Annotated in this window: 111 protein-coding genes and 1 pseudogene (2 of these 112 cut by a window edge); 31 read left to right on the top strand and 81 right to left on the bottom strand. The window is 46.5% G+C overall.

All coding sequences use genetic code 11. From position 1 onward, the window contains the following. The 33 genes from INR79_RS04980 to INR79_RS04820 all read right to left on the bottom strand — a co-directional run. Positions 1 to 822 carry the 5' portion of a MinD/ParA family protein gene (locus INR79_RS04980; RefSeq protein WP_004407871.1) on the bottom strand. It extends 66 nt beyond the left edge of the window, so the window shows 822 of its 888 coding nt (coding positions 1-822); the start codon lies at positions 820 to 822; the stop codon falls past the left edge of the window. A gap of 13 nt (positions 823 to 835) precedes the next feature. After that, positions 836 to 2,320, bottom strand: a complete 1,485-nt coding sequence (flhF, locus tag INR79_RS04975; RefSeq protein WP_223096227.1) for a flagellar biosynthesis protein FlhF — start codon at positions 2,318 to 2,320, stop codon at positions 836 to 838. 42 nt (positions 2,321 to 2,362) lie between these two features. Continuing rightward, positions 2,363 to 4,456 (bottom strand): flagellar biosynthesis protein FlhA, encoded by a 2,094-nt coding sequence (flhA, locus tag INR79_RS04970; protein ID WP_004407869.1) that lies wholly within the window; start codon positions 4,454 to 4,456, stop codon positions 2,363 to 2,365. A 97-nt stretch (positions 4,457 to 4,553) separates the two neighbouring features. Then, entirely contained in the window at positions 4,554 to 5,684 is a 1,131-nt protein-coding gene (flhB, locus tag INR79_RS04965) for a flagellar biosynthesis protein FlhB (RefSeq protein WP_223096226.1), read from the bottom strand. 9 nt (positions 5,685 to 5,693) lie between these two features. Further along, the gene (gene fliR / locus INR79_RS04960; RefSeq protein ID WP_004407867.1) at positions 5,694 to 6,476 is read right to left on the bottom strand and encodes a flagellar biosynthetic protein FliR; all 783 of its coding nucleotides are present in this window, start codon (positions 6,474 to 6,476) and stop codon (positions 5,694 to 5,696) included. A 7-nt stretch (positions 6,477 to 6,483) separates the two neighbouring features. Further along, entirely contained in the window at positions 6,484 to 6,753 is a 270-nt protein-coding gene (gene fliQ, locus INR79_RS04955) for a flagellar biosynthesis protein FliQ (RefSeq protein ID WP_004407866.1), read from the bottom strand. A gap of 12 nt (positions 6,754 to 6,765) precedes the next feature. Next, positions 6,766 to 7,635 carry a flagellar type III secretion system pore protein FliP gene (gene fliP, locus INR79_RS04950; RefSeq protein WP_022600429.1) on the bottom strand — a complete coding sequence of 290 codons (870 nt, stop codon included), beginning with the start codon at positions 7,633 to 7,635 and terminating at the stop codon, positions 6,766 to 6,768. Further along, positions 7,622 to 8,002, bottom strand: a complete 381-nt coding sequence (gene fliO / locus INR79_RS04945) for a flagellar biosynthetic protein FliO (protein WP_004407864.1) — start codon at positions 8,000 to 8,002, stop codon at positions 7,622 to 7,624. Before fliO ends, fliP begins: the two co-directional genes overlap by 14 nt. 2 nt (positions 8,003 to 8,004) lie before the next feature. Then, positions 8,005 to 8,412 (bottom strand): flagellar motor switch protein FliN, encoded by a 408-nt coding sequence (gene fliN / locus INR79_RS04940; RefSeq protein ID WP_004407862.1) that lies wholly within the window; start codon positions 8,410 to 8,412, stop codon positions 8,005 to 8,007. A gap of 10 nt (positions 8,413 to 8,422) precedes the next feature. Further along, positions 8,423 to 9,502, bottom strand: coding sequence for a flagellar motor switch protein FliM (fliM, locus tag INR79_RS04935; protein ID WP_004407860.1), 1,080 nt, complete (start codon positions 9,500 to 9,502; stop codon positions 8,423 to 8,425). A gap of 7 nt (positions 9,503 to 9,509) precedes the next feature. Continuing rightward, complete coding sequence (gene fliL, locus INR79_RS04930; RefSeq protein ID WP_223096225.1) at positions 9,510 to 10,004, bottom strand: flagellar basal body-associated protein FliL; 495 nt, start codon at positions 10,002 to 10,004, stop codon at positions 9,510 to 9,512. 37 nt (positions 10,005 to 10,041) lie between these two features. Beyond that, positions 10,042 to 12,114 (bottom strand): flagellar hook-length control protein FliK, encoded by a 2,073-nt coding sequence (locus INR79_RS04925; RefSeq protein WP_223096224.1) that lies wholly within the window; start codon positions 12,112 to 12,114, stop codon positions 10,042 to 10,044. Between the two features lie 136 nt (positions 12,115 to 12,250). Then, positions 12,251 to 12,694, bottom strand: coding sequence for a flagellar export protein FliJ (gene fliJ, locus INR79_RS04920; protein WP_223096223.1), 444 nt, complete (start codon positions 12,692 to 12,694; stop codon positions 12,251 to 12,253). A 14-nt stretch (positions 12,695 to 12,708) separates the two neighbouring features. Continuing rightward, a complete protein-coding gene (gene fliI / locus INR79_RS04915) occupies positions 12,709 to 14,031 on the bottom strand; it encodes a flagellar protein export ATPase FliI (protein ID WP_004407850.1) in 1,323 nt (440 codons plus the stop codon). Continuing rightward, positions 14,031 to 14,831 (bottom strand): flagellar assembly protein FliH, encoded by an 801-nt coding sequence (gene fliH / locus INR79_RS04910; RefSeq protein WP_022589710.1) that lies wholly within the window; start codon positions 14,829 to 14,831, stop codon positions 14,031 to 14,033. Before fliH ends, fliI begins: the two co-directional genes overlap by 1 nt. 53 nt (positions 14,832 to 14,884) lie before the next feature. Then, positions 14,885 to 15,937: a flagellar motor switch protein FliG gene (fliG, locus tag INR79_RS04905; protein ID WP_004407847.1), complete on the bottom strand. Its 1,053-nt coding sequence runs from the start codon at positions 15,935 to 15,937 to the stop codon at positions 14,885 to 14,887. Further along, a complete protein-coding gene (gene fliF, locus INR79_RS04900; RefSeq protein ID WP_004407845.1) occupies positions 15,930 to 17,666 on the bottom strand; it encodes a flagellar basal-body MS-ring/collar protein FliF in 1,737 nt (578 codons plus the stop codon). Before fliF ends, fliG begins: the two co-directional genes overlap by 8 nt. Before the next feature lie 15 nt (positions 17,667 to 17,681). Beyond that, the gene (gene fliE, locus INR79_RS04895; RefSeq protein WP_004407843.1) at positions 17,682 to 17,993 is read right to left on the bottom strand and encodes a flagellar hook-basal body complex protein FliE; all 312 of its coding nucleotides are present in this window, start codon (positions 17,991 to 17,993) and stop codon (positions 17,682 to 17,684) included. A gap of 99 nt (positions 17,994 to 18,092) precedes the next feature. Then, a complete protein-coding gene (locus INR79_RS04890) occupies positions 18,093 to 19,508 on the bottom strand; it encodes a sigma-54-dependent transcriptional regulator (RefSeq protein WP_223096222.1) in 1,416 nt (471 codons plus the stop codon). Beyond that, positions 19,508 to 20,548 carry a sensor histidine kinase gene (locus INR79_RS04885; protein WP_004407839.1) on the bottom strand — a complete coding sequence of 347 codons (1,041 nt, stop codon included), beginning with the start codon at positions 20,546 to 20,548 and terminating at the stop codon, positions 19,508 to 19,510. The genes INR79_RS04890 and INR79_RS04885 overlap by 1 nt, the downstream gene beginning before the upstream one ends. 119 nt (positions 20,549 to 20,667) lie before the next feature. Then, the gene (locus tag INR79_RS04880; protein WP_223096221.1) at positions 20,668 to 22,140 is read right to left on the bottom strand and encodes a sigma-54 dependent transcriptional regulator; all 1,473 of its coding nucleotides are present in this window, start codon (positions 22,138 to 22,140) and stop codon (positions 20,668 to 20,670) included. 503 nt (positions 22,141 to 22,643) lie between these two features. After that, on the bottom strand, positions 22,644 to 23,054 hold the full coding sequence (fliS, locus tag INR79_RS04875) for a flagellar export chaperone FliS (protein WP_004407832.1): 411 nt from the start codon (positions 23,052 to 23,054) through the stop codon (positions 22,644 to 22,646). Positions 23,055 to 23,066: 12 nt separating this feature from the next. Further along, on the bottom strand, positions 23,067 to 23,372 hold the full coding sequence (locus INR79_RS04870; protein WP_004407830.1) for a flagellar rod protein FlaI: 306 nt from the start codon (positions 23,370 to 23,372) through the stop codon (positions 23,067 to 23,069). A gap of 3 nt (positions 23,373 to 23,375) precedes the next feature. After that, complete coding sequence (gene fliD, locus INR79_RS04865; RefSeq protein WP_004407828.1) at positions 23,376 to 25,250, bottom strand: flagellar filament capping protein FliD; 1,875 nt, start codon at positions 25,248 to 25,250, stop codon at positions 23,376 to 23,378. Between the two features lie 19 nt (positions 25,251 to 25,269). Beyond that, the gene (locus tag INR79_RS04860) at positions 25,270 to 25,680 is read right to left on the bottom strand and encodes a flagellar protein FlaG (RefSeq protein ID WP_004407825.1); all 411 of its coding nucleotides are present in this window, start codon (positions 25,678 to 25,680) and stop codon (positions 25,270 to 25,272) included. A 76-nt stretch (positions 25,681 to 25,756) separates the two neighbouring features. Beyond that, positions 25,757 to 26,890, bottom strand: a complete 1,134-nt coding sequence (locus INR79_RS04855) for a flagellin (RefSeq protein ID WP_022589708.1) — start codon at positions 26,888 to 26,890, stop codon at positions 25,757 to 25,759. Positions 26,891 to 27,332: 442 nt separating this feature from the next. Then, complete coding sequence (locus tag INR79_RS04850) at positions 27,333 to 28,463, bottom strand: flagellin (RefSeq protein WP_004402869.1); 1,131 nt, start codon at positions 28,461 to 28,463, stop codon at positions 27,333 to 27,335. Positions 28,464 to 28,634: 171 nt separating this feature from the next. Then, positions 28,635 to 29,768 carry a flagellin gene (locus tag INR79_RS04845; protein WP_022549964.1) on the bottom strand — a complete coding sequence of 378 codons (1,134 nt, stop codon included), beginning with the start codon at positions 29,766 to 29,768 and terminating at the stop codon, positions 28,635 to 28,637. Between the two features lie 957 nt (positions 29,769 to 30,725). Beyond that, complete coding sequence (locus INR79_RS04840; protein ID WP_022549963.1) at positions 30,726 to 31,859, bottom strand: flagellin; 1,134 nt, start codon at positions 31,857 to 31,859, stop codon at positions 30,726 to 30,728. Positions 31,860 to 32,282: 423 nt separating this feature from the next. Further along, on the bottom strand, positions 32,283 to 33,416 hold the full coding sequence (locus INR79_RS04835) for a flagellin (RefSeq protein ID WP_022549963.1): 1,134 nt from the start codon (positions 33,414 to 33,416) through the stop codon (positions 32,283 to 32,285). A 271-nt stretch (positions 33,417 to 33,687) separates the two neighbouring features. Continuing rightward, on the bottom strand, positions 33,688 to 34,821 hold the full coding sequence (locus INR79_RS04830; RefSeq protein ID WP_022549962.1) for a flagellin: 1,134 nt from the start codon (positions 34,819 to 34,821) through the stop codon (positions 33,688 to 33,690). Positions 34,822 to 35,165: 344 nt separating this feature from the next. Then, positions 35,166 to 36,299 (bottom strand): flagellin, encoded by a 1,134-nt coding sequence (locus INR79_RS04825; protein ID WP_004408391.1) that lies wholly within the window; start codon positions 36,297 to 36,299, stop codon positions 35,166 to 35,168. A gap of 731 nt (positions 36,300 to 37,030) precedes the next feature. Next, complete coding sequence (locus tag INR79_RS04820; protein WP_223096219.1) at positions 37,031 to 37,888, bottom strand: N-acyl homoserine lactonase family protein; 858 nt, start codon at positions 37,886 to 37,888, stop codon at positions 37,031 to 37,033. Positions 37,889 to 38,001: 113 nt separating this feature from the next. On the opposite strand from INR79_RS04820, the gene INR79_RS04815 reads away from it, so the two are divergent. After that, entirely contained in the window at positions 38,002 to 38,886 is an 885-nt protein-coding gene (locus tag INR79_RS04815) for a LysR family transcriptional regulator (protein ID WP_223096217.1), read from the top strand. A gap of 6 nt (positions 38,887 to 38,892) precedes the next feature. Here INR79_RS04815 and INR79_RS04810 read toward each other — a convergent pair whose 3' ends face one another. The 3 genes from INR79_RS04810 to INR79_RS04800 form a co-directional block, all read right to left on the bottom strand. Beyond that, the gene (locus INR79_RS04810; RefSeq protein ID WP_223096215.1) at positions 38,893 to 40,026 is read right to left on the bottom strand and encodes a flagellin; all 1,134 of its coding nucleotides are present in this window, start codon (positions 40,024 to 40,026) and stop codon (positions 38,893 to 38,895) included. A 155-nt stretch (positions 40,027 to 40,181) separates the two neighbouring features. Continuing rightward, on the bottom strand, positions 40,182 to 41,081 hold the full coding sequence (locus tag INR79_RS04805; RefSeq protein ID WP_022594554.1) for a Dyp-type peroxidase: 900 nt from the start codon (positions 41,079 to 41,081) through the stop codon (positions 40,182 to 40,184). A 119-nt stretch (positions 41,082 to 41,200) separates the two neighbouring features. Beyond that, positions 41,201 to 41,653: a DUF2919 domain-containing protein gene (locus tag INR79_RS04800; RefSeq protein ID WP_004408396.1), complete on the bottom strand. Its 453-nt coding sequence runs from the start codon at positions 41,651 to 41,653 to the stop codon at positions 41,201 to 41,203. Positions 41,654 to 41,727: 74 nt separating this feature from the next. Here INR79_RS04800 and INR79_RS04795 point away from each other — a divergent pair, with 74 nt between their 5' ends. Together INR79_RS04795 and INR79_RS04790 are read left to right on the top strand one after the other, a co-directional pair. Then, positions 41,728 to 42,075 carry a DUF2956 domain-containing protein gene (locus tag INR79_RS04795; protein ID WP_004408398.1) on the top strand — a complete coding sequence of 116 codons (348 nt, stop codon included), beginning with the start codon at positions 41,728 to 41,730 and terminating at the stop codon, positions 42,073 to 42,075. Beyond that, complete coding sequence (locus INR79_RS04790; RefSeq protein WP_223096213.1) at positions 42,075 to 42,416, top strand: DUF4156 domain-containing protein; 342 nt, start codon at positions 42,075 to 42,077, stop codon at positions 42,414 to 42,416. Before INR79_RS04795 ends, INR79_RS04790 begins: the two co-directional genes overlap by 1 nt. Before the next feature lie 46 nt (positions 42,417 to 42,462). Here INR79_RS04790 and INR79_RS04785 read toward each other — a convergent pair whose 3' ends face one another. Further along, positions 42,463 to 42,744, bottom strand: a complete 282-nt coding sequence (locus tag INR79_RS04785) for a helix-turn-helix domain-containing protein (RefSeq protein ID WP_004408400.1) — start codon at positions 42,742 to 42,744, stop codon at positions 42,463 to 42,465. A 343-nt stretch (positions 42,745 to 43,087) separates the two neighbouring features. Here INR79_RS04785 and INR79_RS04780 point away from each other — a divergent pair, with 343 nt between their 5' ends. Genes INR79_RS04780 through INR79_RS04765 form a run of 4 tightly spaced genes read left to right on the top strand, consistent with a single transcriptional unit; the run spans position 43,088 to position 45,443 of the window. After that, a complete protein-coding gene (locus tag INR79_RS04780; protein WP_022549956.1) occupies positions 43,088 to 43,435 on the top strand; it encodes an ArsC family reductase in 348 nt (115 codons plus the stop codon). A gap of 16 nt (positions 43,436 to 43,451) precedes the next feature. Then, positions 43,452 to 44,591, top strand: a complete 1,140-nt coding sequence (gene dapE, locus INR79_RS04775; protein WP_223096211.1) for a succinyl-diaminopimelate desuccinylase — start codon at positions 43,452 to 43,454, stop codon at positions 44,589 to 44,591. After that, positions 44,588 to 45,262: a M15 family metallopeptidase gene (locus INR79_RS04770; RefSeq protein WP_223096209.1), complete on the top strand. Its 675-nt coding sequence runs from the start codon at positions 44,588 to 44,590 to the stop codon at positions 45,260 to 45,262. Before dapE ends, INR79_RS04770 begins: the two co-directional genes overlap by 4 nt. Before the next feature lies 1 nt (position 45,263). Beyond that, entirely contained in the window at positions 45,264 to 45,443 is a 180-nt protein-coding gene (locus INR79_RS04765; RefSeq protein WP_004408404.1) for a DUF2897 family protein, read from the top strand. 70 nt (positions 45,444 to 45,513) lie between these two features. Here INR79_RS04765 and bamC read toward each other — a convergent pair whose 3' ends face one another. Beyond that, a complete protein-coding gene (bamC, locus tag INR79_RS04760; RefSeq protein ID WP_223096207.1) occupies positions 45,514 to 46,539 on the bottom strand; it encodes an outer membrane protein assembly factor BamC in 1,026 nt (341 codons plus the stop codon). A gap of 47 nt (positions 46,540 to 46,586) precedes the next feature. Beyond that, a complete protein-coding gene (gene dapA, locus INR79_RS04755) occupies positions 46,587 to 47,468 on the bottom strand; it encodes a 4-hydroxy-tetrahydrodipicolinate synthase (protein WP_223096205.1) in 882 nt (293 codons plus the stop codon). A gap of 300 nt (positions 47,469 to 47,768) precedes the next feature. Here dapA and INR79_RS04750 point away from each other — a divergent pair, with 300 nt between their 5' ends. Both INR79_RS04750 and bcp read left to right on the top strand, forming a co-directional pair. Further along, positions 47,769 to 48,311, top strand: coding sequence for a glycine cleavage system protein R (locus INR79_RS04750; RefSeq protein WP_004408408.1), 543 nt, complete (start codon positions 47,769 to 47,771; stop codon positions 48,309 to 48,311). A gap of 19 nt (positions 48,312 to 48,330) precedes the next feature. Beyond that, a complete protein-coding gene (gene bcp / locus INR79_RS04745; RefSeq protein WP_022549951.1) occupies positions 48,331 to 48,801 on the top strand; it encodes a thioredoxin-dependent thiol peroxidase in 471 nt (156 codons plus the stop codon). A 52-nt stretch (positions 48,802 to 48,853) separates the two neighbouring features. On the opposite strand, the gene INR79_RS04740 is transcribed toward bcp, so the two are convergent. Continuing rightward, positions 48,854 to 49,930, bottom strand: a complete 1,077-nt coding sequence (locus INR79_RS04740) for an AI-2E family transporter (RefSeq protein ID WP_022591619.1) — start codon at positions 49,928 to 49,930, stop codon at positions 48,854 to 48,856. After that, a complete protein-coding gene (locus INR79_RS04735; RefSeq protein WP_038199555.1) occupies positions 49,930 to 50,160 on the bottom strand; it encodes a sulfurtransferase TusA family protein in 231 nt (76 codons plus the stop codon). Before INR79_RS04735 ends, INR79_RS04740 begins: the two co-directional genes overlap by 1 nt. A 497-nt stretch (positions 50,161 to 50,657) precedes the next feature. Here INR79_RS04735 and INR79_RS04730 point away from each other — a divergent pair, with 497 nt between their 5' ends. From INR79_RS04730 to INR79_RS04715, 4 genes are read left to right on the top strand one after another with little or no spacing between them, the layout of a single operon-like run. After that, positions 50,658 to 52,115, top strand: a complete 1,458-nt coding sequence (locus INR79_RS04730) for a tetratricopeptide repeat protein (RefSeq protein ID WP_223096203.1) — start codon at positions 50,658 to 50,660, stop codon at positions 52,113 to 52,115. 48 nt (positions 52,116 to 52,163) lie between these two features. Further along, positions 52,164 to 52,514: an arsenate reductase (glutaredoxin) gene (arsC, locus tag INR79_RS04725; RefSeq protein WP_022594565.1), complete on the top strand. Its 351-nt coding sequence runs from the start codon at positions 52,164 to 52,166 to the stop codon at positions 52,512 to 52,514. Further along, positions 52,511 to 53,080 (top strand): NAD(P)H:quinone oxidoreductase, encoded by a 570-nt coding sequence (gene wrbA / locus INR79_RS04720; protein ID WP_004408414.1) that lies wholly within the window; start codon positions 52,511 to 52,513, stop codon positions 53,078 to 53,080. The genes arsC and wrbA overlap by 4 nt, the downstream gene beginning before the upstream one ends. Before the next feature lie 23 nt (positions 53,081 to 53,103). Beyond that, complete coding sequence (locus INR79_RS04715; RefSeq protein ID WP_045961653.1) at positions 53,104 to 53,520, top strand: DUF2069 domain-containing protein; 417 nt, start codon at positions 53,104 to 53,106, stop codon at positions 53,518 to 53,520. A 60-nt stretch (positions 53,521 to 53,580) separates the two neighbouring features. Here INR79_RS04715 and rlmM read toward each other — a convergent pair whose 3' ends face one another. The 7 genes from rlmM to INR79_RS04680 form a co-directional block, all read right to left on the bottom strand. Continuing rightward, positions 53,581 to 54,672, bottom strand: coding sequence for a 23S rRNA (cytidine(2498)-2'-O)-methyltransferase RlmM (rlmM, locus tag INR79_RS04710; protein WP_022603432.1), 1,092 nt, complete (start codon positions 54,670 to 54,672; stop codon positions 53,581 to 53,583). Next, positions 54,669 to 55,067 carry a DUF423 domain-containing protein gene (locus tag INR79_RS04705; RefSeq protein ID WP_004408419.1) on the bottom strand — a complete coding sequence of 133 codons (399 nt, stop codon included), beginning with the start codon at positions 55,065 to 55,067 and terminating at the stop codon, positions 54,669 to 54,671. Before INR79_RS04705 ends, rlmM begins: the two co-directional genes overlap by 4 nt. Further along, complete coding sequence (locus INR79_RS04700) at positions 55,057 to 55,677, bottom strand: alpha/beta family hydrolase (RefSeq protein WP_004408420.1); 621 nt, start codon at positions 55,675 to 55,677, stop codon at positions 55,057 to 55,059. Before INR79_RS04700 ends, INR79_RS04705 begins: the two co-directional genes overlap by 11 nt. Then, a complete protein-coding gene (locus tag INR79_RS04695) occupies positions 55,674 to 56,579 on the bottom strand; it encodes a transcriptional regulator GcvA (RefSeq protein ID WP_004408421.1) in 906 nt (301 codons plus the stop codon). The genes INR79_RS04700 and INR79_RS04695 overlap by 4 nt, the downstream gene beginning before the upstream one ends. 312 nt (positions 56,580 to 56,891) lie before the next feature. Continuing rightward, a complete protein-coding gene (locus tag INR79_RS04690; RefSeq protein WP_223096201.1) occupies positions 56,892 to 58,364 on the bottom strand; it encodes an FGGY family carbohydrate kinase in 1,473 nt (490 codons plus the stop codon). Positions 58,365 to 58,376: 12 nt separating this feature from the next. After that, positions 58,377 to 59,315 carry a transketolase family protein gene (locus tag INR79_RS04685; protein WP_223096200.1) on the bottom strand — a complete coding sequence of 313 codons (939 nt, stop codon included), beginning with the start codon at positions 59,313 to 59,315 and terminating at the stop codon, positions 58,377 to 58,379. 2 nt (positions 59,316 to 59,317) lie between these two features. Next, positions 59,318 to 60,148, bottom strand: coding sequence for a transketolase (locus INR79_RS04680; RefSeq protein WP_022613921.1), 831 nt, complete (start codon positions 60,146 to 60,148; stop codon positions 59,318 to 59,320). 309 nt (positions 60,149 to 60,457) lie between these two features. On the opposite strand from INR79_RS04680, the gene INR79_RS04675 reads away from it, so the two are divergent. The 6 genes from INR79_RS04675 (at position 60,458) to INR79_RS04650 (ending at position 66,703) form a co-directional block, all read left to right on the top strand. After that, entirely contained in the window at positions 60,458 to 61,261 is an 804-nt protein-coding gene (locus INR79_RS04675; RefSeq protein ID WP_022549939.1) for a GolD/DthD family dehydrogenase, read from the top strand. Between the two features lie 125 nt (positions 61,262 to 61,386). Next, complete coding sequence (locus tag INR79_RS04670; RefSeq protein WP_223096198.1) at positions 61,387 to 62,376, top strand: ABC transporter permease; 990 nt, start codon at positions 61,387 to 61,389, stop codon at positions 62,374 to 62,376. Between the two features lie 51 nt (positions 62,377 to 62,427). Further along, positions 62,428 to 63,360, top strand: coding sequence for a sugar ABC transporter substrate-binding protein (locus INR79_RS04665; RefSeq protein ID WP_223096196.1), 933 nt, complete (start codon positions 62,428 to 62,430; stop codon positions 63,358 to 63,360). 15 nt (positions 63,361 to 63,375) lie between these two features. After that, positions 63,376 to 64,899 (top strand): sugar ABC transporter ATP-binding protein, encoded by a 1,524-nt coding sequence (locus INR79_RS04660; RefSeq protein ID WP_223096194.1) that lies wholly within the window; start codon positions 63,376 to 63,378, stop codon positions 64,897 to 64,899. A 14-nt stretch (positions 64,900 to 64,913) separates the two neighbouring features. Next, positions 64,914 to 65,711, top strand: coding sequence for an SDR family oxidoreductase (locus INR79_RS04655; RefSeq protein WP_223096192.1), 798 nt, complete (start codon positions 64,914 to 64,916; stop codon positions 65,709 to 65,711). Between the two features lie 29 nt (positions 65,712 to 65,740). After that, the gene (locus INR79_RS04650) at positions 65,741 to 66,703 is read left to right on the top strand and encodes a sugar-binding transcriptional regulator (RefSeq protein WP_022591633.1); all 963 of its coding nucleotides are present in this window, start codon (positions 65,741 to 65,743) and stop codon (positions 66,701 to 66,703) included. A gap of 95 nt (positions 66,704 to 66,798) precedes the next feature. On the opposite strand, the gene INR79_RS04645 is transcribed toward INR79_RS04650, so the two are convergent. From INR79_RS04645 to pomA, 4 genes and pseudogenes are all read right to left on the bottom strand, one after another. Further along, the gene (locus INR79_RS04645; protein WP_223096190.1) at positions 66,799 to 67,233 is read right to left on the bottom strand and encodes a DUF805 domain-containing protein; all 435 of its coding nucleotides are present in this window, start codon (positions 67,231 to 67,233) and stop codon (positions 66,799 to 66,801) included. An 84-nt stretch (positions 67,234 to 67,317) separates the two neighbouring features. Then, positions 67,318 to 68,766 (bottom strand): tRNA uracil 4-sulfurtransferase ThiI, encoded by a 1,449-nt coding sequence (gene thiI, locus INR79_RS04640; protein WP_004408424.1) that lies wholly within the window; start codon positions 68,764 to 68,766, stop codon positions 67,318 to 67,320. Between the two features lie 139 nt (positions 68,767 to 68,905). After that, a pseudogene (locus tag INR79_RS04635) lies at positions 68,906 to 69,846 on the bottom strand (flagellar motor protein MotB). A gap of 11 nt (positions 69,847 to 69,857) precedes the next feature. Beyond that, a complete protein-coding gene (pomA, locus tag INR79_RS04630; protein ID WP_004408426.1) occupies positions 69,858 to 70,622 on the bottom strand; it encodes a flagellar motor protein PomA in 765 nt (254 codons plus the stop codon). 362 nt (positions 70,623 to 70,984) lie between these two features. Here pomA and xseB point away from each other — a divergent pair, with 362 nt between their 5' ends. Genes xseB through dxs form a run of 3 tightly spaced genes read left to right on the top strand, consistent with a single transcriptional unit; the run spans position 70,985 to position 74,023 of the window. Beyond that, a complete protein-coding gene (xseB, locus tag INR79_RS04625; RefSeq protein ID WP_004408428.1) occupies positions 70,985 to 71,230 on the top strand; it encodes an exodeoxyribonuclease VII small subunit in 246 nt (81 codons plus the stop codon). 5 nt (positions 71,231 to 71,235) lie between these two features. Continuing rightward, positions 71,236 to 72,120, top strand: a complete 885-nt coding sequence (ispA, locus tag INR79_RS04620) for a (2E,6E)-farnesyl diphosphate synthase (protein WP_223096188.1) — start codon at positions 71,236 to 71,238, stop codon at positions 72,118 to 72,120. Positions 72,121 to 72,139: 19 nt separating this feature from the next. Further along, complete coding sequence (gene dxs / locus INR79_RS04615; RefSeq protein WP_223096186.1) at positions 72,140 to 74,023, top strand: 1-deoxy-D-xylulose-5-phosphate synthase; 1,884 nt, start codon at positions 72,140 to 72,142, stop codon at positions 74,021 to 74,023. Positions 74,024 to 74,117: 94 nt separating this feature from the next. Here the strand turns inward: dxs and pgpA are convergent, their stop codons facing one another. From pgpA to INR79_RS04545, 14 genes are all read right to left on the bottom strand, one after another. Continuing rightward, the gene (gene pgpA / locus INR79_RS04610) at positions 74,118 to 74,621 is read right to left on the bottom strand and encodes a phosphatidylglycerophosphatase A (RefSeq protein WP_223096184.1); all 504 of its coding nucleotides are present in this window, start codon (positions 74,619 to 74,621) and stop codon (positions 74,118 to 74,120) included. Beyond that, positions 74,621 to 75,595, bottom strand: a complete 975-nt coding sequence (thiL, locus tag INR79_RS04605) for a thiamine-phosphate kinase (RefSeq protein ID WP_223096183.1) — start codon at positions 75,593 to 75,595, stop codon at positions 74,621 to 74,623. The genes pgpA and thiL overlap by 1 nt, the downstream gene beginning before the upstream one ends. A gap of 131 nt (positions 75,596 to 75,726) precedes the next feature. Next, on the bottom strand, positions 75,727 to 76,194 hold the full coding sequence (gene nusB, locus INR79_RS04600; RefSeq protein WP_022549928.1) for a transcription antitermination factor NusB: 468 nt from the start codon (positions 76,192 to 76,194) through the stop codon (positions 75,727 to 75,729). Next, positions 76,194 to 76,664, bottom strand: a complete 471-nt coding sequence (gene ribE, locus INR79_RS04595; protein ID WP_004408440.1) for a 6,7-dimethyl-8-ribityllumazine synthase — start codon at positions 76,662 to 76,664, stop codon at positions 76,194 to 76,196. Before ribE ends, nusB begins: the two co-directional genes overlap by 1 nt. A gap of 184 nt (positions 76,665 to 76,848) precedes the next feature. After that, entirely contained in the window at positions 76,849 to 77,958 is a 1,110-nt protein-coding gene (ribBA, locus tag INR79_RS04590; RefSeq protein WP_004408442.1) for a bifunctional 3,4-dihydroxy-2-butanone-4-phosphate synthase/GTP cyclohydrolase II, read from the bottom strand. An 11-nt stretch (positions 77,959 to 77,969) separates the two neighbouring features. Beyond that, the gene (locus INR79_RS04585) at positions 77,970 to 78,623 is read right to left on the bottom strand and encodes a riboflavin synthase (RefSeq protein WP_022549925.1); all 654 of its coding nucleotides are present in this window, start codon (positions 78,621 to 78,623) and stop codon (positions 77,970 to 77,972) included. Between the two features lie 8 nt (positions 78,624 to 78,631). Beyond that, a complete protein-coding gene (gene ribD / locus INR79_RS04580; protein WP_223096182.1) occupies positions 78,632 to 79,729 on the bottom strand; it encodes a bifunctional diaminohydroxyphosphoribosylaminopyrimidine deaminase/5-amino-6-(5-phosphoribosylamino)uracil reductase RibD in 1,098 nt (365 codons plus the stop codon). Next, entirely contained in the window at positions 79,729 to 80,178 is a 450-nt protein-coding gene (gene nrdR / locus INR79_RS04575) for a transcriptional regulator NrdR (protein ID WP_022549923.1), read from the bottom strand. Before nrdR ends, ribD begins: the two co-directional genes overlap by 1 nt. Before the next feature lie 102 nt (positions 80,179 to 80,280). Next, positions 80,281 to 81,531, bottom strand: coding sequence for a glutamate-5-semialdehyde dehydrogenase (locus INR79_RS04570; RefSeq protein WP_223096181.1), 1,251 nt, complete (start codon positions 81,529 to 81,531; stop codon positions 80,281 to 80,283). 18 nt (positions 81,532 to 81,549) lie between these two features. Then, positions 81,550 to 82,689, bottom strand: coding sequence for a glutamate 5-kinase (gene proB, locus INR79_RS04565; RefSeq protein WP_022591644.1), 1,140 nt, complete (start codon positions 82,687 to 82,689; stop codon positions 81,550 to 81,552). Between the two features lie 118 nt (positions 82,690 to 82,807). Beyond that, positions 82,808 to 83,197, bottom strand: a complete 390-nt coding sequence (crl, locus tag INR79_RS04560; protein ID WP_004408452.1) for a sigma factor-binding protein Crl — start codon at positions 83,195 to 83,197, stop codon at positions 82,808 to 82,810. Positions 83,198 to 83,342: 145 nt separating this feature from the next. Next, the gene (gene frsA, locus INR79_RS04555) at positions 83,343 to 84,596 is read right to left on the bottom strand and encodes an esterase FrsA (RefSeq protein ID WP_223096180.1); all 1,254 of its coding nucleotides are present in this window, start codon (positions 84,594 to 84,596) and stop codon (positions 83,343 to 83,345) included. Positions 84,597 to 84,723: 127 nt separating this feature from the next. After that, on the bottom strand, positions 84,724 to 85,179 hold the full coding sequence (gpt, locus tag INR79_RS04550; protein ID WP_004408457.1) for a xanthine phosphoribosyltransferase: 456 nt from the start codon (positions 85,177 to 85,179) through the stop codon (positions 84,724 to 84,726). A 29-nt stretch (positions 85,180 to 85,208) separates the two neighbouring features. After that, positions 85,209 to 86,504 (bottom strand): NCS2 family permease, encoded by a 1,296-nt coding sequence (locus INR79_RS04545; RefSeq protein ID WP_004408459.1) that lies wholly within the window; start codon positions 86,502 to 86,504, stop codon positions 85,209 to 85,211. Between the two features lie 1,067 nt (positions 86,505 to 87,571). Here INR79_RS04545 and INR79_RS04540 point away from each other — a divergent pair. Then, positions 87,572 to 89,044: an aminoacyl-histidine dipeptidase gene (locus INR79_RS04540; protein WP_223096179.1), complete on the top strand. Its 1,473-nt coding sequence runs from the start codon at positions 87,572 to 87,574 to the stop codon at positions 89,042 to 89,044. A gap of 67 nt (positions 89,045 to 89,111) precedes the next feature. Here the strand turns inward: INR79_RS04540 and INR79_RS04535 are convergent, their stop codons facing one another. Together INR79_RS04535 and purL are read right to left on the bottom strand one after the other, a co-directional pair. Then, positions 89,112 to 89,420 (bottom strand): DUF3622 domain-containing protein, encoded by a 309-nt coding sequence (locus tag INR79_RS04535; protein WP_022549917.1) that lies wholly within the window; start codon positions 89,418 to 89,420, stop codon positions 89,112 to 89,114. Between the two features lie 182 nt (positions 89,421 to 89,602). Next, the gene (gene purL / locus INR79_RS04530) at positions 89,603 to 93,496 is read right to left on the bottom strand and encodes a phosphoribosylformylglycinamidine synthase (RefSeq protein ID WP_223096178.1); all 3,894 of its coding nucleotides are present in this window, start codon (positions 93,494 to 93,496) and stop codon (positions 89,603 to 89,605) included. A gap of 329 nt (positions 93,497 to 93,825) precedes the next feature. Between purL and mltF the strand changes: the two genes are divergently transcribed. Further along, positions 93,826 to 95,400: a membrane-bound lytic murein transglycosylase MltF gene (gene mltF, locus INR79_RS04525; RefSeq protein WP_223096177.1), complete on the top strand. Its 1,575-nt coding sequence runs from the start codon at positions 93,826 to 93,828 to the stop codon at positions 95,398 to 95,400. A gap of 475 nt (positions 95,401 to 95,875) precedes the next feature. Here mltF and tadA read toward each other — a convergent pair whose 3' ends face one another. Then, positions 95,876 to 96,385: a tRNA adenosine(34) deaminase TadA gene (gene tadA, locus INR79_RS04520; RefSeq protein ID WP_022549914.1), complete on the bottom strand. Its 510-nt coding sequence runs from the start codon at positions 96,383 to 96,385 to the stop codon at positions 95,876 to 95,878. Between the two features lie 40 nt (positions 96,386 to 96,425). Then, a complete protein-coding gene (locus INR79_RS04515) occupies positions 96,426 to 97,307 on the bottom strand; it encodes a LysR substrate-binding domain-containing protein (RefSeq protein WP_022549913.1) in 882 nt (293 codons plus the stop codon). Positions 97,308 to 97,474: 167 nt separating this feature from the next. Between INR79_RS04515 and INR79_RS04510 the strand changes: the two genes are divergently transcribed. Further along, a complete protein-coding gene (locus tag INR79_RS04510; protein ID WP_045961698.1) occupies positions 97,475 to 98,605 on the top strand; it encodes an S-(hydroxymethyl)glutathione dehydrogenase/class III alcohol dehydrogenase in 1,131 nt (376 codons plus the stop codon). Between the two features lie 56 nt (positions 98,606 to 98,661). Next, positions 98,662 to 99,498 carry an S-formylglutathione hydrolase gene (fghA, locus tag INR79_RS04505; RefSeq protein ID WP_223096176.1) on the top strand — a complete coding sequence of 279 codons (837 nt, stop codon included), beginning with the start codon at positions 98,662 to 98,664 and terminating at the stop codon, positions 99,496 to 99,498. A gap of 73 nt (positions 99,499 to 99,571) precedes the next feature. On the opposite strand, the gene INR79_RS04500 is transcribed toward fghA, so the two are convergent. The 6 genes from INR79_RS04500 to INR79_RS04475 all read right to left on the bottom strand — a co-directional run bounded on the left by INR79_RS04500 (position 99,572) and on the right by INR79_RS04475 (position 106,115). After that, complete coding sequence (locus INR79_RS04500; RefSeq protein ID WP_022549910.1) at positions 99,572 to 101,128, bottom strand: AbgT family transporter; 1,557 nt, start codon at positions 101,126 to 101,128, stop codon at positions 99,572 to 99,574. A 324-nt stretch (positions 101,129 to 101,452) separates the two neighbouring features. Further along, positions 101,453 to 103,012: an AbgT family transporter gene (locus tag INR79_RS04495; RefSeq protein WP_004408490.1), complete on the bottom strand. Its 1,560-nt coding sequence runs from the start codon at positions 103,010 to 103,012 to the stop codon at positions 101,453 to 101,455. Positions 103,013 to 103,348: 336 nt separating this feature from the next. After that, positions 103,349 to 103,759, bottom strand: coding sequence for a prepilin-type N-terminal cleavage/methylation domain-containing protein (locus INR79_RS04490; RefSeq protein ID WP_223096175.1), 411 nt, complete (start codon positions 103,757 to 103,759; stop codon positions 103,349 to 103,351). After that, on the bottom strand, positions 103,749 to 105,035 hold the full coding sequence (locus INR79_RS04485; RefSeq protein WP_022549907.1) for a hypothetical protein: 1,287 nt from the start codon (positions 105,033 to 105,035) through the stop codon (positions 103,749 to 103,751). The genes INR79_RS04490 and INR79_RS04485 overlap by 11 nt, the downstream gene beginning before the upstream one ends. Beyond that, on the bottom strand, positions 105,032 to 105,622 hold the full coding sequence (locus tag INR79_RS04480) for a pilus assembly protein PilW (protein WP_223096173.1): 591 nt from the start codon (positions 105,620 to 105,622) through the stop codon (positions 105,032 to 105,034). Before INR79_RS04480 ends, INR79_RS04485 begins: the two co-directional genes overlap by 4 nt. Beyond that, the gene (locus INR79_RS04475; RefSeq protein WP_004408501.1) at positions 105,603 to 106,115 is read right to left on the bottom strand and encodes a Tfp pilus assembly protein FimT/FimU; all 513 of its coding nucleotides are present in this window, start codon (positions 106,113 to 106,115) and stop codon (positions 105,603 to 105,605) included. The genes INR79_RS04480 and INR79_RS04475 overlap by 20 nt, the downstream gene beginning before the upstream one ends. 51 nt (positions 106,116 to 106,166) lie before the next feature. Between INR79_RS04475 and INR79_RS04470 the strand changes: the two genes are divergently transcribed. After that, positions 106,167 to 106,628 (top strand): type IV pilin protein, encoded by a 462-nt coding sequence (locus INR79_RS04470; RefSeq protein WP_139063364.1) that lies wholly within the window; start codon positions 106,167 to 106,169, stop codon positions 106,626 to 106,628. Positions 106,629 to 106,719: 91 nt separating this feature from the next. Here INR79_RS04470 and grpE read toward each other — a convergent pair whose 3' ends face one another. Further along, on the bottom strand, positions 106,720 to 107,319 hold the full coding sequence (grpE, locus tag INR79_RS04465) for a nucleotide exchange factor GrpE (RefSeq protein WP_004408505.1): 600 nt from the start codon (positions 107,317 to 107,319) through the stop codon (positions 106,720 to 106,722). A 152-nt stretch (positions 107,320 to 107,471) separates the two neighbouring features. On the opposite strand from grpE, the gene nadK reads away from it, so the two are divergent. Both nadK and recN read left to right on the top strand, forming a co-directional pair. Next, the gene (nadK, locus tag INR79_RS04460) at positions 107,472 to 108,356 is read left to right on the top strand and encodes an NAD(+) kinase (protein WP_004408506.1); all 885 of its coding nucleotides are present in this window, start codon (positions 107,472 to 107,474) and stop codon (positions 108,354 to 108,356) included. A 170-nt stretch (positions 108,357 to 108,526) separates the two neighbouring features. Further along, the gene (recN, locus tag INR79_RS04455; protein WP_223096171.1) at positions 108,527 to 110,191 is read left to right on the top strand and encodes a DNA repair protein RecN; all 1,665 of its coding nucleotides are present in this window, start codon (positions 108,527 to 108,529) and stop codon (positions 110,189 to 110,191) included. 117 nt (positions 110,192 to 110,308) lie between these two features. On the opposite strand, the gene INR79_RS04450 is transcribed toward recN, so the two are convergent. From INR79_RS04450 to INR79_RS04440, 3 genes are read right to left on the bottom strand one after another with little or no spacing between them, the layout of a single operon-like run. Next, the gene (locus INR79_RS04450) at positions 110,309 to 111,088 is read right to left on the bottom strand and encodes a metal ABC transporter permease (RefSeq protein WP_223096169.1); all 780 of its coding nucleotides are present in this window, start codon (positions 111,086 to 111,088) and stop codon (positions 110,309 to 110,311) included. 2 nt (positions 111,089 to 111,090) lie between these two features. Continuing rightward, a complete protein-coding gene (locus INR79_RS04445) occupies positions 111,091 to 111,987 on the bottom strand; it encodes a metal ABC transporter solute-binding protein, Zn/Mn family (protein ID WP_022594631.1) in 897 nt (298 codons plus the stop codon). After that, positions 111,977 to 113,167, bottom strand: a complete 1,191-nt coding sequence (locus tag INR79_RS04440; protein WP_223096167.1) for a TonB-dependent receptor — start codon at positions 113,165 to 113,167, stop codon at positions 111,977 to 111,979. The genes INR79_RS04445 and INR79_RS04440 overlap by 11 nt, the downstream gene beginning before the upstream one ends. Positions 113,168 to 113,309: 142 nt before the next feature. Between INR79_RS04440 and INR79_RS04435 the strand changes: the two genes are divergently transcribed. Both INR79_RS04435 and bamE read left to right on the top strand, forming a co-directional pair. After that, positions 113,310 to 114,644 carry a YncE family protein gene (locus INR79_RS04435; protein WP_223096165.1) on the top strand — a complete coding sequence of 445 codons (1,335 nt, stop codon included), beginning with the start codon at positions 113,310 to 113,312 and terminating at the stop codon, positions 114,642 to 114,644. 227 nt (positions 114,645 to 114,871) lie between these two features. After that, the gene (bamE, locus tag INR79_RS04430; RefSeq protein WP_004408518.1) at positions 114,872 to 115,231 is read left to right on the top strand and encodes an outer membrane protein assembly factor BamE; all 360 of its coding nucleotides are present in this window, start codon (positions 114,872 to 114,874) and stop codon (positions 115,229 to 115,231) included. A 99-nt stretch (positions 115,232 to 115,330) separates the two neighbouring features. Here the strand turns inward: bamE and INR79_RS04425 are convergent, their stop codons facing one another. Then, positions 115,331 to 115,343 carry the end of an RnfH family protein gene (locus tag INR79_RS04425; protein WP_223096163.1) on the bottom strand. The gene runs 311 nt beyond the window's last position, so the window shows 13 of its 324 coding nt (coding positions 312-324); the start codon falls outside the window, past its right edge; its stop codon occupies positions 115,331 to 115,333.

The raw sequence follows: 115,343 nt of genomic DNA, 5'->3' as shown, positions 1-115,343 counted from the left end.
ATGTCCACTCGGAGTTTTAGGAATTGGCCAGGTTAATGCTTTGTTTGCTAACGAACTGATGGCCAGAGCGGCTGGAGATCGCGGAAAAGCGTCTACAACAATTTTCTGCTTCTTCACCGATTGACGTACTTTATCATCAAGCGGGATACATGCGACGAGCTCTAGACTAACATTCAGAAATCTCTCTGTGACCAAGGTCAACTTTGCAAACAATTCTCGCCCTTCACGGTAACTTCTTACCATATTGGCAACAATTTTAAAGCGCTGCACCTGATGTTCGCGACTTAATAATTTAATTAAAGCATATGCATCCGTGATTGACGTAGGTTCATCACACACAACAACTAAAACATCTTGAGCTGCTCGTGAAAAACTTACGACCATATCCGAAATACCCGCAGCGGTATCTATCAGAAGTACGTCTATATCTTCTTCAAGAGACCCGAAAGCACGAATTAAACCAGCATGTTGGGCTGGTGACAACTCTGTCATGCTCTGAGTACCAGAAGTTGCTGGAATAATTTTAACGCCATGTGGTCCTTCGACCATAGCGTCTTTTAGCTCACATTCACCAGCTAACACATGTCCCAGGTTTCTTTTTGGTCTAATACCCAGCATTACGTCAACGTTAGCCAAGCCGAGATCGGCGTCTAACACTACAACTTTTTTGCCTTGACGTGCCATGGAAAGCGCTAAACCAAGTGTGACATTTGTTTTACCAACGCCGCCTTTACCGCCAGTAACAGAAATTACTTTAGTAAGAGTTGGTTGCGTTAAGCGACGGAGGCCGCTTGCTTGATCTTGTATCATATCTTTATTCATAATATTCCGCCGCCTAAAGTCCTTCCGATTCACTATTCCAATAGTGAGGTTCATCTTCCGCTGACTTCTCTAGCAACTCGTTTGCTTTTGCAAGCATGTACTTAGGTTGGGCTATCACAATATCCTCTGGCACCCTTTGTCCGTTGGCGATATAAGCCACAGGGATGGCATTTTGAATAACCACGCTGATAACCTCTCCTAAGCTCAGAGACTCATCTAGCTTGGTTAAAATGCAACCAGATAGAGGAATCCGTTTAAAATGATCGATCGTTTCCTGAAGCACTTGTCGCTGTGCTGTAGTCGGCAGGACAAGGTAGCTGTTGATGACTTCACCGCTTTCTTGCATGAGCGTGTCTAACTGCTCGGAAAGCCGGACATCACGCTGCCCCATTCCTGCTGTATCAATTAAGATAAGTCTTCGATTTCTAAGCTGATATATGACTTCGGCAAGTTGCTCAGAATCTTTAGCAACTCTTACCGGACAGCCCATAATTCGACCATAAATCGATAATTGTTCGTGGGCACCGATACGATATGTGTCGGTGGTGACGAGTGCGACGTTGTCGGCGCCGTACTCCATTGCAGCGCGCGCTGCCAGTTTTGCGACCGTAGTCGTTTTACCCACTCCGGTTGGTCCGAGTAGAGCAACGACACCGCCGCGTTTAAGAATGTCTTCTCTTGGAATGGTAATTTGGTCGGAAATAAGCCCAAGCAGTGCTTTCCACGCGTGAACAGGAGGCGTGTCCTCTGGGATGTAACAAGCCATCTGATCAGCCAGCTCCTGAGAAACCCCCATTCTTTCAAGACGTTTGATGAGCATTGCACGAAGTGGCTCTCTTCTTTCCACTTCCTGCCACATCAAGCCGGATACTTGGTGCTCCAGTAGACGACGGATTGACGTCATCTCTTCGCGCATACTTTCCAATTCTTCAGTATTGGCTTTGTCTCGGTTGTCGCGCTCGCCCTTATCGTATCGGGTTGGGTCAAGCTTAGGAGCTCGGCGGTCCTGAGACTGGTCGTCTTTCAGAAGACGAGAAAGACCGGATTCTTCAGCCAGAGAGCGACCACTTCCTGACGTTGGGCGTCGACGATCGTATGGGTCTTGATCGTTTCCAGCAGACTGGCGCTTTAGAAGTGCCTCAAGGGAATCGGCTTCAGTATTCTTTTCTGGTTCCGCTTCCTGACTATATTGCTTAAGCATATTGGCGAAACGGCGTGTCATCGACCCGCTTGCACCTGCACCGTTCCCACCAAGACTAACTCGATCTTCCTTCAGTTCACGCTTAGGCGACATTTGCGAGTATTCATCGGTTTGGCGAGCTAGGCCTGAATCTCTCGATCCATTTTTTGCCGCGCCGTCACCATCGACAGCCGCCACAATCTCGACACCGCCTGTGACTCGCTTGTTAGACATGATGACCGCATCGGATCCAAGCTCTTCTTTCACTTGTAACAATGCGCCACGCATATCTTTGGCAAAAAATCGTTTAATTTTCAAAATCGCTTTCCAAGTCTAACTTTGGTTGATTTCCGTCAGCGGTTAATTACCGACAGCCTGAACAATTCGGATTTGCTTTTCATCAGGTATTTCCTGATAAGAGAGCACTCTTAAATTCGGGATAGTGTTCTTAACGAATTTCGCTAGTGTGGTTCTTAGTACACCCGAAGTCAGCAGTACAGCAGGCTCACCCTTAAGTTCTTGGTCATGTGTGGCCTGGCTGAGTGAGGATTGCAACCTTTCTGCTAACCCTGGCTCAATTCCAGCAGACTCTCCACCTGACGCCTGCATAGTCTGATGCAATATTTGTTCCAGCTCAGGAATCAAAGTAATGACAGGTAACTCAGGCTCTATACCATTGATTTCCTGTACAATTAAGCGTTTCAGTGAAATGCGAACTGCCGCTGTAAGTATGTCGGGTTCTTGACTCTTTGATGAATACTCGGACAAAGTCTGAACAATTGTTCGAATATCTCTGATTGGAATGGCTTCGTTTAGTAGGTTTTGCAGCACTTTTACAACGACACCAAGCTGAAGCTGATCCGGCACAAAATTCTCAACCAGTTTCGGTGCATTTCGTCCAAGCATTTCCAGCAGGTTCTGAACTTCTTCATGACCAATCAGCTGAGACGCGTTATTCGTCAGCAACTGGCTTAGATGAGTAGCCAGAACGGTGGAAGAGTCCACTACGGTATAACCCAGCGCTTGGGCCGTTTCTTTCTGATCGTCTTTCACCCATACCGCTTCCAGGCCAAAGGCAGGGTCTATCGTAGCTTCCCCTTCGACCACACCATAGACTTGACCCGGATTAATGGCCAGTTCCTGGTCGGCACGGATCTCAGCCTCACCGACCGCAACCCCCATCAGAGTGATTCGGTAGCTGTTGGGTGGCAGTTCCAGATTATCTCGTATGTGCACTGCTGGAATCAGGAAGCCGAAGTCTTGGGAAAGCTTCTTACGCACACCTTTCACGCGTTCTAATAACTCCCCGCCTTGGTCTCTGTCCACCAGTGGAATGAGTCGATAGCCAACTTCCAGGCCAATCACATCAACAGGCTGTACGTCATCCCACGAAAGTTCTTTCTGAGAAACGGGCTCAGATTCTGTTTTAGCTGGTGTTTTAGGCTTCTCGGCTTCTTCTTTCTGCTTCTTACGAATGTAGTAAGCTCCACCACCTGCGATAGCCGCCAGCAGTAGAAAAGCGAAATGAGGCATTCCCGGCACAATACCCATAACCCCAAGAATACCCGCGGTAATCATCAGAGCTTTGGGATTGTCGAACATCTGGAACACCATCTGTTGTCCCATGTCTTCGTCGGTATTTTGGCGAGTTACCATGATGGCAGCGCCGATGGAAAGCAAAAGTGACGGGATTTGAGCAACCAGACCATCACCAATGGTCAGCAGTGTATAGATTTGAACCGCGTCGCCAAATGCCACATCGTATTGGATCATACCAATCGACAGACCACCCACGATGTTGATGAAGAGGATCAAAATACCTGCGATAGCATCCCCTTTTACGAATTTAGAAGCACCATCCATTGAACCGTAGAAATCCGCTTCTTTGGTCACCTCGGAACGTCTTGTCCGTGCCTGTTCCTGGTCGATAAGCCCTGCGTTCAAGTCGGCATCAATCGCCATTTGCTTGCCGGGTAAGGCATCAAGAGTAAATCGAGCACTGACTTCCGAAATACGCCCTGCACCTTTGGTGACGACCATAAAGTTAATGATCATCAAGATGAGGAAAACAACCAAACCCACGGCGTAGTTGCCCCCGATAACCACATTACCAAACGCTTCGATAACGTTACCAGCCGCACCCGAACCTTCATGACCGTAGAGAAGAACCACACGCGTGGACGCTACGTTCAATGCAAGCCTCATCAAAGTTGCGATTAGCAGTACAGTTGGAAAAGCCGCGAAATCCAGCGGGCGACGTGTGTAAACGGTAACCAGAAGCACAACCATAGCCAACGCAATGTTAAAGGTGAACATCAAGTCGAGCAGAAATGGAGGCATAGGTAACACGACCATTGCAAGGGTAGCAAGGACGAGTACCGGAGCCCCAATCGCTGGCATGGCGCGATTTGGCAGTTTAGGCAGCTTCTCTGCAAACGGCAGGTTCAATTTCATAGAAGTTAAGTAGAAGATTTAAATACAAAAACGCAAAGTGAAGGCTATTATGCAAATTCCAGTCCATCTGAATAGTCAAAAATTTGTCTACAGAAAATCAATATCTTAGGTCAGGAGGAATGGGCATATTCTTCTCTTGAAGTGTGGGGCGCTCTCCCCCTCGCTTACGGTACTGTTTAAGCTGGAAAACATACGCCAGAACCTGTGCGACTGCCGTAAACAGACCGTCAGGAATTTGTTGCTCCAGCTCAGTAGAATGATACAAAGCTCGGGCAAGAGGCGGAGCAGGTACAACATAGATGTCGTGTTCACGAGCGATTTCACGAATCTTAAGCGCGATATGATCAGTACCTTTGGCTACCACTACCGGTGCCTTGTCGGTCTTCTGGTTATAACGCAGCGCGACAGAGAAATGCTCCGGGTTGGTAATGATCACATCCGCCTGTGGAACATCTGCCATCATGCGACGCTGTGCCATTTCTCTTTGAAGCATCCGGATGCGACCTTTTACTTCTGGCTTACCTTCAGTCTCTTTGAATTCGTCTTTCACTTCCTGTTTAGTCATCTTCAGTTGATTGGCGTGCTGCCAGATCTGAAAAGGAATATCGATGGCAACGACAACCAACAATGAGCAACTGATCAGCAAAATAAAGTTAAGAAGAATATCGAGTGCGTGAAAGATATTGGCTGGGTACAAATCTAAGCTAAGCTGGAACAAGTCGGTGCGAGATGCCTGAATTAGGTAAAACGCCACTCCCGCAACCAATACTACTTTAAGTATCGACTTAATCAACTCGACCCAGCTCTGCATACCTACCATACGCTTCAGGCCGCTGAGCGGGTTCATCTTTGACGCTTTAGGCATAGCTGCTTCAACAGAAAAGCTGATTCCTCCGACACCAGCAGCTCCAGCGAGTGCTGCGACAAACAAAGTAATCAAAATCAGAAGAAGCGGAAGGAGCAGATACACGAAAGCGCCGGAAATGATTTCCAGCAGTTTTCCGAAATCGTAAATTTCCTCGCGGCTCAAGGTAAACAGACGCGACATAATCGTGAATAACCCTCTTGCAAGGGATTCACCAAACCACATTAACGCCACTGACCCTACAACTAAAACAGACACGGAAGCGAGTTCCTTTGAGCGGGCGACCTGTCCCTTCTCTCTTGCCTGTTTTAGCCGCCTGGGCGTGGCATCTTCTGTCCGTTCCTGACCGTCTGATTCTGCCAAATCAGCCTCCTAACAATTGATTCGAACAAGGCGACATATCTGGTCTCTGCCTTCAATCCAGTAAAGGTCATAGTGGGTATAAATGCCAGCGATGATGTACCAGCAAATCAGCAGCCCCACCAACAAAGCAAAGGCAAAACCCAAGGAAAAAATATTCAGCTGAGGCGCCGCTCTGGTCATGACACCAAACGACAAATTAATCGTTAACAAGGCAATAATGCCCGACAGCGACATGCTCAATGCCATCTTAAACATGGCACCAAACCACAAGGCTAACTCACGGTAATCCACCGTGTTGAGCGCTCCTTCACCAATCGGTAATGTCGTAAAGCTCATCACAACCAATTGGATCATTTGTAAGTGTCCGTCTGTCGACAAGAAAAACATGGTCGCCAGAAACATGAATAGCTGACCCAGCAAGGGCGTGTTCTGACCATTGGCTGGGTCAACCATGGATGCAAAGCCCAAACTTGCCTGCATACCCAAGATCTGACCCAGAACAACAAAAGTCTGAAGCATAAACTGAGTAACCATACCCATGGCTACCCCAATCACCAGTTGCTCAAAAGTAGTCAGGAAGCCTTGAAAGGACATAAGTTCCAGCTCTTCTGGCACGGCAGGAATAGCTGGCATAACCGCAAAAGTGATGGCTAACCCAAGGTACAATCGAATTCGGGTAGAAACAAACCGAGCGCCCGTCACTGTCATAACCATCAGCATGGCTGAAATTCGGCTATAGGGCCAGAAGTAGTTTCCCATCCAGTCAAGAATGATGTCGGCGGAAAATTCCATAACGACCTCAGTGCAGGATCATCGGCATACGCTCAATCAGATCGAAGAAGAACTCCATCAACATGCGCGTCATCCAATGCCCAAACAACATCAGCGCCAGCAATGTCACGACCAGTCTTGGCAGGAAACTTAGGGTTTGTTCGTTGATCGATGTCGCCGCCTGGAAAATCGCTACAATCAAACCAACTATCAGGCTGGGGATAATCGCGGCGCACACCATGACCAAGACAATCCAAAGTGATTCTCTGAACAGGTCAACGAACATTTCAGGAGTCATGGCTCTTCTCCCCTATATCGCAAAGCTGCCCGCGAGCGTGGACAATATCAGGTTCCAACCGTCCACCAGCACGAATAACATCAGTTTAAATGGCAACGAAACAATCATAGGTGACAGCATCATCATACCCATTGCCATCAGAACCGATGCCACAACCAGGTCGATGACCAAAAACGGCAAAAAGAGCATGAAACCAATCTGGAAAGCGGTTTTCAGCTCTGAAGTAATGAATGCTGGAATCAGGATACTCATCGGAACATCTTCCGGTCTGTCTACCTGCGCACCTGCGATATTCACAAATGTTTCCAGATCATTCACCCGAGTTTGCTGCAACATGAAGTCTTTCATTGGAGCCTGAGCCAGCGTAAAGGCATCACGCGCCGTCACTTGCTCATTAATGTATGGCTGAATGGCTTCTTGATTCACTCTATCGATAACAGGCGACATGATGAAAAAGGTCAGGAAAATGGCGATACCAATAATGACCTGATTCGATGGAGTTTGCTGAAGACCTAGTGCCTGACGCAATATCGACATAACCACGACGATTCGCGTAAAAGACGTCATCAAAATAACCATCGCAGGCAAAAAGCCCAGCAAGGTCATTAATGCCAGAATCTGCAGGTTGATGGAATAGTCTTCCGACCCATCAGGATTAGTCGTGACAGTGATGGCAGGAATACCACTTCCCGGAGCGCCGCCAGCAATGAAAGCGCTAGATGACGACGTACCACTCTGACTTTCGGAAACCGCGATACTTTCAGCCCCTACTGAATTAGCAGGGACGGTCGTCGCAAGTTCTTCCTGCGCCCAAAGACTGCTTGATTGACATAAAAACAGAAACGCTGCCAATAGGGCAGCGACAAAATTATTTCTTTTCATCTTTTTTCAATAACTGACTCAGTTGCTGGGCAAATTGCGCAGGTACTGGCTCGGCATCCTCTATCGGTTTTTCGAGCTTGGACACCAGGTTAATCGAATGCTGAGTGATTCCAACAAGGAATTGCTCTTCCCCTGCCTGAACAATCACAAGACGCTCTTTGGTGCCAACAGGTAACTGACGAACCACCTTAAGCCCGTCCTGCCCCATCATACTGGGTAAACGCATTCGTTTGAGTGCCCAGGCTAAGATAAAGATGATGGCTATAACAAACAGCAGAGAACCGAATGTGGCCGCCATATCCAGCTGACTGGCACTGGAAGCAAACGCAGGAAAAGGCATAACTAGCCAGCCAACAGACTTTTTCATGGTTACCTTAGTTTCTTAATTCGTTCTGTCTGGCTGATTACGTCGGTCAATCGAATACCGAACTTATCGTTCACCACGACCACTTCACCGTGTGCGATCAAAGTACCATTTACCAGTACATCTAACGATTCACCAGCAACCCGGTCCAGTTCCACAACCGACCCCTGGTTGAGTTGCAACAGGTTACGAATGCTGATTTGTGAACGCCCGACTTCCATCGAGATGGTAACAGGGATGTCCATGATGGTGTCGAGTTTACGACGCTCATCTTCGGAAATAGGTGATGGTTCATCAGACAGTTCTTCAAGAGGAGCCGCCTCAATATCGTCACCACCGCCAGCGGCTAACGGGTCTTCACCTAACGCGGCTGCCCATTCGTCTGCCAGTTTCTGGTCTTCATTTGGATCCATACTCAATCACCTATTCATTTGTTTCTTGCGACAGCAATTCAATTTCGTCATCGCTATCAAGTTCAGATTCCATGTCGTTACCAAGGAATACCAAATCGGATTTAACCACATCAGGTCGTTTGATTTTTTCAGAGACCTGCACCGCCAGTTTATCGCCAGAGCGTCCCATTTTAACTCGGTAGGTTGGCAGTTCTTCAACGAACATGGTGGCATTTTCTGGCATTTCGATAGGTATGACGTCACCGGGTCTCAGTTCCATCAGATCTCGTAGCGAAATGTCCTTCTCCAGTAAATTCACTCGGAAGTTGACTGGTACATCCATGATTTCTTCTTTCAGCGCCGAACTCCAACGAACGTCGGTTTCCATCTTGTCGGACTGAACACCGGCATCGAGAAGCTCACGAATGGGTTCGACCATGGAGTAAGGCATTACCACGTGGAAGTCACCACCGCCGCCATCAACTTCAATATGGAAGCTGCTCACCACGATCACTTCCGTCGGGCTTACGATGTTTGCCATGCTTGGGTTTACTTCAGAATCCAGATACTCGAATTCCACACCCATCACAGGCGACCACGCTTCCTGATAGTCAGCGAACACGATTTTAAGCAACAACTGGATAATTCGGCGTTCGGTTGGGGTAAATTCACGACCCTCAATTCGGGCGTGGAATCGACCGTCTCCCCCGAAAAAGTTTTCCACCAAGATGAAAACCAGCCGAGCTTCCATGGTAATCAGCGCCGTACCTTTTAAGGGTCTGAAGCGCACCATGTTTAAACTGGTTGGTACGTACAGAGTGTTTTGGTATTCGCCAAATTTCACCATCTGTACACCGTTGATAGACACCTCTGCGGTTTTTCGCAGCATATTGAACAGACTTATTCGCAAATGCCGGGCAAAGCGCTCGTTAATAAGCTCCAGGGTCGGCATTCGACCACGAACAATCCTGTCCTGAGATGAGAAGTCATAGTCGCTGGTATTTTCGGCTCCCGCCCCACCAGCGTCTAAATCATCATCATCCCCGTCATCTACATCGTCTACGCCATGCAGTAACGCGTCTATCTCATCTTGGCTTAATAAGTCTGTCACAAGGTACCTATTGCATTACGAAGTCGGTAAACAGCACTTTTTCAATCACTGGCTGACCTACCAACTGAGTTAAAGCCGCTTTGATGTCATCGGTGGCCTGTTCACGTAACTGGACTCGTCCAGTTGGCGTACGCAGCTGCTCAGACGTGGCAACACCAAACGTGGCCAGCAAGGTGCTTTCAATCAGAGGAGTATGGTGTTTCGCCATTCCCTCATTGTCACCACCGCGAACCATGATTTGAACTTTTATCTGAACCAGCCTGTCCCTTTTGTCTCCCGCTACGTTGAAAACAAAGGGTTGAGGAATGTTAACGTATGAAGCAGGCTCATTGGTGATAACCACCTCTTCTTCAACAACCGCTGATTCCTCTTCTGGAGAAGAACCCATCAGGAAGAACGCTGCACCACCACCGCCGGCTAATAACACCACAACTGCGATGATAATGATCAGGAGTTTACTTTTACCTTTGGGTGCTTCTGCTTCTTGATTTTCTTCAGCCATAAACGTCTCAGTTTAGTTAAGTGGTTAAGTTATAATGTTAAGCGTAAAAACTGATTCCATCACGGTTTGGTTTCACATCAACGTTAACTTCGAGCGATTCGTCACCCTCTGAGCCCGATTCGCCACTTAAGCCGCCGTCGCCATTCCCCTTACCGGAACCTTGTCCCGCAACATACTGACTTTGTTGCTGTTGTCCTGCATTTTGCTGCTGAACGGACGTATCTGCAAGCTGTAAACCTTGTTGAGACAACATTTCTCTCAATCTGGGCATTGCTTGTTCAACGATATCTCGGGTTTGTTGGTTAGCGACGGTAAATTGTACGGAAGCAATGTCGTTGTTCATGGTCATGCGAATTTGCATTCGACCTAATTCAGGCGGATCTAATCGAATGTCCACGTTTTTCAGGTTTTTGGACATCATCATCTGCACACGCTCTGCCAGTTGATCACCGGCAGCACTGCCATCACGCGACAACTGAAGTGGTGATTGCTGCACGGATGCTGCAGCCTGAGCATCTGCCTTAGCCTGGGCTCCAGTTAGACCTTGTGTTGCAGCGACACCAGCCAGTTGCTGGGAGAAATCTGATTTTTCACCACCCGGTTGCTCATTCCCTTTTGACAGTTTTGTCGCTCCGAATATCGCTGCACTGCTGGCAGCAGACGCAGCGGCAGCGTTACTTGCCTGTGTTGCCGCTCCGGCAGTCATGGTTTGGGCAGCAACCTGCTGGTTCATTGCGGCTGCTGTTAATTCCTGAGGCATTACCTGAGTTGCGGCGGCAGCCGCCATTTTATCGGCAGGTAATGGAGCGGTTGTGGGATTTGTCAGATGTGCGGTTAGAGCCGCACTGGATGCCATTTTCGCGCTAGTCGCCGCTTCAGACGTTCCTTTCACTGCCTGAAGCTCTGCTTTACCCATTTCGGAGGATGAGGTAGCCCACATAGGCTCGGCGAATTGCACATCAGCCTGTTCTGCTGCCGTGAGCGGCTGACCTTCAAATCCTGTCCCATTAACGGCTTGCGTAGCGGATACACCCGCTCCGACTGCGGCAGCTTCCGTGCCTTTCAAAGGCATTGCCTTACCATCTTTAAACGTTGTGGCTAACTGGGTTTCTTGATCAACGGTTGTGTTCTGTAAATTCCCCTGAGACCAGTCAATTTGAGCGTCTTTGGGTGCATGAGTCGCATGTTTGATGTCAGAGCTGCCGTCTTGAGCAGCTATCATCGCAGCGCCCGCCCCTACGACACCTGCCGATGCCAAGGCAGCTTCAACTTCCGCCAATTCTTGAGCATTCATCTTACTGGTATCAATCTCTGAAGGTATTGGGGTTTGGCTTGCATTAACCGATTGAGAAGCTGCGATTGCACCTCCGGCAAGTATTGCAGCCTGATTACCAGAATCATCGGACGCAACGGCTTCTCCATCGCTAGGAATATCGGATTCTGTAATCAGAGCCGAAGTCGCCCCAGCGGACACCCCCTGAGCAGGCGTCATTTCATTAGTAGATGATTGTAAATACTTAGCTTTGGCTTCAGAAATAGCCTGCTCACTGACCTCGCCTTTCGATAATTGGCTCGCAACGACGGCGCCTGCTGCAGCCTGTGGCAATGGATTGCCTTCGTTATCTAGTGATGGACCTTGATTTGGTTTAACCTCAGCGGATTTTGTCTGGAGTGTTTTATTGGCTTCATCCAGTCTTCCAAGCAGTTGATTTCCCTCTGTCATTGCCTGGTCAACGTTCTGTTTCTTCGCGTTTTTTGTGCCGGTGCTTTCGCTTACAGCCTCTTCCTCAGCCGACAGCAGTTGGTCAACAGATTCTTCTCCTTCTGTTGCTCCTGCCGTTCCAGCGACAACTTTTGCCGTGTCACCTATTTCTGCCTCAGCTTCGCCTTCACCTTTTACGCTAGCTGACTTACTGCCTTCTTCAACCTCTTCCGCCGCTGCTTTTTTAACGCTCTCGGTTGATTCCGATTCAGACGAAAACACAGACTTTAGCGCACTCAGAAAACCACCTGATTCACTTTCTTCTTTAGAATCAGCAGATTGAGTAGACTTTCCGAATAAGAAGGACTTGCTTCCTGATTCGTTCACTGACAGAGGATTTTGGCTCATAAACACACTCTCAAAGCATTGATCACACCTTTGTGACCAATCGCATAACGATTAACAGACGACTTCACGCGATTCAATTCAGTCTCTATATTTCAGAAAGTTTGCAAGAAGTGAGCCAATTTGAATATATATCGGACTAAAACGAACGTTTGTTACGAGCGAACTGCAAAGTAGAAAATTCATCCATTTGTCTTTGCTCGATTTTTTCTTGCTGGATACGTTTGTTGTTGGCTTTTTTCTCAATCATCCATTCATAAGAACGGCGATTCTTGCGCTGATCCAGCCAATGCTCTTCGCAATTGGTTACTTGAGTAACAAAGTGCTCTTCTGCGGCTTTTTGTTTCGCTAAGGTTTCATCTAACTGAGTTAAAAAGCGGTTAAGGTGACCATATTGGCTAGCCGTTAACCCACCTTTTCCTCTCTCAACTAACTGATTGCAGTAGTCCAGACGGTACTTTTCAATCTGTTCTACCTGCTTGTAATAGTCATCGAGCTCCGCACGCGCTTTGTTCAGAGCCAGCACTGCCTGTGACTCTTTTTCTTTCGCTTGATCGAGCAAAAATTCCAGCGCGTTTTCCACCTAAGTTCCTCTGACTATGACGGTTGCAATATGTTACGCAGCATGTTCACGCACATATCGTATGGTACCGCTTCACCCATACCTTGTTGGGAATACTCGTCCAGTTTAGGTTTGAGCGTAAATGCGGTATCGATTGCCGGATCGGTTCCTGGTTTATAAGCCCCGATGGACACCAAATCCTGATTCTTACGGCATACAGACAGCACCTGACGAACGGCTTTTGCCATCATCATATGTTCATCAGTGGTGATTTGAGGCATAACACGACTAACCGATTTTTCCACATCTATTGCGGGATAATGACCTGCGTCCGCAAGCTCACGGGAAAGTACGATGTGACCATCCAAAATGGCTCGCGAAGCATCTGCGATCGGATCTTGAAGATCATCCCCTTCGGTCAATACGGTAAAGAATGCGGTAATCGAACCCTGATTTTCATCGCCGTTACCTGCACGTTCAACCAACGCTGGTAACTTGGCAAATACCGAAGGTGGGTAACCTTTGGTTGCTGGTGGCTCACCGACCGATAATGCAATCTCACGCTGTGCCTGAGCAAAGCGCGTCAACGAATCCATCAGAAGCAGTACGTCCAGCCCTTGATCGCGGAAATATTCTGCGATGGTCAAGGCAGTCTGGCAGCCCTTTAAACGCATCAAAGGGGAAGAATCCGCAGGTGCTGCGACCACTACCGAACGTTGCCGACCTTCTTTACCCAATATCTCTTCAATGAATTCTTTAACTTCTCGTCCACGCTCACCGATAAGTCCAACCACGACAACCTGCGCCGTGGTTCCTCGGGTCATCATGCCTAGGGTGACCGATTTACCTACACCTGAACCGGCAAAAAGCCCGATACGCTGACCTTTACCTACCGTTAGCAGTCCGTTAACGGCTTTTAGCCCCACATCCAGAGGCTCAGAAATCGGCTTTCTCGCCAATGGGTTAATCGGCTGACCAGTAAATGACGCTTTCTTTTCTGTGTAGATGTCGCCAAGCCCATCGAGCGGATTACCAACACCATCTATCACTCGACCAAGCAGTTCCATACCGACCGGAAGACCGCTGTCACTGGTGATTGGTGTTACTTTTGCTCCCGGCAGTACACCCGTAATCTGCTCACTGGGCATAAGATAAAGATTGTCGCCAGAAAACCCGACCACTTCAGCTTCCATTTCACCACTAAGTGTTTCGACTTTACAGAGGCTACCTATTGGCGCTTTACATCCTGTAGCTTCAAGCGTTAAACCAACTACTCTCACCAACTTGCCAGAAGCAATGGCTTTGGTTGTTAAACCCTGAATTTTGTAGTTGGAAAGTCTTTCTTCAAGCGCCAGCATCAGAGTTGCTCCTGATGACGATTGACGCCACAAAACGACTGGATAACAGAACGAATTCGCTCTTCCATTTTGAAGCTTACGCTGGATTCACCCGCTTCGATATGAACATCACCCCTGTTAAGAGACGGCTCGCTAGAAAGCGTCCAGCTACGATTCTGAAGTTCCTCTTCTCCGTATGACGCCTGCACAATGGTTAAGTCTTCAGGATTCAGTTTAATGGTAATGGCGTGACCCGCGATCGGCAGAGCTTCAACGCTCTGACGCACTGTATCCAAAATCACCTGCGGGTTAGTCTGCACTTCAACGTGAACGACCTCTTTCACCATAGTGAGAACCATGTCCACCAGCTGTTTTTCTACCTGAGCGTTCATCAGTTCCAGAGGCTGGGCGAATTGACTAGCAAGTGTCATAAAGTGGTTCACTTGCTCTTGAATATAGGACTGACCGGCTTCAACACCTTCCTGCTTACCCTGTTCCGTCCCTTCCTGGTGACCAGCAGTAAACCCTTCTTCTTTTCCTTTTTCGAACCCTTCCTGATAGCCAGCTTCTTGCCCCTGGGCTAAACCTTCCTGATAGGCGGATTGTTTGATTGCTTCGATCTGTTCTTCGGTCAGCTCAACGGGCTCTTCGGCTTCTGGGGTTTCGAAGTTAGGCATCCAGGATGGGTCATAATTCAGCGCCGTTTCTTTAGCATTGGCGGCGGCATCCCCGGTGTAGTCCGGCAGCCCCCAGGTTTCAGCATCCTGGATCATGTCATCTTCTTCGGGTCTTAAAAATCCGCGTTTACGTTCTAATGACATCACACTACCTATTTGAAATGATCAAGCAGCGCTCACTGTAGGAGCGCCTGAGGTTATAGGAATTCGTCTGCGCCACCACCCAACATGATCTCGCCGTTGTCGGCAAGTCGGCGGGCAATCGCCAGAATTTCTTTCTGAGCGGCTTCCACATCGGAAACTTTGACTGGAGCCATGGCTTCCATATCGTCGCGCATCATCTCTGCGGCACGTTTTGACATGTTCTTGAATACTTTCTCGCGCAAACCATCGTCGGCACCTTTTAGTGCACGTTGAAGCACATCTTGAGGGATATCGCGCAGCAATTTCTGGATACCAGAGTCGTCCACTTCCATCAGGTTTTCGAACACGAACATCAGATCCTGAATCTGAGTTGCCATGTCTTCGTCCTGTTCGCGGATTTGATCCATCAGGATGCCTTCCATGCTGTTATCCATGAAGTTCATGATTTCGGCGGCAGCCTTAGTACCACCAATCTTCGCAGCTTGGGCACCAGCCTGACCTGCGAACTGTTTCTCCATGATTTCGTTCAGCTCTGCCAATGCAGATGGCTGAACTTCTTCAAGGTTGGCAATACGCATCACCAAATCCAATCGGTCACGTTCTGCAAACTGAGTCAGAATTTCAGCCGACTGATCTGCTTCTAAGTAAGACAATACAATGGTTTGAATCTGTGGGTGCTCGTTAATGATGATGCTCGCAACCTGACGAGGATCCATCCACTTCAGTGAATCCAGACCTTTCGAACCGGTACCCAGAAGAATCTGATCCACCAGGTTGTTGGCTTTGTCTTCACCCAGAGCGGCAACAAGAGCATTACGCATGAAGTCTTCGCTGCCCATACCAATGTTGGTGTATTTCTGAATGTCTTCGAGAAATGCTCTGTGAACAACACTGACCTTGTCTGAGTTCAGATCTGCCGCTCGCGCCATTGCACTACCAACACGCTGTACCTGCTTAGGTTCCAGATGTCGGATAATGCCAGCAGCATCAGATTCACTTAAGCTCAATAGCAATATTGCTGCTCTTTCCTCACCCGGAATCGAGCCAATATCGATCTCTGAACCTTTCTCGCCACCGTCTTCTGTTGTTGCAACGTCGTTAGCCATCTGCCACCCAATTCTTCACTACTTGTGCTGCCAGTTCTGGTTCGTTTGCTACCAGTGCACGCACAGCTTTTAACACATCTTCGTCTTTATGCAGGTTAGGTAAATCAATACCGGATCCAAACTCAAACGAGTCGCCTGCATCGATGTCGCTACCAATCAAACTGGTATCGCCATCCGCCGATAGTGGAAGTCCATCGGCACCAAATTCTGAATCCTCGTCTTCTTCCGAATGAGGGTTGATAAGTTTCTTCATCGCCGGACGAACCAAAATCAGAATGATTGCGATGATAACCAGAGCACTTGCCAGCCAGCGAATCCAGTCGTTGAAGTTCGGGTGCTCCCAGATTGGCACATCCAAGGCAACTTCGGCTTCAGGCTCTGCAAATTTAACACTGAGAACGTTCAGCAAGTCGCCACGCACTTCATTGAAACCAACCGCACCCACCAAGACACTTCTGATGGCATCAATTTCTGCCTGAGCAAGAGGTTGATAGGTCACATCACCTGTTTCAGCGTTAACAATAGGCTTATGGCGAATGGCAACGGAAACAGTCTGACGATTAATCACACCAGTCTGACGACGTTCATGGCTAATGGTGGTGTCCAGCTCAAAGTTACGTGTCGCTTCTTTGTGTACTGAGCCTTGCCCCATCAGGGAGCCATCTTTCATCTGCTTCACATCTTGTGGAATAGACGCATCGGCAGGAGGCTGGTTAGACAGCGCACCCGGTACACCTGCGACCACATTACCGTTGTTGTAGTCTTCTAGGGTGTATTCACTTCGGGTGGCTGGAGTATTTGGGTCAAAACGTTTACGAGTCTGCTCTACCGCGCTGAAATCCAGTTCAATGTCTACCTGAGAGGTGTAATTGCCGATACCTAAAATCGGGATAAGAACTGAGTCAATTTTTTCACGCAATGCCTGCTCTTGTTTTCTCTCCAACTCATGTTCTTTACGACGCGCTGTCGCCATAGGGTCTTGTGAGCCAGAGCTGAGTAATCTTCCGTGCTGGTCAGTAACGGTTACACGGGTAGGTTTCATGCCCGGTACGGCGCTCGATACCATATCGACAATCGAATCAACTTCTTCTTGTTTGAGCGAGTTGCCTGTTGCCAGCGTCAAAAATACGGTGGCAGAAGCTTCCTGATTATGGCGAACAAACACGCTTTGTTTTGGCAATGCCAATAAAACCTGAGCTTTACGCACCTGACGCATTTGCTCAATGGCTTTGCCTAGCTGTCTTTCACGGCTTAATTTCAGGCGCTCCTGCTCCAAGCGCTGAGAAACGCCGAAGCCCATGTCCTGAAGAAGAATGTCGTCACCTGCTGGATCGGGTTGATTCAGTCCAGCGCGGGTCATATTCAGTTTGATGTTGCTGTATTCACTGACAGGCACACGAATGGTGTTGCCATCTAGCTTATAGTCAATTTTCTGTTGATCGAGATAATCAAGAACTGGAATCAGCTCTTCGGTTTCATAAGAACCTAGTGGGCGAAGCTCCGGCTCTCGTACCCAAAAGAACACCATTACAATCAATGCTACACATATCGAAATCGCGACAACCAAAACCACCTGACGCAACAGGTCAAGATCACCCATTGACATATCAAACTTCGAGGAGCTTTGCTCATCTAAGTCTAGGTTTTGACTCTCGTTATCCAGGTCACTTCCTACGGCAACTGCGCCACCATCGGATACTGCGAGATCTGTCGATTTATCTTCAGCCACTTGTCACTACCTGCTTTATACCGGCATGTTCATCAGCTCTTTATAAGCTTCTACCAGTTTATTTCTTACTTGAATGGTCGCGTCGAATGCCACACTTGATTTGTTTCTTGCAATCATTACGTCAGATAGAGAAACGTTTGGATCGCCTTGGTCAAAACGGGTGGCTAAATTGCCTGACTGCTTTTGCAGCGCATTGACGTTATTGATGGCGTTATCTAACAGAGCGCCGAAATCAGCGGACACCTGCGATCCTGTTGCAGGTTGAGTGGAGTTTGCTGCTTCAAGCATCATTGCTTGCATTTCCTGATTCATTCCACTGATTTTCATTGTTCACCTCTGTCGTCAATATTCTGACTTAATACTTCTGTCTTATCCTTGACGCTGCAATTAGTATGCCACTAGTCGAAAACGCAAGTATGACGTTTATCAGTTAGGGATTTCAATACCTGCATCGCGCATTTTGGCAAGCTTGTATCGCAATGTACGGGGACTGATGCCTAACTTTTCAGCCATCTCTTTCCGTCGCCCATTACATTCTGCCAAAGTATCCAAAATAATAGCGTATTCTTGCTCTCGCAGCTCAGAACCTAGACCATCCGCAGTCGCTCCCATGGATTTCGTGATCACGTTATCAGGTTCAGCAATTGGCTTAACAGTTGGAGTGGCAACTTCACCAGTTTCTACTACCGCCTGAAGACTATTTGCGTCTTCCCAGTCCACGCCTTCCAGCAAAATGTGCTCAGCATCGATATCGCCTTGTTCACTTAAGATAAGCGCACGCTGAATCACGTTATCCAGCTCACGAACGTTACCTGGCCAAGGATAAGAAACAAGCTTGCTCAGTGCTGAAGGGGATACATCGGGAACAGGCATACCTAATTTCTTGCAATGACGCTCCGCCAAATGTTTGGCAAGAGGCTCAATGTCGCCCTGACGCTGGTGCAGAGGTGGCCATGCGATTGGGAACACATTCAGTCGGTAGTATAGGTCTTCACGGAAGTTACCTTCGGCAACGTATTGTTTGAGGTCACGGTTACTGGTTGCCAGAACGCGAACGTCTAATTTAATGCTCTTACGGCTACCGAGGCGCTCCACTTCGCGCTCCTGTAGCACACGAAGTAACTTGGCTTGAAGGTTCAGATCCATCTCACTGATTTCATCAAGTAGGATAGTACCACCCTGTGCCTGTTCAAATTTACCCGGGCACGCCTGTACTGCGCCGGTAAATGCCCCTTTTTCATAACCGAATAGGGTTGCTTCGAGCATGTTGTCTGGAATGGCGGCACAGTTGATGGCGACAAAAGGACCATCGCTACGTTGAGAGGCATTGTGGATGTAACGAGACATCACTTCTTTACCTGAACCACTTGGACCCAACACCATGACATTGGCGTCGGTTTTTGCCACTTTGTCGGCAAGTGCGAGCAGCTTGAGGCTTTTTTCATCCGCGACAACCGCGTCACCTTCATCATCGCTTTTGACAGGTGCATAGCGGCTTACCATGTTCAACAGAACTTCTGGGGCGAAAGGCTTAGCCATGTAATCGATCGCGCCTTCTTTCATGGCAGCAACCGCGTCTTCAATATTGGCGTAAGCCGTCATAAGAAGAACAGGAAGATTTGGCCAGTGCTGTTTGATATTACGAAGCAGCGCCAATCCGCCCATGCCTGCCATCTGTACATCGGAGATGACGATATCGACTTCTTCCGATTTCAGTATGATCAACGCCTGCTCAGCGCAATCGGCTTCTACCCACTCGTAACCTGCTAAAGCAAGCGTATCCACTAGGGCTTCGCGTAGACCTTCATCATCTTCTACAATCAGTACTTTGCTTTGAGCCATTATTCTTCTCCAGAGTTTGTTGTTGCAAGGGGCAGACAGACAGTGAAACAAGCACCGTCTCCCGGCTCTGAAATCAGTTCTAACCTTCCTTCATGGGCACGACAGACCATTTGTACTACCGCAAGACCAAGACCCGTTCCTTGTGAACGAGTCGTGAAGAAAGGTTCCATAATCTTTTGTTGTAATTCAGCCGGAACACCGGGACCGCTGTCCTGAACCGAGATTTTCAATTCGTTGTTAACGACGCGGAAATACACATCAATTTGTGAGCCCTTACCTGAGATTTGAATGGCGTTAATCACCAGATTACTCAGTGCCGATGCAACGGCGTTGGCATTCCCCATCAAAGTCGCGTCTGGGTTTTCCATTTCCAGATGGTAGTCGATAGCGTTGGTTTTGATCGCGGTTTCAACCATCGGCTGGAATTCGTTACGCAAATCTTCAGGCGTAAATGGCTTCACGACTTTGTTATCACCGCCTTTAGCGAATAGCAGCATGTCGTTCACCTGCTTTTCCAGATCGTGCAACCTGTCGACGAGTTTCGTCTGGAATCGCTCACGAGTTGGGGCCGGTAGGTTAGGCGCACCCAAGTTAGAAGCGTACAACATCGCGCTTGATAGTGGCGTTCTGACCTGATGGGCAAGAGAGGCAACCATACGACCAAGCGAAGACAGACGCTGCAAGTCACTGACACGTGCTTGCAGCAATCGGGTTTCGGTTAAGTCGGTAATCAGAATTAATTGACCAGTCTGTGATGCTGAGATGGCAAGACGCACTTTGCGACCGTTTCTAAGAGAGATTTCATGACCATCATCTTCACGAGGTGCAAACGCCGCCTGAATCACTTCGAACCATTTCTGACCAACAAGAGGCACTTCCAACAGCTTTTGCGCTTCAGGATTGGCTTCGCAAACATTACCTTGCGTATCAAGCAAGATAACGCCAGCGGGCATTACGTCCAATACCTGCTTATAACGCGCAACCTGATCTTCCAGGCTTCCTAGCGTTGGGGCACTTTCTTGTAATTCTGATGGTGTCATGACAGGATTCCGACTAAAAACAACAATAGCCTGTTATGCATTATGCATGCCAGGCTATTATTCATTTAAAATCAAAAAGTTAATCACATAAGACTGTGTCAATTGATTGACTAAGACGCTTATCGGTTGAGGTTGTACTTTCTCATTTTCTCAACGAGCGTAGTACGTCGCATACCAAGCATATCCGCTGCACGGGCCACAACCCCGCCTTGCGCTTCCAGCGCCTGGCTGATCATGTTCACCTCAACGTCTGCTAACAACTCTTTCAGGTTCACGCCTTCTGGAGGAAGCTCCTGTGGGCTGTTGGCGTTTTCTTCCATCTCCAGAGAGCCATCTCCAAAATTGAAATCTTCAGAGAAAATGTCGGAAAGCACGTCGCGTTCCTGTTCTTCAATCGATTTGCTTGAAGAGACATTTTCTGGCTGGAATTCAGGAATGTCGCTGTAACGATACTTGGTCGGTAAGTGGTTGACATCAACCAGACTGTTCGGGAAAAGAATGACCATACGTTCAACCAGATTCGCTAGCTCACGCACGTTACCTGGCCAGTCATGCTCCATCAGTGAGTTGATGGCACGCGGAGTAAAGCAGATTGGCATGCCACCTTCCGCTTCCATTCGTGTCAGCAGCTCTTTTAAAAGCAGTGGAATATCTTCTTTACGCTCTTTAAGAGCTGGCATGTCGATTGGGAATACGTTCAGTCGATAGAATAGATCTTCGCGAAACTTCTCTTCCTCAATCATCTGCTCCAGATTTCGGTGGGTAGCCGCAACAACGCGAACGTCTGCTTTGATGGTGCTGTTGCCGCCCACTCGCTCAAAGCAGCGCTCCTGAAGTACACGTAACAGCTTCACCTGCATCGACATTGGCATGTCGCCAATCTCATCGAGAAAAAGCGTTCCACCTTCTGACAATTCGAACCGACCTTTACGGGCTGTGATGGCACCTGTAAAGGCACCTTTTTCATGACCAAAAAGCTCACTCTCAAGCAACTCGGGAGGAATTGCACCACAGTTAATCGGTACAAAAGGACCGTTGCGTCTTGGAGAATGGTAATGAATGTTTCGAGCAACCACCTCTTTACCTGTCCCGGATTCACCCAGAATAAGTACATTCGCCTCAGTCGCAGACACCTGTTCAATTAGGTGGCGAACATCACGTATTCCTTGGCTCTGCCCCACCAGACTGCGGAATAATGTGTTCTTACGACTCGCGGAAGGCAGTGGTCCGCCTTTGCGACCAAGAAATTCCTGGCAGTGTCGAAGTGCATCGCTGAGTTGAGGGTAATTGAGCGGTTGTTCCAGCTCACCAACGTAATGAGGAAATTCCTCTACGGAGATTTGGTTCGTGCTCAATGAAAGAAGTGGGATTTGATTCGATTGTTGAAGTAGCTTGGTAAGAGGCGCGACCTGAGACTTTTGGCTTACAGAGCCTAATATACATCCGGCCCAAGTTGCGTTCCAATCAACGCTGTCTAATTCATCTGAGCTGACAACGTTGCAGTGCTCACCGATGAATTCAAGAATAATGCTTAAATTGTGTTTAACCTGCTGGTCATCTTCAATAACCAACAATTGTGCCAAGCCTTGCATAGAAATAAGAGTTTGCCTTTAGAATTTAATCATTATCGTACATACCTAGACCCTGCAACTTTGTTTCATTTGCGAATTAAGTGTGCAATTTTTATCGGGCTAAGAAAGCAGCAAAAACAAATAAAGCCATTAAAAGAGGTAGGCTCTAATAATGACTCTATTCTATGCGATAAAAAAAATAAGGCAACCAAGCACTTTGCGGATGTGAGTTTTGTTCTAAAACATCCTAAGTATCTATACCCAAATGACCTCAAGATGTAGGATTCAGAGCCTCATATTCTGTTTCAATTCAAGGAAAAGAATGCAGCGGAATGACGTGTCCTTTCCAAGTTCTTTGACGATGAAGTGGGACAGAATATGGGCTCCCAAGGGCGAGTTTAACTGGCTTTCATACTGCGTTACCGATTCTTGATTTAGACCCACTAGATCTTCAAATCGGTGTCTTGTCTGAAGAGCCAGTTAATTCTCGCTGAACCAAGCATCTTGAGGTTATTTGGGTATACTCATTGACCGATTTCTGCGGAGGTCAGATTATGAAACTCTGCGGGTATCTGATCCCATGCTGATTTAATCTCACGGATGATATCAATCACATCATCAATCGGCTTGGGTTCGTTACTTTGGTTTGCCATCGTGATTTGAGAAATCATGAATTCGTATAGCTGATCCAGGTTCTTTGCGATGTCACCACCGTCGTCCATGGATAAACAAGAACGCAGTGCGATGATGATATCTAGCGCCTTACCCAAACGTTCGCCTTTAATGGCGATATTTCCCTGCTGCATTGCAGCCTTACCTTGGATCAGTCGCTCTATCGCACCAGCCATCAACATCTGGATGATCTTGTGCGGAGAGGCCGCAGACAATTGACTGTCTACTGAAACCTTTTTGTAAGCCTGTAAAGAACCTCGCATGGTAATCCTCTCTTATAAAAACTTCTTATAAAGCTGAACAGACTTGCTTCCGTGTCGGACTTTTTTCAAGTGTTCAGCAATCTTATTTGTATTCGCCTGCATCAGTAACACAATTTTCTGTGTCCTCTCCACTGCTCGTTGCCACTCTTCTTTATCAACGAGGTCAGGCGATTTTTCAAACTCGTGCAAAACACTTTGCAACAACAGTTCTCTTTTATCGACGGCTTCAGCAATTTCTTCAGCATTAATTTCATCTTTTTCTAAAAAAGATAATAGTCGTCGATCTAGCTCACTCAAGTCTGTCAAGTAATTGGACATACATTAACCGAATGCATTCATCATGCCAGAAAGTTGTGCTTGCATCTTACTGGTGGCTTCCTGCATGGCAGAAAACTTATCATGTGTACGTTTCTCAAGAGAATCCATACGGCGGTCCAGCTGAACTTGCTGATCGTTAAGTCGATAATTTTGCTCGTATAAACTCTTTTCACGTGACCGTATTGAGCCCGTTACACCCGTCATTGAGTGAATGGCATCTTCTACTTTTTTGGCAAAGCCGTCGTTGCCACCAAAAAATTCACCTAATTTAGTGAAGTTCTTATTGAGTTGGCGGTCAAGCATATCGTAATTCACTTCTAAAGTACCCTGACGAGTCGTGGTAATACCGAACTCCGTCAACGTTTTTAGATCTTCGGGTGCCCCCTTGATGGCGGTAGTGAACACGGATTTTAAGCGTGATTCTGCACTTCGAACGATACTGTCACCTGATAATGGTCCAGAGACACCAGATGAAGGGTCTGCACCCGCTAATTCTTTAGTTAAACCGTAAAATTGATTATAAGAATCAACGAATTGAAGAATATCGTTTCGAACTCGCTCGCGGTCATAGTCGATACCAATTTCGGTTTGTTTCTTAGAATCTGACACGCCTTTAAGGGTCAGATCTACACCATCAATAGCATTTTCAATGACGTTGTTATCACTGCTCAGTTGCGCAATGCCGTCGAGCACGACCATGGAGTCCTGCCCTTTTTGCAGCTCATTCATACCGCTGTAGCCATTAAAAGCTCGTTGAGCAGCATCTATTCGAGCCTGGGCATCTTTAAGCTCTTGTTCACGCTGGGCTTTGGCGTTTTCCATTAACATGGCATCGCGCTCTTTAACCGTGACGTAAGAATCGGTCAGAGTACCAGATGCGGTAGGTGACCAGCCTGGGATATCTGGCGCTTTTTCACGGGCTTTATCATCAAGCCCGTCAGTTCCTGGGTCATAGGAACTAAGAAGGGTACCTGAAGCCGCTTCCGAGAAGCCGGGAATGGTATCTTCCGGCTTGGGTGGCGCTTGTTCTACGCCATCAATAATGACCGGCTCTTCAATGCCCGGCAGGTTGACGACATAAACAGGTAATGCACCATCAGGATTCTTTGGTTTGCCTTCTAGGGCTTCTTCAATTTCCTGTGGTGAGTATTTTCTCTCCAGAGCGGCAACATCTTGCCCGTCTGCAGTTAAAATAGGGGTACTTTGGAGCTTTAGAAGTGCCGCCTGCGCTTGTTCCAGATCGGTCATCCGGTCTTCAAGCGTTTTGTATTCAAGGGATTCTAAAGGATTAATAGGATCGGACGAATTGGCCGACACGTAGATTTGATTATCTTTGCCCGTTTTCTCGGAGGCTAAAATAAGGCGCTGACCATCAACATCGTTGATGATGGCAGCGCGTACACCGGGATTGCCGGTAGCTGCATTGATGCTTTTTACGACATCAATGAGCTTGGCATTTTGTTTTACTTCAACAGTAAATTCCCTGTTTCCTAAACGGATCTGCAGCTCACCAGTTCCAAAGCGGGTTTTCTCATCCACAATGTTAGAACCTAGCTTATGGTTCTGAGCAAGCTGCACCACATCGACAGCATATTTGCCTGCGATTGCGTCCGTTGTGGCTGTAGCTGAAACTACTTCTTCGTCGGAGGACTCTACCGAACGAACGGCGAAAGCCTTATCCTGACGAAACTGAGCCATCAGTGCCTTCATGGAATCCAGTGATTCTCTGAGCCGCCCATAGGCGCTAATATTGGTCTCAACTTTGGATCGCTCAGTATCGATACGTTGCTGTTTAGGCACACGCTCGGCATCGACCACTTTGCTCACCATAGAGTTGATGTCCATACCAGACATGCCACCCATTGGGTTTACACTCATTCTCTCACCTTCAAACCTATCACACCTTTTCCACGATTAATCCGGAGGAATTGGAGGCTAGGCGCCTTAAAATTTCAAGCATCTCTTCGCTTGGAATCTGTTTGATGATATCGCCTGTATCCGCATCGAATACAGTGACAACACGTCTCCCAGACTCGTCATCGAATTTAAAAGATAATCCTTTATTGAGTGAAGAAATGAAATCATTTACTTCATCAATCCGTTTCTCCAGCTCGGCTGCGTTAATCTTAGTACGCTCTTCCGAAAAAGACTGCGCAGATTCGTTCTGGATGACGTCTCTTGGATCTACCTCTTTTATTTCCGCTCGTTTTTGCGCATTAGCACTGGATGCATCTTCAGCTGTAGAAGCAATCTTCGTGCCACTACCATAAGAAGGCTGGGAAATCGATGTGTAGGATGATATGTCCATAACGATCTCACCTCCACCTTGATAGCGTACATCAGGTTACCCCAATGCATTGCTCTTACACAGAAGTATACCAGATTTAACCCAACAAACTCAGTGCCGCGGATGGTGACTGTTTTGCCTGAGCCAGGATAGACGTACTAGCCTGTTCCAGGATTTGAGACTTCGTCAATTGAGTCGTCTCTTTCGCAAAATCAGTGTCGCGTATGCGACTCATCGATGCGTTCACGTTTTCGTTAATGCTATCTAAGTTACTGATAGCGTGGTCAAATCGGCTTTGGAATGCACCAAGCTCTGCGCGCTTACTGTCGACACTTGTTAGTGCACCGTCAATGACGGCCACGGCTTGTTGAGAACCTGCAACCGTTGTTACGTCAATATCATTGACCGCAACATCTTCTGCCGTTCCCATGCTCAGTTCTCCGGCTAACCCGCCGCTGAACGTCACATCGCCATCTACTTTTTGGTTGTGAGCAAATACGCCCAACTCACCATTGTCGCCTACGTAAGCTTTCAGGTAGTCCTGCTGACCATTAATGTAAGTTGCAACTTCTTCAATATCGTCGCCGGCCAGAGCGTTGATAGTGATGTTTTGCGCGTTACCCTCTGAGTCTGTAAACGCAAAGGTCAGGTCATTGGACCCGCTCTCCACCACCCAGTTACCGTCTTTCGCATTGGCAGCTGTGTAGTTTTTACCGGCCATACCTTCATGGTCGGAACGAACGTTACCCATTTTCAACAATACCGCTTCACCGGAACTGGCACCAATCTGAAAAGACTGAGTACCATAAGTGCCGTTCAGCAACTTGTTGCCACCGAAGGAAGTGGTTTCAGCAATACGATTCAATTCATCGTTTAGGGCTGCGACTTCTTCCTGGATCGCAACTCGCTCTGAGCGACTGTTGGAACCGTTAGACGATTGAAGTGCAAGGTCTCTCATACGTTGAAGGATGTTAGTACTTTCCTTCATCGCACCTTCCGCCGTTTGAGCTATCGAAATACCGTCATTTGCATTTCGCACCGCCACGTCTAAACCGCGACTTTGTGAATCCAAACGATTCGATATTTGAAGCCCAGCGGCATCATCTCTCGCGCTATTAACACGGTATCCCGATGATAAACGCTCCATTGATCTGTTCATGTCGGACGCAGCGTTGTTCAGGTTACGCTGGGCCGTCATAGCAGACACATTAGTGTTTACTGATATTGCCATAGTTAGATCTCCTTTGACATTAAGGATGATGGCGTCGCGTCTCTCACCTCGCTAAACCATCTCATTTCTCGCATTCCTTTTAACGGCGGATCCATTAAGTTCTTTAGGGAAAAACTCAGATTTTTTCGGATTTTTTTATGAGGGAGAGCAGGAAATACAAGAACCGTATGCTGATCAGTAAGTTAACGAAAACGAGTATTTACTCATTAGCTCAAACTGGCTTCTAAAGAAGGGAGAAACATGCCAAAGCTAAAGCACTCTGGTTTGTGTGTTAAAACGCGCTCTAAGGGCACACAGGGTGTTTTATCGACTCATCAATAGAGATAACTAGATGCGATTCAATAAGGGAAACTAGAGTCGTAGCGAGAGGATTTGCGATAGCTGACCATTTCAAGTGTTTTCGTTAAACACTTAGTGTTTTTAAATGAGGTTTTTTTCTGAATTAGTGAAGCAGATTGGTTGCTGCGGAAGGCAGTTGGTTTGCCTGAGCAATGATAGCGTTAGACGCTTGCTGCAAGATTTTCGATTTGGTAAGACTCGTCGCTTCTTTAGCGAAATCGGCATCTCTAAGTTGCCCCTTGGAATCATTCACATTAATGCTCATGTTGCCCAGGTTAGAGATACCACTTTCGAATCTATTGTGAATTGCGCCCAGCTGGCCACGCTGGCTATCGACGTAGGTCAAAGACGCATCCAGCACCGCGATTGCTTGCTGTGCGCCTCCTACCGTACTGATGTTGAGAGAGTCGACGGTAAGTTGACCTTGTTTCGATAGTGCAAGTTCTGAGGCAAGACTGCCACTAAACGTGAGATCAGATTTAACATCATGATTCGGCGCGAACAGTTGAAGTTGTCCGTTCTCGTTTACTGAAGCGCTGATCTCGTCCGTTTGCCCGTTAATGTAAGTCGCTAACTCTTCGATGTTATCACCAGATTTAGCTTCTATTTGTACATTCACAGTTTGGTTTGCGACATCCTGGAACTGGATATTCAATTGATTGGTTGCATCAGTGACTGTCCAGTTACTGTCTTTTCCATTTTGTGCTAGGTAGCTGTCTCCTCCCATGCGCTCCGAATCAGTGCGCATATCCGTTAGCGAAACCATAATGGCATCGGTGTTCGGTCCTATATGGAACGACTTGGTTCCATATGTACCGTTAATCAGTTTTTCGCCGCCAAAGCTGGTGGTTTCAGCAATTCTGTTCAGCTCGTCGTTGAGAGAAGACACTTCGTGTTGTAGTGCCTGACGATCTGCATCGCTGTTGTTACCGTTGGCTGACTGGATGGATAAATCTCGCATTCTCAGCATGATGTTGGTTGTTTCGTCTAACGAGCTTTCCGCTGTTTCAACGATGGACATACCATCATTTGCATTTCGAATTGCTACATCTATCCCGCGAGTTTGTACATGGAGTCTATTGGCAATCTGCAGACCAGCTGCGTCATCTTTTGCCGTGTTGATTCTAGAGCCTGAAGATAAACGTTCCAGTGATGTACTTGCGTTGCTCATAACACCTTTAAGTTGGTGTCTGGTTGCCATTGCAGATACGTTGGTGTTAACCGTTAATGCCACTGAAATGCTCCTGAAAAATCTTAAGGTTCCGTCTCATTCCACTACAAGGTAAACCTTGCCAGAGCGTTGGGTCTGACGATTCAATCGTGAACGGTAAACCGTCTTAACCCAGTGGAGTGCCAGGTGGCTGCAACACAACCAACCACCCAGACCGCCCTTAAACTTCAAGAATTAGCCCAGCAGCATTAACGCTGAATTTGGAGATTGCTTTGCCTGAGCTAATACCGAGGTAGATGCTTGTTGCAGAATCTGAGACTTAGTCATCGCAGTAGTTTCTTTCGCGAAGTCTGTGTCTTTGATTCGGCTCTGAGACGCGTTCACGTTCTCATTGATGTTATCTAAGTTGCTGATTGCGTGGTCGAATCGGTTCTGGAATGCACCCAGCTCTGCTCGATGGCTGTCAACGTATTGAAGCGCGGCATCCACGACTGCTACAGATTGTTGCGCACCGGATACGTTTCTTACGTCGATATCGCTTACGGTTGTTGCCTGAGCTGCGCCCATTGCCAGCTCACCACCAAGTGCACCACCGAAGGTTACTGCACCGTCGATTTTGTTGTTGTCAGCAAAAACTTGCAGAACACCGTCATCACCTACAGAGGCTTTAACTTGATCCGTTTGACCATTGATGTATGTCGCCACTTCTTCAATATCATCGCCCGCTTTCGCATTAATGGTCAGGTTTTGAGCCACACCGTCTTTGTCGGTGAATGCGATGGTCAGGTCAGATGCTGCTGCATCAACTGTCCAGTCTGCGCCTTTCGCGTTTGCAGCCTGGTAGCTTTGTCCGCCCATTGCAGCTTCATCAGAACGCATGCTCTTAAGACCCAGCATGACCGCTTCACCGCTGTCTGCACCAATCTGGAATGAAGCGTTGCCGAATGTTCCGTTTAGAAGCTTGTTACCACCGAATGAAGTGGTTTCAGCGATACGGTTCAATTCGTCGTTCAACGCTGTGATTTCTTCCTGAATCGCAACACGGTCAGACTTACTGTTTGAACCGTTAGCAGATTGCAGCGATAGGTCTCGCATACGTTGAAGAATGTTTGTCGTTTCTTTCATCGCCCCTTCAGCTGTTTGTGCAATCGAAATACCGTCGTTAGCATTTCGTACTGCCACATCCAAACCGCGGCTTTGAACATTTAAGCGGTTAGAGATTTGCAGACCCGCTGCATCATCTTTAGCGCTGTTGATTTTGTAACCAGATGATAGACGTTCCATCGATGTGGTTAAGTCACTTGCTGCATTGCCTAGGTGACGCTGTGCTGTCATCGCAGATACGTTAGTGTTTACTGTCATACTCATGGTGATTTCTCCCATTGATTTTCCGTTAAGGGCGGCTTCCGACGTCTCGGAAAACCAACTAGTTCTCTCAAAGTCATAAATTGTATCGACTTACTATTTATATTCTTTAGTTTTTTTTGGATAAAAATTTAAAATATATGGTTTTAGATATTATTTTTTATTCAAAAGCATATAGTTAGGTATTAATTTAACTTTTTCTTTTATATACATGCAGTTATAAATTAATAAAATACAATTTAAATGAAATATTAAAGGCGTGACCAGACCCTACCTGAATGGCAGTAAAGGAGATAGGAGGCGCTATGGTTTAATAAAAAACCATTATCAAGATACTGAAATGAATCACCGATTATCGAATGCTATGGAAAGGCTTTGTCTAATTATTCTTGGATATTCAGATACCACTCTGATACACCAGACGTACAGCCTCAGCTGCCGCGGTACCATCGTGTATAAGTTCTGAAATCCAACAAGTAGATAGATCTGTGCCATCTCTAAAACAGTGTGAACGGATACAAATACGCTTGAGAAAAATGCATGAACTAAAATTTTCTTCAGTACATTTTTACGTAATTTGCATGTCCTCCTTACTGTTTCGCATCGTTGGGTACTGGATCGAAAGGTAGATACAAGGAACGGTTAACACGGATAAAGTCTAATTTCGCTTGTACGCGTTTAGATGGATCTGTGCTAGTTGTTCTCCCTATCTGTTCCTAAAGATCGTTACCGATATATATTTGGTGCTTCGTTTCAATACTCCTCTGTACGAATTGTTCTTCTGATATGGGAAAGTCCCTATCAGGCTACGGTTTAATCACTCAAACCGTTTTGCTGTTATGGCTGTTCAACCAGAACAGCAAAGCGGTCTGTACCCATGCTTTCTTGAACTCGCTCCTCTCTAAAGAGAGGCGGGAAGGGACGTCATGGGCGTGCGCCCCTCCCCGCGAGAGAGTCGGTTTAGCCCAGCAGACTCATTGCTGCGTTTGGCGCTTGCTTCGCCTGGGCCAGAATCGAGGTGGATGCCTGTTGCAGGATCTGCGCTTTGGTCATCGACGTTGTCTCAGAAGCAAAATCGGTGTCTTTGATTCGGCTCTTCGACGCGTTCACGTTCTCGTTAATGTTGTCTAAGTTACTGATGGCGTGTCCGAATCGGTTCTGGAATGCACCAAGCTCTGCTCGGTGGCTGTCCACGTATTTCAGTGCACTATCCACTATCGCAACGGATTCCTGAGCACCCGCCACAGACGTCACATCAATGGTGTCGACTGTAACGTTCTGACCTGGGTTAAACGCCAGCTCACCTGCCAGTGCACCACCGAAAGTGACATCACCTGTAACTTTGTTGTTCCCTGCGAAGACTTGTAATTTACCGCCTTCACCCACCGATGCTTTCACCAGGTCTGTCTGACCATTGATGTAAGTCGCCAGCTCTTCGATGTCGTCCCCTGCTTTGGCACTGATGTTCAGTGTTTGCGGGTCGCCGAAGCTGTCAGTTAGTGTGATGGTCAGGTCCGTCGCGGCATCTGGTACTGTCCAGTCTTTGTCTTTGCCGTTCGCTGCCTGGTAGCTCTTACCCCCCATCAGGGCGTTATCACTACGCATGTCTTTCAGGGTAAGCATGACCGCTTCACCATTGTCTGCACCGATTTGGAATGCCGCTGTACCGTAAGTCCCGTTCAATAGTCGGTTACCACCAAAGGATGTGGTTTCTGCGATACGGTTCAATTCGTCATTCAGTGCGGTCACCTCTTCCTGAATCGCGATACGTTCGGCTTTGGAGTTAGAGCCGTTCGCGGATTGCAGGGACAGGTCACGCATACGTTGCAGGATATTTGTGGTTTCGTTCATCGCACCTTCGGCTGTCTGAGCAATCGAAATACCGTCGTTGGCATTTCGTACCGCTACATCCAGACCGCGGCTCTGTACGTTAAGACGGTTGGAGATCTGAAGACCTGCTGCGTCGTCTTTCGCGCTGTTGATTTTGAAACCGGATGACAAGCGCTCCATAGATAGGTTTAGGTCACTTGCTGCGTTGTTTAGGTGACGCTGCGCTGTCATTGCTGATACGTTGGTGTTTACAGTCATGCCCATGATGTAATTCTCCAGTTGAAATTTTTGTAACTAAGGACTCTCGCTCATTTTGCGTGAATCCTTTCCTCTCTCTGTACTTTCTATAACGGCTCAATTTTGATTTTCTTTAGGCAAAAATTAGCCAAAAAATGAAAAAATAAACCTCAAAAACACAAATCAAATTCTAATCACAAAAACAAACAATAAAGTAAGAATTATGCTCAAGATAATTGGCAGAAAGCCGATAAAAATCGCCCTATTCATCATGAGTACTTTTATTCTTGAAAATTGAGGATTGCGTTAAGCAGATCCGTTTTGCTGTTTCGGCTGTTCAACCAGAACAGCAAAGCGGTCTGTACCCATGCTTTCTTGAACTCGCTCCTCTCTAAAGAGAGGCGGGAAGGGACGTCATGGGCGTGCGCCCCTCCCCGCGAGAGAGCCGGTTTAGCCCAGCAGACTCATTGCTGCGTTTGGCGCTTGCTTCGCCTGAGCCAGAATCGAGGTAGATGCCTGTTGCAGGATCTGCGCTTTGGTCATCGACGTCGTCTCAGAAGCAAAATCGGTGTCTTTGATTCGGCTCTTCGACGCGTTCACGTTCTCGTTAATGTTGTCTAAGTTACTGATGGCGTGCCCGAATCGGTTCTGGAATGCACCCAGCTCTGCTCGGTGGCTGTCCACGTATTTCAGTGCGCTATCCACAATCGCTACGGATTCCTGAGCACCCGCCACAGACGTCACATCAATGGTGTCGACCGTAACGTTCTGACCTGGGTTAAACGCCAGCTCACCTGCCAGTGCACCACCGAAAGTGACATCACCTGTAACTTTGTTGTTCCCTGCGAAGACTTGTAATTTACCGCCTTCACCCACCGATGCTTTCACCAGGTCTGTCTGACCATTGATGTAAGTCGCCAGCTCTTCGATGTCGTCCCCCGCTTTGGCACTGATGTTCAGTGTTTGCGGGTCGCCGAAGCTGTCAGTTAGAGTGATGGTCAGGTCCGTCGCGGCATCTGGCACTGTCCAGTCTTTGTCTTTGCCGTTCGCTGCCTGGTAGCTCTTACCACCCATCAGGGCGTTATCACTACGCATGTCTTTCAGGGTAAGCATGACCGCTTCACCGTTGTCTGCACCGATTTGGAATGCCGCTGTACCGTAAGTCCCGTTCAATAGTCGGTTACCACCAAAGGATGTGGTTTCTGCGATACGGTTCAGTTCGTCATTCAGTGCGGTTACCTCTTCCTGAATCGCGATACGTTCGGCTTTGGAGTTAGAGCCGTTCGCAGATTGCAGGGACAGGTCACGCATACGTTGCAGGATATTTGTGGTTTCGTTCATCGCACCTTCGGCTGTCTGAGCGATGGAAATACCGTCGTTGGCATTTCGTACCGCTACGTCCAGACCGCGGCTCTGTACGTTCAGACGGTTGGAGATCTGAAGACCTGCCGCGTCGTCTTTCGCGCTGTTGATTTTGAAACCGGATGACAAGCGCTCCATAGATAGGTTTAGGTCACTCGCTGCGTTGTTTAGGTGACGCTGCGCTGTCATTGCTGATACGTTGGTGTTTACAGTCATGCCCATGATGTAATTCTCCAAAAAATGTTAGTTAATTCGAGCCCTGTTTCTCACGCAGAACCCATTCCTCTCTCTGTACTTTTCTTAACGGCACCCAAACCAGATACTTTAGAATTTTTTCCAATTTTCTTTAAAAAATTTTCCAAACATACTTTTTAGCAAGTTACTCATACCAAAAAAGCACCAAAACCCATAAGATAAGTTAGTAATTAATTATAAAGCTCAAAAAAAGGAGCCATTCGGCTCCTTTTAATGTGTTGGTCTTTTAAGAGTTAAGTTAACCCAGCAGACTCATCGCTGCGTTTGGCGCTTGTTTCGCCTGAGCCAGAATCGAGGTGGATGCCTGTTGCAGGATCTGCGCCTTGGTCATCGACGTCGTCTCAGAAGCAAAATCAGTGTCTTTAATTCGGCTCTTCGACGCGTTCACGTTCTCGTTAATGTTGTCTAAGTTACTGATAGCGTGACCGAATCGGTTCTGGAATGCCCCCAGCTCTGCTCGGTGGCTGTCCACGTATTTCAACGCAGTATCCAGAATCGCAACGGATTCCTGAGCACCCGCAACAGAGGTTACATCTATAGTGTCGACTGTAACGTTCTGACCTGGGTTAAACGCCAGCTCACCTGCCAGTGCACCACCGAAAGTCACGTCGCCAATGACTTTGTTGTTCCCTGCGAAGACTTGTAATTTACCGCCCTCACCGACTGATGCTTTCACCAGGTCTGTCTGACCATTGATGTAAGTCGCCAGCTCTTCGATGTCGTCCCCGGCTTTGGCACTGATGTTCAGTGTTTGCGGGTCGCCGAAGCTGTCAGTTAGAGTGATGGTCAGATCCGTCGCAGCATCTGGCACTGTCCAGTCTTTGTCTTTGCCGTTCGCTGCCTGGTAGCTCTTACCACCCATCATTTCGTTGTCGCTACGCATGTCTCGCATGGTGAGCATAACCGCTTCACCGTTGTCTGCACCGATTTGGAATGCCGCTGTACCGTAAGTCCCGTTCAGTAGTCGGTTACCACCAAAGGATGTGGTTTCTGCGATACGGTTCAGTTCGTCATTCAGTGCAGTCATCTCTTCCTGAATCGCAATACGCTCTGATTTTGAGTTAGAGCCGTTCGCGGATTGCAGGGACAGGTCACGCATACGTTGCAGGATATTCGTGGTTTCGTTCATCGCACCTTCGGCGGTCTGAGCGATCGAAATACCGTCGTTGGCATTTCGTACCGCGACACCTAAGCCTCGGCTTTGCACGTTCAGACGGTTAGAGATCTGAAGACCTGCCGCGTCATCTTTCGCACTGTTGATTTTGAAACCGGATGACAAGCGCTCCATAGATAGGTTTAGGTCACTCGCTGCGTTGTTTAGGTGACGCTGCGCTGTCATTGCTGATACGTTGGTGTTTACAGTCATGCCCATGATGTATTCTCCAGTTGATTTTCCGTTATTACGGTCTCCGCCGTCGCGGAAAACCAAGCGTATTTCTCTCTCGTGCTTTTTATAACGGCTCAGTCAAAAAGATCTTTAGGGAAAATTCATCGTGTCTTTGAATATTTTTTAAACATCCATTTATTCAGATAGTTGCGTGAAAAATTGGGCGTGATTTTTGAGCGAAACTGACAAAGATCCTTAGATTGATCTCACATTAATAGGTGTTATTTGATGAGGTTTATTTCGTGGCAGGGTCAGGATTATGCATAAAGACGGGCAGAAATCTCTGCCCGTGCTTCTTTTAATACTTCTGTTGGCAGGTAGTAGGCAAATTAGCCCAACAGGCTCATTGCTGAGTTTGGTGCCTGCTTAGCTTGCGCAAGTATCGATGTGGACGCTTGCTGAAGGATCTGTGACTTAGTCATTGCCGTCGTCTCCGCCGCAAAATCAGTGTCTTTGATTCGGCTCTTCGACGCATTGACGTTTTCGTTAATGTTGTCCAAGTTACTGATGGCGTGGTCGAAACGGTTCTGGAACGCACCTAACTCAGCACGGTGGCTGTCTACGTACTTAAGCGCCGAATCAATAATCGCAACCGATTCTTGAGCACCGGCTACAGAGGTAACGTCAATACTGTCTACTGTGACGTCTTGCTTAGGTCCCATCGTCAGCTCACCGGCTAAGCCACCACTGAAAGCGAGATCACTTGAAACTTTGTTATTGCCAGCAAAGATCTGAAGCTTACCCTCTTCACCTACCGATGCTTTTACTAAGTCCGTCTGACCATTGATGTAGGTAGCAAGCTCTTCAATATCGTCACCGTCTTTTGCGTTGATAGTCAGAGTCTGTGCCTGACCGAAACTGTCTGTCAGGTTGATAGTAAGATCAGATGCCGCCGCTGACACTTCCCAGTCTTTATCTTTACCATTGGTTGCCTGATAAGACTGACCGCCCATCATGTTATTGTCGCTTCGCATATCTTTTAATGAAAGCATAACGGCTTCACCATTGTCAGCACCTATCTGGAACGACTTGGTACCGTAGGTACCGTTGAGGAGTTTATTACCGCCAAATGACGTGGTTTCTGCAATACGGTTCAGCTCGTCGTTTAGTGCAGTAACCTCTTCCTGAATCGCGATACGTTCAGCTTTGGAGTTAGAGCCGTTAGCTGATTGAAGAGAAAGGTCACGCATACGTTGCAGGATGTTTGTTGTTTCATCCATTGCACCTTCGGCGGTCTGAGCAATCGAAATACCGTCGTTGGCGTTACGTACTGCTACGTCAAGACCACGGCTTTGTACGTTCAAGCGGTTCGAGATCTGCAAGCCCGCGGCATCGTCTTTCGCACTGTTGATCTTAAAGCCTGAAGAAAGTCTTTCCATAGACGTTGTTAGATCGCTAGCCGCATTGTTCAGGTGACGTTGTGCTGTCATTGCCGAAACGTTGGTATTTACTGTCATGCTCATGGGTATTGCTCCAAATGATTTTCCGTTGTTGCGCTTTCCGTGCAAACGGAAAACCACGTTGTTATTTTCAAGATGTTAGGGTCTGTTAACCTTTCGAGATGATTTTTGCAGCGAGTTGTGGGTTCTTTATACAAGGCAACGCTTATTCGGTGTAGTCGCTCTACATCATATAAGCGATAACGCTGTAGAAAGGAGCCACAAACGCTGCCCAAAGGGTTCGGCTATAAGCGTTTTACTCTTTGTTGCAAGGTCTTTGCTTAGAATGACTAAGCTAAACCCCTTGCGCCGCGATTAAAACGCTTCTAGCTCGAACAAAACTTCATCGCGAAAGGTCGACAGACCCTACGGTTAACGACATGACATGTGTTTACTTGAGCGGATTTCGTTAAAAAAATGGATTTATTTGTTCAACTGGCTACAAATGAATCAAACGCGCTATTTCTTTCAATTTCCCTCTAAAGTTCGATTTCACTTCGCCGATACAAGCTTCTTTTTTCCACTCAATCCCTTTAAAATAAAGGAATAAAGCCTATTAACAACAGGGTTAATTGAATGCCTTGCTTCTATATCGGACTTGCTTCAAGTAAATAAAACACCTAATAATTCCGTCAATTATTTGACTTTACTTTAAAATACACGCCATTCTGGTTACTTTCTATTCCAAAATACAAATTTGACCTCTTTTGGTAAAAAGGCGAGCTCTTTGGCTCGCCTTGCTGGTTTGTTGAGTTCTATCTGTACAAATAGGGAGCAAGCTTTCGCTCACTAAATTCAGTCGCATCATGCCCAATCCAAAGTTCAGCTCCTGTTTGCTTCAGAATGGCGTCCACTTTTTTGAAGGCGGATACGGTTTGCTCTTTCTGATTGAATATCGGAATGGCTTTGCGTTTGTAGTTTTCACGGGTGTGGTATAGGTCACCAGACAAAATAATTGGACCATGCTGAGGTAAATCGATATACAGCACCTGATGACCAGGAGAGTGACCGTAAGCAGAAATAAGCACCACAGAGCCATCCCCAAACACCTGATGATCCCCTTCTATGACTTTCGCTTTTGGTTGCAGGTGCTGATAGTCGCTCAAGTTAAATCCATAGTTCTGGAGCTTTTGTGTATCGAATGCAACGTCAAATTCTGGCTTCTGAACTAACCAGGTAGAGTCTTGAAACTTGGTGGCGTTTCCAGAATGATCCCAGTGCAGATGCGACAGTGCTATATAGTCAAAATCTTTCGTAGACACATTGAGTGTCTGCAATTGCTCAGACAGCGTTTTCTTAACGGAAAAGTGAAATGCCCCATCCATGACTTCAATGCCGTCTTTCTGCGTAATGAACTCGTCATTAATGCCAGCATCCCAAAAAAGCTTACCTTTCGGGTGAGAAATCACATAACAACTGTTCACCATTTTCAGTGGTTTCTCGCTGGTCGCCTTTGGATTAAACATGGATGGTTTTCTTGACTCAATTCGACCGCAATCCAAAACACTGACCGACACATCGACACTGCCATCGGTTGAAAACTCAGGCTGACTGATTTGTGCAAATGACAAAGGGGACACAACTAAAGCTAGGATAAAACTTTTGATTTTCATGGTATTGACTCCTTTCACGAACGAGCCAATGGTATAGACCCAAATATGAAACTCAAATAACATAAAGAGAATGCAACATCCCATTTTTGGGATTAATCTTGAGAGCCTTGTTAATGATTAACCTAAATGACTTACGTGTTCTTAAAGCCATTGCTGATAAAGGCAGCTTTAATGGGGCGGCAGCAGTACTTGATATGCCCACCAGCACAGTGAGCCGGCGTGTTTCTGAACTGGAAAAAAGCCTGCAAGTGACTTTGGTTCGACGTACCTCCAGAACCGTCTCTTTGACAGAGGCGGGTCAACTGCTTAACCAACAGGCGTCGCCACATTTGCAGGGGTTGCTGGATAGTGTCGATTTTCTGCAAGAACAAGGGGGGCATATTCGGGGAAAGATGACTATCGTTGCGCCTATTTTCTTATCTTACTTCCGTCTTTCATCCTGGATAGCCGAGTTTCAAGGGTTGCATCCAGACCTAGAAATTGAATTTCGCATCAGCAACAAACTGGAAGATGTGTTTGGCGATCAAATCGATCTCGCCATTCGCCCCGGTCCTTTAAAAGACTCAAGTTTGATAGCCAAAAAGCTCTACGAAACAAAAATGAACCTGTTTGCGAGCCCAAAGTGGCTTAAAAGCAATAAATTACCCAAACACCCAAGTCAGTTAAATCAGGTATCGGCGCTTACTATTCCTTATCTCGCGAAAGACTGGCGGGTATACAAAGGAGGTCAAAGCGATGTGATTTCCACCAATTATCGAATTTTCAGTAACGATTTTGGACCATTGGCGGAAGCTCTGATTCATGGGAACTCGATTGCGGTGCTCCCGCAAGTTTTTGGGGAAGAGTTTGTGAAGCAAGGTAAGTTGGTCAAACTGCTTCCAGACTATCAGGTCGAAACACCGGGACCTATTTACGCGGTATACCCTTCCCAAAGAGACAAATCCAGAAAAACACAGGCGTTAATCAGTTTTTTAGAAAAGAAGTTTAAAGATCTTTGAGCTCGTTTAGCCAAGTAGCGTCAAAGCAATGTTGGGCGCTTGCTTCGCTTGAGCAAGAATGGTGGTGCTGACTTGTTGCAGCATTTGCTGCTTGATCATCTCAACCGATTCTTTGGCAAAGTCGGTATCTTTGATTCGACTGTTTGAGGCGGCGAGGTTCTCATTAATGTTATCGAGATTGCTGATCGCATGATCAAAGCGATTTTGATATGCCCCCAGCTCTGCCCGATGGCTATCAACATACCCCAATGCTGTATCGATGACAGAGACGGCGCGTTGTGCCCCGCCAACATCGGTAATGTCGATATCGTCCACGGTTTCGAGTGCAGGTCCGGACATTGCAAGTTGAGCAGCCAGGCTGCCACTAAAGCTGACTGGGCTAGCGACTTCGTTAGCAGAAGCAAAAATCTGAAGCTGCCCGTCTTCATTAACAGACGCAGACACCAAGTCGGTCTGACCATTGATGTAGGTCGCCAGTTCTTCGATGTCGTCCCCGACTTTCGCTTGAATACTAATGTTAATTGCAGCACCAGCGCTGTCAGTAAAGGACAGATTGAATTCGTTTTGCCCGGCACCAACTGTCCAGTCACTGCCAGCTTTTCCCGCGGCAATATAACTGGCGCCCCCCATGGCAAGGGTGTCAGATCGCATGCTATTCAGCGACACATTAACGGCTTCACCAGCGCTCGCACCTATCTGAAAAGCCGAACTACCGTAAGTGCCATTCAGCAGTTTTTTTCCGCCAAAAGAGGTGGTCTCGGCAATTCGATTAAGCTCGTCATTTAACGCACCCATCTCTTCTTGAAGTGCAATTCTCTCGGCTCGACTGTTAGAACCATTGGCAGACTGGAGGGAAAGATCTCGCATTCTTTGCAGAATGTTGGTGGATTCTTTCATCGCCCCTTCTGCGGTTTGCATAATGGAAATGCCATCGTTCGCGTTTCGGACAGCGACGTCCAAACCACGCATCTGTGTTTCCAGTCGGTTAGAAATTTGCAAACCAGCGGCATCGTCTTTTGCACTGTTAATACGATTCCCTGAAGACAAGCGCTCCAGAGATTGATTCAACGCCTGAGTCGCCACCCCAAGATTTCTCTGGGCGACCAGTGCTGAAACATTAGTATTAACGGTAACTGCCATTGTTCTGCATACTCAAATTAAGGGTATTCAGCTTTATAGCGGCGGGGGCTTAAAAACCTTTAGGAAAAAATTGAATATTTTTTGTTCATGACAGGAAACGCTTATTTTCTGGCTACTTAACCTGTACTCGGGATAAGTAGCCAGAAGGACTCAGGCTAAGCCAATGCTAATTCAGAAAGCATCGCTTCAGATGGTGCAAAGAAATACGCGCCAGTCACTGCTGAGGTAAAACGCAGCAACTGATCGGTTTTACCATCGGTTTCACCATACATACTTTCAAGCATGGCTTTGAAGTTGTGCAGTGTTTGACAGTAAGCAATAAAGAGTAAGCCGTGTTCACCCGACACTGAGCCATAAGGCAGGCTGTGACGAACAATCTTCAACCCCTTGCCCTCTTCCTTAATGTCTACACGACCAACGTGGGAAGCAGCGGGTACGTCATCAAGTTCGATGGAATCGGGTTTGGTTCTTCCCACCACTTTTTCCTGCGCTGATACATTGAGACGATTCCAGGCGGGCAAGTTATGAACAAAGCGCTGAACCATCACGTAACTGCCACCAGCGAAATCGCCTTCAGGGATTATCGCGACATCATGACGCTGATCCCCTTTCGGGTTTTCTGTGCCATCGACAAAATCGGTCATGTCTCGGGAGTCGAGGTAGCGGTAACCATAAGTTTCATCCACCAGCTCTACGTGCTCTGCGATGGGTGTTAAGAATTTGCGCAAAACAAAGAAGTGCAGATCGTGCCTGTCTGAATGACAATGAATCAGGAAGTCGACATCTGTTGCTGGCGCATTAATGTCGCCTTTGCCCAGTTCGCGGAAAGGTTCCAGTTCACCTGGCATTGGCTGATTTAATTTGGACCAGAACTGGTGAGTGAAAGACACGCTCAGTTTTACATCTGCTTCCTGTTGATCATTCACTTCTCTGATTAAAGAAGGGAGAGTTTGCAGTGCAGACAAGACAGCTTGAGGTTCGCTACTGATTTTAAACAAAGAATAAAGAGCGAATGCACCTGCTTCCGGCACAATCGCGTGTTGCGGATTCGACATATTATTACTCACATTTAGTTAGCGATTATTACTCCCGCCTCTGCTTGGGGGGATATAACAAGCATAGTGCCATAAATGTAAGTCATAAAAGTGAAAGCGAAATCAAAGAACCGTGATATTTATTTCACCCATTTCAGGCTTTCTTTTAACCTGCGGCTTTTCCAGACAAACAGAAAAAACCAAATCAGTAAAACAGCAGTGATGGAGTGAGACCAACTGAAAGCAGCACCACCCAGTTTGATTTGGTACACCACTAAAGCAAAGTGACCGCCAATCAGACCTAAGGTGATCCCTCTACCCCAGCTCATTAACCGATTAATCCAGCTCCTTTCCGGATTGCGAAAGCCAATTAACCACATCAGCAAAATCGACGGTAGCCCCATGGCTAAACCAAGATAAAGGGTGTCTTTCACCGGGTAGATCATTTCTAATAATTTACTTCCAGATTCTCGACTGACACCTGCAACGACAAATACAACCCATGCTTTTGCTAAAAAAAGCCAGCCTAACCATAGCCAGATAGGGGCTTTCAAATAACCATGTTTGTCGTAATCTTCAATCGGATAGCGCACTATCACCTCTGCGTTTCATAATGTTAGACTAGGGCATCACCCTCTAGGCCAAACATACCAAGCCGCGGTTCGCAATGAAACAGAAAAAAATTGTCCCATCTGCAGAAACACAATCTGAAGCCCAAAAAATTGCTAAAGCGACGCAAAAGCCCGGGCAAACTAAGGAGCAGACCAAGTTAATTGCTCAAGGAATTGAAAAAGGCATTGCACTCTACAAAAAGCAGCAGAAAGAGAGGCAACGTCAGGCAGACAAAGCCAAAAAGAAGGTTCAGAAAAGTAAGCAGCAGCAAAATTTGGTAGAAAATGATGAGCCACAAACGGCTGACGCACCCGTGCAACAAAAATCTACTAACCTTTTACCCTGGATTCTTCTGGCAGTAAGCTGGATAGGCTTTATTGCGTTCACTCTGGGTAATAAATAATGTTGAAGTTCATTGGGCGTGCAATCTTCTTGGTCAGTGTACTAGCGCTGGCGGCATGTTCTACACCATCTCAAAGAATACAACCCAACGCCCAGCACGTTTCGGTTTATGCGGATTCTGCTGAGGTAGATGGAGCCTGTCAGTGGAAAGGCGAGTTAACAGGCAGTGAAGGTCACTGGTATTCATTTTTGTTTTTCAACAACGATGCCATGATTCAGGGCGCAGTCAATGACTTAAAGAACCGGGCTTCATCACTTGGGGCGAATCGCGTTTACTTAAACAGCCCAATCCATTTCAAAACATCTGTAACCTTCTTTGGTAACGCTTACTTTTGCCCATAAAAAATCAGCCAGCAAAACTGCTGGCTGAATCAATCCACCTTTACGCTCAATATCCCAGCGTTGATGCAATGTCTTTTTGTCTGTCTAGTACCCATTGGCTGTCAAATGGTCCCCAATCGGATAATTGGTAATAGCCATCGTTATGACGGCGTCCATCCTGTACAAACATGAGTTCAATGCCCAAGCCTGGCAATGCTTTAAGAACATCTTGAATGGTGCGTCTGGGCCAGCCAGTTTTCTCGATAAGCTTAGGAACGTTCGGTCTGTCCAGACTCTCTACTAATAAAGCCAAATATAATCGTCTTGCAAATACAGGATTCAATTCCATTGACACCTCCTACCGCTGTATTCTCTAGCCAAGGATCTTCTCCTTTGAGATCTCTGGTAATACCCCCACTCATGGTGGGAACTTCCTCATTATTGATGTTCTGGCACGTGATATGTTGCGCTTGATCAAACTTAATGAGATTGGGAGTGATTAACCTCTCGTTTATCGTACACGAAACGCTTTGCTGATAAATGAGACATTATTGCTTTCCGAGTGCCTGTTTTTAGTTATCAACTGGTCAATAAATACCGTATTTTTGCTTTGACGAGCGCTTTGGACTTGCGACCCCTTTTTAACCTGATAGGATTTGAAACCTCAAAAGTAAAAAGGAAGCAATAGCGCTATGGCAAACATCATGTACGGCATTCCTAACTGCGACACAATTAAGAAAGCAAAAAAGTGGTTAGACGCTGAAAACATCGCATACGAATTTCACGATTACCGCAAACAGGGAATCGATAAATCTATGGTTGAAACCTTTTGCCAACAGCTGGGTTGGGAACAGGTTTTGAATAAGCGCGGCACAACCTTCCGTCAGCTTTCACAAGAACAAAAAGACTCGCTGAATGAACAATCGGCAATTGAATTGCTGGTCGAGCACCCTGCGATGATTAAACGCCCTATTCTTTTGGTAGAAGATGCCTACCACATCGGTTTTAAAGCCGATCAGTACCAAGATATTTTCAAGTAAGTAAGGATTTTCAAGGATGACAGACAGCCCAGTATTGGCGCTAGCCAAAGATCTCATTAGCCGCCCTTCAGTAACGCCACTGGATGAAGGCTGCCAGGAAGTTATGATCGAACGCTTAAAGGCGCTAGGGTTTGAAATTGAAGTGATGGTGTTTGAAGACACCACTAACTTCTGGGCACGCCGTGGTACAGAAGCACCTCTGTTTGCTTTTGCAGGACACACTGATGTCGTGCCAGCCGGTCCATTAGAACAATGGCACACCTCTCCGTTCGAGCCAACGGTTATTGATGGCCACCTCCACGGACGTGGTGCTGCTGACATGAAAGGTTCACTGGCATGTATGGTGGTTGCGGTCGAACGTTTCGTTACTGAAAACCCAAATCACAAAGGCTCGATTGCTTTCCTTATTACTTCAGATGAAGAAGGGCCCTTTATCAATGGTACGACTCGTGTCGTTGATACATTAGTGGAGCGCAACGAGATGATCGACATGTGTATTGTCGGTGAACCTTCCAGTACCCATCATGTGGGTGACGTAGTGAAAAATGGTCGTCGCGGCTCTATCACTGGCGATCTTGTCGTGAAAGGAACACAGGGGCACGTGGCATACCCTCACCTGGCGAACAACCCGGTGCATCAAGCACTGCCAGCTTTGGCAGAATTGGCGGCGACTAAGTGGGATGATGGAAACGACTATTTCCCACCAACCAGTTTCCAGATCCCAAATCTGCAATCAGGTACAGGGGCTTCTAACGTCATTCCAGGTGAGTTTAGCGTCCAGTTCAACTTCCGTTTCAGTACCGAACTGACGGATGAAGACATTAAGCGTCGCGTTCATTCCACACTGGATTCATACGGATTGGATTACGATCTGGAATGGACACTAAGTGGTCACCCATTCTTAACCGATGCAGGTGCACTGAAAGACGCCATTGTGACTGCTGTTGAGAAAGTGAATCACAAGAAGCCAGAACTACTAACAACTGGTGGCACATCTGATGGTCGCTTTATTGCTCGAATGGGAGCACAGGTTATTGAACTCGGCCCTGTTAACGCGACTATCCACAAAGTGAATGAGTGTGTCAGTGTTGCTGATCTAGAGCTACTGACCGACATGTACCAAGTTACGCTTGAAGAGTTACTGGCAAACAAATGAGCCGTGAATCGCTGACAGGACTGACTCAAAACCACCTAACTGAGTGCCAGATAGGCACTCAGTCGGTACTCGCTCACCCTTTAGCCGGAGAAGCTTTAGAAAAGCTTTACCACCAGGCAGAAAAGGCTGGATTTGAGTTAGGTATTGCCAGTGGGTTTCGCGATTATCATCGTCAGAAGGCGATTTGGGATGCTAAGTATTCTGGTCAGAGAGCGATTCTCGATAGCCAGTCTCAACCCATTGATCCTGCTTCTTTGTCGGACGAAGAAAAAGTGCTGGCAATATTGCGTTGGTCTGCATTGCCCAGCGCGAGTCGCCATCACTGGGGGACCGATTTTGATGTTTACGCCAAAAACTGTCTGCCCGATGGAGTCAGCCTGCAATTGGAACCCTGGGAATACCAGACAGGTCATCAAAAAGCCTTTTCAGACTGGCTGAGTCAGGAAATGCAATCCTTCGGGTTCTATCTGCCTTATCAGAATGATTTAGGCGGTGTAGCCATCGAGCCATGGCATATCAGTTTTGAAGCGGTAGCAAAACCCAATTTGAACGCTTTGAGTGTGGAAACAATCCGAGAGACGTTGCACATTTCCCCCATTGAAGGGCAGCAAATCGTTCTCCCCATGCTTGATACCATATACAATCGCTTCATCAACAACGTAGGGGATTAAAATGGAATTTCTCACCAACCCTTGGGTTATCATTATCATTGTATTAGCGGTCGTGATTGGCAATATCGCCGCATTAAAGTACACAGCAAAAATGAAGTTTACGCAGGTTGAAAGAGGGAAAAGCGACCTGGATAAGCTGAACGATCTGGATAAAGACAACCAGCAGAAGAAGCAAGATTGACGATAATTGCGAAAAATGAACACAAAAAAGGTGCCATTGGCACCTTTTTCTATTTCATCGAACTGTGATGTTACTGAACGGAGTTTTCAGCGACTTTCGCCAGAATCGGCGCTAAGTCGGTCAGCAATTGCTCGTTGATTGGTTTATCAGAACTGTCTGTCACGTTGATAGAAGTTCGGTTATCCAAATCCCCCATCAGGAACGTAAACGAACTGCCACTCAAATCCAGTGGTTTCATACCAATCTTCTGCCAAAACTCATCATCTGGCTTAGCGTACTTCACTTTTATGATGCCCTGAGACTGATTGCGATCTTCGATTTCAAACCCAATCTGTGGCAGGATGGTTGGCATATGCTGCCACAACGTAGCATAAGGTGCACGCGCAATGATGACAGGTAGCCCGCTTCGGTCTTTACCCAGGCTAATAGGAATACGTTTCACAAGCTCTTGCGCTTTCAGTGCTGCCTCGGCACGAAGATTATTGTCGTACGTTGAAGTGACCAGATTAGTCATTAAAATGTTGTAGCGCTCTTTGTCGGTCGCTTTCACAGGTTTTACCTGAGTGCCTTCACGCCAGTCGATCAGTGAAATCTTAAAACCATATCGACGATTAGACTCAAAACGCTCCAGCAAATAGCGACTGCCAATGTCTGTGTCTTCGTCTTCCGATCTCCAGGTGACCCAGTCCGTTTCAATACGATTTGACGTGTTATCACGCAGACCAATGCCTTGATTAGAAATCATTTGAAGCGCCGTGCGCCACACTTTTTCCTGTTCCGATTCACGAACTAACCACAACGTTGCTTCACCGTCTTTCACTTCAGAACGCGCTCCTGGAATCAGATCCAGAATTTGTTGAGGTGGACGAATATCAACGCTCTTACCAATGCCCCCAGTGTACTCACCAGCAGGGATATCGTAGTTAGGGTAGAACTGAGGCGTCGCACCCTGAGGTAACGACCACTCTTTCAGAGGCTTGGTTTCAAGATAGGTAAAATCATCTTTTGCCTGACGGCGAGAAGACGGGTCGCTTGAACAAGCAGCCAGTACGAAAACAGCCAGCGAACCAGTCACTAGCTGACGTGAAAACTTCATTAAAACTCCTAAATGTTTCCCGAAGCGCAAAGCTTCGGGAGCAACGTTTATGCTTGGATTCCTGCTTCCGCCAGAGATTTTGAAATCACTGGCTGTGCTTGCTCGGATAGCTCGGTCATTGGCAGTCTTAGGTGACCACATTTGATAAGACCCAACTGATGAGCGGCCCATTTTACAGGGATTGGGCTTGCCTCAATAAACAGGTTCTTGTGCAGAGTCATCAAACGCAGGTTGATTTGTGCTGCTTCTTCAAATTCACCATCTTTTGCAAGATGCATCATTTTCGCCATATCTGCTGCCGCAATATTGTTGGTAACAGAGATAACGCCATGACCACCTAGCTTACAGAATTCAAGACCTGTAGAGTCATCGCCACTTAGTAAGATAAAATCTTCGCCACAAAGTTCACGGTGAATTGCAACTCGTTCCAAATCACCGGTCGCATCTTTGATCGCAACGATGTTTTCAAGCTCGGCAAGACGCGCAACTGTTTGAGGTTGAAGATCAACAGCCGTACGCCCCGGTACGTTGTAAAGAATGATTGGCACATCACTCGCTTCAGAGATGGCTTTGTAGTGCTGGTACAAACCTTCCTGAGTTGGCTTGTTGTAGTAAGGTGTAACACTCAGTACACCAACAATGCCAGAACCTTGAAGCAATCGGCTAAACGTAACCGATTCGTGCGTTGCATTCGCACCTGTACCAGCCACGATAGGAATACGACCATTTGCGTATTCCACTGCCTTATTCACAACTTTGACATGCTCTTCAATTGTTAAAGTGGCAGATTCTCCTGTCGTGCCTACCGCGACAATTCCATCTGTACCGGCGTCAACGTGGTACTCAACAAGTTGCTTTAGGCTTTCGAAATCCACTTCACCTTCTTCATTAAACGGTGTCAAAAGCGCAACCCAGCTTCCAGAAAACATGTCCATCTCCTTAATAATTTTTTATACCAAATGGCGTTAAAGCCTCCCCAAACGGGTACGTCTACGCTCAAATGGGTTTCTAGCATGGTACTTTAACATCCTTGATTAAAACAAGGGTTCAGACCGCCTTAGATGACAAACTCGCGTCAATAATTGGAGGTTAAGCATGGATTGGCTGTTTTTTTAGCAGAGCGGCGATTTTTTCGTGTCAGAGAACAGAATTTACCACCCCGCTATCAGGCTATCTCAAAGGAACTGTGCTACCATGCAGAATAAGACTTATCGAAAAATTGCTTCCCCATGTTACAACATCTAGTGATAACCGCTATTGGTACGGATCGCCCGGGTATCAGTAACCAAATAACTCATCTGGTCACTGAGTCAGGTTGTAATATTATCGACAGCCGAATCGCACTGTTTGGTAGCGAATTCACCCTCATCATGCTGTTATCTGGCAATAACAACAGTCTGGCACGCGTTGAAACCAGTCTCCCACTTATGGGGCAAGAACATGATCTAATTACGATCATGAAACGTACTTCTCCTCATCAAGACCCAGAACATGTTTACCGCATCGAAGTCTTTGTCGAATCGGAAGACAAAATGGGTCTGACCGAAAAGTTCACGCAATTCTTTGCCGACCGCCAAATCGGAATGTCTTCGCTAAGTGCGCAGACGATAGATAAAGCAAAGGTTGAAAAAGAAAAAAATCAATTTCATATTGCGTTAACTGCCCATGTAGATGGTGAGTGTAATCTGATGCAACTGGAAGAGGAATTCCAGACGCTGTGCACTGAACTGTCGGTTCAAGGGTCCCTGAATTTCATAAAAAACAGCCAATAAAAAATTAAAGGATCGCTCAATGGAAACTTTGACTGCTGGTACTCCGGCACCTGCCTTCTCACTTCTCGATCAAGACGGCAACACAGTGACTTTGTCTGACTTTAAAGGCAAAAAAGTGTTGTTCTACTTCTACCCTAAAGCCATGACACCCGGCTGTACGGTTCAGGCACAAGGCTTGCGCGACGTAAAAGCTGAGCTGGATGAACATAATATTGTCGTTCTGGGTGTCAGCATCGACCCAGTAAAACGTCTGGGCAAATTTATTGAGCGCGACAACCTGAACTTCACGCTTCTTTCCGACGAAGACCACGCAGTCGCTGAACAGTTTGGTGTCTGGGGCGAGAAAAAATTCATGGGTAAAGTATACGACGGTCTTCATCGCATCAGCTTCCTGATTAACGAAGAAGGTGTGATTGAGCATGTGTTCAACAAGTTCAAAACCAAAACGCACCATGAAGTGGTATTGGATTACCTAAAACAATCTGCGTAACAGCAAACCACTTTCAGATACAAAAAAGACCTCTAATCAGAGGTCTTTTTTTCTATTCAGCTTCGGCTATCGAGGTTTTAGATTCCGTATTGGGTAAGGCGTTTATTACCGCCTTGACTAACGTGGCCAGCGGAATAGCGAAGAAAACGCCCCAGAATCCCCAGAGCCCTCCAAACACCAGAACTGAAACAATGATGGCGACTGGGTGCAGGTTGACTGCCTCAGAAAACAGAACCGGAACCAATACGTTTCCATCCAGCGCCTGAATAATGCCATAGGCGATCAGTAACCAGTAAAACTCTGAAGTGAGCCCCCACTGGAACAGACCAACGATAGCAACAGGTACGGTCACTGCGGCTGCACCAATGTATGGAATCAATACTGATAACCCCACGGCAACCGCCAGAAGTACTGAATATCGCAAATCCAGAATCGCAAAGGTGACGTAGCTGACACCACCAACGATAAGGATTTCCATCACCTTGCCTCGAATGTAGTTCGAAATCTGCTGGTTCATTTCACGCCAGACCTTGGTTGCCAAACGTCGGTTTTCTGGAAGAAAGCCACTCAGCATAGAGAGCATTTCGGCTTTGTCTTTAAGAAGGAAGAAAACCAGAAGAGGCACAAGAATCAGATACACCGCCAGAGTTGCAATACTGACCAAAGACGCCAGTGAACCTTTTACGACACTTTCACCTAAGCCCAATACTTTATTTTTGGCATTCGAGACTATGGATTCCACAATCTGAAGGTTAGCAAGCTCGGGGTACTTTTCTGGTATCGAGGCGATAAACCCTTGTAACCCGTTATACATATTCGGGATGTCGTTAATAAGGTTGCCAACCTGACTCCAGATAGTCGGCATCAAGCCAAAAATGGCCATTAACATCAATCCAAGGAATGCGAGCACGACGATCGGTACCGCAGCAGCACGGGGTAAACCAAGACGAATCATTTGAGTGACCGGCCATTCAAGCAGGTAGGCAATCACAATGGCAACCAGTAGTGGAGCAATCAAATGTCCGAAGAAATAGATAGTGGCAAAGCCAAATAACAGAATGGCGACCAGACTAACAGCATGAGGGTCGGAAAAACGTCGCTTATACCAGCGGCTGACCATATCAAACATCAGGTGTTGCTCTCTCTTATTATGGTTAACGTGGAAACACTCTCATTCTCTTCCAATCGGACCGAAAAGAGGGCAGAAGAGAAGTATCGTATCATATCTTGAACTGAACTTTTGTCATTGGAATGAATGACTAACATTTCCTGCGTTTTCAAACTCGCTGCACGCCGCTTTGCTTTCAGCAACGCCATTGGGCAGCGTTCTTCACATAAATCAAGCGTGTAGCTGTTCATTCTGAATCCCAATACTTACTATATTGCCCGTATTCTATACCCAAATAACCTCTAGATGCAGGATTCAGAACTCATATTCTGTTTCAGTTCAAGGAAAAGAATGCAGCGTAATGGTGAGCCCTTTCCAAATTCTTTGACGATGAAATGTGACAGAATATGAGCTCCCAAGGGCGAGTTTAATTGATTCCCATGCTACGTTACCGATTCTTGATTTAGAACCACTAAATCTTTAAATCGGTGCCTTGCCTAAAAATCAATTAAATCTCGCTGAACCAAGTATCTTGAGGTCACTTGGGTATAATGACATTTAGACCCGTGTTCTCCATTTTCAATTGCAGATGTGAGGCAAAACGTATCGAAATTTGTGAGCTTTTAACGTTTTAAACTGCGCTAATTGTTGAAAAGAACAGCACCTGAACTGCGTTAAACGAACCTTAAAGGTGTTCAGTAGTCCAATAAAACGATAAAAAATAAAAATGACAATATGATGGAGCAGAATGTTTAAACTTACTCGTTCAACCCTGTATCTCAGCATGGCAGCCCTGATCGGTCAGCCAGCGATTGCTCAGAATTCGGGGTATGAATTGCCAGATATTGGTACGGCAGCTGCTTCCACCCTGACTATTGATCAGGAGCTGCAGTACGGGGACGCTTACATGCGCATGTTGCGCAGAAGCCAGCCAATTGTGCATGACCCTGTTTTAAATGAATACATCAGCAACCTTGGGCACCAACTTGTCGCCCATGCCAATGACGTAAAAACGCCTTTCAATTTCTTTCTGATTCAGGATCGCGATATCAACGCATTTGCCTTTTTCGGAGGCTATGTCGCACTGCATTCCGGGCTGTTTTTGCATGCTCGTTCAGAAAGCGAACTCGCTTCCGTTATCGCGCACGAAATTGCTCACGTAACTCAACGTCACTTAGCAAGAGCAATGGAAGATCAAGCGCGTCGTTCGCCAGCAACCATTGCAGCTTTAGTTGGCTCACTTCTGTTAGCCGTCGCTGCACCGCAAGCCGGTATTGCCGCCATTACTGCTACTCAGGCGGGAATGATCCAGAGCCAAATCAACTACACCCGTTCTAATGAAAAAGAAGCGGATCGCTTTGGCATTGTCACTATGTCTAAAGCGGGTTTTGACCCTCAGGCCATGCCACGATTTTTTGGTCGTTTAGCGGATGAATTCCGTTACGTGAGCAAGCCACCACCAATGCTATTAACTCACCCACTGCCTGAAGACCGAATCACAGATTCCCGTGCCAGAGCACAGAGTATGCCTCCGAAGCGCTTAGGTCCTTCCATTGAATACCATCTGGCTAGGGCTCGCATCATTGCTCGCCATGCTGGTATCGACAGCGATGCCGCCATCGACTGGATGGACAGACGTCTTAAGAAAGCGCACAAGGACATCGCCCCTACGTTGAAATATGGCAAAGCGCTGGCGTATCTGGATTTGAAAAAACTGGATAAGGCTGAGGCCTTGCTAGTAGAGCTGGACAAGCAGGAGCCTAATAACAACTTTTATCTCGATGCACTTTCAGATCTGTACCTTTACAAAAAAGAGTACGACAAAGGTTTAGCCATGTTAAAACGTGCACTGGATAAAAAGCCGAATAACCCAGTTCTCACCATTAACTATGCAAATTTAATGATAGAGAGCGACAAATACGCTGAAGCGACTCGACTACTTCAACGCTATACTCATGATCATCCTGAAGATTTGAACGGCTGGGCATTGCTGTCTGATGCTTCTGGTAAGCAGGGTAAACTTGACGAAGAAGCGGCGGCACGCGGAGAGATCTTCGCACTCAAAGCTGACTGGAAACAGGCGATCAGCTTTTACGCAGAAGCCAGTAAGCTCGTTGATCTGGGAAGCCTAAAACAGGCAAGATACGATGCGCGAATTGACCAGCTTGGGCTGGAACGCGATCGCTTCTATGCATTGCAGAACTAATAAGCACTACAAAAACAAGTATTAAAAAACCAAGAATTGGGAGAAGACATGTCGGTCACTATTTATCACAACCCACGCTGTTCTAAGAGTCGTCAGACTCTGGCGTTACTAGAAGAAAAAGGCATTACACCAGACGTTGTTAAGTATCTTGATGCGGACCTCACCGTCGAACAACTGAAAACCGTTTTTGCTCAGCTAGGTCTTGATAGCGTGCGCAAAATGATGCGCACTAAAGAAGATATCTATAAAACGCTTAATTTGGGGGATGCCTCAGTAACCGACGAGCAACTGTTTGAAGCGATGGTCGCCAACCCAAAACTTATCGAACGACCAATCGTGATCAAGGGTGACGCGGCTCGTCTTGGTCGCCCGCCAGAGCAGGTTTTAGAAATCCTATGAGTGTAAAGGTCGTTATCCTTTACTACAGCCGCCACGGTAGCACGCGAAAATTGGCGCGTCAGATTGCCCGTGGTGTTTCTTCGGTTGAGGGGTGCGAACCTCTCATCCGAACCGTAGAAGAAATAAGCGAAAACGCCTCGCAGCCAGAAGATCCCGTCATTTCGCTCGATGAACTGAAACAATGCGACGGTTTAGCCATGGGAAGCCCCGTATGGTTCGGTAACATGGCGGCACCTCTTAAGCATTTTTGGGATTCATCTACCCCACTTTGGGTGGCAGGGGATCTCATCGATAAACCAGCATGCGTTTTTACGTCTTCATCTTCGCTGCATGGTGGTCAGGAAACCACGCTTCAGAGCATGATGTTGCCACTGTTTCATCACGGTATGATGCTGCTCGGTATCCCATATTCTGAACCTGCTTTGCACACCACATCACAAGGTGGCACACCGTATGGTGCATCCACCCTTGGAAGCCAGATACAATCCAATCAATCCGATGAAGGACAACTTGCTTTCGCGCTCGGTAAACGTCTGGGCGAATGCGCTAAGAAGCTGAAAAACTAAGGTCTGTTGACTAAGGATCTGTGATGGTAGAAACATCCTCTATCAAGTTTCGTTATCTCGCTTTGGCTGGAAATATTGGGTTGCTGGGCTGGGTACTATTATGGCAGCTAAGCCTTTCGCCTCACCCCCACATCAGCAACATAACATTAGCCATCGCCTGGAGTGTCCCATTGCTGCTGCCACTGCCTGGGATTCTTGCTGGCAGACCGTACACTCATGCATGGGCGAACTTTGTTCTGATGCTGTATTTTCTTCATTCACTGACCATTTTATATGTCAATGAAGGGGAGCGTTGGTTAGCCATCGTGGAGCTGCTGCTGACCACCTTAGCGTTCATGGGAAACACCTTGTATGCAAGGCATCGTGGCAAGGAACTGGGTTTAAAACTCACCAAGTTGTCTGAGGTCGAGAAGCAAGAAAAAGCGCGATTTGAAGAATAGACGCTGATACAAAAAACGCTCCAGTCAGGAGCGTTTTTTTATTTCCTAGGGAAATACATCCTAGTGAGGAGAAATATTAGACAGGCACTGAATGTGCACCGTAATTTCTTCGCGATCGTGATACAGGTGCTTCGCCTGAAGGCGGAATTTCACCTTATTGTCGATAAGGAACACTTTTAGGTTTTCAATATCCTGAAGCACTTCATCATAGCGCCCCTTCATCGGCAGCTTAAGGTTGAAGATTGTCTCTTTCGCCCAACCTTTAATAAGCCATTCACCCATCAACTGAGCAACACGAGAAGGCTTTTCAATCATGTCACATACCAGCCAGGTGACGTTTTTTCTTGGTGGCTCGAACTTGAAGCCATCTTCCATGTGATGTTTCACCTGACCCGTATCCATCAGGCTTTGCGCCATCATGCCATTGTCAATCGCGTGGACGAACATCGACCGCTTAACCAATTGATATGTCCAGCCACCAGGACAAGCACCCAAATCCGTTGCCCACATGCCCGACGCCAGTCTTGTATCCCACTCCTCTTTAGGAATGAACACGTGGAACGCTTCTTCCAGCTTAAGCGTTGAACGGCTCGGGGCATCTGCCGGGAACTTGAGCCTTGGAATCCCCATAAAGAATTTAGAGTTGTTGTCTGATAAGGAGTAACCAACAAAGCAGTGACCTGGTGCGACAAAACAAGCGTGAAGTACTGGTTTTTTCGGGTTGTCTTTATTGTAAAGAACACCTTTTCCGCGCAAAGCCTGACGCAGTGGCACCGTAAATTTACGGCAGAACTTCAGAAGTTCTTTGGCTTCGTTGGTGTCGGGCGTTTCAACACGTAGGTCACCACAGCGTGGCAAATCTTCGTGTTCGGTCAACCCTTCCAGAATCGGAGAAATACGGTCATCTTGAGGAAGGTCTTTACACTCTGCCGCCACAGCAAAAATCTGACGAGCAAAGATCAACGAATTGAAGTCCAGCTCCTGAGCCAGTTTCGCACCATCGCCTTCCTGATAGCATTCAAACAGAACGTAACCTGTGTTCTTTTGTACTCTCGGGAAACCGTACACCTCTAGCTGGGTAGCACGATCTTGGATCTCACCTGCACACTCTTTTTCAAAACCCTGGCGGCAGTAGAGCATTAAGTGTTTCACGACTTCACCTCTTCAATTCTTAACGCAGCAATAGTGAAGCTCACCCAACCCACAATAAACATTACGCCACCAAACGGAGTGATAGGACCAAACCATTTGATGCCAGTCAGTGCCAATGCGTATAGGCTGCCACTAAAACAAAGGATGCCGATGATAAAGCAAATGGCGGCGAATCGCAGTCCTTTTTGCGCCTTTTCACCAAGATTTCTTTGCAGCAGAATCGCCACCAAAATCAGGGCAATCATATGAACAAACTGGTAGTGAACTCCGGTCTCAAAAACACCAATAAGGTAGTCTGAGAGAATTTTTTTCAATCCGTGAGCGGCAAATGCCCCGAGCATCACCGCTGTTGCACCAAAGAAACCTGCTGTAGCAAGAATCGTTTTACTTTTCATAGCAACTCCGAATGAATCGTTCTAGGTGCGATACCGCTAACTCAATATTGCTGTCCTGAGTATGCCCTGAACTTTTTCTGGGCTTGAAGCTGTGGTCGCCATCAGGAATAAATGTGAGCTCGACATGCTTCGAAAAAGCAAAATCGGCACATTCTTCTTTCTTCCCGAAAGTATCTCGCTCTCCCTGAAGAATCAGGGTAGGTTTTGCTATCGTAGCCAGATGGTCGCCCTTATAATTTTCAGGTTTGCCCGGTGGGTGAAACGGGAAGCCAAGGCAGGCAATACCACCGACAAGTTCCGACTCAGACATCAGGCTTGCCATTCTCCCACCCATGGATTTACCACCGATAACCACTGGCTTGCCGTTGGCTTGGTCTTCCAGAGTGGTTTGATAAGCTTCCAGCAATTTTGGCGCACGATCAGGCGGGCGCTTCTTCCCGTCTTCACTGCGTTTCACCATGTAAGGAAAATTAAAGCGAACCACACGGATTCCAAGACCAGACAAGCCTTTGGCGACCTGCTCCATAAATTCGTGTTCCATGCCTGCACCCGCGCCGTGTGCAAACAAAAACGTTAAGTCACCTTCTCCATCGATTAACACTTGGGTCATTCAATAAAATCCTCTTGTTCTTTTGCCGCTTTCGCCAGCATCCAATCTCGAAATGTCGCGATTCGACCGGTATCCGCCTGTTGTTCATGACACACAACATAAAAGGCATTTTTGCTGACTAGCACTTCGTCAAACGGACACACCAGCCGCCCTGCATCAATTTCAGGTTGTGCTAGTACGTTATTACCTAGAGCAACCCCCTGACCGTGAGCCGCCGCTTGCAGTACCATGGTGGAATGGCTGAAGATCGGACCGTGGTTTACATTCACGCCCTCAATATCATGAATGCGAGTAAATTGTTTCCAATCTTTTCTGGATGTGTCGTGCAATAACGTATGATGTTTTAAATCCCCAAGAGATTCTAATGGTTTTTTGCTCAATAACAGTTGTGGAGAGCAGACCGGAATCAAACATTCCTGATAAAGTTTATCTGCCCGCAAACCAGACCAATTTCCCCGACCATAGTAGATGGCTACATCCACATCATCAGTCAGCGAACCTTCATCCATATCAACCGCTTTAATCCGAACATCGATATCTGGCTCTTGCAGATTGAAGTCCGCCAGCCTTGGAACCAGCCACTGAATCGCAAAACTTGGGGGTAAGCTGATGGTCAAAGCCCCTTTCTCACTGCGTTCGAGCACTTTATCTGTGGCTTCTGCCAGCGAGGTAAAGACATCTTTGATGTCCAGAAAATAGCTTTGCCCTTCTTCAGTAAGCAGCAATGACCGATTACGACGGCGGAAAAGTTTCAGCCCTAAATAGTCTTCTAACGTTTTGATTTGGTGGCTAACCGCCGCCTGAGTAACGAAGAGTTCTTCAGCAGCTCGGGTAAAACTCAGGTGTCTGGCTGCTGCTTCAAACACACGGAGTGAATTGAGAGGGGGAAGACGTCTCGACATGTTTCACCTAATTCAACTAAGCATTAGTTTTTTTTATCCGAAACATTATAAATTGTCGATTGCCGATGAGCCAGAGAAAATCTATATTTCGTTTCGCAACGCTGAGCCTGAACGGCTTGATTATCTTTGATAATCAATTGGTTTAGTTGTTGCGATGTTGTGTTTGCATAAACTCGAATTTCGAGTTGGTAGAGTTATCTACCAGTGTCTCAGCGCTCAGCGCTAGGACCATACTTCCTGTATTATTTTGACCTGTCTGTCAAATTTTCACACCGCCTACTTAGGCGGTGTTTTTTTATCCGCAAGAAAGACTCAAATGAGAGTACGCGCCAGCGCATCTTTCCAACCTTCATACCATTTCTCTGCCAGATCAGCTCCCACCTTCGGGTAAAAAGACTGAACGGGATGATCAAGTGCTTTCAGGCTCTCGTGAGTTTCCCACCAGCCTATCGATTGACCCGCAAGAAAAGCCGCTCCAATGGCAGACACTTCCGCATCTAAGTTGCGAATAACTGGCTTTTGAATCAGATTGCTTAAAAACTGCATGAGCCACGCATTAGCAGTTGGCCCGCCATCCACCATCACTTTCGTGACCTGCTGCTTGGTATCTTTTTCGATGGCATCCAAAATATCCTTTACTTGATACGCGATCGACTCCAGACCAGCTCTGAGCAACTGATATTTGGTCGTACTGATATCCATACCGGAAAATGTCGCTTTCACATCTGTTTGCCAATGCGGTGCACCAAGCCCTGATAGAGCAGGCACAAAATAAACGCCCCCATTGGTTGGTGCATGCGCTTCTATATTGTTGAGTGCACTTTCAGGAATATCACCAATAACGGAGCGAACCCAGTCCAGTGCAGATCCTGAATGGGTAATGTTTCCTTCTAACGCCTGACAAACGCCATATTTATCAGCCCAGGCGATGGTTTTGGTTAACCCATGCTCCGGCTGCTTGCTGATATTGGTGACGGACATAAGCGACGACCCAGTACCAAATGTCGCTTTTACGGCACCCTCTTCAAATCCTTTGTGCCCATAAAGCGCGGCGTGTGAATCACCAATCATAGAGGCGATGGGAACACCGTCAGGAAAACCATCGATATTATGCGTTTTCCCATGAATACAGGAAGATGGATTCACCTTAGGCAGCAAAGAAGCAGGCACTTCAAACACATCCAATAGGGCTTTATCCCATTCTTGAGTGTTGAGATTGAATAGCTGAGTTCGGGATGCGTTTGAACTGTCTGTTGCAAACTCCTTAGTACCTGTCAATTTCCATAGCAACCAGGCATCCACAGTACCTGCGCAGTAGAAACCTGTTTGTGCTTTTTCAAATCCACTTGGTAAGTCATTTAATAGCCAGTTTATTTTGGCTGCGGGAAAGAGCGGGTCAATCATCAAACCTGTTTTCTCAATCAATAACGGCTCGATATTGCTTTCTTTAAGCGCTTGGCAAAATGGCACAGAACGTCGGCATTGCCAGGAAATAAGCGGGGTAATTGCCTTTCCAGAGTCCCGCTCCCACATCATCACCGACTCTCGTTGATTACTAATGGCAATTGCAGCAATAGCATCTGGAGAAGAATATTCAATACAAGATCGTAATAGCGAAACCACAGCCTGCCAAATCGCCTCAGGGTCTTGCTCCGACCAATCCGCTTGTGGGTGAAACACGTTAAGCGGACGAGAGTCCTTAAAAACAATTTCTCCCTTCTGATTGATGAGTAATGCCTTCGCGTTGGTTGTGCCTTCATCAATAGCAAGAATGTACTTTTCCATGTCGCCTCGCCCTTAAGAATCCATTAGGTTTTTCACCAGATTATAGATAGAGTTCGCATCTATCCCATGATGCGCTCGCATATCTTCTCGATTGGCCGCTATCGCATATTCGCCGTCGTTGATACCTAACCGGATTAACCGTGTACCTGAACCTTGTTCTGCCATAACTTCTGAGACTAGCGCTCCGACTCCACCATTTACATTGTGTTCTTCCACTGAAATCACAAACGGTGTCTGACCAACGGCTTCAATCAACTCCGCTTTGTTAAGCGGTCGGATGGACGACAAGCTGATCACATTCGCACTGATCCCTTCTGACAACAGCCTCTCAGACGCTTCGTAAACTTCATGCACAGTAGACCCTAACGCCACCAGCGATACATTCTCACCTCGCGTCAACACATCCACTTTGCCCGGTTCAAAGCGATAACCTTCATCGTGAAGCACAGGAAGCGGTTTGCCGTCCATTCGAATATAGACTGGCCCTACTTTGTTTATTGCGTACTGAATAATCTGCTCACATTCAATAGGATCGCTCGGTGCAAAGATCTCTAGCCGACCAAACCCTCTCATCACAGATATATCATCGATTGAATGGTGAGTACTCGCCAAAGGACCATAGCTGGCACCGGAATTCAGACCAAACATTTTTACGTTGGTGTCGTTGTAGCAAACATCTATTTTAATTTGTTCGTTTGCCCGAGAAACCAAAAAAGGGGCAGCATTACAGGTGACCACCACTTTCCCCCCTAGCGCCAGCCCTGCCGCTGTACTCACTAATGCCTGTTCTGCTATACCTACATTGACAACCCTTTCTGGATACCTCGACATAAATGGAGAAATTTTGGAGGTTGACGTTGAATCGGCGACCACAGCAATTAGGTCAACACCGTTTTCGACCGCTTTCGTGAACTGCTCAATCATGACATTCGCTAAGTGCTTCTTTTCCATTGTCATGCCTCCAACTCTGCCAACGCGAGCTCAATCTCGTCACCTTTTGGTACTCGGTGATGCCATTCCGCTGCATCCTGAATAAAGCTGACTCCATAGCCTTTCAGTGTATGGGCAATAATGACATGAGGTTTGCCATTGTCGTAATTCACCTTTGAAAAGGCCATCAGACATTCTTCGACATCATTACCATTGCAGTCCGATACATCCCAGTTAAATGCTTTCCATTTATCTTCAAGCGGGTCGGTTGGCATGATTTCACTTGTGCGACCAGCTAACTGAAGTTTGTTGTGATCAATGATTACAACCAAGTTATCCAGTTTGTATTTTGCCGCAACCAAGGCTGCTTCATAAATACTGCCTTCTGCCAACTCACCATCTCCACACACCACGAACACTTTACGGCTACTGCCAGATAGTTTGGCTGCCAGAGCAATCCCCACAGCTACTGGCAAACCATGCCCCAACGCACCGGTATTAAGTTCAACACCCGGGGTTTTCTGCCTGACTGGGTGCCCAGGAAGCATAGAATCACAATGTTGATAAGTAGCTAACGCTTGCTCTGGAATAAACCCGGCTTCTGCCAAAATACAGTAGTATCCGCCTACAGCGTGGCCTTTTCCCTGAATGTAAATATCCCGCTCCGGGTCATTAATTCGTTCGGGAGACACATTAAGTACATTGAAATAAAGGCTGGCAACGATCTCAACCTGAGATAAATCCGCTCCAGTATGCCCACCTGCCGGGCTATTCGCGTTGAGCAAAATGATTCTTCGTCTGATTAGCCGAGCTTTCTCCTTAATCTGTTCAGCATTGAGCTGATACATATTCATGATTCTCTCCTTCTACTGAAAATCCATATCCAGCAATAAATATATATTCACAACAAAATAAATATCAACCATGTTTTTGCAAACACTCCAAAAACAGAGATTCAAAAGATCGATTCATAGCTTATCAATCAAAGAGTTAGGGTTATAAAAATAATTAAAAAATCAAACAACAGATTAATTTATTTAATTTTCAATAAGTTAACCCAAAATAAGTGACAGTGATCAAAATTTAACCACAAAAAACTGTTGCTCTCACAAACATCAATCCAATATATATTCATTGCAAATTATTTATTCAAGGATATAAAAATGACTAGCTATGACGTAAACCTGAGCTACGGAGTGGACAATACTTTCTCCCTTCATGGAAAGGTGATAGCGGTCACTGGAGGATTAGGGGGAATCGCCATGGCAACCAACCGCCTCTACTTGGAAAAAGGAGCCAAAGTTGCTGTTATCTATCCTCCTTTTGAACAGGAACGTGTTTCTCAGGCAAGCGAAGTACTCAGTGCCATAGCCAAAGATGCAGTCTCATTTCATTGCTGTGACATCACACAAGCTGATCAGGTGGATTCAACTTTCGACCAGATAATAGAAGAGCATGGCAAGTTAGACGGTCTGGTTAACTGTGCTGGCTATGTCATGTTGCAACCCGCATTAGAAGTCACTGCAAAAGAATGGCAGAAGCAACTGGATGTGAATCTGACTGGTTCATTTTTATGCGCAAAAGCCGCTGCCAATATTTTTATTCAACATGAGTCCGGCGGAAAAATCATCAACATCGCTTCTCAGGCTGCCACCATCGCCATCGACCAGCACGTTGCCTACACCTCGGCAAAAGCAGGGCTAATAGGAATGACGAAAGTACTGGCGCTGGAATGGGCTAAGCACAAGATCAACGTCAATACCATTTCACCGACTGTCGTACTCACCCCAATGGGTGAAAAAGCCTGGCAGGGAGAAAAAGGCGAACACATGAAGCAGAAGATTCCAATGGGGCGTTTTGCCTATACAGACGAAATTGCCGCCGCAATTTTGTTTTTTACAAGTAATGGCAGCGACATGATCACGGGTGCGGATTTGATGATAGATGGCGGTTTCACCATCTACTAACTGCCAAGGATAGAAAAACCAAGGCTCAGAATAAAAGGCGTTTTGAGGACAGCAAGTTAGAGAGGACTCCAACTCATCAAGACAGCCAAAGTTACCTAGTATTAAAAGAAGGAACGACAAACATTATGGACATCTCGGAGGTAAACGTGGGTCGCGCTAAAGTGAATATTCCCATTCAGCAGAGAATCATGTCGAACCCGGCATTCGGACCTTTCATTGGACTGGTTCTGATTTGTATCGGTTTCGCCTTCTCCTCGGAGTACTTTTTCACTCTGAGAAATGCGCTCAATATTCTCGACCAAATCACCGTATTAGGGATTTTGGCAATAGGTATGACAGCGGTCATCATTATTGGAGGTATTGATTTATCTGTCGGCTCTATTCTCGCTCTGTCTATGATGACCATGGGTTTTCTCGAACGCCATTTAGGAGTCCCCATCGAATTGTCGATTCTGCTTGGAATTTTAGCAGGCGGACTATGTGGACTGGCCTCAGGGCTTCTGATTTCCGTCGCCGAACTGCCCGCCTTTATCGCCACCTTAGCTATGATGTCTGTCGCTCGTGGTATCGCCAACATCCTGACCGACGGTCGACAGGTTGTGGGTTACCCCGATTGGTTTACTGGCTTATCAACCATCCGCTACTTCGAAGTGTTCACTGTCACCATGGGCGTATTTATTCTGCTCACTTTAATCGCAGGGTTGTATCTCAAATATCGCGCCAATGGCAGAAACCTATACGCCATTGGGGGTAATGAAGAAGTCGCAAGGTTAGCCGGGATTAACGTTCATAAGCAGACCATTCTGGTTTACGTCGCATCAGGGTTACTCGCAGGTATTGCAGCAATGACTCTGGCAGCAAGACTGGACTCATCGCAACCCAGTGCCGGTATTGCGTATGAACTCGACACCATTGCCGCTGTTGTGATTGGCGGAGCGAGCCTCAAAGGAGGACGCGGAGCCATCATAGGCACGGTAGTGGGTGTGCTAATTATCGGGGTGCTGAGAAATGGGTTAAACCTTTTGGGCATCTCACCTTTCTTTCAACAAGTGGTCATCGGCGTTGTTATCGCGGTAGCGGTCGCTTTCGACACACTTGGCAGAAAATCCTCTTAAACCCATCCCCTTAAAACTAAGTGGGAAAGTAATGACAACAAGGAGAGTTACATGTTTAAGCAAGTGAAAAAATGGCTGCAAGGTGCTGCTATCTTGTCAGCAGCATTGGTCGCACATGCCTCATGGGCAGAGACTACCATTGGGTTAGCTGTTGCCAACCTTCAGGCAGACTTTTTTAACCAGATAAAGCAGTCGGTCGAAGCAGAAGGTAAGAGAGTTGGAGCTAAAGTGATCGTGGTGGATGCTCGTGGAGATTCCGCAACTCAGGTTAGCCAGATTCAGGATTTGATCACTCGTAAAGTGGACGCCATCATCTACATCCCAGCGGGAGCAACAGCCGCGAGTGTTCCGGTGAAGGCTGCTCATAAAGCGGGAATTCCAGTCGTAACCGTGGATAGAAACCCAGAAGGTGCACCTGGTGATACTTTCATTGCAACAGACAGTGTTGCTGCCGCCAAAGAACTGGGTGAATACGTTGCTAAAATTACTGGAGGGAAAGGTCGAATTGGTGTCGTTCAGGGTCAGATCGGTACAACACCCGAAATCGATCGTAATCGCGGATTTAACGAAGCCATTGCAGATTACCCAGACCTGAACGTCGTAACCAAACAAGCCAGTAAAGCATGGATGCAGGATGAAGGTTTCTCTATTGCGCAAGACATGCTGCAACGAGACCCTAGCATCACCGTATTCTTCGGTCGCGCCGATGCACTGGCACTGGGTGCTGCACAAGCAGTGAAAGTGGCAAATTTGGATCATGATGTGGTGGTCGTTGGATTCGACGGAGATGCTGCTGGTTTGGAAGCGGTCAAAAAAGGCATTCTTGCAGCAACCATGACTCAGCAAACTCAGTTTATGGGTCGCCTTGCTGTTCGCTCTGCACTTGATTTGAAAGACGGTTTGTATGTGCCAAAAACTCAGTTGCAAGGCGCAACATTAACCGTAAAAGACAACGTTGATCAGTTCATTAAAGTTCACCCTTAATCAAAGGTAGGAAGTATGAAGTCAGAACATGCTCAAGCTTCCGCCTCTACCATAAGCTCACCCAACAGTGGGCTTGTGGTGAAAGGTGCCGGAAAGAAGTACGGCGATATCGAAGTACTGTCAGATGTTAACCTCACCGTAAAACCCGGAGAAGTGGTGTCTCTATTGGGAGAAAATGGAGCCGGAAAATCCACTCTGTCTTCCATTATTGCTGGAGTCATTCAACCCTCTTCCGGTGAAATGACCTGGCAGGGAAAACCCTACTCCCCGTCCTCCCCGGCAGATGCACTGGATTCAGGAATTGGCTTGATACATCAGGAAATACGTTTGTTGCCTGACTTGAGCATCGCCGAAAACGTCTTTCTTGGTAGAACTATTGTTCATAATGGGCTGGTCAATCAGGACGCAATGGTCGAAGCCGCAAGTATTCAACTTGAGCGGTTGGGCCTGGACGTCTCGGCTAACATGCTAGTCAAAGATCTGAAAGTTGCAGCTCAACAGCAGGTAGAAATTGCCAAAGCGTTAACACTGAATGCCAAACTGCTGATCCTTGATGAGCCGACAGCTGCTCTTGGAGGTGAAGAAACTGAGCGTTTGTTCGAGCAGATTCGTCATTTAAAAGCAGAGGGAGTGTCTTTCATCTACATCAGCCACCGGCTCGAAGAGATAGCCCAGATAGCAGATCGCATTGTGGTCTTAAGAGACGGAAGTCAGGTAGCAAACCATGAGCGTGCCGATGTCCCGGTCAAACAACTGGTCAGTGAGATGGTGGGTCGAAGCATCGACAGAGTTTTCCCCGAACGAATCCACCAGATTGGCTCCCCCGTCATTGAGGTTCAGAACCTAAGCTCAGCAACCGATGAATTTCAGGACATCAATTTCTCCGTCAATAAAGGGGAGATCTTCGGAATTGCCGGCATTGTGGGTGCAGGTCGAACCGAATTGGTCAGAGCCATTTCGGGTGCAGACCCCACTCAGTCTGGAACCGTCTTGCTCGATGGCAAGCCAGCCGCCATTTCAACTCCCAAAGACGCCATTGATAAAGGGATCGTTCTGGTGCCCGAAGACAGAAAAATTCAGGGCGTTATTTTGGAAGACTCCATTTGTGACAATGTCGCTTACGGCAACTTCGACCAGTTCAGTTCCGCAGGCTGGGTCAACCCAAAAGACATGGCGGACTTTGCTCAGGAAACCATAGATAAAATGGGCGTCAAAGGTCAGATTCATCAAAGAGTTTCTGACTTATCTGGCGGTAACCAACAGAAAGTCATCATCGCCAAATGGATCGCTCGCAACCCGAAAGTGTTCATTCTCGATGAACCCACCAGAGGTATAGATGTAGGGGCACGAGCCGCAATCTACGATGTGATATCCGAACTGGCTCAGAAAGGGATGGCGGTCATTATCGTAAGCTCTGACCTGGATGAAGTATTGGGTCTGTCGGACCGAATCATGGTGCTCGCCCACGGGGAACAACAGGGTATTTTGGAAGCCAAGGACGCCAGCCAGGTCTCAGTTATGGCGCTTGCCACACAATAATAAGGAAATTTTCAATGAGTCAATTTAACAACAAAAGCGTGGTTATCACCGGTGCCTGCAAAGGCATTGGTAAAGGTATAGCAGAACATTTTGCCTCTAAGGGCGCGAACTTAGTCATTGCCTCCAACGACAAAATCATTCACGAAACTGGTCAGCAGATTAACCAGAAATATTCCGGCGTACGGGTTGAATCCAAAGTGGTTGATGTCTCTTCTGAGCAACAAGTGAAAGATCTGTATCAGTTCACATTCGACACCTTTTCTGCGATTCATATCAGCATTCACAACGCTGGTATCATCACCATTAAACCGTTCGATGAGATGACTCATGAAGAGTTCAACAAAGTACTTCATGTCAACACCACAGGGGTTTGGTTGTGTAGCCGTGAAGCAGCAAAATACATGGCAAAACAAGGAAGTGGACGTATTGTTAACACTTCTTCCTTGCAAGGCAGAAATGGCTTTATTTACACGCCTCATTACGCGGCGAGCAAAATGGGTGTCATTGGTATCACCCAGTCATTAGCACTTGAATTGGCACCAAAAAACATCACAGTAAACTCGGTTTGCCCCGGAATCATTGAGAGTGACATGTGGAAATATAATGATAAAGTATGGGGTGAAATGCTCTCGACTCCTGATAAAACCTACCAAGAGGGAGAGTTGATTGCGGAATGGGTCAGCAATATTCCCCTGAAAAGAGCTGGCACACCACAAGATGTGGCGAACGCCATCGCATTTTTCGCCTCTGACGAAACAGACTATATTACAGGGCAAGCGCTCAATGTCTGTGGCGGCATGGCAATGAATTAATCCACTCAATATTAGGTGAACTCCCGGAAATGTCAGAGCTTGATGAACTCAGATCCGTACTGAAAATCGCAAACCTTTACTTTAAAGACGAACTCAAGCAGCAAGAAATTGCTAAAAAACTCCGAGTGTCTCAGTCTTATGTGTCCCGGGCGATTAATCGGGCTCAAAAGGAAGGGTTTGTTAAGATCAGTATCATCCAGCCACCTGGAGTTCATCTGGATTTAGAACTAAAGATTCAGCGTCACTACGACCTTAAGCAAGTCATCGTGGTCGATACACCTGCCGAGTCTTCTCCTGCTTACACTAAATCTTTGGTCGGCAGTGCTGCCGCACATTATCTGGAATCTATCCTGAGAAAGAACGACATTCTGGGAATCTCTTCATGGAGTACCACCATTTCTGCCATGGTCGATAACATGCATTTCGCACGTTCCAAGGTGAAAGAAGTAGTTCAGCTTATGGGAGGGGTGGGAAACAATGGTGCTTTTCAGGCAACCTACCTTACTCAGCGATTAGCCAATCTTCTAAATGCGTCTGCGCACCTTTTACCCGCACAAAGCATCGAGCGATCTTATGAAGCGAAAGAGAAGATTCTTCAAGATCCAGAAATCAAAGAAGTGTTCGATACCTTTCCTAAGATCGATATCGCTTTGGTTGGTATTGGGCAGCTTGAACCCTCGGAGCTGCTGCAAAACAGTGGGAACTACTTCGATAAAGAGATGCTTCAAACCATGGTCGACGATGGTGCCGTTGGAGACATCTGCCTTCACTACTTCGATAAACGAGGCAAACCCGTCATTGAGGAAAGCCACGACCCTGTCGTTGCAATCTCACTGTCTCAGTTGAAAGATGTGCCACACGTCATTGGTCTTGCCTGTGGAAAAGAGAAAGTCGCTGCCCTAGACGGTGCTCTGAATGGCGGTTACTGCGACGTACTTATTACGGATGTGAACACGGCTCGTTCATTGTGGGAATACTTTTATACCCATTAGTTTGCTGTGAACTTAAAAAGTGCTGAACCTTCTTTTAAGTAAAGTGAATAAAATAAAAGCCCCGCAAGTGCGAGGCTCAATTATTAGCGTTTTAACTAGGCAACTATCGTCCCTTGATCCGAATCTCCGCTGCTAGAATTCTCTTTCGGGTTTGGTCCATATTGGTTTGTGCCTGCCTGACTATCCATCACACTGAACACCAAAAGCATGATAGACGCCGCAGCTACCATCGCGCCCCCAAATAAAATGATGGCTTCTGAGGACAGACTCATGCCAAATAGTACGACAGGCACGCCTGCAAATGGCGATGCCATCCACCAGCCACTTTTACCGATGTCGTGCAAACGACGAATACCCAGTCCTATCTGAGGCACCAGCGCCATCAACGGATAGACCACATTAATGAGTGGGATGAAAGAGACGACCATATTCAGGATGAAGTTGATCAGTAGAAACATCCAGTAATCTTTTCGGCGAGAGCGACCCTTAAATTCAAAAGCCAGTTGCCACGCTTTGATAAATTCATTCATAAACTTTGTCTTTGCTATTTCTTGGGTGTTGATTCAATAAAAAGCCACTCTGGTGAGTGGCTTGGAAAACACTAACGAGCTTTGTTACGGGCGATACACTTTTACGTTGTTGTAGCCCTGCTCTTGCAAGTAAAGCGCTTGCAAGCGGCTCATTACACCGCGGTCGCAGTATAACAGGTAAGTTTTATCCTGGTCTAAATCGCCGAACTTAGTCGCCAGTTTGAAGAATGGAATGTGAACCACTTCAACGCCATCAATCTCAAGTGGTTTTTCGTCCTCTTCTTCTGGGCTACGGATATCCAGCACGATGCCATTTTGGTCAACGTCTTCCACCTGCTCGACTTCTGGTGCTTGCTCCAGGCTTTCTTTCGCAATATCACGAATGTCCATGATGCGTGCGTCGTACACCACCTGCTCTAGCACAGAAAAATCGAATTTCGCTTCTTCCGTTTCCAGTTTTTCTTTCACCGCTTTCACAGTCGGCTTTTTAGAAATCACACCACAGTATTCAGGCATGGTTTTCGCGAAATCTTCCGTACCAATGTCACGAGCCAAATCGATGATGTCTTCTTTGTCCCAGTTGATAAGTGGACGAAGAATCAACGTCTCTGTTACACCATCAATATGACGCAGATTGGTCAAGGTTTGAGAAGAAACCTGACCAAGTGCTTCACCCGTTACCAGAGCCTGAATGCCAAACTTCTCGGCAATCATTCCACCTGCACGCATAAACATACGCTTAAGGATAACGCCCATTTGACCGTCGTCGACTTTCTCAAGAATCTCAGCAACCACAGGTTCAAAGTCCACAGAAATGAATTTCACTTTGGCGGAAGAACCGTATTTGTCCCACAAGTAATGAGCAACTTGCTTAACTCCAATCTCGTGAGCAGGACCACCCAGATTAAAGAAGCAGTAATGAGTTTTAGAACCACGTTTGATGTGCAGGTAGCTGGAAACACCAGAGTCAAAGCCACCAGAGATCAAGCTCAGCACGTCTTCCTGAGTACCCAGAGGGAAACCACCTAAACCTTTGTGACGAGCCAGAATCTGATTCAGCTTGTCGCTGGCCACTTCAATTTTTACCGTTACATCTGGCTTGTGGAGTTTTACGCTCGCACTTTCAACCGCCTGGTTCAGACCACCACCGATGTAGCGCTCCAGTTCGATCGACGTAAAATCGTGTTTGCCACGACGCTTCGCACGAACAACAAAAGTTTTCCCTTCGATTTTCTCGCGGTTCAGTTCCAATACCTGCTCGTAAATATCGTGCATGTCTTCGAAGTCTGATTGTTGAACTTCAAGTACATGATGAATACCCGGAGTCTGAGTCAGGATGGACAGAACTTTATCGTAGTGCTCGTCGTTTTTACCGCTCACCTCAATGTGATCACGACGGTTAAATACCGCCACGTTCTCAGTGTGCTTTTGGATAATGATACGAATATTGCACTCCAGAATACGAGTGAAACGCTTACGTACGGATTCACTTTTAACAAAAATTTCTGGATGGGGCTTAACGATAAACTTCATGGATTTGCTTCACTGGTTAAGAACTGGATTGCCGCAGCAATTCTGAGGCGCGCGATTATAACCGAGATAACCACACAAAAAAAGGTGAGCACTTTATGTACTCACCTTAATATTATTAGAAACATCAATTCTTGCTAAATTACTGCTGTGCTGAGACCTCATCACTGAAGTGTGGTTTACCCTGCATGATGTTGATTTCAACGCGTCGGTTTTCCACTCGTCCCTCAGCCGTGTCATTGCTGACCAATGGCTCAGTATCCGCCATACCTCGAACCCGAAGCCTTGAGTGTTCAAAACCTCTGACTTTTTCCATTTCGTGCGCAACGGAAACCGCTCGTTGAGAAGACAGATCCCAGTTCGAACGGTACAGCTCAGAATCCAGTGGTTGATTGTCTGTATGACCAGAAACACGAACGATACCCGGTACGTCTTTCACCAGCTCAGCCACCTGACGAACCAAAGGTCGGAACTTAGGTTGCAGGAATGCCGAACCTTCAGGGAAGGCCCCTTTTTCACGAATTCGGATAACGATTTGCTGACCTAAATTTTCTACCTCAATCGCCCCTTCATCAATTTCACGCTCCAGCGCTTTTTTGATGCTTTCGACGATGGTTTCCATCTCTTGTGATTGTGCTTCAGACTGTTGCTGTTGCTGCTCGGACTCATTGTTCTGGTTCATTTTGGTGGATGTATCTGGCGACTTACCACCCGTCAGCTTACCCACTTCACGTTTGGTACCACCCGCACGGTCAGATTCCCCTTCATGAAACTCCAGCGTTTGCTGAGTCATGTCGATGGTTTGCTGCATAATCACGTCAATAGGTGTCGGCTCAGGTCGACCCGGACGAAATTCCTGAGCAATAACACTGGTCCCCTTTGGAATGTCTTTCACTTCCAACTGGTTTTGAACACCGAATGCGAACTTCATGGAACCGGCGATCTGCTTAAACTTCAGTACGTCCATTTCGGAAAATGAAAGCAGAAGTACGAAGAAGCACATTAGCAGTGACATCAAGTCAGCAAACGTACCCATCCACAATGGGAGCCCCGGGGGGGACATTTGCACTCTTCTTCTTCCATCCTACTTCCCCTTACTCACCATCCACATCAAGAACACGCTTACTTTCGTTCAGGTAGTTCTTCAGGTAGCTGTCGATTACACGAGGGTTCTGACCATCCTGGATCGCCAGTACGCCATCCATTATCAGACGGCGATTCAGTTTTTCCTGCTCACGACGCAGAGACAATTTATCTGCGATTGGGAAAAACACCATGTTAGAAAGAATAGCACCATACAGGGTTGTAAGAAGTGCTACCGCCATCGCGGGACCGATGGATTTTGGGTCATCCATGTTTGAAAGCATGGCAACCAGACCAACCAGAGTACCGATCATACCCATCGCAGGAGCAACGTCACCGAAAGCTGAAAATACCGCTCTACCCTGTTCATGGCGCTCATCGGTTAATGAAATGTCTTTCTGTAGTGTTGCGCGCACCACATCAGCATCGTGACCATCCACCAGCAAGTCGATACCCTTTTGCATGAAGGAGCTGGTGATCTCCATTTCTTCCAACGCCAAAAAACCGCCTTTACGGGCGGCGTCTGCCATTTCGACTACTTTCGCGATTAAGTCTTCTGGCTCGTCCGCTTTAAACATGAAGGCTTTACCAGCGATTTTAGCTGCACCGAAAAATTGCCCCATGGTGAATTTCATCAAAACCACGAAAGTCGAACCACCTACAACGATCAGGATAGACGTCACATCGATAAAGATACCGATGCCTCCCCCCAAAACCATTGCCATGATTACGAATGCAAATCCGCCAATTAATCCAATTAACGTTGCTAAATCCACAAAGCACCCCTCATGCTAAAAATTCTAATGTGCGCTTAACTCCAGCTATCGGCAGGGTCTTCGTTTTATTTAGGACTTTTACCGACAGCGTTCGCAAATTTTCTTTTAACTTTAACAGACTATACCTAATTTTACCTACGGTCCCAGCCTAAAGACATTGTAGGCAATTTCCTGTTTTGTGCTGTGACTTCAGCTTGATTGAACAAAAAAGAGGCACACTCATACTTTGAGACCATTTGATAATAACGAATCCATTGTAAAAACTGATATACTGCACTTTTGTTAAATTTTCTCTATTGCGAGTTTGACCAGCCGCTATCGCTGAGTTAACTTGCGTGCAACGTTTTAGCAGCAGAAATCGTATGGCAAGCAAAAAACCAGAAAACATGACTTTTGAAGAGTCGCTTACTGAATTAGATTCTATTGTAGAGCAGCTGGAAAGCGGCGATCTGGCATTAGAAGACGCCCTCAAAAAGTTCGAGCGTGGTATTCACCTTGCCAGAGCTGGTCAGGGAAAACTGTCTGAAGCTGAACAACGCGTTGCCATTCTGACCCAAGAAGACGATCAGGCTGAATTAACGCCCTTCGATCCAAATTCTGAAGAATAATTACTATGTCCGCATCTTTAACCTCTTACCAAGAGCGCAGCAACGCACAGCTGAACGCTTGGTTGGATACTTTGCCCTATCAGGATCTACCTCTTATCCAGGCCATGCGCCATGGTTTAACTCTGGGTGGCAAAAGAGCTCGTCCGTATCTGGTTTATATTACGGGTGAAATGCTTGGTTGCACCTTAGGGGAACTCGATACCCCGGCCTGCGCCGTAGAATGCATTCATGCCTACTCTCTGATTCATGACGATTTGCCTGCAATGGATGACGATGAACTGCGTCGCGGGCAACCCACCTGCCACATCAAGTTTGATGAGGCCACCGCTATTCTCACTGGCGATGCACTGCAGACTCTGGCTTTTTCGATTCTTTCCGAAGGCGAACTTAGCCCAGAAGGCGAAACCAACCGTATAAAGATGATCCAGACTTTAGCTCAGGCATCAGGTGTACGTGGCATGTGTATGGGACAGGCGCTGGACTTAGCGGCTGAGAATCGATCGGTTTCTTTGCAAGAGCTGGAAAGCATTCACTTGAATAAAACTGCTGCCTTGATCAAAAGCGCCATCAAGATGGGGGCAATGGCAGCGGGAGAAAAAGGGCTTAAAGTTCTGCCTGAACTAGAGAAATACGCCGATTTGGTCGGTCTCGCATTTCAGGTTCAAGACGACATCCTAGATATCATTAGTGATACCGAAACTTTAGGAAAACCTCAGGGTTCGGATCAAGAATTAAACAAAAGTACATACCCATCCTTGTTAGGATTGGAAGGTGCTCAGAAGAAAGCGCAAGAGCTGCTTGATGATGCACTGGGAGCGCTGGAAGCCATCCCTTATGATACACAGTTACTTGAAGAGTTCGCCCGTTACGTGGTCGAGCGCAAAAACTAAACAATAAGCGCTGATATATATGACTCTCGATATTTCAAAATATCCTACTTTAGCACTGGCAGATACACCCGATGAGCTTCGCCTTCTTCCGAAGGAAAGCTTGCCTACGTTATGCGATGAGTTGAGAACTTATCTGCTTAACTCGGTGAGTCAATCCAGTGGGCATTTGGCATCCGGTCTGGGTACAGTGGAACTGACCGTTGCTTTACATTATGTCTACAACACACCATTTGATCAGTTAATCTGGGATGTGGGTCATCAAGCCTATCCTCATAAAATCTTAACTGGACGTCGTGAGCAACTGCCGACTATCCGTGAAAAAGGCGGGCTTCATCCGTTCCCATGGCGCGGAGAAAGTGAATACGATGTGCTGTCAGTCGGGCACTCATCAACTTCTATAAGTGCGGCACTTGGTCTTTCAATCGCTGCCGAGAAAGAAGGTAAAGACCGTAAAGTCGTCAGTGTGATTGGTGATGGTGCCATCACAGCGGGTATGGCGTTTGAAGCCATGAACCATGCGGGTGATGTTCATACTGATATGTTGGTGATTCTAAACGACAACGAAATGTCGATTTCAGAGAACGTTGGCGCACTTAACAATCACCTCGCTCAATTGCTTTCCGGTAATCTGTATACTTCAATCCGCGAAGGCGGAAAGAAGGTCCTTTCCGGTCTGCCTCCAATCAAAGAGCTGGTTCGCCGTACTGAAGAGCATTTAAAAGGCATGGTGGTCCCTGGCACCCTGTTCGAAGAGCTTGGTTTTAACTACATTGGTCCTGTTGATGGGCACGATGTGAATGAGCTGGTTAAGACGCTGAAAAACATGCGTGGCTTAAAAGGTCCTCAGTTCCTGCATATCATGACCAAAAAAGGCAAAGGTCACGAACCTGCTGAAAAGGACCCAATCGGCTACCACGCTGTACCTAAACAGTTCCTGAACCCTGATCCGAACAAGCCAAAAGCCAAAGCGGCTTCACCGACTTTCTCTAATATTTTCGGTGATTTCCTGTGTGATATGGCGGCGCAAGATCCTAAGTTAATGGCGATCACTCCTGCGATGCGTGAAGGTTCGGGTATGGTGCGTTTTTCAAAAGCGTTTCCCGAGCAATACTTCGATGTAGCGATTGCAGAGCAGCACGCTGTCACACTAGGCAGTGGCTTTGCTATTGCAGGTCTTAACCCGATTGTGGCGATTTACTCTACCTTCCTACAGCGCGGTTATGACCAGCTGATTCACGATGTCGCCATCATGAATTTGCCTGTCATGTTTGCCATCGACCGTGCAGGACTTGTCGGTGCAGATGGTCAGACACACCAGGGTGCCTTTGACCTAAGCTACATGCGCTGCATTCCTAACATGGTGATAATGGCACCAAGCGACGAAAATGAGTGTCGTCAGATGCTGTACACCGGTCACAAGCACACTGGACCTTCTGCTGTTCGTTATCCTCGTGGCAGTGGCTGCGGTGCAGAAATTCAGCAAGAAATGACAGCACTTGAAATTGGTAAAGGTCGAATCGTTCGTCAGGGTGGTAAAACCGAGCAGCCTAAAGTCGCCATTTTGAGCTTTGGTACGTTCCTACCAAATGCATTAAAGGCTGCAGAAGCATTTGATGCGACAGTAGCGGATATGCGATTCGTCAAACCACTCGACGAAGCACTTATCTCCCAACTCGTTGCTGACCATGATGTACTTGTTACCATCGAAGAAAACGTGGTTGCTGGTGGCGCTGGTGCTGGTGTTGTCGAACACCTGATGAACAGTAAGCAGATTCTCCCAGTGTTGAACTTGGGACTGCCTGATGAGTTTGTTGCTCAGGGCACACAAGATGAAATGCACGCCGAGCTAGGTCTGGATTCAGCAGGGATTGAGCAGTCTATTCATGAATATCTAGCCAAGTAAGCTGAACTTGGGTTAAGTAGACTTAGATCTCTCACCCGTAAAAATAAATAAAGCCGAACTCAGTTCGGCTTTATTTTTTCAAATTCAACAGACCCTAGAGCCAGCCCGCGTACTTACCGACCAACCAAAGTGAAATAGCCGCCATGACTCCGGCGACAATATCATCTAGCATAATGCCGAGCCCGCCGTGTACACGCTTATCTAACCAACCGATTGGCCACGGTTTTACCATATCGAAAAAACGAAAAAGGATAAAACCTGTAATCAGCCACTTCCAGTCATCCACCGGTATTTTAAATAAAGGCACCACCATCATAGTTAACCAGAAGCCTGCAAATTCGTCCCAGACAATCGAGCCATGGTCGTGCACGCCCATATCATCGGAAGTCACCTGACAGATCTTTATCCCCATAAAACAGGAAACGACTACAGCGACCACATACATAGGAAAAGGTAACTGCACCAGCAAAAGGTAAAATGGAATTGCAGCCAAAGTGCCCATGGTGCCTGGTATGACTGGAGAAAGCCCACTGCCAAAACCCGTTGCTAACAAATGCCATGGGTTTTTAAGCGAAATCAGGGATAAAGGTGAAGACATTACGAGTTAACCTTGAAGTGATCATAACCAGACAATTGCCAGTCCAGTTTTTTTCCTTGTTGTTCTAATACCAATTCGTCGCCAGAGCGGATCTGACCAATACAAGTGGCGGTTGTTCCGGAGTATGCCAGTAAAGTGTCCATTTGTCCTTTGTGCTCTTCAGGTATACAGAAGCACAGCTCATATTCTTCGCCGCTGGTCAGTGCCAGTTGAAGTGCCTCGGTATCGTCTGAGCAAAAAGCTTTTAGCTCATCAGACAATGGAATACTGTCCACATCAATCACAGCACCAACATTGGATGCTTCCATAATATGGCGAAGGTCAGACATCAATCCGTCCGAGATATCCAAACAGGCTGATGCAACATCTCTTAAGGCTTGCCCCACAACCAAGCGAGGGGTAGCAAGGTAGTGGCGTTTTTCAAGCTCTTCGGCATGTGGTTTCGCGCGTTTGGTTTCGTCCAGTACAACTTGCAAACCAGCAGCACTGTCTCCTAGCGTTCCTGTTACATAAATCCAGTCGCCTACTTTGGCACTGTCACGTCGCATGGCTTTGCCTTCAGGTACGAAGCCCTGCACGGTCAGAGTGATACTCAATGGACCTTTCGTCGTATCGCCACCAATTAGCTGAATGTTGAAGTAATTAGCCAGTTCAAAAAAGGATTCACTAAATGGTGCCAGCCACATTTCATCAGGCTCAGGCAGTGTTAGTGCTAAGGATACCCAAGCTGGTGATGCCCCCATCGCAGCTAAATCACTTAAATTAGACGCAAGAGCCTTATGCGCTACCCAAGCAGGGTTTGCATGTTCTAAAAAGTGTGTCCCTTCTACGAGGGTATCGGTGCTGATTGCGATCTGAACGTTTTCGGGGGATGTAACTAATGCGCTGTCGTCTCCTAAGGAGAGCTGAACATCTTTGCGCTGGGTTTGTCGATTGACGAAATAGGTGGTAATTAGGTTGAATTCACCTGCCATGGCTGACTCTTGTATGTTGTTATTTGTGTTAATTATACCTAAGTAAATCAAACTTGCCTGACGCAGTTTACTTAATGCCCCATAAAAAGAAAAAGGTCAGCGTTTAGCTGACCTTTTAAAAATTCAAGCGATTACTTTTTGCGAACATGCGGTGCGGCTTTATCAAGTACACCATTCACAAATTTATGGCTATCTTCTGCGGCAAATACTTTTGCCAGTTCAATTGCTTCGTTGATCACTACTTTGTAAGGTACATCTTCACGACGTGTCATTTCGTACATCGCAAGACGCAGCAAAGCCAGCTCCATCATATCCAAATCTTGCATCGGGCGAGACAAATATGGACGCAGTTTGCTGTCTAGCTCTGTGTGGCTTAATACGACGCCAGACAACAGGTCACGGAAGTAAGCAACGTCAGTTTCCGGTGCAGACAATGAAGGCTCTGACGCATGATGTTCTTCTTCATCATACTTGCCTCCAGATAGGAATTGCTCTTCAACAGTAGCAACATTCTCTTTAGTAATCTGCCACGAATATATGGCTTGTAATGCAAATTGACGTGCGTTACGACGTGCGGCTGGTTTCACACTGGCCCCCATTAGGAATCAATTTCAGAAAGAACGTTGATCATCTCTAGCGCGCTTAGTGCAGCCTCTGCACCTTTATTACCAGCCTTGGTTCCTGCACGCTCGATAGCTTGATCGATGGTATCAACGGTTAGTACACCAAACGCCACTGGAAGACTGTATTCCAGAGACACCTGAGCCAAACCTTTGTTGCATTCACTACAAACATAGTCAAAGTGAGGAGTACCACCACGAATAACCGAACCCAAAGAAATAATGGCATCGAATTTACCTGTCTTTGCAACGCGCTGAGCGGTGAGAGGTAGTTCAACGGCACCCGGGCAACGTACTACTGTGATGTTGTCTTCGCTGATTTGTCCATGACGCTTTAAAGTATCGATTGCACCAGATAACAGGCTTTCGTTAATAAAACTGTTAAAACGAGAAATAACGATAGCAATTTTTGCATTTGGCGCTGGGAAACCGCCCTCGATCACTTTCATAAAGCTTTCCTTTAACTATGTTCATCAAGTGAGAATCGCCGGATTCTAGCACAAAAGTGTGAGAGATATCTAATGGAAATTGAGAGTAAACAAAGCGAATGGGCAGGAAAATAGAGGATAGATAATCAATGAAAAAAGCAAGGAGATATCCCCTTGCTCTTTTGTACTTTTAATCAGAAGAAACCTAGTCGCAGACGTACTCGGTAACGTTCAGACCGAAACCTGACAATGAGTGATAACGTTTCTTGCTTGAGGACAACAGGCGCATGTCGCTGATGCCAAGATCGGCGAGGATCTGAGAACCGACGCCGACGCGGCGTGAAGTGCCCTGCTTTTTCGCCATTTTAGGGGCGTTGCCGCTGTCTTGCTGTTCAAACGTCTTCACTTTGTGAATGATGAATTCGGACGACTCTTCATTACCCAGAATCACCAGTACACCACCTTCATCGCTGATACGTCTCATGGCTTTATCGAGCGTCCAGCTGCGTTCGGCGCTGCGGTCGCTGCGAAGCACATCCGTAAAGGTGTCTTGCAAGTGAACACGCACTAATGGTGCTTCTTCTTTCAGATCGCCTTTTTTCAGCGCGTAGTGGATTTGACTGTCAATTGTGTCGCGGTAAGTGACTAACTCAAATTCGCCGAATTCAGTTGGCAGCTTACATTGCGCCACACGTTCAATTGTTGTTTCCGTGTTGTTTCGGAATTCAATCAGATCAGAGATTGTACCCAGCTTGATGTTGTGTTTTTCCGCAAACACTTCCAAATCAGGGCGACGCGCCATGGTGCCATCATCGTTTAGGATTTCAACGATAACACCAGCTGGCTCCAAACCTGCCAGTCTTGCTAAATCACATCCGGCTTCCGTATGACCAGCTCGAGTCAGAACTCCACCGTCCTGAGCGGTCAGCGGGAAAATATGACCAGGCTGAACCAAGTCGGCAGCTTTCGCTTCTTTGGCTACAGCTGCCTGAACCGTCAATGCTCGGTCAGCAGCAGAAATACCGGTCGTGACACCTTCTGCCGCTTCAATCGAGACGGTAAATGCTGTTGAGTACTGTGCGTTGTTGTCCTGAACCATAGGAGGAAGTCCAAGATGTTCACAACGCTCCTTGGTCATAGTAAGGCAAATAAGACCACGACCGTAAGTCGCCATAAAGTTAATGGCTTCTGGCGTCACGAGCTCGGCGGCCATAATGATGTCGCCTTCATTCTCACGATCTTCGTCATCCATCAAGATGACCATCTTACCTAAACGAATGTCTTCAATGATTTCTTGTGGCGTACTGATTGACATAATGATGTTCCCTAAGCAAAACCGTTTTGTTGTAAAAATTCCATGGATATCTTGGATTCTGGCTCTTGATGCTGATTTCCCTGAAGCAGACGTTCCATATAACGCGCTAACACATCAACTTCCAAATTCACTTTTCGACCGACCTGGAAATCGTTGATGGTTGTTTCCAAAGAAGTGTGTGGCACGATAGTGAGCTTAAAGGCATTCTTACGTAACGCATTGACGGTCAGACTGATTCCGTCAACGGTAATCGAGCCTTTCTCAGCGACGTATTTGCTGATTTCAGCAGGCATATCAACCCAAAACTCAACCGCTCGCCCAACCTGATTTCGCTCGACTATTTCACCAATGCCGTCCACGTGACCAGAAACAATATGACCGCCAAAGCGTGTGGTCGGTAACATTGCCTTTTCCAGGTTCACTTTGTCACCCGCCTGGTATTGGGTGAAACCTGTTTTGTTCATGGTTTCCACAGATAAATCTGCTGTGTAGCTATTCTCAGTAAACTCGATAACAGTCAGACACACACCGTTAGTGGCAATACTGTCACCGAGTTTCACGTCTGCCATATCCAGCTTACCAGTTTCTACTGTTACGCTGATGTCTTCGCCCTTGGGCGTGATGGCAGTAAGAGTTCCTACCGCCTCTACAATTCCTGTAAACATAACTACTTCTACGTATTTTTAATAACTTTCGCGGTAATTCGGATATCCGGTCCTACCATGCGAACATCATTTATCTCTAGGTCAATGGCTTGCTGCATTGAAGTGAGACCGAGATTATGAACCAAACCACGACCATCACTGCCCATCAATTTGGGCGCCAGATAAACAATCAATTCATCCACCAATTCTTGCTCAATTAAACTGGCTGCCAGTGTCGCGCCTGCCTCAACCCAGATGTGTTGAATGCCCAGCTTTTCAGCAAGCTTATCGAAAACATAGGGAATATCCACCTGCCCGGATGAATTAAGCTGAAAGTATGGAGATTTCGGGTCTACGACTTCAATATTGCCAGAAGTCTGAAACAAGGAGAGATTCTGATGGAGTTTTTGCTGTCGATCCAAAATCACACGAGCAGGTTGTCTTAGCTCCGATTCAGGATAAATTGCCTGCGTACTTTCAGGTAGTTCAGACCAACGTACATTCAGTGATGCATTGTCATCTATCACTGTTTTGCTGGTAGAAACAATCGCACAAGACTGTGCTCGATAGGCTTGAACATCTCGACGAGCCTGAGGTGAAGTGATCCATTTACTTTCCCCGTTACTCAATGCTGTTTGCCCATCCAGACTCGCTGCAAGCTTAAGCTGAACAAAAGGTTTTCCCGTTTCCATACGCTTGAGAAACCCTTTGTTTAACGCGCGAGCATCCGATTCCAGCACCCCGACTTCAACCTCTACGCCAGCATCACGAAGCATTTTAACGCCTCGCCCAGCGACGACCGGATTTGGGTCCTGCATTGCGCAGACGACTCTAGCTATACCTGCCTTTATGAGGGCTTCTGAACAGGGAGGAGTGCGACCATAATGAGAACAAGGTTCCAGAGTGACATAGGCTGTCGCCCCTTTCGCGTTTTCCCCTGCCGCTCTTAAGGCATGAACTTCCGCGTGTGGCTCTCCCGCTTTGAAGTGCAACCCTTCGCCAACAATCTTGCCATCTTTGGCAATAACACAGCCGACATTCGGGTTAGGAGAAGTGGTGAAACGCCCTTTTTTTGCCAGCGCGATTGCTCTTGCCATCAATTGATGGTCTAACTCGGTACTGCGCATCAGTCTTCCAGTTTAGCGATTTCTTCGCCGAATTCTCGGATATCTTCAAAGCTGCGATACACCGAAGCAAAACGAATATAGGCAACCTTATCCAACTCTTTAAGCTGGTCCATCACAAGATTCCCTATCATCTCACTAGGTACTTCGCGTTCACCCGTAGCACGGAGCTGAGATTTGATGGTGCTGATCGCCAATTCAGTTGCGTCGGCGGCAACCGGACGTTTTTCCAATGCGCGCTGTAAACCACCTACCATTTTATCTTCATTAAATGGCTCACGGTTACCGTTAGACTTGATGACTTTTGGCATCACAAGCTCAGCACTTTCAAACGTAGTAAAACGCTCATTACACGCCAGGCATTGACGACGGCGACGAACCTGGTGCCCATCTGCGACCAATCGTGAGTCAATTACTTTGGTGTCATTTTCTGAACAAAATGGACAATGCATATCACCTCCAAAAATTTGTCTTAGTCTAACGGAATTCAACAGGTTGAGAAAAGCAAAAAGGGCTCATGAGGAGCCCTTATCGATACTTAAGCACATATTTTGTTAACTACGAGGCAAATAGTTCGCTTTTCCGACCCATTTGTAACTGGTTAATTCTTCTAAACCCATTGGACCTCTAGCGTGCAGTTTCTGCGTGGATACCGCCACTTCGGCTCCTAAACCAAACTGAGCACCGTCGGTAAAACGGGTTGACGCGTTCACATATACCGCGGCTGAATCGACTGAATTGATGAAGCGTTCGGTGTTCACCAGATCGTTTGACATAATGGCGTCTGAGTGACTGGCATTGTGCACACGCATGTGATGGATAGCTTCATCAAGATCTTTGACCACTTTGACTCCCAGTGTGAAGCTGAGCCACTCGGTATCAAAATCCCCGTCTTTGGCATCGCGAAGATCTTTTGCTTCTAAAAGCAGTGCTTTAGCGCTTGAGTCTGCGACAAACGCCACTTTTTTGGACATTTTCGCAACCAACTTCGGTAAAAATTCGTCAGCAACCGCTTCATGGACAAGCAAAGTATCGAGCGCGTTACAAGCAGACGGACGCTGCACTTTGGCGTTCTCAACCACATCCAGAGAACGCTCTAAATCGGCACTTTCATCAACAAAAATATGGCTGATACCAAATCCACCGATAATTACAGGAATATTGCTGTTTTCTTTACACATTTTGTGTAGACCAGCGCCACCACGCGGGATGATCATGTCCACGTATTCATCCAGCTTAAGAAGCTGAGATACCAGTTCACGATCTGGCTTTTCAATATACTGCACCGAAGCGGCTGGTAACTCTGCCTTTTCGAGTGCCGACTGGATAACTTTCACTAGCTCCATGTTGGAGTGGAAGGTCTCTTTACCACCGCGAAGAATACTGGCATTACCAGTTTTCAAACACAGTGCTGCGATATCAATCGTCACATTAGGACGCGCTTCATAAATGACTCCGACAACACCAAGTGGCACTCGGCGCTTAGTTAGAAACATGCCATTTTCAAGCACCTTGCTGTCGATTTCACTGCCAACCGGATCCGTTAAATTGATGACGTTACGCACATCACTGGCAATCCCTGCAAGGCGTTCCTTGTTCAAGAGTAGTCGGTCAAGCAAGGCTTCTGTCAGACCCGCTTGTCTGCCAGCCTCGATGTCTTTGGCGTTGGCTTCGAGAATGATTTGTTCATTGGCTTCCAATTCATCCGCAATGATTGCAAGCGCTTTGTTTTTTTGAGCAGTGGATGCGGTTGCCAGATGAAAAGCTGCGTCTTTTGCTGCTTTCCCCATATTTGTTAAATTCACGACTTTTCTCCTTAAAACTTATTCTTGAATCACAACAAGATCATCGCGGTGAATGACTTCTGCACCGTACTCATAACCTAATATCGCACTGATATCTTTGCTGTGTTTTCCAATAATCTTGGCGAGATCGCCACTTGAATAACTCGCGATTCCTTTCGCGACGAGCTGCCCGCCCGATGTCGTGACTCTCGCCACTTCACCACGTGCAAATGAACCACTGACATTAACCACACCTTTGGCGAGCAAACTGCTTCCACGGGTGATTACAGCGTTGACGGCACCTTCATCAATAATAATGTCACCACTGGCAGCAGGACCCGCCAGAATCCAACGCTTACGGTTTTCTAAAGATTCTTCCAGCGGTAAGAATCGAGTACCTTGTGGCGATGGGCTCAGAGCATCAAAAATAACATTTTGTCCACTGCCAGCGGCAATGATCACTTCGATCCCTGCTCGCCTTGCAATGTCAGCAGCCTGAAGCTTAGTTGCCATGCCCCCTGTCCCCAACGTGGTGCCACTGCCACCCGCAATCTTGCGTAGCGTGTCATCAATCGTTTTCACTTCTTTAATGAGTTCTGCGTTCGGGTCTTTTCGTGGATCGGCAGTAAACAGACCTGGCTGATCGGTCAGAAGCAGAAGCTTATCGGCGCTGCACAGAATGCCAACCAACGCAGACAGGTTGTCGTTGTCCCCGACTTTGATTTCAGAGGTCGCAACTGCATCGTTCTCATTCACAATTGGGATGATGTCATTCTCGACCAAAGCCTGAATGGTATCACGTGCATTGAGAAACCTTTCTCTGTCTTCCAGATCGGCGCGAGTTAACAGCATTTGACCGATTTTAAGACCAAATAAATCAAACAGCGATTCCCAAGTTTGGATCAATCGGCTTTGCCCAACCGCTGCCAGTAATTGCTTACTCGACATGTTGTTGGGCAATGTCGGGTAGCCTAAGTGCTCTCTGCCTGCTGCAATAGCACCAGAAGAAACCAGAACCACAGAGTGACCTTGCTTTTTCAACTCTGCACATTGTCTGACTAGCTCAACCATGTGGGGTCGATTGATCTCCAAAGTGCCACCTGTCAGCACACTGGTTCCTAATTTCACCACGATAGTTTGAGTTTGGGAGGCTTTCCCGATTTTTTGATTCATTGTCATTGTCAAATTGGTTAAAACAAACGAAGAACAGATGTTGTAACAATGAAGTGAGGTTTTAACAAGAAGAAAAGGCGCAAAAATGCGCCTTTTTATGCATGAAGCAATTCAAATGCGTGATTTAAGTGACTTCTACTGATTCTTTATGCAATTCATAATCAATTTCAAATCGCTCAGATAACGCTTTTTTCAGTTTTTTATCAAAGTCTTCCAAGGTTCTGGTGACTTCATCCTGTGCTTTTTTGGGAATAGCTTTCGCTTCCCAATTACCTTCAAGATTGTAGAGCCCTAAACTGTAGTTAGCGACGAAGCCTTCTTCCTGCTTGTCGAAATCTAACCACCACCCCCAAAATTCTCTCTCCTCCGGTGACTTTTTGTCATTAACGCAAACAGACAAGCAATCAAACAAGTAATGACCTTCCTGAGATTCCTTCTCTCGCAAGTACGGACCTATCGCTTTTAGAGCCGATAGCAAACGAAAGTGTGTGGGATTCGCAGTATTTTCAGCCATATTGAATCTCCATTTCAGTTTTTAGATTTATAAGTTTTTTTCCATGCTCAATTGCTACCTGCCAGAGCATGGATATCTGCCAATTCATGCGCAGGATAAATTGGACAGATATACTTAATCATTGACTAAAATAGATCAAAAGTCATTATTTTAGTTCATCTTTTAGCCATTGCATCGCCAATGAGAGAGCTTCCTCATATCCTTGCGAAATTGATTTAGAAGACACTTTCTTTGCCTTACCGCCTTGACTAAAAAATGACACTAGTTTGTTATCGGAATAGGGAGAAACTGGGTCTCCTTCCAGCCCTATTGCCAGAATAGGCACCTGAGTACGTCGGCTACTCAAGAAACCTTGAGCTTTTAACGACCAAGCTCTCATTTGTCCCGCCAGGCTGTGGATATCAACAACATCCTTACCCAGACGAGAAGCCAGCATGTCCAAATACATCTTCGGCATTTGAAGCAGTTTATCCGTGGATGAGAGAACATCATGAATTGGCGCCCCAAGAGCAACGCAAGCTTTGATTCTGTCCTGTTCCAAGAAGCTCAACCTTACCGCTGCATTGCCACCAAACCGGAACCCGACCAACCCTACTCTGAAGTGATCAACCCAAGGCAGGTTAGGTAACTCATCCAATACGGCTTTATGAAGACAACTCGAATCTTCAGTCAGATCCCAATGACTGCTGTGCCCTATTGAGGGCATATCCAGAGTCAGCATAGCGATATCATTTGGCGCAAGGTAATCTCTGAACAGTCGCCACATATCCGACTGCAAGCTGTCCAGCCCAGCACTGACAATCACAACTGGCAGCTGCCTGTCAGTATGAGGTAGATGCAAATTGGCTTTAATTTTCCGCTTACCAAAAGGCACTTCGACTTTCTTAGTCACGTATTGGCTGTGTTCCATTGCCTTGTCATACGCTTTGTGAACCAGAACCTGAGCCTGTATAGATAAGCTATCCCCTTTGATATGCGGATACCCGGCAATGCTGAAACACAAGCTAGCATTGAAGTAAGCATTGCTAGCCTCCTCGCCCTTCAGCTCATCGCCTTTTTTCTGATTGATCATTCCTTGATGAATCCATTCATACGTCCAGTTTCCCGAGTGGTACCCCATCACGGTATCCAACCACTCATCGTGAGTTCGTGAATGATCAGAAGAGGCGATACGAGATAAAACGCTTTCCAGCTCCAATGGTTCGATTCCCTGCCAAATCCACTGCATTTTTCTTAGCGTTCGATACCATGACTCTCCCTGCTCTTCACGCTTTTTATCCAGATAGGATTCATTACTGGGCATATAGCGAACAAGGGCTGACGTTTCTTTAGCTTGACGGTGGTTCTGGAACAGTTCTTCTGAAAGGTTTTTGCTGGTTTGCTCTTCAGATATGGACATAAGGCAAGGATCTTTTTCAGTGGAATTGGGAAACTTTGTCCCTAATAGTAATAAAAAAAATGACCCTATAGCAGGGTCATTTTGAAAATTTGAGTGTCTGACGAAGCATTCAGCTTCGGATTAGCGATTACTTGTTGATTGGATCAACAAAGGTAAGCGCCATATCCCATGGCTGCTCAATCCACGTGTCCTGAGGAATATCAACAATGTAATCGTCAACAAGGTCTATGCCTGCTGGCTTCGCACACACAGTAATTAACTTTGCTTTTGGATACATATCGCGGATTTTACGCGCAGTATCGCCACTGTCTGCCAGGTCATCAACAATCAGGAAACCTTCACCGTCTCCTTCTGGTGCTTTCAGAACTGTCATGTCACGCTGATGGTCGTGATCATAGCTAGAGATGCACACGGTATCTACGTAGCGAATACCCAGTTCACGCGCCAAAATAGCTGCTGGAACCAGACCACCGCGACTCACACCAATAATGCCTTTCCATTGTTCAGCAGGCATTTGACGCTCGGCAAGCTGACGACAGTACATCTGCATGTTGTCCCAGGAGATGATAAATTTGTTACTCATAATTGTTATAAACCTGTTTAGACGAAATCTTAAGCTGCGCTAAGAACGAATTTAATTGTGAAGATGGCTGCCATCACCCAAACACTTATGGACACATCTTTTGCTTTGCCACTTAAACCTTTGATTGCCGCATAAGCGATAAAGCCTAACGCGATACCATCTGCAATTGAGAAGGTTAAAGGCATAAGAAGACACGTCACAACAACAGGAGCCGCTTCAGTCAGATCGCGCCAGTCGATACTAACCAAGCCAGAGAGCATTAGGATTGCAACATAAAATAGCGCACCTGCTGTCGCATAAGCGGGGATCATGCCAGCTAATGGCGAGAAGAATAAAGCAAGTAAGAACAAAATGCCAACTACAACCGCCGTTAAACCTGTGCGACCACCCGCAGCAACACCAGATACACTTTCGATGTAAGAAGTCGTGTTCGAGGTACCCAGAACGGCACCCACAGAGGTGGCGGTCGAATCCGCAAGAAGGGCACGGTTCAGGCGAGGAATTTTGCCATCTTTCTGAATCAGATCAGCTTTTTGTGCAACACCAACCAGAGTACCTGCTGTATCGAACAAATCGACAAACAAGAATGCAAACACCACAGAAATCATGCCAATTTCAAATACGGCAGAGAAATCCAGTTGCATGAATGTAGGCGCAATGCTTGGTGGCATTGAAACTACGCCGCCCCACTGCACATCACCAAATGCCAGACCCAGACCGGTGATCGCCAGAATCGCGATCATAACAGAGCCTTTCACTCCTTTATGTACAAGAGCTATCGTCAGGAAAAAGCCCAAAGAAGCCAGAACAGCAGGAAGAGAAGTAATCGCACCTAAAGAGACAAACGTTGCTGGGTTATCAACAACAATACCCGCATTTTTAAGACCGATAAACGCCAGGAACAAACCGATACCAGCAGAAATACCCGTTCTTAAAGACATTGGAATGGAGTTAATGATCCACTCACGAATCTTAAACACACTAAGAAGAATGAATAAAATACCGGAGACAAATACAGCTGCCAGTGCGACTTGCCACGTATGACCCATTCCTAAAACAACGGAATAGGTGAAAAAGGCATTCAAGCCCATTCCTGGAGCCTGAGCAATCGGATAGTTGGCAACAAAACCCATAATGAAACAACCCACCGCTGCGGCAAGACAGGTCGCGACAAATACCGCACCGCGATCCATACCCGCATCAGCAAGAATTGCTGGGTTAACAAAAATGATGTAAGCCATGGTGAGGAAGGTAGTCAACCCGGCAATGATTTCCGTGCGCACGCTGGTATTGTGCTCACTCAATTTGAATAGCCTTTCGAGCATAATCGAGTCCCTAAAAATGTATAAAATAAACGTTTGCGTAATCGATTGGCGCGAATTATAAAGATATCAAATATCAAATTCTAGCTAGAATTAAAGCTCTACCCTTTCTCTATAACTCATAAAGAATGCACTTCGCATCTTTACCATTTATATCAATCACTTAATCCCTTAACTTTTTGACTATGCCATCTTCGCATAGAGCTCATCATTGTAGGTTGAAATATGAACACATTGTTAGACTAAGTACACATTTCGTAGAAATTTGGTGATGGTAGTGTTTAAAAATGAGCCTGTTATGAAATTGCAGGCTTATGTGAGGTAAAAGTCACGGAATGGGAATTTCTTAGGCATAAAAAAACGCCACTCAACTTGAGTGGCGGTAGAATCTTGATATCCCGACAGCAAAAAAACTGGGTTATATATGAATTCCAATTATAGGGGTGAACAATTAGTTCAATCACACTTTGATTATGACTAGTAACCAAAGCTGGTTGGGTATGCGAAGTTACCTGTGTAAATAGATGGTACATTCCAGAACATCGCAGACGGTAAACCTTTCATAGCTATCACCTTTAAATCAATTAAACAAAAGTTGATTCTCAGTTCCTTGGAGGCGATAAACGGACTCATCCTTTGAGCATTTTCTCTTCATCTCTGAAGTTGGTTGCCAATATACCATCACGAAAAATAATTACAAGATCTAAATCGATCTAGATCACAAAAAACTTCCAAAGTTGCGATAAATCAAATTATCAATGTAATTAAATTACAAAAATATCAAATAATGACAATTTATTAATAAAACTTATTTCATAACAACTTACGAGAAATTTTGATATATCCATCACCAAATTGGGTACTGCCAACTATTTGTTACGCACTTGCTAAAGATTAGATTGAGAATTGGTACGTAAATCCGATAGGGAAATGGTATTCTAAGCCCATCGTCACAGAGCTGATTAGGATGAAATGTGGCAATCAGTTCTATGGTTGCGATTTTTGGTTAGCTTCCTGCTCTCCACTTACAATTTCATCCTGTCAGTATTCAAAAAATAAAGGAGTTTTCCGTGTCTGAGTTCCATTCTGAAATCAGCCAGTTGCAACCCGCTAAACTTTGGCAGTTTTTCGACAAGATTTGTTCAATCCCTCACCCTTCCAAACATGAAGAAGAGCTCGCGCAATACATCGTTAATTGGGCGACTGAACAAGGTTTTGATGTAAAGCGCGACCCGACAGGAAACGTCTTCATCAAAAAGCCAGCAACTCCTGGTATGGAAAATAAAAAAGGCGTGGTTCTTCAAGCACACATTGATATGGTGCCTCAGAAAAACGAAGACACTGACCACGACTTCACAAAAGACCCTATCCAACCATATATCGACGGCGAGTGGGTGACAGCGAAAGGCACTACCTTAGGTTCTGACAACGGTATCGGTATGGCTTCTTGTCTCGCGGTTCTGGCATCAGATGATATTAAGCACGGTCCTTTAGAAGTGCTTCTAACCATTGATGAAGAAGCTGGTATGACGGGTGCTTTTGGTCTGGAAAAAGGCTGGTTGGAGGGTGATATCCTTCTTAACACTGATTCCGAGCAAGAAGGCGAAGTTTACATGGGTTGTGCCGGTGGTATCGATGGCTCAATCGCATTCGACATCACTCGCGAAGCGCTTCCGGAAGGTTACGTAACTCGCCTGATCACACTGAAAGGTCTAAAAGGTGGTCACTCTGGTTGTGATATCCACACTGGTCGCGGCAATGCGAACAAACTATTCGCTCGCTTCCTGGCAGGTCATGCACAAGAACTGGATCTACGTCTAATCGATTTCCGTGGTGGTAGCCTACGAAACGCAATCCCGCGTGAAGCTTGGGTAACGGTCGCAGTACCGGCTGCCAACCAAGACAAACTTGCCGAACTACTTTCAACCTACACTGAGCTTCTTAGTGCTGAGCTAGGTCGTATCGAAACTGACATTGTTTCTTTCAATGAAGATTCTGACGCCACTAGCGGTGTATTCTCTCAAGCAGATCAATCTCGCTTCATCGCTGCTTTGAACGCTGCGCCAAATGGTGTGATTCGCATGAGTGACGATATCGAAGGTGTAGTGGAAACGTCTTTGAACGTAGGTGTAATCACGACTGAAGCTGATAAAGTAACTGTACTTTGTCTTATCCGCTCTCTGATCGACTCTGGTCGTCAGCAAGTCGAAAGTACGCTTCGCTCTATTGCCGAGCTTGCTGGTGCTCAAATTGATTTCTCTGGCGCGTACCCTGGCTGGAAACCTGATGCAGATTCAGAGATCATGGCAATTTTCCGTGACATGTATGAAGGTATTTACGGTCACAAGCCAAACATCATGGTTATCCACGCAGGTCTTGAGTGTGGTCTGTTTAAAGAACCTTACCCTGAAATGGACATGGTTTCTTTCGGTCCAACAATCAAATTCCCACACTCTCCTGATGAAAAAGTGAAAATCGATACGGTTGCACTTTACTGGGAACAGATGGTCGCACTGCTAGAAGCGATTCCTGAGAAAAAGTAATCTCCTGAAAAAAAGAAAAGCTGGCAAATCAATTTGCCAGCTTTTTTTGTATCTCAGGAAAGACGTTTTACTCGTCGTCTTCTGCGTCAGCGATTTTTCTCGCTTCTTCGAATGCTTTTTTCTTTTCAGCGGCAGCCAATGCCGCTGCTTCACGCTCGCTGCGTTTCTCTGCTTTGCGATCGTTACGCTTTGCTTGATTCTCTACAAATTCAGCCAGCGTCTTTTCCGCCCAGTCTTGTGCCTGTGCTTCAGACTCAAAACCACTTTCACGCTTCGATACCATGGTACGGCGAGAAGTCACTTGGCGGGTAATTTCTGCTGTCCAGCCTTTACGCTTTTCGGAGACTCGGATAGCAAACTTTCTGTTTTTCGACATTTCTGTATTCCTAAGGGATTTCGGTAAAGGGATTCAGCCATCCCTTGGCAAGCGCGGTATTATACCCAAAGCTAGAAACTTTGCTCGTAATTTTTGCGCTCATGCAGCCGTATAAAAAACCGCCAGAGCTTTCACTCTGGCGGTTACGGTAAACTGAGATTCAGTTGCTAGCGAAAACTCAATTAACCGACATTTTTGCGAGCATTTTGGAACATACGCATCCAAGCGCCGTTCTCGCCCCAACCTTCTGGTGACCAAGAGTTGGCTACTGTACGGAACACACGCTCTGGGTGAGGCATCATTATGGTTACACGACCATCTTGTGTCGTCAGACCCGTGATTGCGTTTGGAGAACCGTTCGGGTTGTTCGGGTACTGCTGCGTTGGGTTACCGTGGTTATCAATGTAACGCACCGCCACTGTACCAGACGCTTCAATTGCGGCTAGGTGCTCTGCATCGCGAACTTCAACACGACCTTCACCGTGTGACACTGCGATTGGCATACGAGAACCTTCCATACCATTGAAGAAGACTGAATCAGACTTCTGAACCTCAACAAGGCTGAAGCGAGCTTCGAAACGCTCAGATTCGTTACGTACGAAACGTGGCCACAAGTCAGCACCAGGAATCAGTTCTTTCAGGTTTGAAAGCATCTGACAGCCATTACACACACCAAGAGAGAAGGTGTCTTCACGCTTGAAGAAGCCTTCAAACTGTTCGCGTGCCTGACCGTTGAACAGAATGGATTTCGCCCAACCTTCACCTGCACCTAACACGTCACCGTAAGAGAAGCCACCACACGCCACAAGACCGTTGTACTCATCCAGTACTGCTTTACCAGTCAGGATGTCGCTCATGTGAATATCAGTCGCTTCAAAACCAGCGCGATCAAACGCCGCAGCCATTTCAACGTGAGAGTTAACACCCTGCTCACGCAGGATTGCCATCTTAGGCTTAGCGCCTTTCGCAATGTATGGTGCAGCGATGTCTTCATTGACGTCGTAGCTCAGTTTGACGTTCAGACCTGGGTCTGAGTTGTCTTTCTTCGCTTCGAATTCTTGGTCTGCACAAGCAGGGTTATCACGGAGACCTTGCATCTTGTGCGTTGTCTCTGCCCAGATAGTACGTAGTTCTGTGCGTGAACGCTCAAGTACAACTGCATCACCAGAAGTGATAACAATGTCGTCAGAATCTTCAACGCTACCGATCACGTGAGAACATGTCTCCAAGCCATTCGCAGCCAGAGTAGAAAGCACTGCATCCAGATCGTCGTTCTTAACCTGAACCACAGCACCCAGTTCTTCATTAAATAGTGCTGCTAATGCATCTTCGCCCAGTCCTGCAATGTTAGCGCGAACACCACAGTGACCTGCGAACGCCATTTCTGCCAGAGTGACAAACAAGCCACCGTCGCCTTTATCGTGGTATGCCACCAGCTTGTCTTCACGAACAAGGGTTTGCATTGCGTCGAAGAAGCCTTTTAGTTGCTCAGCGTTGTCTACATCAGCAGGCTTGTCACCCAACTGTTTGTATACCTGTGCCAGTGCTGTTGCACCTAAACGGTTCTTACCGTTACCCAGGTCGACCAGAACCAAAGATGATTCTCCTTTGTCTGTTAATAGCTGAGGAGTGACTGTCTTACGTACGTCTTCCACGCGACCAAATGCCGTGATAACCAGTGAAAGTGGCGAAGTGACTTCTTTGTCCTCACCGTTTTCATTCCACTTAGTCTTCATCGACATAGAATCTTTACCCACAGGGATAGTCAGACCTAGTGCCGGACATAGCTCTTCACCCACTGCTTTTACTGCTTCATAAAGACCAGCATCTTCGCCTGGGTGACCCGCAGGAGACATCCAGTTTGCGGACAGTTTAATGTGTTTGATGTCGCCAATGTCAGTCGCTGCAATGTTCGTCAGAGACTCACCTACCGCTAAGCGAGCAGACGCCCCGAAGTCAAGCAGTGCAACTGGAGTACGCTCACCCATCGACATTGCTTCACCGTGGTAAGAATCGTAGCTTGCCGCCGTTACTGCGCAGTTCGCCACTGGAACCTGCCAAGGACCAACCATTTGGTCGCGAGCAACCAAGCCCGTTACAGTACGGTCACCAATGGTGATAAGGAATGTTTTTTCTGCCACGGTAGGAAGACGAAGAACACGATCTGCCGCTTCGTTCAGTTCAATACCATCACGTGCGATAGCTGGGCTATCTACTTTAAGCGTAGTGGCTTCACGGTGCATCTTAGGTGTTTTACCTAACAAGATGTCCATTGGCATATCAATAGGCGTGTTGTCGAAGTGTGAATCTTCCAGCGTTAGATGGCGTTCTTCAGTTGCTTCACCCACTACCGCATAAGGGGCACGTTCACGCTTACAGATAGCATCGAAAGTTTCCATGTTTTCTGGTGCGACCGCCATTACATAGCGCTCTTGTGATTCGTTACACCAGATTTCAAGCGGGCTCATGCTCAGCTCATCATTAGGAACATCGCGTAGCTGGAACTTGCCACCACGCTCACCATCGTCACATAACTCTGGCAGTGCGTTTGAGATACCGCCAGCGCCCACATCGTGGATAAACGCGATTGGGTTGTCTTCACCCAACTGCCAACAACGGTCAATCACTTCCTGACAACGACGTTCCATCTCTGGGTTTTCACGCTGTACAGAAGCGAAATCTAAGTCTTCAGCTGATTGACCTGAAGCCATAGAAGAAGCTGCGCCGCCACCAAGACCGATGTTCATCGCAGGACCACCCAGTACGATAAGTTTCGCACCTACTGGGATTTCTTTCTTCTGAACGTGCTCATCGCGAATGTTACCCATACCACCAGCAATCATGATCGGCTTGTGGTAACCACGTACTTCTTCACCCGCGTGAGAAGTCACTTTTTCTTCGTAAGTACGGAAGTAGCCCAACAGGTTAGGACGACCAAATTCGTTGTTGAACGCTGCGCCACCGAGTGGACCTTCTAGCATGATGTCCAGAGCGTTAACGATACGACCCGGCTTACCGAAATCAGTTTCCCAAGGTTGTTCGTAACCAGGAATACGCAGGTTAGAAGTTGTGAATCCAACAAGACCCGCTTTTGGTTTGCCACCAATACCAGTAGCGCCTTCGTCACGGATTTCACCACCTGAACCTGTAGAAGCGCCCGGCCAAGGAGAAATAGCTGTTGGGTGGTTGTGTGTTTCTACCTTCATCAGGATGTGAGCATCTTCGTGATGGTAGTTGTACTGACGAGTTTCAGGATTTGGGAAGAAACGACCGACTTTCGAACCTGTCATTACCGCTGCATTGTCTTTGTAAGCAGACAGTACGTGATCTGGCGTAGTCTCGAAGGTGTTCTTGATCATCTTAAACAGAGACTTCTCTTGCTGTTCGCCGTCGATAGTCCAGTCTGCATTAAAGATTTTGTGGCGACAGTGCTCTGAGTTCGCCTGTGCAAACATCATCAGCTCGATGTCATTAGGGTTACGACCCAGCTTAGTGAAGTTTTCCACTAAGTAGTCGATTTCGTCTTCTGCAAGGGCAAGACCAAGAGAAACGTTTGCTTCTTCAAGCGCCGCTCGACCGCCCGCTAAGATATCAACGTGAGCCACTGGCGCAGGCTCTGCAACTGTGAACAATGCAGATGCTGCTTCAAGATCAGTGAACACAGATTCCATCATGCGATCGTGAATCAGGGCTTTGACTGCTTGAGTTTGCTCATCAGACAGTTGAGCCGACGTTTCAATGTAGTACGCCGTGCCGCGCTCAAGACGTTTTACTTTCTCAAGACCACAGTTGATGGCGATATCCGTGGATTTAGAAGACCAAGGAGAAATAGTACCCGGACGTGGAGTCACAAGAAGTAGAAGACCTTCTGGCTCGTGCTCTTCGATCGTTGGACCGTAAGTCAGCAGTTTTTCTAGCTTGTCGAGTTCAGACGCATCTAGATCCGCTGTCAGGTCAGCAAAGTGCATAAACTCAGCGTAAATACCTGTTACTGGCAGGCTTTGCTCACGACAAAGTTCAAGTAATTTGTTAACACGAAACTCAGAAAGAGCTGGGGAGCCACGCAAAATTCTCATGTGCTTAGGTCTCTTATGCAGTTAGTTAAGGTGATATTGCAATAAATTCAATGAGTTAAAATCAACTCAAAAACTCATACCAATTTCACCTCGCTTTTGCGGGCGTATTATAGAGGAAAAAATTTGTGACGTAACCACAAATAGCAACCGTTTGCGTCTTTTTTTGTCGCACGTGGTTTCAGACGCCTCTCAATTCTGACCTCGGTTACGTAGCTGAATGAACTTTCATCCACCAGCTCGCGCTTTTTAATTCTTTTTGAGCATCTGACTTTGCCCTACTGACCTGCTTTGATATAAAGAGGGCTCAGCTTTAATATGAGTATGTCACTTTGAGTAATTTTGCCCCGTTAGTTTGGTTAAGGCGATTAACACTTTTCTCCCTTTTCAGCCTTGTGCTGGCTGGCTGTCAGATAGAATCGAACCCTAAAAGTGAACTGGAAAAAGTTCGCGAAAGAGGTACGTTGAGAGTCGGAACCTTAAATAACCAACTCTCTTATTACATTGGTCCTGATGGTCCAACCGGGTTGGATTTCGAACTGGCGAAGCGATTTGCTGACGAATTGGGCGTAAAACTTGAAATGAAACCTGCCTATCGTTTAGCTGAATTATTCCCGGCGTTAGAGCGTGGCGAAATTGACATGATTGCCGCAGGTCTAAGCCAGACCCCAGACAGATTAAAGCTGTTTAGAGCAGGTCCCGCTTACTACTACGTTTCTCAGCAAGTGGTGTATAAAAAAGGTTCCTGGCGACCACGTAATGTCGACCAGCTCGTCGACAAACAAATCCCTATTGTTGTGGTGAAAGATTCTCACTTTGAACGCACGTTAAAAGCACTGCAAAAAGAAAAACCCGGGCTCGTTTACCGGGATGAAAACGATGCCGATGTGAATGATCTCCTTCAAAAGGTCTACAAAGGCGAACTGGCACTGACGATGGCGGATTCCGTAGAGTTGTCACTTTCTCAGCGCCTCTACCCTTCTCTGGCACTCGCTTTTGAGCTGACAGAAGACCAGCCCATTTCCTGGTACATGCGTCGCAGTGACGACGAAAGCCTGTATGCCTTACTGATAGAATTCTTCGGTCTGCTGAAACAATCCGGAGACTTGGCACGTTTAGAAGAGAAATACTTCGGACACGTAGAAAGCTTCGATTTCGTTGATACACGTGCCTTTATTCGTGCTCTGGACAGTAAGCTTCCAAAATGGGAATCCCTGTTTAAAAAGCATTCCAACGAGTTTGACTGGCGTTTGATCGCCGCTTTGGCTTATCAGGAATCCCATTGGAATCCTCTGGCTAAATCGCCCACTGGTGTTCGGGGCATGATGATGTTAACCCTGCCAACTGCGAAGAGTGTCGGGGTGAAAAATCGACTCGACCCGGAGCAATCTGTGCGTGGTGGGGTGGAGTACTTGCGACGTATTGTAGATCGCGTACCCGATTCCATTTCAGAACATGAGAAAATCTGGTTTGCATTAGCGTCTTATAACGTCGGTTATGGTCACATGATGGACGCGCGCCGCCTGACCAAACGTCAGGGTGGCGACCCGGATTCCTGGGCAGATGTGAAAGATCGCCTGCCTTTACTGCGCAAAAAAGAGTTCTACAGCAAAACACGATATGGTTACGCGCGTGGTGATGAAGCTAGAAACTACGTAGAAAATATCCGTCGCTACTACCAATCGATCATTGGTCATGTGGATAAACAGCGCATCGATAATGAAGAGCTAAGTATCGATGACTTACAGGTGATTGATGTACCTATCTCTTCCGCAGCAGGCTCTTCTGCGTCAGAGTCGGTTTCTAGTTCGGTATCTACCAACGACGAAGCGCGCTCTGAAAATGAAAACGTTGATTCAAACAAGGCGTCTTCAGAAGAGAGTAAATCGACAGAAGATAAGAAGTAATCCTACCGCGCTCGAATCCTCTTTCGGGCGCGAATTTTTCTTTTCATGAATAGCAGTCATTCGACTACGAAATCCTACCACTTGAAAAATGTTAAATTCGCCCTTACATTGAACGGGATGGCGATTGATCTTGATTCGTCATCACCCCGTAACAATCGAAGCTTATAAACAGGGCTTCGCAGTAAACGAAATCTCACTTTTCGCCGCAGACAAGACGTAGTGAAAAGCGGTGAAATGAGTGATTGGGCGGTGCCAGAAAAACAAAACAGCGCCGTTATTGTTAGCTTGGTAGAGGAGAGAAACTATGTTCTCCAAAAGAAAGTCGTCTAAACGACTGCTTCAAAAGGCTGTATCTTCTAACCGTCGTAAGCGAATGCTTGCCAATAACAAGAAAAAAGTGATTTGGCGTAGCAGGGCTTTTGCTCTTTGCTTTGACTCTTAATTCAGAAGATACGGTATTTCTAAACGGCAAACATCAATCCTGATGTTTGCCATCAGATTTCTTCTCTTTCAGCGCTTTCTTCTCTTTACGTCTTCTCTTGAAAAAACTCTGCAACTGTTCGCGACACTCTTGTTCCAGCAAACCGGATTCGATAACTGCATAGTGATATGACGCCTGACTTTCAAACAGATTTAATACGGTACCAGCTGCCCCTGCTTTTAAATCGGGCGCGCCATAAACAATGCGCTTCACACGGCTGTGGAGCAGAGCACCAGCACACATGGGGCAAGGCTCTAGCGTCACGTACAAAGTGGTATCTAGCAAACGATAGTTTTCAATGGCTGAACCTGCTTTGCGGAGCACCTGAATTTCGGCATGAGCAGTCGCATCATGCTGACCAATCGAGCGGTTCCACCCTTCTGCAATAACTTCCCCATCTTTGACCAGAACAGCGCCGACTGGCACTTCCCCTTCCTGTTCGGCTCTGTCTGCTAACGCCATAGCATGGCGCATAAACTGTTCGTCTTGTTCGCTAAAAGGCACGTTTTTTCTCGATGTATCGGCTTCTGAGGCGGATTATATTCTAGTTTGAATAAATGGACAGTCTTTCGGCAAGAAAGTCGATCAGCAGACGGACCTTAGAAGACAGGTAACGATTATTAGGATAAAGCGCCCAGATCCCTTCTTTGGTGTCCCGAAAATCTGTAAGCAGTTCCACCAGTTTACCTGTCGCCATATGTTGATGAACGTAGTAATCCGGTAACTGCACGATTCCAATGCCATTTAGTGCGGCGTTAATCAGTACTCGCCCACTGTCACACGTCATCCTCCCTTCTACAGAGAGCTGTCGCTTGTGACCATTTTCTATAAATCGCCAGTACGGATGGTTACCAATCAGGCATTGATGCTGAGACAGCTCCAGCAGTGCGCGCGGCTCACCGTGCTTTTCTATATAGCCAGGGCTGGCGCAAACGTGCATCTGACGAGACCCCAACCGCTTCGCAATGTAAGTCGAGTCACCAAGGTGCCCAAGGCGGATAGCGAGATCGAACCCGTGTTCTAACATATCGAGCTTTTGGTTGGACAAATGAAAATCCAGCTCTACTTCAGGATAAATCGTCAAAAACTCGCTGAGTACAGGTGCCAGCATCTGCTCGCCATAGGTGACAGGTGCCGTCAGCTTTATTTTGCCTTTCAGGGTACTTTGCAACTCCGTCACGGCTTGTTCGGCAAACTCCAGCCCATCGACAAGGTGCCGACAGTGCTGATAATAAACCTTGCCTGCATCGGTCAAAGTCACTTTACGCGTGGTACGAAGCAGCAACTTGACAGACAACCGTTGTTCTAACTTTGATATCTTGCGACTCACTTGTGCGACTGAGGTTGATAATTTTTGAGCTGCTAACGTAAAACTGGACTGTTCAGCAACGGCAACAAACTCTGTTACCCCTTCCCATTGCTCCATAATCAACCTCTTATCGCAAAAACCATTATTACAAATATGTAATAGTTATTTTCATTTTAGCCTGATTATCAACTGAGATAAATTAATTAAACTAGAGCTCATAATCTGCCAACTCCTTCATTGAGTTAGAGTAATGGCGGGGGATACTAATTATTAGGGAACCAATTATGTCTGAGCAATTCATCAAATCTCGTGCCGCTGTGGCATGGGGACCGAATCAACCACTCTCGATCGAAGAAGTGGATGTCATGTTGCCTAAAGCAGGCGAAGTCCTGGTAAAAATTGTTGCGAGTGGTGTTTGCCATACTGATGCATTTACTTTGTCTGGCGAAGATCCAGAGGGCATCTTCCCGTCTATCCTGGGTCATGAAGGTGGCGGGATTGTAGAAATGGTGGGTGAAGGCGTCACTAGTGTTGAAGTTGGTGACCACGTAATCCCTCTTTACACCGCTGAGTGCGGAGAGTGTAAGTTCTGTACTTCCGGCAAAACTAACCTGTGTCAGGCAGTACGCGAAACACAAGGTAAAGGCTTAATGCCAGACGGCACTACCCGTTTCTACAAAGACGGAGAGCCTATCTACCACTACATGGGTTGCTCAACCTTCTCTGAATACACTGTGTTACCAGAGATTTCATTGGCGAAAGTAAACCAGGACGCCCCTCTTGAAGAAGTGTGTTTGCTGGGCTGTGGTGTAACAACGGGAATGGGCGCGGTGCTTAATACTGCCAAAGTGCAAAAAGGCGACACGGTGGCAATATTCGGCTTAGGTGGTATTGGTCTCTCTGCGATCATCGGTGCGACAATGGCAGGTGCGAGCCGGATTATTGGTGTCGACATTAACGAAAGTAAGTTCGATCTTGCTCGTCAGCTAGGCGCGACAGATTGCATCAACCCTCAGCACTACGATAAACCAATTCAAGACGTCATCATAGAAATGACTGACGGCGGCGTAGATTTCTCGTTCGAATGTATTGGCAACGTCAACGTCATGCGCTCGGCATTAGAGTGTTGTCATAAAGGCTGGGGAGAATCTGTCATTATTGGCGTAGCGGGCGCTGGCCAGGAAATCTCAACCAGACCTTTCCAACTGGTTACCGGGCGGGTTTGGCGAGGCAGTGCCTTTGGTGGGGTGAAAGGTCGCTCCGAATTACCAGGCATAGTAGAACGCTACATGGCAGGTGAATTTGGGCTGCAAGAGTTCATCACTCACACCATGGGGCTGGATGGGATCAATGACGCATTTGATTTAATGCACAAAGGCGAAAGCATCCGCTCTGTTGTACATTTCGACAGATAACTCACAATCCGACAGAGCGGGGCTTCGCTCTGTCGCTTTTAAGGAAGCTCCAATTCATGGCTATCACTGAAATCAGCGCCGCGAAAGTGCATGGTGGCTGGCACAAACAATTCACCCATCAGTCCGCCTCTGTCGACTGCGAAATGCGATTCGCGATTTTCCTTCCGCCACAAGCCGAAACCACCTCAGTTCCCGTTTTGTATTGGTTATCCGGGCTTACCTGTACCGACGAAAACTTTATGCAAAAGGCTGGTGCATTTAAAAAAGCAGCCGAGCTTGGTATTGCGATTGTTGCGTCTGACACGAGCCCGCGTGGTGAGGGCGTACCAGATGACGAAGATGGCGCATACGACTTTGGGCTAGGTGCTGGTTTTTACCTGAACGCAACCCAACCCCCTTGGAATCGTCATTACAATATGTATGACTATGTGGTCAACGAACTACCCGCAATCATTGAATCTGAATTTCCAGTTACCGCAGAAAAATCGATTTCCGGTCACAGCATGGGTGGTCATGGCGCACTCTCTATAGGAATTAAAAACTCAAAGGATTACCAAAGTGTGTCGGCATTTAGCCCTATAACCAATCCGATAAACTGCCCTTGGGGAATCAAAGCGTTTTCAAATTATCTGGGTGACGACAAAGAAAGCTGGAGGGATTACGACAGCTGCGAACTACTGTCTCAGGCAGATCAAGTGCCGCCAATTTTAATCGACCAGGGCGATGCGGATTCTTTCCTAAAAGAACAGCTAAAACCTGAAGCTTTTGAAGCTGTGGCTCAGGGTCTCGATAACATTGAGTTAAGGATGCAGCCCGGCTACGACCACAGCTACTTCTTTATTCAAAGCTTCATTGAAGAACATTTGGCATTTCACGCCAGATACCTTAAGTAGCACTTACCTAAAAATGAGAAAACCCAGCTTAATCGCTGGGTTTTCTTTTATCCGGAACCGTTTCTAACAGGGCTTAGAAACCCAGTGGAATGCTAAAGCTAAAGAAGCCAATCAGCACGGCTGTCCAGATAGTTAGGAACGCGACGGAGTATGGCACCATCATTGCGATCACATCACCAAAGGTCAGCTCAGGCTTGTACTTACGCATGAATGCCAAGATAACACCCGCATAACTCATCATTGGTGTAATGATGTTGGTAGACGAATCGGCAACACGGTACGCTGCGGTGACCAAATCTGGAGTCATGTTCGGATTAACCTGATACAGCATAGGAACAAAAATAGGACCAAGCAGCATCCACTTAGACGTTAGACCTCCCACGAACAGGTTAATCAGTGCGGTTGTGATGATAAATCCGATGATCAGCAATACTGGGAACTTTTGCAAACCAAGAGACTGCAAGAAAGTTGCACCTAAGTAGGTCACATAAGTACCAAGACCGGAATAGCTTAATAGCGCCAGGAAGTTGTAACAGAAGAACGTCAGAACAAGGATGTAACCCATAGTGTTCATCTGAGTGACCATGGCTTTAACCACGTCTTGTAGATTCTTGAATTTACCCGTTGCGTAACCAAAACACAGACCAGACACTGCAAACACCAGTGAAATCAGCAGAATCACGTTATCCAGATAAGGGGTAACTTCTTTGCCCGCTTCATTGGTATAGGTACCAAGAGGTCCTGTTGCCATCAGGTAAATCGCAACCAGAGAAGCTATCAAACCCAGCCCAGCCCAGCGAAGACCTTTGCTTTCTTTGGCATTCAACTCGAACTCATCGAAGTTGATTTCTTCAGGCAACTGGTAAGACATTTTTTCAAGACGAGGACTTACAAATTTAGCAGTAACCCATGCACCAACAGCAGCCAGAACAAACGTGGATACCAGAATGAAGAAATAGTGCATGGTTGCGGGGTTAAGTGCTTCACCGTTACCACCGACGAAAGGAACGCCCTGAGATTCAGCAAAGATCTTAGCGTTAACACCTAGAACAACGTCCGCAGGTGTTGCAGGAAGTAAGTTGGCACTGAAACCAGCAGAAACCCCGGCAAAAGCGGCTGCCATACCAATCAATGGGTTCTTACCCAGACCGGCATAGAGAAGACCAGCCAGTGGAATAAGTACCAGATAACCCGCATCTGCGGCGATAGAACTCATGATCCCCAGGAAGACGATCAAAGCCGGTAGAAGTTTATCAGGGATCTTTAGACCGACTTTTTTGATCACCGCTGTCAGCAAACCGGAGTTCTCAGCAATACCGATTCCCAGCATTACAATCAAAATAACGCCTAAAACTCCATGACCAAATGCCAGCCAGTTTTTTAGCAACGCGTTATCAAACATCCAGCGAATATGCTCGGCTTGCAGCATATTTTTAATCTCATGCTGAACGGCTTCACCACCCCGACCAAGGGTCTCAAATGAAACACCACCAGCTAGCCCTGTTACCACCAAAGAAAATACAAACAAAAACATGAAGATGATAACGGGGTCAGGAATCTTTTTACCCGCTTTTTCTATAAACCCAATCACACCTTTCGGCTTGGGTTCAGGAGCTACCGCTTCGCTCATTTTTCTACTCTCTCCAAATGTGTTCTACATCACAAAAAAATAAGCGATGACATTAGCAAAGTCGCCTAACCCTGTAAAGATTGAATATAGAACCTTGAGAAACACATTTAGAAACCCAGAATAAACATAGAATTAATAACCATATATTAGATTCTTACTTGGTTATAAATTTCAAACAATTGGATTTTAGCTAGTTTTATTAACCTTTAATTAAATAGTTTTCAACATTGGAAATATTCAACATTTCTGAATTTAAAGTCATTTAATTCTACATAAAACAAAGCCCTGCAATCGCAGGGCTAATATTCTGAGTAAAGGTGCTTTTTACATAGTGTAAGTATATGGAGCCTGAATCCCTAGCGGGATGCCAAGTGCCCAGTACGCCAGCAAGAAGATGGTCCAGCCAATCAACATGGCGATGGAGAATGGCATCATTAACGACGCTAACGTGCCAATACCGGTAGACTTCACGTAGCGTTGGCAATACACCACTACCAGAGGGAAGAATACCATCAGTGGTGAAATGATATTGGAAACAGAATCGCCTACACGGTACGCCGCTTGCGACAGTTCTGGCGAAATGCCTACCGCCATCAACATGGGAACCAGAATAGGACCAATCAATGCCCACTTAGCAGACGCGGAACCGACAAGCAGGTTCACGAAAGCAGTGAGTAGAATCATGCCAACCACCGTTGCCTGACCTGGTAACTCCATCGCTTTCAAACCTTCAGCGCCATACAGAGCCAGCATTGTACCAATGTTTGACTGACCAAATGCCGACAGGAACTGCGCACAGAAGAAGGACATCACAATGTAGGCACCCATGGTTGCCATGGTATCGGACATCGCTTTGATAACGTCGTTGCTGTTTTTAAATGTGCCTGAAACACGCCCGTAGACAATGCCCGGAATGATAAACAGAATGAAGATAAGTGGCACAATGGATTTCATCACTGGCGCAGAAAAGGCCGTCAGCTCACCTTCAGGGGAACGAAGCGCAGAGTTTTCTGGAATAAGAGCAGCGACCAACAATGCGATACCCGCAACCATTGCCCAACCCGCGTAACGGAATGCCTTAGATTCTATTTCTGTAAATGAACCTAAATCCGGTGCTTCTTCTGCATCTTCATCAACTGGCGTGTTAGCTAGGCGTGGTTCGATGATTTTCTCGGTCACGTACCAGCCTATCGCAACAATCACTATTGACGACAATCCAGTAAAGAAGATATTCGCCAGTGGGTTAATCACATAACTTTCGTCAAGTACCTGAGCTGCCGTTTGTGTAAATCCTGCAAGCAGAGGATCAATACCGGAAGGGATGAAGTTCGCGGAAAAGCCGCCGGATACACCAGCAAACGCAGCAGCGATACCCGCAAGAGGGTGACGACCAGCTGCGTGGAAGATGATGCCACCAAGAGGAATAACCAGAACGTAGCCTGCATCTGCCGCAGTATGAGATACGATCGCTACCAGAATGAGCATTGGTGTCAGCAATTTAGCAGGAGTGAAGTTCAGCATCTTCTTCAGACCAGTGGTAATAAAACCAGAAGAGTCTGCAACGCCTACCCCCAACATTGCCACCAGAACAATTCCAAGTGGCGCAAAACTGGTGAATGTTGTCACCATATTTGCAAGGAAACTTGCCAGAGCTTCACCCGTTAGCAAGTTATTAATTTGCAGTGCTTCACCAGTACGTGGGTTCATCAGATCAAAGGAAACGTTAGAAAGTAGAGCAGATGAAACCCAAACGATGACTAGTGCCCAAAAAAACAAAATTGCCGGATCCGGTATCTTGTTTCCAGCGCGTTCAATAAAGTTTAAAAATCGGTCCATGCCCGACGGTTGGGACGATGGTGCCTGTTTAACAGCTTGGTTACTCATAGGTAACTCCATAGTATTTGGATGTTGTTTACGGGCGTGTAGTTTTCTAATTTTTGCCCACCTCGCAAATAACTATTCTATTTCAACCCTAAATTAAAAGCACAATAAACCAACCATTTTTATAATCTCAGACAATTATTTCTAAAAAATTTACAAATAACCAACAATCGAACTTCAATCACGTAACTAGCACAAAATAAAAGCGCTACAGGAAAGTTAATTTCCCCATAGCGCTTCTATATGATTGCTTTAATTATTAGCCTGGTGAATTTTACGTCAGTGACGTCCGACGAAAGTTATCCGGATAACTGGTGATAAAGGCTAGAGTCTTTTGACCTAATCAAACTCATTGTATTTTGACAGCATGGTTTGCAAAGTCACTTTCTGAGTGGTGTTTAAGCGATCCTGCCATGCACTATCAATCGTTATAACTTTGACCGCAGATGACACCGTGCCCGTTGCCTGAGAAACCGACCAGGTTAAAGTGTATCCTCCACTTTTGGCTTCGCTGCCAGACGAAATCGAGCCAAATAAAATCGTGCCGTTTGCGCCACTCACTGAACGTTTCCTGAAATGCTCCAGTTTCGATTCTGCCAAGTATAACGCTTCAAGGCTCCGTGCTGCATGTTCCGATTTATGTTCCATAAACGTCTGTAGCTTCACCATACCCAGCATACCTACACCAAAAAGCAAAAACGCAATCATCACTTCAATCAGGCTGAAACCCATCTGCTTTTTAGAAGTCATTCCATGATCCTTTTAGCCATTGAGGAGGAGAATTTTTACTGCGGGCGTAGTCGATCACGTCTTTGTTAAAATTCAAACTTATAGCCTGATCAAAAAGTGCGTAGTGACTGAGCTTCTTAGTAGGATCGCTAGGGTCAGTAAACTCTTTTGAGTCAATATATTGCCCACCAGAGAAAGTGAACGCCCCTCTTTGGAAATAAGTAGCACGTGCTCTTATATCTGCCGAAAACTCAGACGCACCAGCAGGGTTGATATATTCGTCACCTCCAGGTAATGCTTCCCAGTGAGTAAGATTAGGTGCATATGTAGGGTTAATATGGAAAAGTAAACCTTTGAATTCACCAGTTGCCGTGTTAGACATCAATGAGAGAGGTCCATTACTCACCACTAAAGTGACACCGTTCGCCGTACCATTTGTCGCGGTTATCAGCGAATTGTACTGCGCATCGTTAATTTCACACCCTCCGCTCACCCAAACAAACTCACTGCCACTACTAATCGCATCTGCAATTTTTGCCCCGCAATTGCTCAGTATTTTTGTACCATGGCTCAACGACCCCTCAAGAATAGTAAAGTTACCATTGTCACGGACTTCATCAGCCCTGCTCAAAGGCACACCAAAAAAGTTCTCAAATGGCTTTACATCTGTATCTTGGTAAAAATCTCCGGTAGAAATATTTTCAGTACCACCACTTGTCGTTATTGTTTTGTGCGAGCCTCTACAATCTTTTCCTTTATGATCGAATGTTGCCCAAGGTTTTTCTCCTACCTTTACACCTTTATTTTCTACATTTCCTTTCACTCTAAAGGCATCTTTGTAGCGCACTGCTACACACTCCCAACCATCCTTTTTGAGCATGCCGGGATCAGGAGTGTCGAAGGCATTGGCACCAAAAAGATAGAGACTAGCACTTGATTGCAACGCTCCCGAACCCAATGAACCACCGTAGCGAATCTCTTTTTCTAATACCGTCGTGCCCACTTTGGCAACCGCCATTCTTCCTGCCGAAGAAGTATTGAGATCAAGCGTTAAACCGGCTTGACTCGAACATCCAGTAACACTGCCTGCGGAAATTTTATCGACATGCGCTCGGGTATAGATGCACTCCAATCCCCCTTCCGCTAACCAGTGCTCCTGCCTGTTTTTCACTTCATTCTGGGCACGCTTAATTTGAAAAAACACTTGCTTGTATGAACCGAGAATCAAGATAAGCGCGGCAACCAACACAAAGCTGGTGACGGTTAGGGTGATGTATCCTTGATTGCGCCGCATCATTTCCAGTTCCTTTGTTTAAATGAGGTGGAGAGCGTCACTGTGTCGGTGGAGTTTTTCAAAGAACCTGTCATTTTTATTGAGATGAAAGCGGAACTTACGGTCGATCCCAGAGGCGTGTTTCCGACCTCAAAAGCGGTCACCTTAACCTGTTTCTCATCAAGCATTTTAAAATAGGGGCTACATGACGCTTGTGTACTGATTGCTGCCGACTGTTTCGAACAAATCTTGACGTTGTTATCATCGTGTTTAAAGAACACGTGCTCATATTTGTTTTCTTTATTGAGATAGACGTAACCAATCGAACTAGAAGTCGTGAGGAACACACTTGAAGCCCCAGAAACCATTGCGGCTTTGTCGTTGCTTCCGTTATAGCCTGCTCTGAGTGCGTCTTCTTTTATGTATTTCAACGTGTCAGACATGCTCTGAAGCACCAATAAATCTAACGAACGTTGTGTCGCTGATTTTTGGGCAGAAAGATAAATAGAGCCAACCGACGCAATTGCCAACAGGCTGAGAGCGGAAGCGATCATCAGCTCGATTAAAGACGCACCTCGCTGACGAGAAGCGCTAGCAGTCTGTAAAGCCATGGCTATTCCCCGTACTACCGCACACTTTGACTCGACCATTGGTGAAGTGAGTAATCACAGATCCACTGTCGGACATGTTTTCCTGATAGCTGAATTTAAACGTTCCGGCTTCGATGCGACCATTCACCCCCTCGATTTTGAAAGGTGGACCATGATTGCTTGAAACATAAATATTCTTGAAAGGTTTTCCGACGATAGACTGAACCAAAGCGCCAGAAATAGAGGACGATTCTCGCAAATCGATAATCCAGTCACCGCTTTTAGACGCACTAGAAACAGAAGCACCAGATACCGTGAAGTGAACCCAAAGGTCACGATTTCTCATTACGGCTTCAGATCGAGCTTCAATCAAGAAGCCCTGTAATTCATTGGCGAGACGATTGATACGGTTGTCATCGGTCACAGATTTATAGCTGGGCGCGAATGCACCAAGCAAAATGGTCATCACAGCCAGCGTTATTAAGAGCTCTATTAAAGTAAAGCCGCGAGCCATTTCCCAAATTCCTCTGAAACTTCGTATATGCACTTAAATTGACTTGCAGCGATGCTAGCACCGCCTAAGAATAGCGGGGCAAAATTGAAGGAAGTTATGGAAATGATTCGAATAAAAAGATGTAAACAGAGCAAAAAGAAGGGCAAAGGAATGACATTGCTCGAACTTTTGATCGCCGTTTCTATCGTTGCGATATTCGCAGCCATCGCATATCCATCTTTCAACAACTATGTTTATCAAGGACATAGAAATCAGGCCATGGCGGATCTGGTCAAAATTCAACTTAGTCTTGAGCAGCTATACAACAACGGTTACTCCTGGTCCTCCATCATGTCAGGGTCAACCTGCACCATATGCGATACTTCTGATGACAGATACACCTTTGCGGTGACATCTGCGGGAGGGTATACAATCACTGCCACGCCCAAAATCGCAAAAGGGCAGAATAATGATCAGTGCGGAACACTGACATTAAAAGCAGACGGCACATCTCTTCCCAACACCTGCTGGTAAACCTATACAAACCATCGTAACCAATTAGCATGATTCAAAAAAATACCCGCGCTCGGCGGGTATTTAATCAATCAATTTTATTGAGCAAAATTTACTTCGCTACCATCACCATCGCTGGACGAATCACACGACCGTTCAACTCATAACCTTTCTGCATCACTAGCATAACGGTGTTTGATTCATGATCCGGGCTTTCTTGAATCGACATTGCCTGGTGGTATTCAGGGTTAAACACTTCGCCTTCAGGATTGATTTCTTTCAAGCCAAACTTGGCAACCACATCAACAAATGTTTTATGGGTTAGCTCAACACCTTCAAGAAGAGGTTTCACCGCTTCGTTTTCAGCATCTGCCGCCTGAATTGCACGCTCTAAGTTATCAATAACAGGGAGAAGTTCCTCAGAGAACTTGTTCAGAGCATATTTACGCGCTTTGTCGATTTCCTGCTCGGTACGACGACGCATGTTTTCTACGTCCGCTTTTGCACGAAGAACAGACTCTTGCTGCTCTTTCACTTTCGCTTCACTGGTCAGCAGTGCCGCTTCTAGCTGTGCGATTTTCGCTTCCGTTTCGTCTTGCTCTGACTCTTCGTTCCAATCGATATCGGCATCTGAGCCAACTGCTTCCACTTCTTCTGCAGTTTCTTGTTGCTCTAGCTCTTCTTCTTTAACCTTGTTTTCTTCGTTGCTCATGATATCTCCAGAATTCAGAATTCAACTACTTATGCGATGATATGCTCACAATTTTGAGACAAAAATACTCGCATAGTTCTTCAACTTGCCTTTATTATGGGGATGAAGATTTGCGTTTCAAGCACAATAACCTCAGACAACGGATTTTCTCTATGCCAAAGCCTTTTGAAGTCATCGCAATTATAGGCAAACCCCGTGACAGCAAAGCCGTTCAAACACACAAAGAGTTGTATCATTGGCTCACAAAAGAAGGCTACTCAGTCCTTATTGATGACCGACTTCAGGAAATCCTAAATGACATCGACCACTCTCATTTCACCAGCTTAGTCAACATTGGTAAAAAAGCCGATCTGGCCATTGTTGTGGGTGGTGATGGAAACATGCTCGGCGCTGCTCGCGTACTGTCGAGATTCGATATTTCTGTGATTGGCGTAAACCGAGGCAACCTAGGGTTTTTAACAGACCTGGATCCGGAAGAATTTGAGAAGGCACTTTCCAAAGTACTGAAAGGCGAGTTTATGGAAGAAAATCGCTTCCTGCTTGAAGCCGAGGTACACCGCCATGGGCAGGTCAAAAGCCACAATGCTGCATTAAACGAAGCGGTGCTTCACCCCGGTCAGGTGGCGCATATGATCGAGTTCGAAGTCTATATTGATGACCGATTTGCCTTTTCTCAGCGATCCGATGGCTTGATCGTATCGACGCCAACTGGCTCAACCGCTTATTCACTATCAGGCGGTGGCCCTATTTTATCACCAAGTTTGAATGCCATTTCTCTGGTTCCCATGTTTCCACACACCTTGTCCAGCCGCCCATTGGTGGTGGATGGAAACCGCAGAATTAAGCTATTAATTTCACCAGACAACCGAGGCACTCAGGAAATCAGCTGCGATGGTCAGATATCATTACCCGTGTCACCCGGCGATGAAATTCATATTTACCAAAGCCCGAATGTGCTTAAGCTAATTCACCCAGAAGATTACAGCTACTACCATGTTCTGCGTAATAAGCTGGGCTGGGCGAGCAAGCTTTTTTAGTACGAGTTTGTTTGCGTTACCCGAGAAAACATAGAGTTACAGCCATACGGTTGAGAACGCTCACAAAAATTCGGATTCGTAAAAAAATATACCTGTACAACTTTACTGTATAAAGAAACAGTATATACTGTTTTCTTATACAGTATTGTTCAGTTATACAGGTAAATAAAATGCTGGCTCATTTAAGTGTTAATAATTTTGCGATTGTTAAGTCTTTACAGCTAGAACTTGCCAAAGGCATGACAACGATTACCGGCGAGACCGGTGCAGGTAAATCCATTGCTATTGATGCTCTGGGCTTATGTTTAGGCGATCGGGCAGAAGCAAGCTCGGTTCGTCAGGGCGAAGAAAAAACCGACATCAGCGCCTCGTTCCTACTGGACAACAATATTCACGCAACGCGTTGGCTAGAAGATAACGACTTAATGGATGGCAGCGAATGCATCCTGAGACGAGTTATCACCAAAGAAGGCCGTTCAAGAGCCTTCATCAATGGCAGCCCAGTGCCAGCTTCGCAGCTTAAAGCACTTGGGCAGCTCCTCATCAATATTCACGGACAACATGCACATCATCAATTGATGAAAAGCGAGTATCAGCTTTCCATGCTGGACCAATACGCTGGGCATTTAAACCTGCTGAATAAAACCAAAAACCACTATCAGACCTGGCGTCAGGCAGACAATCATCTTAAGCAACTCAAACAAAACAGCCAGGAAAATCTGGCGCAAAAGCAGTTGCTCGAATACCAGATCAAAGAGCTTAATGAACTTGCTATCGGTGAAGAAGAATTTGTCGAGCTCGAACAAGAACACAAGCGCTTGTCCAACAGCGGCGAACTGGCATCCACATGCCAACAAGCCATTGAGTTGATTTATGAAGGTGAAGATGTCAACGCACTGGGCATTTTGCAAAGTGCCAACCAGTCTATGATTCAGCTCGCTGAACTGGATGAAAAGTTGACCGCACTGCCAGATATGATCTCGGAAGCCATCATCCAGCTTGAAGAAGCCAACAGCGAACTTCGACACTACTTAGACAGTATCGACGTCGATCCCGCGCGCATGGCGTATGTTGAAGAACGTTTCTCCAAGGTGATGTCGACGGCACGTAAACACCACGTCATGCCTGAAGAGCTTTACCAACATCATCAAGATCTTCTCAAGCAAATCGAAGCTCTGGACTGCTCGGATGAAAAACTGGATGCACTTGCGCAAGAAGTAGAAGATAAACGCGTGAAGTTTTTGACAACGGCTGAAAAACTGAATAAATCACGCCAACGTTATGCCAAAGAACTGAACAAGCTCATTTCTCAAAGCATGCATGAACTCAGCATGGAGAAAGCCAAATTCTGCATTGATGTGGTTCGCGACGAAAACCACGCCTCTCCGCTTGGCATTGACCAAGTGACATTCTTGGTTTCGACCAACCCAGGTCAGCCTCTACAGCCAATAGCCAAAGTGGCATCTGGTGGTGAGCTTTCTCGAATTTCTTTGGCGATTCAGGTCATTACCGCCCAGAAAGTGGATACCCCTAGCCTGATTTTCGATGAAGTCGACGTGGGTATCAGCGGTCCAACAGCCGCAGTGGTGGGTAAAATGCTACGTAAACTAGGTGAATCGACACAAGTCCTGTGTGTTACTCACTTACCTCAAGTTGCAGGCTGTGGTCACCAGCAGTTGTTCGTGGCGAAAAACACTAAAGGCGGCAAGACAGAAACTAAAATGAACAGCCTAGATCAGGACCAACGCGTCGCAGAGCTGGCCAGATTGCTTGGTGGTAGCCAGATCACCGACAGTACATTAGCTAATGCTAAAGAACTATTAATTGCGGCTTAGTTTCAGTGGTTGCCTGATAATAAAAAAACGCTTCATCACCTTTGATGAGGCGTTCTTTTTATCACGTTTCAACCCCTTAGCGACGCGCTTTTATAACGACTAAGATCATAAGGCTGACTAATCTGCGGGTTGACGCCAAGGAACTCTTCCAACCGAAAGCTTTGAAACCAAAAGGTAGACAAATCCTGTTGCTGCCATAGCTAACACAACACTGGGGCCAATGGGATAATCCCAAAGCAGAGATACATAAAATCCCCCCACGCCACCAATTACACCGATTGCCAACGCACTCAACCAAATAAGACGGCTGCCACTCATGATTACTGCTAAAGCGGGAATTATCAGACAAGCAAATTCTAAATAAACTCCAAGACTTATCACCAGAGCCGGAATGACCAAAGCAAAAAGCACATAAAAACCACGACCAGCGAGCCAGCCTGGTCGCCAGATTTGAACGATCGCGAGAATAAATGCAACACAAAAAACTGGCAAAATGTCGCTTGGGCTGCTCCACAAAAGTCGCCCATTTAAAAGCGCCGAGATCATCTCTTTACCATGTGGGTTGTGGCTCACCATAATCACAGCAGCACACGCAGCCAACACGTAAAGCAAGCCAATTAGCGCTTCAAGATGATGTTTTACTTTGTCTTCTAGCCAGCTAAGCAAAAGAGCCGCCGGAACAGTGAGTAGCCAGGATGCCAACAGCTTTGTTGTGAAGTCAACGCCCGCATGCCCCGCTGAAAGTTCAACAAATAAAACACCCAGCGCCGCAATTTGGGCCATCGCCAAATCTATAAATATCACGCCGCGCTGAAGCACCTGCCGCCCAAGAATAATGTTGGCGAACAAAGCAAATAGCCCTACTAAAGCGGGAGCAACCATCCAGGAATAAGCCACTGCTACTGCCTTTGCAAACTGAGTAGTTGAACAATGCTGTCATCAACAAGTGTGGCTAACGTATCCGTATTGGCACGCCCGCCTACACTCTGTGCCAGTTCTGCCACTGGCAGACCAGTACGCTGAGACAGCCAGTCTGAGGCATCGGTAGGTTGGTGACTGGAATATACAATGCCCGCGGCGTCATCTGAACTGATTGAGCTGAGGGAATTCAAATGTGCGACTGTCGGTGGCAGCCCCGGTTTTGGCTCTAAATCTGCGATTTGCTTAATACCAAGCCATGCAAATAGATAGCGATGGGTTTCGTGGTAACCTACTAGCTGCATGCCCTTTAATGCTTCGCCCTGCTCCTGCCATCGTGACATGTGCTTACGCCAGTTTGCACGAAACTTTACTCCTTCCCCTTTGTACAACGCTCGGTTTTCAGGATCGATTTTCGCAAGCCTTTCTACTAAGGCTTTGGATACATTGGGGATATCCGCTACCGCGAACTGAACGTGAGGGTTGCCGTGGCTGTGTACATCCCCCATTGAACGATCGACGTGGTCGTGAGTGTCCAACATTTTTACGTAGTCGGTTACCCAGAACAGCCCGTCTTTACCATTCTGTACATTTCTGTTTCGACTCTGACGTTGCAATTCTGGCAGCCAACCGATTTCTAATTCAGCTCCTGAACACACCACTAAATCCGCTTTACGCATTTTAGAAATCAGTGATGGTCTTGCCTGAATGTAGTGCGGGTCCTGCATTGCAGTGGTCGCCGAGAAGACTTCTGCATTTGGCGCGTGTTGTTTGACCAAGGATGCCCAATCAGGTTGGCAGGTAAACACGTTCAGGCTTGCGTTTACAGAAAGAGAGGTAACCAGCAAACCACTTGTCAGAAAAAATTTAGAAAGCATGAGCAGGGTGCGCTCCGAAAGACATAATGTATTGAATGGTGAAGATGTTCTGAGATTTACTTGTGAGTTGCTCACGGGTTACCTGAGCGCGCACTCGCCCGAAGTGAGAACCATGCCAGTCCAACGCTATATCCGTTTCCTGAATATCAGATTTCGTTAATTCTCCATGGTGATGATCCACGTGCCAGTGCACTTGCCCCGTTACTGCATCCACCTCCCCATAACGTCCACTGATAGTCCAGTCTGGCGAAAACTGATAAGCCAGCTCCGCATACCACCCGTGTGCCTGATCATTTGCATTTGGAATAGATTCCATTCGTTCATCGTATCGGTCGTTAATAAACCAGGCTTCAGCCGTCACTCGGAGGTTTTCCTGCTTGTAGTTACCATTCGGCGCCCACTTCCAGGTCATATCAATACCGTGTAACCATTTTCCTGTGACGGTTGGACCGTGTGAATGACCGTGGTCACCATGGCTGTGAGAGGAATGATCATGAGAAGAATGATGATGTGAAGAACCAGAGGTTTCCTCAGCCGCGAATCCGAGACCGTTTGCATTGTATAGGGTGCTCAGACCGACTCGCCAACTGTTCGAGTCATTCACGTCGTCACCAATTTGAAGGTTTGCGGTGTAAACTCCGACTGTCGCGGGATCGGTGTACCCTACATCCCACTCTTTCCCTCCGAACACTTCAAAACTTGCCGCAACAAACGTTTCTGTTGGTGCTAACCATGATAGCTGAATGCCATCATCAAAGTAGTGACTGCCGAATACTGCGCGACAGACGGCGGGTCTGTCACTAAAGGCATCTTCGTGTAAATGCTTGCTGTTTAAATAACCCACATTTGACAGCATTCTGCCGGCTTTAACCTTTATACCTGCTGGAAGGCTTAGGGTTTCAACAAAGGCCTCTTCTACTTCAAATTCAGTTTTTCCGCCGTGAGATGCCACCACAGCAATCAACTGACCGCGAAAGTTCTGGTCTATATTGCTGCTGAGTAAGATTTCGGAATGCCCAAGACCAAAGCCTTTGTCTCGCATTCCCCATTGGCGAGCTTCACTTTGATATGCCCCATCCAAAACGACACCAAGATCAACATCAGGTGCACTGATTGCAAATGGAGAAATCAAGCCAAGAAATGAAGCCGTACAAAACGCATTTAAAGAGAACTTTTTCACCTATACCTCTGAAATGTAAATAATTATTAATTACGAAATTAGTTGAATATCGCAAATGCTATGTTATAACATCCCGCAAAGTCAATCAGACATTGAATAATTCTCATTCAACATATTCATGAACATTCGAAAAGGAAGTCACATGCACTTTGCTTCTAATCTATTTGGAAAAAAAACACTTCTCGCCTTATCTGTTGCCGCTTTTGCCAGCGGCTGTTCAGACGGTGAAAACAAAACCGATACGGCGGCACAAGACAATAAGCAAGATAATCACCAGAGCTCTGAGAGCTTTAGCCGAGTTGCGGTGAGTGAATTCAATAGCAATAGCGTTTATGTATTAAATGCGAACAATTTTGGGGTCGTCGACCAGTTCGCGATGACCCACTCACCGTCGGCATTAAAAACCAGCCCTGACGGTCGATACGCCTTAGCCTTTCAGCGCAGCCAAAACATAGTAGAAGTGATAGACAGTGGCATTTCTGCCGAAGCACACGGTGACCATTTCCATTTACATTCAGAGAAGCCTTCCCTACTAAACGGAAAGTATGAAAGCGCAGCACCAACCCATTATGATCTTGCAGGTAGCCAGGCAGCTCTATTCTTTGATGGTAATTCAGAGGCAGGGGTCAATGCAGAGTTAAAAATTCTGGATGACGCCTCTATAGCGACGATGGGTCAAGTTGCGAGCTACTCATTCACTTACGCGATGCACAGCGCTGCGCAAATTTTTGGTGAGCATGTGTTCACAGGTATTAAAGAAAACCCTGCAGCGGAAGGTTTACCTGATAAAGTTGCCGTACTGGAGCTGCATGGCGATCATTTCCACGCGCCCACTGTTGCTAATGTCACATGCCCTTCTTTACACGGCAGTGCACAATCTAAAACTCAGGTAGCGTTTGCATGTAATGACGGTGTTATTATTATCGACAAACCCAGCACAGCCCCTGAATACACAAAAATTGCTAACCCAGGCTCATTGGCACCAACCATCCCTGTTCCAGGCGAAGATCCGGTAGCAAATAGATTAGGAAAAGTAATGGGGTTCAAAGCATCTGATAAACTGCTGTTTATCGCAAAGAACCAGCAAGCATTTCAGCTCAAACAAGGAATATTAGAAGAAGTACAGTGGAAGGAAGCCGACACTGAACGATACCTTGCCTATATTGGTATCGACTCTGCATTCTTAGTTCTTTCTTCTACTGGTAAGCTCAACGTCTTTGACCCAGCCACTAATTTTGCTCAAGTAGCAAGTGTCAAAATCTGGGATACAGTTCCGGTTTTGGATGATCCTAAAAATCAGAAATTCAGCATTGTCTATGACAAACGAAACAATCATGTATTTGTTACTGATCCAAAGAACAAAAAGGTGTTTGAAGTAGAGCTTGGTCAGCAGCCAACTGTCAAAACGCACGAATTAAGCTTCATTCCTCACCTAATTACTTGGGTAGGAACAACCGAGCAAGAACATCATCATTAATACCGCCACAATGTTAATCAAATCACAGCGCAGTTAACCACTGCGCTAATTGTCTTTTTTACGATGCAACTTATCGCTATAACTATGGTCATACACTCGTTATGGGCATTTCGATTCCCTCGACGTTGAGTTTGCCAAAGGATGGCAAGATAATTTTTACTTCTTGGGCAAAGGTGATTATCATTTTGCCCGAGAACTTAAACTAAGTAATAAAGAACACAATAACTATGCAATTTAAGAAGTGGATCATTGCCGTACCATTAGCGCTTACCATGTTAACGGGTTGCTCGGTTGCAGAAAAACTGGTTTACCGAATCGATATCAACCAAGGGAATTACATTGAACAAAACGCTGTGGATCAGCTTAAGTTCGGCATGTCTAAAGAACAGGTTCGCTTCGTGTTGGGTTCTCCAATGCTGGTAGAAAACGGATACCCAAATACGTGGTACTACATCTATCATCACACCAAAGGGCATGATGACTCGATTCAGAAAAACCTCTTCGTTCGTTTCGACAACAATGAAAGGCTGGTTAAAGTTGAAGGCGACTTCCCAACCGGTGCTAATTTCTTCGAAGGCGTTTACTAATCCAATCGCCACACCAGATCAAAAAAGGCTCGTCATATGACGAGCCTTTTTACTTTGTATTCATTGAGCTATTAACTAAATCGCTTGGTAACGCCAAATCTACGATTTTTCC

Source organism: Vibrio sp. SCSIO 43132, from assembly GCF_019904195.1.
Classification (GTDB): Bacteria; Pseudomonadota; Gammaproteobacteria; order Enterobacterales; family Vibrionaceae; genus Vibrio; species Vibrio nigripulchritudo.
Note: the sequence above shows the minus strand (reverse complement) of the source record. Positions and strands in the feature narration are given on the sequence as shown.

Excerpts from the sequence above, each read along its gene's own strand:
- ribBA (WP_004408442.1), bottom strand. The coding sequence starts at position 77,958 with ATGTCAATCAGTACGCCACAAGAAATCATTGAAGACATTCGTTTAGGT.
- fliQ (WP_004407866.1), bottom strand. The coding sequence starts at position 6,753 with ATGACTCCTGAAATGTTCGTTGACCTGTTCAGAGAATCACTTTGGATT.
- bamC (WP_223096207.1), bottom strand. The coding sequence starts at position 46,539 with ATGAAGTTTTCACGTCAGCTAGTGACTGGTTCGCTGGCTGTTTTCGTA.
- fliD (WP_004407828.1), bottom strand. The coding sequence starts at position 25,250 with ATGAGTGTAAACCCAATGGGTGGCATGTCTGGTATGGACATCAACTCT.
- INR79_RS04870 (WP_004407830.1), bottom strand. The coding sequence starts at position 23,372 with ATGTCCAATTACTTGACAGACTTGAGTGAGCTAGATCGACGACTATTA.
- bamE (WP_004408518.1), top strand. The coding sequence starts at position 114,872 with ATGCAATTTAAGAAGTGGATCATTGCCGTACCATTAGCGCTTACCATG.
- INR79_RS04730 (WP_223096203.1), top strand. The coding sequence starts at position 50,658 with ATGTTTAAACTTACTCGTTCAACCCTGTATCTCAGCATGGCAGCCCTG.
- INR79_RS04740 (WP_022591619.1), bottom strand. The coding sequence starts at position 49,930 with ATGTTTGATATGGTCAGCCGCTGGTATAAGCGACGTTTTTCCGACCCT.
- INR79_RS04475 (WP_004408501.1), bottom strand. The coding sequence starts at position 106,115 with ATGGCTCGCGGCTTTACTTTAATAGAGCTCTTAATAACGCTGGCTGTG.
- INR79_RS04925 (WP_223096224.1), bottom strand. The coding sequence starts at position 12,114 with ATGAGCCAAAATCCTCTGTCAGTGAACGAATCAGGAAGCAAGTCCTTC.
- INR79_RS04660 (WP_223096194.1), top strand. The coding sequence starts at position 63,376 with ATGAAGTCAGAACATGCTCAAGCTTCCGCCTCTACCATAAGCTCACCC.
- fliL (WP_223096225.1), bottom strand. The coding sequence starts at position 10,004 with ATGGCTGAAGAAAATCAAGAAGCAGAAGCACCCAAAGGTAAAAGTAAA.
- proB (WP_022591644.1), bottom strand. The coding sequence starts at position 82,689 with ATGACAATGAATCAAAAAATCGGGAAAGCCTCCCAAACTCAAACTATC.
- dapA (WP_223096205.1), bottom strand. The coding sequence starts at position 47,468 with ATGTTTTCTGGAAGCTGGGTTGCGCTTTTGACACCGTTTAATGAAGAA.
- INR79_RS04490 (WP_223096175.1), bottom strand. The coding sequence starts at position 103,759 with ATGACTTCTAAAAAGCAGATGGGTTTCAGCCTGATTGAAGTGATGATT.
- INR79_RS04495 (WP_004408490.1), bottom strand. The coding sequence starts at position 103,012 with ATGAGTAACCAAGCTGTTAAACAGGCACCATCGTCCCAACCGTCGGGC.
- INR79_RS04765 (WP_004408404.1), top strand. The coding sequence starts at position 45,264 with ATGGAATTTCTCACCAACCCTTGGGTTATCATTATCATTGTATTAGCG.
- INR79_RS04890 (WP_223096222.1), bottom strand. The coding sequence starts at position 19,508 with ATGGCTCAAAGCAAAGTACTGATTGTAGAAGATGATGAAGGTCTACGC.
- fghA (WP_223096176.1), top strand. The coding sequence starts at position 98,662 with ATGGCTATCACTGAAATCAGCGCCGCGAAAGTGCATGGTGGCTGGCAC.
- INR79_RS04735 (WP_038199555.1), bottom strand. The coding sequence starts at position 50,160 with ATGAACAGCTACACGCTTGATTTATGTGAAGAACGCTGCCCAATGGCG.
- INR79_RS04700 (WP_004408420.1), bottom strand. The coding sequence starts at position 55,677 with ATGACCCAAGTGTTAATCGATGGAGAAGGTGACTTAACGTTTTTGTTT.
- fliE (WP_004407843.1), bottom strand. The coding sequence starts at position 17,993 with ATGAAAATCAGTGGAATGAATCAGGAAATGCAAGCAATGATGCTTGAA.
- INR79_RS04510 (WP_045961698.1), top strand. The coding sequence starts at position 97,475 with ATGTCTGAGCAATTCATCAAATCTCGTGCCGCTGTGGCATGGGGACCG.
- INR79_RS04480 (WP_223096173.1), bottom strand. The coding sequence starts at position 105,622 with ATGGCTTTACAGACTGCTAGCGCTTCTCGTCAGCGAGGTGCGTCTTTA.
- fliG (WP_004407847.1), bottom strand. The coding sequence starts at position 15,937 with ATGGCTAACGACGTTGCAACAACAGAAGACGGTGGCGAGAAAGGTTCA.
- INR79_RS04535 (WP_022549917.1), bottom strand. The coding sequence starts at position 89,420 with ATGTCGAAAAACAGAAAGTTTGCTATCCGAGTCTCCGAAAAGCGTAAA.
- INR79_RS04825 (WP_004408391.1), bottom strand. The coding sequence starts at position 36,299 with ATGAGCATGACAGTAAATACCAACGTTTCGGCAATGACAGCACAACGT.
- INR79_RS04750 (WP_004408408.1), top strand. The coding sequence starts at position 47,769 with ATGTTACAACATCTAGTGATAACCGCTATTGGTACGGATCGCCCGGGT.
- fliI (WP_004407850.1), bottom strand. The coding sequence starts at position 14,031 with ATGCTGGCGCTTGAAGAAAGACTTTCCAACTACAAAATTCAGGGTTTA.
- INR79_RS04885 (WP_004407839.1), bottom strand. The coding sequence starts at position 20,548 with ATGACACCATCAGAATTACAAGAAAGTGCCCCAACGCTAGGAAGCCTG.
- grpE (WP_004408505.1), bottom strand. The coding sequence starts at position 107,319 with ATGAGCAACGAAGAAAACAAGGTTAAAGAAGAAGAGCTAGAGCAACAA.
- INR79_RS04855 (WP_022589708.1), bottom strand. The coding sequence starts at position 26,890 with ATGGCAATATCAGTAAACACTAATGTGTCTGCTATGACGGCCCAGCGT.
- INR79_RS04785 (WP_004408400.1), bottom strand. The coding sequence starts at position 42,744 with ATGGAATTGAATCCTGTATTTGCAAGACGATTATATTTGGCTTTATTA.
- INR79_RS04695 (WP_004408421.1), bottom strand. The coding sequence starts at position 56,579 with ATGTCGAGACGTCTTCCCCCTCTCAATTCACTCCGTGTGTTTGAAGCA.
- INR79_RS04585 (WP_022549925.1), bottom strand. The coding sequence starts at position 78,623 with ATGTTTACAGGAATTGTAGAGGCGGTAGGAACTCTTACTGCCATCACG.
- INR79_RS04665 (WP_223096196.1), top strand. The coding sequence starts at position 62,428 with ATGTTTAAGCAAGTGAAAAAATGGCTGCAAGGTGCTGCTATCTTGTCA.
- purL (WP_223096178.1), bottom strand. The coding sequence starts at position 93,496 with ATGAGAATTTTGCGTGGCTCCCCAGCTCTTTCTGAGTTTCGTGTTAAC.
- INR79_RS04705 (WP_004408419.1), bottom strand. The coding sequence starts at position 55,067 with ATGAAAAGTAAAACGATTCTTGCTACAGCAGGTTTCTTTGGTGCAACA.
- pgpA (WP_223096184.1), bottom strand. The coding sequence starts at position 74,621 with ATGTCTTCACCTTTATCCCTGATTTCGCTTAAAAACCCATGGCATTTG.
- INR79_RS04815 (WP_223096217.1), top strand. The coding sequence starts at position 38,002 with ATGATTAACCTAAATGACTTACGTGTTCTTAAAGCCATTGCTGATAAA.
- fliH (WP_022589710.1), bottom strand. The coding sequence starts at position 14,831 with ATGTCATTAGAACGTAAACGCGGATTTTTAAGACCCGAAGAAGATGAC.
- nusB (WP_022549928.1), bottom strand. The coding sequence starts at position 76,194 with ATGGGGGCCAGTGTGAAACCAGCCGCACGTCGTAACGCACGTCAATTT.
- fliR (WP_004407867.1), bottom strand. The coding sequence starts at position 6,476 with ATGGAATTTTCCGCCGACATCATTCTTGACTGGATGGGAAACTACTTC.
- fliP (WP_022600429.1), bottom strand. The coding sequence starts at position 7,635 with ATGAAAAGAAATAATTTTGTCGCTGCCCTATTGGCAGCGTTTCTGTTT.
- thiL (WP_223096183.1), bottom strand. The coding sequence starts at position 75,595 with ATGGCAGGTGAATTCAACCTAATTACCACCTATTTCGTCAATCGACAA.
- nrdR (WP_022549923.1), bottom strand. The coding sequence starts at position 80,178 with ATGCATTGTCCATTTTGTTCAGAAAATGACACCAAAGTAATTGACTCA.
- crl (WP_004408452.1), bottom strand. The coding sequence starts at position 83,197 with ATGGCTGAAAATACTGCGAATCCCACACACTTTCGTTTGCTATCGGCT.
- recN (WP_223096171.1), top strand. The coding sequence starts at position 108,527 with ATGCTGGCTCATTTAAGTGTTAATAATTTTGCGATTGTTAAGTCTTTA.
- fliO (WP_004407864.1), bottom strand. The coding sequence starts at position 8,002 with ATGAAAAAGTCTGTTGGCTGGCTAGTTATGCCTTTTCCTGCGTTTGCT.
- INR79_RS04810 (WP_223096215.1), bottom strand. The coding sequence starts at position 40,026 with ATGGCAGTTACCGTTAATACTAATGTTTCAGCACTGGTCGCCCAGAGA.
- INR79_RS04780 (WP_022549956.1), top strand. The coding sequence starts at position 43,088 with ATGGCAAACATCATGTACGGCATTCCTAACTGCGACACAATTAAGAAA.
- fliS (WP_004407832.1), bottom strand. The coding sequence starts at position 23,054 with ATGCGAGGTTCTTTACAGGCTTACAAAAAGGTTTCAGTAGACAGTCAA.
- wrbA (WP_004408414.1), top strand. The coding sequence starts at position 52,511 with ATGAGTGTAAAGGTCGTTATCCTTTACTACAGCCGCCACGGTAGCACG.
- dapE (WP_223096211.1), top strand. The coding sequence starts at position 43,452 with ATGACAGACAGCCCAGTATTGGCGCTAGCCAAAGATCTCATTAGCCGC.
- INR79_RS04655 (WP_223096192.1), top strand. The coding sequence starts at position 64,914 with ATGAGTCAATTTAACAACAAAAGCGTGGTTATCACCGGTGCCTGCAAA.
- INR79_RS04795 (WP_004408398.1), top strand. The coding sequence starts at position 41,728 with ATGAAACAGAAAAAAATTGTCCCATCTGCAGAAACACAATCTGAAGCC.
- INR79_RS04835 (WP_022549963.1), bottom strand. The coding sequence starts at position 33,416 with ATGGGCATGACTGTAAACACCAACGTATCAGCAATGACAGCGCAGCGT.
- INR79_RS04715 (WP_045961653.1), top strand. The coding sequence starts at position 53,104 with ATGGTAGAAACATCCTCTATCAAGTTTCGTTATCTCGCTTTGGCTGGA.
- INR79_RS04845 (WP_022549964.1), bottom strand. The coding sequence starts at position 29,768 with ATGAGTATGACAGTAAACACTAACGTATCTGCGATGACAGCACAGCGT.
- INR79_RS04770 (WP_223096209.1), top strand. The coding sequence starts at position 44,588 with ATGAGCCGTGAATCGCTGACAGGACTGACTCAAAACCACCTAACTGAG.
- INR79_RS04690 (WP_223096201.1), bottom strand. The coding sequence starts at position 58,364 with ATGGAAAAGTACATTCTTGCTATTGATGAAGGCACAACCAACGCGAAG.
- INR79_RS04515 (WP_022549913.1), bottom strand. The coding sequence starts at position 97,307 with ATGGAGCAATGGGAAGGGGTAACAGAGTTTGTTGCCGTTGCTGAACAG.
- bcp (WP_022549951.1), top strand. The coding sequence starts at position 48,331 with ATGGAAACTTTGACTGCTGGTACTCCGGCACCTGCCTTCTCACTTCTC.
- INR79_RS04840 (WP_022549963.1), bottom strand. The coding sequence starts at position 31,859 with ATGGGCATGACTGTAAACACCAACGTATCAGCAATGACAGCGCAGCGT.
- INR79_RS04650 (WP_022591633.1), top strand. The coding sequence starts at position 65,741 with ATGTCAGAGCTTGATGAACTCAGATCCGTACTGAAAATCGCAAACCTT.
- xseB (WP_004408428.1), top strand. The coding sequence starts at position 70,985 with ATGGCAAGCAAAAAACCAGAAAACATGACTTTTGAAGAGTCGCTTACT.
- INR79_RS04790 (WP_223096213.1), top strand. The coding sequence starts at position 42,075 with ATGTTGAAGTTCATTGGGCGTGCAATCTTCTTGGTCAGTGTACTAGCG.
- flhA (WP_004407869.1), bottom strand. The coding sequence starts at position 4,456 with ATGAAATTGAACCTGCCGTTTGCAGAGAAGCTGCCTAAACTGCCAAAT.
- INR79_RS04820 (WP_223096219.1), bottom strand. The coding sequence starts at position 37,888 with ATGAAAATCAAAAGTTTTATCCTAGCTTTAGTTGTGTCCCCTTTGTCA.
- arsC (WP_022594565.1), top strand. The coding sequence starts at position 52,164 with ATGTCGGTCACTATTTATCACAACCCACGCTGTTCTAAGAGTCGTCAG.
- INR79_RS04500 (WP_022549910.1), bottom strand. The coding sequence starts at position 101,128 with ATGAGCGAAGCGGTAGCTCCTGAACCCAAGCCGAAAGGTGTGATTGGG.
- INR79_RS04805 (WP_022594554.1), bottom strand. The coding sequence starts at position 41,081 with ATGTCGAATCCGCAACACGCGATTGTGCCGGAAGCAGGTGCATTCGCT.
- INR79_RS04645 (WP_223096190.1), bottom strand. The coding sequence starts at position 67,233 with ATGAATGAATTTATCAAAGCGTGGCAACTGGCTTTTGAATTTAAGGGT.
- ribD (WP_223096182.1), bottom strand. The coding sequence starts at position 79,729 with ATGCGCAGTACCGAGTTAGACCATCAATTGATGGCAAGAGCAATCGCG.
- INR79_RS04670 (WP_223096198.1), top strand. The coding sequence starts at position 61,387 with ATGGACATCTCGGAGGTAAACGTGGGTCGCGCTAAAGTGAATATTCCC.
- thiI (WP_004408424.1), bottom strand. The coding sequence starts at position 68,766 with ATGAAGTTTATCGTTAAGCCCCATCCAGAAATTTTTGTTAAAAGTGAA.
- INR79_RS04685 (WP_223096200.1), bottom strand. The coding sequence starts at position 59,315 with ATGGAAAAGAAGCACTTAGCGAATGTCATGATTGAGCAGTTCACGAAA.
- INR79_RS04445 (WP_022594631.1), bottom strand. The coding sequence starts at position 111,987 with ATGCTTTCTAAATTTTTTCTGACAAGTGGTTTGCTGGTTACCTCTCTT.
- fliN (WP_004407862.1), bottom strand. The coding sequence starts at position 8,412 with ATGGATCCAAATGAAGACCAGAAACTGGCAGACGAATGGGCAGCCGCG.
- ribE (WP_004408440.1), bottom strand. The coding sequence starts at position 76,664 with ATGAAAGTGATCGAGGGCGGTTTCCCAGCGCCAAATGCAAAAATTGCT.
- INR79_RS04545 (WP_004408459.1), bottom strand. The coding sequence starts at position 86,504 with ATGCTCGAAAGGCTATTCAAATTGAGTGAGCACAATACCAGCGTGCGC.
- INR79_RS04470 (WP_139063364.1), top strand. The coding sequence starts at position 106,167 with ATGCTAGCACCGCCTAAGAATAGCGGGGCAAAATTGAAGGAAGTTATG.
- INR79_RS04830 (WP_022549962.1), bottom strand. The coding sequence starts at position 34,821 with ATGGGCATGACTGTAAACACCAACGTATCAGCAATGACAGCGCAGCGT.
- INR79_RS04485 (WP_022549907.1), bottom strand. The coding sequence starts at position 105,035 with ATGATGCGGCGCAATCAAGGATACATCACCCTAACCGTCACCAGCTTT.
- ispA (WP_223096188.1), top strand. The coding sequence starts at position 71,236 with ATGTCCGCATCTTTAACCTCTTACCAAGAGCGCAGCAACGCACAGCTG.
- frsA (WP_223096180.1), bottom strand. The coding sequence starts at position 84,596 with ATGTCCATATCTGAAGAGCAAACCAGCAAAAACCTTTCAGAAGAACTG.
- dxs (WP_223096186.1), top strand. The coding sequence starts at position 72,140 with ATGACTCTCGATATTTCAAAATATCCTACTTTAGCACTGGCAGATACA.
- INR79_RS04860 (WP_004407825.1), bottom strand. The coding sequence starts at position 25,680 with ATGGACATATCATCCTACACATCGATTTCCCAGCCTTCTTATGGTAGT.
- gpt (WP_004408457.1), bottom strand. The coding sequence starts at position 85,179 with ATGAGTAACAAATTTATCATCTCCTGGGACAACATGCAGATGTACTGT.
- INR79_RS04435 (WP_223096165.1), top strand. The coding sequence starts at position 113,310 with ATGCACTTTGCTTCTAATCTATTTGGAAAAAAAACACTTCTCGCCTTA.
- INR79_RS04675 (WP_022549939.1), top strand. The coding sequence starts at position 60,458 with ATGACTAGCTATGACGTAAACCTGAGCTACGGAGTGGACAATACTTTC.
- nadK (WP_004408506.1), top strand. The coding sequence starts at position 107,472 with ATGCCAAAGCCTTTTGAAGTCATCGCAATTATAGGCAAACCCCGTGAC.
- INR79_RS04880 (WP_223096221.1), bottom strand. The coding sequence starts at position 22,140 with ATGCAAGGCTTGGCACAATTGTTGGTTATTGAAGATGACCAGCAGGTT.
- INR79_RS04680 (WP_022613921.1), bottom strand. The coding sequence starts at position 60,148 with ATGAATATGTATCAGCTCAATGCTGAACAGATTAAGGAGAAAGCTCGG.